Below are 114495 nucleotides of genomic sequence, written 5' to 3'. Positions count from 1 at the left end.
CGTTGTTAAAGGTAGTGGTTCCGGCGATTATGAAGTTGATGGTCTCTCTGGTGCTACCCTGACAGCTAATGGCGTTAACAACATGCTGCAGTTCTGGCTGAGTCCAGAAGGCTTTGGTGAATATTTAGCCAGGTTCCGCAGCGGCGTTGACCAGGAAGATGCTCAGGACGCTGACGTCGAACTCGAAGCGGAAGGAGCCTGATCATGGCAGATTTAAATGCTAAAGGCGCTTTGACGGCGCCGATCTTCAAGAACAACCCCATTGCGCTGCAAATCTTGGGTATTTGTTCTGCCCTGGCGGTTACTACCAGCATGAGCGTTTCGCTGGTCATGTCGCTGGCTGTTATCTTTGTGTGTGCGTTTTCTAACTTGTTCGTATCGGTCATTCGGAACCATATTCCGTCTTCGATTCGTATCATTGTTCAGATGACGATCATTGCATCGCTGGTTATCGTGGTTGACCAGATCCTCAAGGCCTATGCTTATGAGATGTCTAAGCAGCTGTCGGTCTTCGTAGGTCTGATTATCACTAACTGTATCGTAATGGGCCGCGCTGAAGGCTTTGCCATGTCCAACTCGCCGGGCATATCGTTCCTTGACGGTATTGGCAACGGCTTGGGCTACGGCTTTGTACTGATGGTCGTGGGCTTCTTCCGTGAGCTGTTTGGTGCGGGTAGTGTCTTCGGCTTCACCGTATTTGAGACCGTGCAAAACGGTGGCTGGTACGTGCCTAACGGCCTGCTACTGCTGCCGCCCTCTGCCTTCTTTATTATTGGGTTATTAATTTGGGCGATTCGCGCTTACAACCCCGAGCAGGTAGAAGATAACGAGTTCAAGATGAAGCACAATACCAAGCCGAAGGAGGCTGTGTAACATGGAACAGTATATTAGCCTTTTTGTTGCTTCGGTTTTTGTTGAGAACTTGGCCCTAGCCTTCTTCCTGGGCATGTGTACCTTCCTGGCGGTATCGAAGAAGGTATCAGCTGCCTTTGGTCTGGGTATTGCGGTTATCGTGGTACTGACGATTGCCGTGCCCGTTAATAACCTAGTATTCAACCTCCTTCTCGCTGAAGGCGCGCTGACTTGGACTGGGATTAGCGGAGCTGAGAATATTGATCTCTCATTCCTGGGTCTATTGAGCTATATCGGTGTTATTGCAGCCCTGGTACAGATCCTTGAGATGTTCTTGGATAAGTACGTACCAGCGCTGTACAACGCGCTGGKCGTRTTCTTGCCGCTGATTACTGTTAACTGCGCCATCCTCGGTGGCGTACTGTTCATGGTTGAGCGTAACTATAACTTCGGTGAATCCGTGATCTACGGTTTCGGCTCTGGGGTTGGTTGGGCGCTGGCAATTACTGCCCTGGCGGGTATCCGTGAGAAGCTCAAGTACAGTGACGTACCTGGTGGTTTGCAGGGCCTTGGCATCACGTTTATCACCGTTGGCTTAATGTCTCTGGGCTTTATGTCTTTCTCAGGCATTCAGCTTTAATCGGAGCTGGTTTTCTCGGCAGCCGGCTGCCGAGGTACAGAAAACCCTCAGCAATAGGAAACCGACATGGTTGATACATCAGTCATCTTGCTCGGTGTTGTCATGTTCACGGTCATCGTTATTAGTTTAACGGGGATCATCCTGGCAGCGCGTAGTAAGCTAGTGAGTAGCGGGGACGTGACTATCGAAGTCAACGGCGACCCCGAGCACACCTTGACGACGCAGGCAGGCGGCAAGCTTTTGAATACGCTGGCTGCTAACGGTATTTTTCTTTCCTCCGCCTGTGGTGGCGGCGGCTCGTGCGCCCAGTGTAAGTGCCGGGTAGAAGAGGGTGGCGGTTCTATCCTGCCCACCGAAGAGTCGCATTTCACCATGCGTGAAAAGAAAGACGGCTGGCGCCTCTCTTGCCAAGTACCTGTTAAGCAGGACATGAAAGTAGAAGTGCCTGAAGAAGTCTTCGGTGTTAAGAAGTGGGAAACCGAAGTGACGGCCAACCCTAACGTCGCTACTTTCATCAAAGAACTGAACTTGAAGCTGCCCGAAGGTGAAGAAGTTGCCTTCCGTGCCGGTGGCTACGTTCAGCTGGTAGCGCCGCCGTACGATATTAAGTTCTCTGACTTTGATATCGAAGAAGAGTATCGCGGCGACTGGGAAAAGTTTGATCTTTATAAAATTTCCCACAAAAATGACGAAGAAGTCATCCGCGCCTACTCCATGGCGAACTATCCGGAAGAGAAAGGCCTGCTAAAGTTCAATATTCGTATTGCAACGCCGCCTCCAGGCACCAATCACCCGCCTGGCCTTATGTCTACCTATGTATTTAACCTGAAACCGGGTGACAAGGTAACCGTAATGGGGCCGTTTGGTGAGTTCTTTGCCCGAGACACTGACGCTGAAATGGTCTTTATCGGTGGTGGTGCGGGTATGGCGCCGATGCGTAGCCACATCTTCGATCAGCTCAAGCGTCTGAAGTCTGACCGCAAAATTTCGTTCTGGTACGGTGCGCGCTCTTGGCGTGAAACGTTCTATAACGAAGAGTACGATCAGCTGGCAGAAGAGTTCCCGAACTTTAAGTGGCACTTAGCGCTTTCGGATCCTCAGCCCGAAGATAACTGGGAAGGGCCAACAGGGTTTATCCATAACGTGCTGTATGAAAACTATCTGAAGGATCATCCTGCGCCTGAAGATTGTGAGTACTACATGTGTGGGCCGCCCATGATGAACGCGTCTGTTATTAAGCTACTGCTTGATATGGGCGTTGAACCGGAAAATATCCTGCTTGATGATTTCGGCGGTTAATAGTTCGGTATTAGATCTGCATGCGGGGCTGGCCTTAGGGTCAGCCCCGTTTGTTTGTCCGGTTGAAAAAATGCCACACGCCTGATCATTTCGGAGTGGCTGAGGTACAATAGTCGCTAAATGATATTGGCACTTATCGACATGAGTGTTGTCGGCAGGTGAGCAGTTAACGCAATGTCGGGAGATTAATATGACAATTTGGCTACTGGTATTCGGTTTTATGGCGTTGATGATGACCGCCATGGCGGTGGGCGTGTTGATGGGGCGTAAGCCTATCGCGGGTTCATGCGGTGGTTTGAACCAGCTAGGCCTTAAGGACGGCTGCGACATCTGTGGCGGTAAAGATGAAGTGTGCGAGGAAGAGAATCGTAAACGTATGAGCGAGCGTCGGCGTAGCGATGCAAGCCGCGGTGCCGACCTAGGCTACGACGCCACGCGGCGTTAATGCTTCATCATGATGTGCAGCTTGATAAACGCTCGCTTATATAGCGGGCGTTTATGTATGCGTTCTTGAATGCTTAGTTGTTAAGTACGTGCAGTTACAAGGAGATTGAAAGCGTATGGCGGTTCACAATTATGATGTTGTCGTTATCGGGACTGGCCCCGCCGGTGAAAGCGCTGCTATAAACGCCGCAAAACACGGCATGCGCGTAGCGATTGTTGAGAAACAGGCCCAGGTTGGGGGTAACTGCACCCACTGGGGTACGATTCCTTCAAAAGCGCTCCGCCACCAAGTAAAGCAGATCATGGCGTTCAACACTAACCGTATGTTTCGCGATATTGGTGAACCCCGCTGGTTTTCGTTTCCTAAGGTCATGGAGCGTTCGCGTAGCACGATCGATAAGCAGGTCGAGATGCGCACAACGTTTTATGCGCGTAACCGTATCGACCTGTATCATGGTGTCGCCCGTTTTAAAGATGAACATACGGTATTGGTTCGGGATCGTCAGGAAGGAATGGAGGAGCTTGTCGCCAAAAAAATTATCATTGCTACCGGCTCAAGGCCTTATCGCCCGGCAGACATTAACTTTCGGCATCCGCGAATTTACTGCTCTGATACGATTTTAAGTCTTTCCCATACGCCCCGCACGCTAGTGATTTTTGGCGCCGGTGTAATCGGCTGTGAATACGCCTCCATCTTCTCAGGGCTAGGCGTTAAAGTGGATTTGATTAACAATCGCGATAGCCTGCTCTCATTCCTTGATGACGAAATTAGCGATGCGCTTTCATATCATTTGCGTAAACACGGCGTCCTGATCCGCCATAACGAAGAGTACGCAAGTGTTGAGGGTGATGAGTCCGGCGTGGTGGTTCATTTGCAGTCAGGTAAAAAGATCCGTGCGGATGCCTTTTTATGGGCCAACGGGCGTACCGGGAATACCGACAGCCTAGGGCTTGAAAACATCGGCTTAGAAGCAAATAGCCGCGGACAATTGGGCGTGGATGAGCACTACCGCACCGCCATTCCAAACATATACGCCGCAGGGGATGTGATTGGCTGGCCTAGCCTTGCCAGTGCCGCTTATGACCAGGGGTTAAACTCCTGTAACGAGCTGTTGGAAAAGGAGTACCGCTTTGTTAGCGATGTGCCCACCGGTATCTATACCATTCCAGAAATCAGTTCGTTTGGCCCCAACGAGCGCGAACTCACAGAAGCTAAAGTGCCTTACGAAGTGGGTAAAGCCTTCTTCAAAGATACCGCTCGTGCACAGATTACCGGTGACACGGTAGGGATGCTGAAAATTCTTTTCCACCAGGATACGCTGGAGATTCTTGGTATTCACTGCTTTGGCGACCAGGCCTCAGAAATTTTGCATATCGGACAAGCTATTATGCAGCAGGAAGGGGAGGCAAACTCCTTGAAGTACTTTGTTAACACAACCTTCAACTACCCCACTATGGCCGAAGCCTACCGTGTGGCGGCGCAAAATGGTTTAAACCGCGTATTTTAATTAGCGAGTGCTTTGTTCAGTGCCACGCTATGTGGCACTGACTCCTCAGGCACCATGCTTTCCACTCTATCGCGGCCCAATGCTTTTGCTTGGTAGAGCGCTTGATCAGCTAGCGAATAAATTTGCTCAAACGAGAGCTTGCCATCATGGGCGCAGCTAATGCCAATGCTGACGGTTTGTTGCGGGAGTTCAGCAATGTGCTGAAGATTTAAGTCAGCTATCTCTTTGCGGATCCTCTCAGCGACCTGTTCGGCGTCTTCAAGGTGAGTGTTGGGCATGAGTAAGCAAAACTCTTCACCGCCAATACGTGCCAGCGTGTCTGCAGGACGCTTAAGTTGCTTCATGCGTGCGCTGAACACACGAAGTACTTCATCGCCGATAGGATGACCAAACGTATCATTTACACGCTTAAAGTAGTCTAGATCAATCAGTAAAAAGCTTAGCGGTTGTTGCTGGCGTTGTGCGTTTGTTAGTTGATCTTGCGCAGTGCCAATGAGGTGGCGACGGTTATAAAGGCCAGTAAGTTCGTCGGTGAGCATCAGCGCTTTAAGCGTATCACGCTGGCGTTGTAGGCGAAAAACCGCGATCAGTAAGACCGCTGCAATCAGCATAACCATTGCTACAAGAAAACTAACGGCAGTTGAAAGGCGCTGCATTATTAGGCGTTGTTGCCCGGCAGCAGTATGGACGACATCGTTTAGTTCAAAATATACCCATGCCATATTGGCTTCTAAGTCTGTGGCTAAGCGCTGTAACGTTGGCAATTGGCTGGGCGTGTTAACAGCACGTTGAGCGCTTTGCTCTAATGCGTTGAGCTGTTCAGGTAACGCCTGCATATCATTTTGTAAGTAGTCAGCGCGTCGCAATAGCTGAGGGTGTTGGGCTAAACCGTGTTCAACATGGGCAAGATATTGTCGGGATAGCCAGGTTATATGGTTAATCTGGCGTAAGTGGATGGCTTCAGGCTGATCTATAAATCCCTCGAGGGCGATCTGAAATTGTGGTGTTGTTTGCTGGGCACGAACGATATCGCCGACGAGGGCAGTATAGTCAGCGCCCAACTGTTGTCTGGCATTATAAACGTAGCTTGCAATTAATAAGGCACAAATGCTGACGCCCACTGCCAACAACCCGGCTAACTGCCAAGGAATGGAAGGGCGGCATAGGGCTTTCATTGCTTTCTAAGCTCCTTAATAGACCAAATCCAGCGTGTTAGGGGCATGGTGCCAGCGCGCACTGCTGCGAGATTATCCGGCGCGATCAACGTTAATGGGCCAAGCTGGTCTAATGCTATGGGTTCACCATCGAGCCGTGTTGTAAGGAAATACCGGGTTCGCGCTCGCTCCTTTCCTTCTAAAAAAACCGTATAGTTATCTAAGGCGATGAGGCGGATACGTTGATCGGCCGAAATACCCTGTTGTTCAATGAGATCATTTAGCCACACGCCAGTAAAACGGCCGCTGATGCCTTCAGGGTGCGTCATTTCTATATCGTAAATAGGCAATGTTTCGATATCTGCCAGGGATAGCCAGTGTTGGTCGTAGCCAATGGTGACGCTTAAAACAAGTTTTTGGTTTTGAGAGTTTGGGTACTGGCTAGGCACCACAGCCCCGTCCGCGTGGAGTGTTGGTATAAATATCCAATACGTTAGCACGCTGATCAAAATGGCGGCGGGGGAAAAGCGAAACCACTGAATCTGCGCTACGCGCGGGTGGACAGACATATTGAAGCTCCCTGAGATGCCAATTTTGGTCATGCGGTTGTCAATGTCTGTGTGAACTTAAACAAAGTTTCGTTGCAATAGCCATCCTTTGTAATAATGAATTTAGTATTGTTTTTAACATTAACATCTACTTAATTTGTTTAGTTTTATGGAATGAGAGGTTTAAAGTTTTCAGTATTTCAATTGCGCGCGTTTGCCATTCGCCCTCTAACGCGGCTGCTTGTCTTAGCGCTTCGTGAGCGCGGGTTGTGTCTTCCTGTCGAAGCCGCACTAGGGCTACGTTGAGCCACGCGGCGCCCATGGCAGGGTCAAGCTGTGTGGCAGACTCAAAGGCCCGCAGTGCGGCATCTGGCTGTTCTGCCGCATATAGGGCATTGCCGAGGGCGAATTGGCCAAGAGGATTGGTAGGGTAGCGTTCGGCAAAGGCTTGCCAGCTACTTAGTGAGGCCAAAGAACCGTGCTGTTCTTCAAAGGCACTGATGGCTTCCAAGGCATTTCGTGCAGTCACCCCTTCTGGCAGCTTGCCTGGTTCGCTCACCACAAACCCCCAGCGTTCGGTGCGTGCCCAGGTGGCATCAAAGCGGCTAAACGACATTGTATGTCGCTCGATTTCACCACTGCGCAAAATCAGTGTCTTATTAGGCAAATCGTATCCAATCGCTACCGCATAGTGCCACATGGGAAACGCTGGTAGCGCGAGATTTTGCATTACGACCACCGGGTCACCTGCTTCCAGATGGCTAAGTAGCGCATCCATGGTGCCGCGTATGGGGAAAGCCAGCTGTTCATAGCGGCGCACCGTGGCCAGCATTTCAGGCTGAACGCTGCCTTCTCTACCGGGCAAAAAAACTTGGGGGATCAACTGCTCAAGGCTGGCATCCACACCCTGATGATTAAGCACCATAGCAAGGGTTGCCGGGCCACACTGGTACTCAGTTTGCGCATAAAACGGCACCTGGATGAGCTCAGTTTGGGGAGTAAGGTTCGCCTTGGTGCTTTCTAGCAGCACTGGGCTGCGTGCGCAGGCGGTGAGTAATAGGGCAAATAGTAAAACGCCCGCAAAGCGGGCGTTTTTAAACAGTGTCGGCATGTTGAGGATCTTAGCGAGTGAACGGATAAACGTCGGTTAAACCAAGAATATCGGTAACCAACAAAATGATGAACACCGCAAACAGCACGCCAATAACACCCGCACCTGCAGGCATTTGCTCTAGCTGTTCGGCCATTTGCTGTGCTTCGGCATCGCTTAGCGCGGCAACACGGGCTTCAACTTCGTTAAGATCCACACCCTGCTTTAGCAGCTGGTCTTGCACATCGGCCCGAGCTAGAACGTTGTAAATACGTTCGCGGTCAGCACCAGCACGGTCAGCTGATAAAGCAGATTGCGTTGTCACTAAGTCCATAGATTGCGGGGCAATCGGTGATGCTGCAACAGGTAGGCTGGTAATCACAAGAGCGGCAATTAGCAGGGTCGAGAGGTAAGCACGCAATGTTTTCATCGTCTTCATCCTTAGACTGGTCGGGGAGCAGGTGTTTTTATTGATTGAAACAACAGTATAGAAATAAATGGCTTGGGGTTTAAGGCTTAACTGCAAAGTGCTAATTATTTGCACTAATGCGATAGGTCCAGGGCGTTTCAGCTAAAAGGCCTTTTGCACCGGCCATGGTAATGGCGAGGTCGTGAAGCCCTGGCCATAGCGGCACCTGTGATGCGCCTTTTACGGAAAGGTCCAAACGTTGGGCCATCAATAGAAGCTTGTGCAGGCGCTTCATGGATAGGCGGCTAATGGCTTTTTGGTAGGCGGGGCGTCGTTTATCAAAAATCATCGGCTTTTGAGTTTTGCAGGCGTGCTCAAAGCTTTGGCCTTGGTCTAGGTGCTGGTGTAGAGAGAGCAGGGTGCGCAGCTCGCGGCTTAGCGCCCAAAGCACAATGGGGGCTTCTACCCCTTCGCTTTTTAAACCGGTCACGATTTTAGACGCGCGACTAGGCTCGCCTTTCAAGCAGGCGTCTGCCAAGTTAAAAACATCAAAACGGGAGCTATCCTCAACGCCCTGGGCTATATGTTCTGCGTTAAGACGGGTGTTTTGCGGATAGATAAGGGCAAGCTTTTGCAGCTCCTGATCTGCAGCCAGCAAGTTGCCTTCGGTACGTTCGCCAAGCAGGCGCGCCGCATCTAGCTCAATCTGCAGCCCGTGGAGCGAGGCGCGATCCCGTAGCCAGTAGCCTAAGCGAGATACATCAACGGGCCACACCGGCACGAACAGGCCCTGTTTATCCAGTGCTTTAAACCATACGCTTTTTTGCTGTTTGGCATCCAGCTTGCCCATACTGACGAGCAGTAGGTCATCGTTGCCATCCATCATCTCAGCGTATTGCGCCAGGGCTTTGCTACCCTCCTGGCCGAGCTTATGGTGGCCTAAACGCAGTTCTAGAAGTTTGTTAGAAGCAAACAGAGAAAGATTGCTGGCGGTTTCCAATAGGCGCCCCCAAGCAAAATTAGCTTCAACGTCGAGAACTTCCCGCTCTTCGATGCCTGCTTGCCTGGCGGCTAAGCGCACGGCATCGCAGGCATCGCGGTGTTGCAGGGGTTCATCACCGGCCACAATAACCGCTTTAGGCAGCTTCTTGGCTAGCGCAGCAGGTAGCTGGTCGGAAAATACCTTCACTGCATGGCCTCAAGGTTAGCCAGCCGCTCAATGATACGCTGAGCCAACTGCCGCGTGAGGGCTTGTTCTGCTTCTTGAAAAAGCGATTCACGGTTAAGCAGGTCGTCATCGCTAACGCGAAGCCGCGTGCTGGTAGAGAGCGTTGCGTTATTGAGCGCGTAGGCATTGGTTTCCCGCTGCTGCACGGAAAGCGTTGCGCTGAGCATAAGCTCATGCTCGCGGCTGGAACGGCTTTCACCGCCAATCCGCCTATCTTGCAGGGCGGGTGTCCCCAGCGTTACCCGCCAGGGAGCGCCAGCGCTCACTTCAGTACCCTGCTGCTGCAGGCGGCTACGTAGCTGCTGTGCTAAAGCGCTACTGTTGTTTCCCTCTAGGGCAAGGGGGGGCAATTGCGGCATTGATTCGGTGCCGCGTAGCCGAAACCCACAGCCGCTGAGCAGCACCGCCGCAGAAGCGGCGATGCTAGCAGTGAGGAAACGACGGCGCGTTAGCGGGTTGGTTTGCTTCATCCACTCACCACGATGTTAACCAGCTTGCCGGGTACCACGATCACTTTGCGTACCGTTTTACCTTCAAGGTGGCGCTGGACGTTTTCGTTCTCCATCGCAAGCGTCTCAATGGCTGCTTTATCGGCGCTTGCCGGTGCTTCCAGGCGGGCGCGTAGTTTACCGTTAACCTGCACGACCAGCTCAATGCTATCCCGGGTAAGCGCGGCTTCATCCACTTTTGGCCACTGGGCTTCAATGGCGGGCTGCTCATAGCCCAGCTGCTGCCACAGGCTGTGGCACAGGTGCGGGGTGATGGGGGCCAGCAGCAGCACACATGCTTCAAGTGCTTCACGGCTAACCGCTAAGCCAAGTTCAGACGTATCGTCGAACTTACCCACCGCGTTAGACAACTCCATCACCGCAGCAATAGCGGTATTGAAGGTGGTACGGCGGCCAATGTCATCACTGGCTTTCTTGATCGTCTCGTGGGTTTTACGGCGCAGCGCTTTTTGCTCGTCGTTCAGCGCTTCAATGGTCAGTTCGCCCGGTGTGCCCGCAGCAAGATGCTCGGTAACCTGGCGCCAAATCCGCTTCAAGAAGCGATGCGCGCCTTCCACGCCGGAATCCGACCACTCCAGCGACTGTTCTGGCGGTGCGGCAAACATCATAAACAGGCGCACGGTGTCAGCACCGAATTTGTCGATCATCGACTGCGGGTCAACGCCGTTGTTTTTCGACTTGGACATCTTCTCGATGCCGCCCATCTCAACGGGCTGGCCGTCGCTCATTAATAGGGCGCTTAGTGGGCGGCCTTTCTCGTCGCGCTTCACTTCTACATCAGCGGGGTTAAACCACTCTTTACCGCCATTATCTTTAACGCGGTAGAAGGTCTCTGCGATCACCATGCCCTGAGTTAACAGCTGCTGGAACGGCTCGTCGGAGTCCAACATGCCGAAATCGCGCAGCAGTTTATGGAAGAATCGAGCGTAAAGGAGATGCAGAATCGCGTGCTCAATACCGCCAATGTAGAGATCCACCGGCAGCCAGTAGTTGGCGCGCTCATCCAGCATCGCTTCGTGGTTATCCGCACAGCAGAAGCGGGCGAAGTACCAGGAGGACTCCATAAAGGTGTCGAAGGTATCGGTTTCCCGCACCCAGCCATCGCCCAGCTCAGAAAACTCCGGCATTCTCTTAAGCGGCGAACCAGAAGCGTCGACTGTCACTTCCATGGGGAGTGCTACCGGCAGCTCCTCATCAGAGAGCGGCACAGTTTGGCCTTCCGGGCCGTACTTCACGGGAATGGGAGCGCCCCAGTAACGTTGGCGGGCAATACCCCAATCGCGCAGGCGGTAGTTGGTTTTTACTTCGCCACGGCCAAGCTCAGCAAGCTTCGCGGCAATGGCGTCAAACGCCGCTTGGAACTCCAGGCCATCAAACTCGCCGGAATGAATCAGCGTGCCGTGTTCCGTGTACGCGCCTTCCGAGATATCCGGCGTGTTGCCGTGTTCATCGGCCACCACCGGCTTCAGTTCAACGCCGTATTTGGTAGCAAACTCCCAGTCGCGCTGGTCGTGGGCGGGTACGGCCATGACCGCGCCGGTGCCGAACTCCATGAGTACAAAGTTAGCCACAAATACCGGCACTTCATCGCCGGTCAGCGGGTGAATAGCTTTGTGCCCTGTGAGCATGCCCAGCTTCTCTTTGGTGGCCATCTCCGCTTCTGAGGTGCCACCTTTAGCGCACTCGTCACAAAACGCCGCCAATTCACTGTTGTGTGCGGCTGCCTGCTTCGCCAGCGGGTGGCCAGCGGCCACGGCTACATAGGTGACACCCATCAGCGTATCTGGGCGGGTGGTGTACACCGCCAGCGGCTCGCAGGTGCTGCCGTCTTCCGCCTGTATTTCAAAGGTCATCTCAACGCCGCGGGATTTACCAATCCAGTTGCGCTGCATGGTTTTGACCTGCTCGGGCCACTCGACGTTATCCAAATCCGCCAGTAGCTCATCGGCGTAGTCGGTAATCTTCAAGAACCACAGCGGGATCTCTTTACGCTCTACCGGCGCGCCGGAACGCCAGCCGCAGCCGTCAATGACTTGCTCATTGGCCAGTACGGTTTGGTCCACCGGATCCCAGTTCACCGTCGACATCTTCTTATAGACCAAGCCTTTTTCCACCAGCTTGGTGAAGAACCACTGCTCCCAGCGGTAGTAGCTGGTATCGCAGGTGGCGAACTCACGGCTCCAGTCGTAGGCAAAGCCCAGTGCCTTCAACTGGTTACGCATGTAATCAATGTTTTGGTAGGTCCACTTAGCGGGGGGCACTTGGTTTTGAATAGCGGCATTTTCCGCCGGCATGCCGAAGGCGTCCCAGCCCATGGGCTGCATGACATTTTTACCCTTCATGCGCTGGAAACGAGATACAACGTCGCCGATAGTGTAGTTACGCACGTGGCCCATGTGCAGCTTACCGCTGGGGTAGGGGAACATGGAAAGGCAGTAGAACTTCTCGCGGTTGGCGTCTTCTACGGCTTTAAAGCACTGGTGTTTGTCCCAGTACTGCTGAGCGTCACGTTCAATTTCGCGGGGGCTGTATTGTGCGTCCATCGGTGTTTTCAATGCCTTGGGGTAATTCGCCCCTAATTAGGGCGCAAAGTGAATAGTAGATGACGGGTGTCAGATAAGTAGCGTCGATTGTATCCTATGCGGGTGTATCCTTGAACGGCTAGCCGATGATAGGAACACTCTGGGTCGACAAAAGGAGAGGTACCATGGAACAACATAACGATCATCGTTTGCGCGAAGGCTACGAGCGCCTATTAGAGCGCATGCAAGATGGCGCCAACGAACTCACTTGGGACAACCTACAAAAGGACTTGGACGACGCCGTTGCTTTTGAAGCTGAACTTGAGGAGTACACCAAAGACGAGCTAGCGCTGCTACGCGCCTGGGTAGAGCGCGACTTGAAAGATATGCGTTACTACATGGCGGATACCGGCAAGCAAGTAGCCAGCTGGTTGGGCATTGATATTGACGGCCTTTCCCGCCGGGTTGCCGAATCACTGCTGTCCATTGCCGACCGCAGTGTGGTTGATCGCGAGCGCTTTGAAGATGACCTGGAAGCGGCCCGTGCCGACTACTGTGAAGGCGAAATGGCCGCCCCGGGCTTAATGGCCTGCGTACACTGTGATGCCCAGGTAATGCTTAATGAGGTGTCCCGGCTAGAACCCTGCCACCAGTGTGGCCACCGCTACTTCTATCGCTTCCCCAACAAAATTATCGAAACCTGATCCGGCGCTACGCTCTAAATCACTAGCCAGCTGAGGCCTGCAATCGCCCCTAGCGAGAGCAGGCTCATCATCCCAGCGTAGGGTAAGTTATCCCGCATCATTTGGTAGCCGCTGACCCCATAGCGGCCCTGCAGTGAAAGGTTGATGCCGGAAAGCGGCCCTACGCTGGTGCCCACCGCCCAGGCGCTAAGCGCCACAAAGGCAAACAGCGTTTGCTCACCGCCGTTCAAGTTCAAAATTGATGCCAACACCGAAACGCCAATAATTGGGTGCAGCCCTACCAGCGCGCTTAGCGTGATGGCGACGAAGCTCACCATGGCCTGCCACGTGCCAAAGCGGGCAAACAGCGTCCACTCATCGCCTGCCGCCGCCGCCACCAGCGTAGAAAGCCCCAGCGTTAATAAGCCCGCCGCCAAAAACAGCGAGATTTCCCCGCGCATTGCGGGTAGCCGAGTTGTGGTGTGTTGGCGAATACGCCGCAGAGTAAAGCGCGGGCCTTCCCGCAGGTTGCTAAGCAGCGCCACCCCGGGCAGCAAAAAGGTAATAATGCTGACAATAGTGAGTGAAGGTGTAAGCCAGAAGTGAAACACCATCACCAGCGCCGCCATGCCCGCAGGCATGAAGAGGCTGCGCGGTGATAGCGAAAAACCATCCACCTCAGCCAAATCAAACCGCCGCCTCATCTCCAGCGTGGTGAGTAGCCCCGAGAGCATCGCCAGTGGAAAACCAATCAGCGCAATGTGGCCATACTGCACCGACGGGGCTAGCGCGATTACCACCGCCATAGACGCAAAGAAGGGCGACCACAGCGCCGCGCTACTTAGCCCACGGTTTAACGCCAATAGTTGTGGCGTGGTTAACGGAGCGCGCCGTGCTAAACGATCGCCCACCATAAACACCGTGGAAAGATTCAAAATGGTGCCAAGAAAATGCACCCCCAGCCACGTGCGCAGCACGCCATCCGCGCCGGTGACCCGCTTACCCGGTGGGCGTTTGTTACCCTGGGTGCCAATCAAAGAAATAAAGCTAACGCCCACCAGCATCGTGGCCACAAAAACGTTGCCCTGTAGCATGGCAGGCCAGTTAACCGCGGCGCCATACACCACCCGTGCCACCACCAACATCAGCGCGCCAATGGCAATCAACACCCCCGCTTGAACGCGCGAGCGCTTAGGAATATCCCGCCACAAAAGCGCCACCGCCGCCCACAATAAATAGCTCACCGGCTGCGCTGTTGGCACCGCCCCGGTAAAGCCAATAATTTGTGCCAACAGCCCAAGCAGAATCAAAACACCCGCCAAGCGCTGCCGCGTTGTTGTCTCTTGCATCTCAATCCCTTACTGGTTGAGTTAGCAGGCTAATCGGGTTTGCGAGAGAAGGCTAGTAGCAAGAAGTGACGGGGTAAGTGAGACGACAGGTATGCGAGGTGACAGATGTGAGAGATGGAAGGTGTGAGAGGGCGCTTCAGCGCGCGATGATAAAGCCACCATCCCAACGATAACGCCACGCAGGCCAATCAGGCGCAACAGAAAAATTAACTGAACGCGTGACCTAAGCTGAATTTGTTAATAGAGTATGATTAGAACGGCAAAACGAGCGGGCATGATAATAGGGGATATGTAGCCCGGCTTAGGACGGCAACAAATAAAATCAATCAATTATGTGTTTTTTTTGGGGCTGTATAACATCAATGATTGTGACCGCACAGTTATTGGTGTTATGCGGTGGGCTATATAATCACTGTTAACTCCCCGAGTCACCCAAGATAGAGTAGGGACTAATCTCCATGGAAAATCACAGTAAAGAGCACTTCGCCAACCTGAACAGGAAAATTGGCAGAGTGATCGACGAATCGTTCGCTTCAGAACATGGCGCTACTCTAACTGAGCTATTTCAGTTTTCAGAAGATTTAAATGTATGGCTTGAACTGCTCAGCGATAGAACGGATCGAACCATCCTCATTAGCGCCGTTCAAGAATTCGAATTGGGTTTTCAGGCTGTCGTAGGCGGACAGTATAGATACGCATTCATAGCGCAGCGTTACTTTTTGGAGCAAATATGTCGCTTTATATACCTGTCAACTAACGAGCTACATCTTCGACATTGGAAACTTGGTCTGCGAGATATCTCATGGGGTGCGCTATCGGACAAAGAGAATGGTGTATTATCTAAATTGTTTATAAGGGCTTTTTACCCAGAGGTTGAAGTTGAAGGGGAACATTTAATCACGATTGCATCGAAACTTTATAGAGAATCATCCGAGTTCATACATGGCAACTTCAGCAAACTCGAAGAGCTGCCGAGCAATATAGAATTTAATTCATTTCTGGTGGCTAGGTGGATTGATTTTATGGGGACATGTAAGCTCGTAGCGTTATTTCTTTTGTTTATGAGGTTCTCTAAAGATATCGATAAGCAAAAGATCGCGAGAATTGAAGATATGGCAAAAGAAGAATTAGGAGGAATAGAAGAATTCAACCTTCTATTCGCTGATTGAGGGAAACGCGGTTATGTCAGATTTTAAGATACGCACCGAAACCATAAAGCCTACGAAGATTCTAGAATATTTTGTAGAAACAAAGGAAGATCGAGCGATAATTGAGCGATTGAAAAGTGATTCTCCCGTGATATTAGTGGGTAGCCGCGGGGTGGGTAAATCTTTTCTGCTAAGGGTCGCTGAAGCTGAGCTCAAGCGAGACATGGCCCAAAAATGCGTACTTCCTGTATACGTGTCTTTTACTCAAGGCGCCGTGTTGCAACTTACAGATGAAATCCAGTTCTACCAATGGATGCTTGCAAAACTATGTTCGTCATTTATCAGAAGCCTTAAAAAATCGGGATTTGTTCTTCCACATACTATTTTGTCAAATGGAGAAGATGCTCAAGAAGAATACCTGACCCGGTTAGTAAATGAATTTGAGAATTCTTGGAAACCTGGCCTAGCACAAGATGTTGACACTCAGTTTTTGCCATCAATAGATGACTTCAAAGAGGCCGTTGAAGATATCTGTGAAGAAGCAGAAATAGAATCCGTCAATTTTTTCATTGATGAAGCGGCTCATATACTTAGGCCCGCTCAACAGCGTCAATTTTTTGGCTTGTATCGTGATATCAACAGCCCATATATAAATTGTAACGCAGCAGTTTATCCAGGAGTCACATCGTTTGGCGACTATTTTCAGCCGATCCATGACGCAATCTTTATCAACCTTGAAAGAGATGTTACTAGCGTCGGATATATTGAGAATATGAGAAACATGGTAGAGAAGCAGGCTGATAGCCGACTCCTTGGGAAAATCGCACAGAACAGTAGCAATTTCTCCCTGCTAGCATATGCGGCTAATGGAAATCCTAGGGTTTTATTGAAAACATTGGTGAAGACTCCGTCAGTTTCCTCGCGAGAGGTTAATGCTGTAATAAAGGAGTTCTACAAGAGCGACATATGGGAAGAGCATTCTCTGTTGGCGGATAAATACTCTGGTTTCGTTGCGTTCATTAATTGGGGCAGAGATTTCGTCGAGGAGACTGTTCTGCTCGAAATGAAATTGAAAAATGACTCCTACTTAGAGGGTGATAAAAAAACGTCACGCTTTTTTTGGATTCATAAAGATGCTCCCGCTCGGATAAAAAAGGCGCTTGGGTTGCTTTGCTATACAGGGATAATTTCGCTGCATTCTGATGCCATAAAAGCTACAAGAAGCGATATTGGTGCTAGATACAGCGTTAACTTGGGATGCCTGTTGTCACTTGAAAATACGCCAGCCTCGACTGGAACTGCCATTGTAAAGAGTCTTACCGTAAAGAGAATGACGGAGTACGGGTCTAACCACCCAGCATACTCATCGCTAGTGACTGAACTAGAAGACTTTGATGACCAAACAATCAGTTCAGCATTGAGTGAGCAATTAGAAAAGCCTGTAGATTTTCTCGATCTTCCAGAGTGGCTTATAAATTCATTGAAGGGCTTGTCGTTAAATACGATCAAAGATGTTCTTGACGCAACAGAAGAAACTATTCAGCGGGCTTACTATGTTGGCGAAGTCCGGTCTAGATATATCAAAAATGAAGCCACTTCTGCTGTATTTGAATATCTGTCAGGGTAAAGAGTTAACAAGCCAAAGCACTCGGACGCAGAAATCTGCGCCGGTGTTTGGAGCGTTACAACGTCACTTCTTACGCTTAATATCGCGGTAGAAATTTTCGTGTGAGCCCAGGGCCATCAATTCAAGGACAAGAGCGCCATCGTCAAAGCTGTAACCCAGCAGAGTGAGCTGCTTGTTCATTTTGAATTTATGGACTCGCAGAAAGGTCAGGTCGCCTTGCTTCTGCTCGCCAATGCTGGGGTTGGTCATTAGCTCTTTAATGGCCAAATCAAGGTCTTTTTTCTGGTTGGGCTTGAGTTTCTTTACCGCCTTTTTGAATGTAGGAGTTTGTAATACACTCGTGGCCTTAACCAAAATCGTAGGCCTCCAGTTTTCCGGCGTCCCGTTCGGCCTGCGCGATGATGGCCTGCCTCACAAACTCATAGGGTAAATCGGGGTTATCTTCCATCATCTCGCCGATTTTTGCCCAGTGCTCTATTTGCTTGGGCGGGGTTCGATTAAGTGCTTTGGCTATAATGGTGGCTTTTTCAATAAGGTTTTGATCTAAACGAATGCTGTTAGTAGCCATCTGTACCTCCAACGTATATTTGGCTCAATTGTAGCAGTATGCCACAATTGAGGCAAGTTGTAACAAGACGCTGTTGGCGGACTGCTTTTCCGCTGGCGCTACTAAGCAGCCGCAAAGCGCGGCGTTAGGCGTCGTACTAATGTGTGGAGGTAGCTTTGGAGTTGAAGTTTCGGGAAACGCGTGAGGCAGATATTGAACAGCTGTTCGCTGTGCGGGGCCGAACCAGAGAGAATCCGATTCCGAAGGAGCGGCTCGCCGTTATGGGCATCACCCCCAAATCTACTGCCGCCGCTATGAAAGCGGGGGCGATCTGCAGCTGGGTGTCTGTTCATGAACATCAGGTTGTTGGATTTTGCAGTGGCGACCTGTCTTCGGGAGAGGTTCTTGTGCTTGCCGTATTGCCTGAATACGAAGGCAGGGGCGTAGGCAGGCAACTCCTGTCGCACGTTGTTCAGGACTTGCGAACACGGGGGCAGCACACTCGGCTCTGGCTGGCAGCCTCGCCAGATCCCAGAATCCGAGCGCACGGCTTCTATCGAACTCATGGATGGAACCCCACTGGCGAATGGGATGCTAACGGAGACGAAATCCTCGTGCTAGGATTGCCTCAACCAACAGCAGCCTAACCAACGCTTGCAGGGGACGAGGGCCTGGCATGATTTCGCGTGAGTCGCTTAGTTCAGCGCATCGGCCCCTCGCCCCTGAAGCTTCGGCGTTGAGGCTGTAGAAAAAACTCTTTGTCCGCTAAATTTGGCAGGATCGAGAAAAAATAGATGAGGAGTGGTCAGCATGCCGCGCTTCAAGCCTTATAACCACGATCAAAACGTATTGTGTTGATTAACCACCAATATCAGCTTCAGCCAGGAAGTTTTGAGCAGGCAATGCACTACCAAATCCACAAAATCTATACTAGCCGTGTTTTCTTCCTGACGATGGGCTTACAGCGGCACAATGTCATGCATGTTTCGCATACTCATGCGCCACTACAAGAGCGGCTCAGATGAACGTCCAGGCCAATATTCTCGTCACCTTATTACCCTGTTTCATCTCTATTTCTCGGCAATCAACGGCACCTAGCTTACGAATCAGCTTCTTGGCAGGCTTAACATTGTCGATTTTTGAAACCAGGCTGCTAAACCAGCGGCATTGAGTTGAATATAGTTGGCTTTCTCTTATTAACTTTTTAAGAAACAGCTGTTCGCCCCCTTTGCACCAAAGCTCGGCACCCTGCCCACCAAAATTCAGCGTGGGGGATGCCTTTTTTGTTTTTTGCTCGCCGCGACTCCGCGCAAGGTTATTGAGTTTAAGCTGGCTACCTTTAAGTGCTTCATCGAGCGAGGCATGGAAGGGTGGGTTGCATACGCTGACGTCAAAGAATTCTCCCGCTTGGATGATCCCTTCAAAAATATGGTTTTTATCGTGCTGGGTGCGCAACGTGAAGCTGTCTTTGAGGGTGGGGTTATGGGTGATAATCGTGGCTACGTTTTCAAGCGACTCAGGGTTGATGTCGCTACCTACACACTGCCAGCCGTAAATTTGGCAGGCTAGTAGCGGGTAGATGCCATTTGCTCCAGTCCCTATATCGAGCAGCTTGACGCTATGCTGCTCACGCCCAAGCCCAATTAAATCCGCCATGTAATGGATATAGTCGGCTCTACCTGGGATGGGAGGGCAAAGCGCGCCCTCTGGAATATCCCAATCGACAATATTGTAGTATCGGTTTAACAACGCAGCGTTGAGCGTTTTTACGGCCAAAGGGTCTGCGAAATCGATGGAAAGCCGGCCATGGGCGTTCGGTTTTACATGGGGAGCTAGTGCTGGATGGCTGTTTATGAGGGCAGGAAAGTCATAGCCCTGGTTGTGTAGGTTCTTCGGGTGTAGATCTTTACGAACAGGTCTAGCTCGGCTTTCTTCACGTCGATGGGGGGTATTCACAGTAATAGGCCTGAGGCTTGGCGTTCAATAGTCGAGTAGGTTTAGCTTAGCCTGTGATTATAACCTTAATAGTGGTGTTGAGCTTACCGGTGCAGGTGTTATCTCCAAGCCCACAGGCTTGAACGCTTAGCGCACTTGCCGAATGGGCGGGTACCTTGCTAACGAAATTAGCGGCGACGATGCGTTGCCGCCCTCGGGCCGGCAATGGAGCGTTTACAAATGGGTGTCGTGCCCGTACCCAACGTTGTCACCCATAACTCTGAACCTAGATAAACTTGCCCGGAACAGGGCTATTTTCTAGCACCTCGCGTATTTTCCAGCTCTTCAATCATTTTTCTCGCGGCATTAGAAAGCGTGCGATTGGTATGCACTAGATACCCCAGCGGACGGTGGATGGGGGCAGTATCTACCGGTAGCTCTACTAGCTCACTGTCGATCATGTTTTCGGGCAGCAGGCTCCAACCTAGCCCCACGCTGCACATCATTTTCAGTGTTTCTAGGTAGTTGGTCGACATGCTCACGGGCAGGGTTAGGCCTGCCTCAATAAAGCGATGGCCAATCAGTGTACGGGTAAAGGTTTTGGCCCCCGGCATCACGCAGTTGAATTCACACAGTTCCGTTAGGCTAAGTGGGCCGGGGCTTTGGCGAACGCGCGCTGCCAGCGGATGGTCGGTGGCGCAAACAAAGCAGAGCCGATCACGCCACAGCTCTACCACATGCAGCTGCTCAACCGGGTGAGGGGCGAGGGTGACAATCGCAATTTCCAGGGTGCCATCAACAATGCCTTGGTAAGCCAGTTCGGAATCCAGAAAGCGTAAGTCTAGGGCTACCTCTGGGTGGCGCTGGGTGTATTGCTTTAGCAGGGGCGGCAGGCGGTGCAGGCCAATATGGTGGCTAGTGGCCAAGGTTAACCGTCCGCCCACTTGGCCAGAAAGGTTAGCCAGCGCACGGCGGCTATCGTCTACCGTAAACAGGATGTGCTGGGCTTTAGGCAGCAGCACGCTACCCGCTTCCGTCAGCGCAATGCGCCGCCCAATTCGGTCGAATAGCCGCGTGCCTAGCAACTCCTCTAGGGTGGCAATGCGCTTGCTCACCGCAGGCTGGGTCAGGTGCAGCTGCTCCGCTGCACGGGAGAAACTTTGGGCTTCGGCAACTGCCAGAAACGCTTGCAGGCTTTGAGTGTCCACGAGTGACTCCCTGAATATGTATTCCAGTTTGGAATCTAAAGTATGAATAACATGAATTGCTTTTATGTGCGAGTCGCGTAACACTCTCTTTATTGCATACTAAGCAGCACGTAGAGGCTGCCATACCGAACTAGCAGGGCACTGCCCAGGAGAGCCACATGTCAGGTCAAACCCTTTACGACAAACTCTGGAACCAGCATTTGGTGAAGCAGCGTGACGACGGCACCGCGCTGATTTACATCGATCGCCAACTGCTCCACGAAGTGACCTCGCCCCAGGCGTTTGAAGGCCTGCGGTTGGCTAACCGTAAGCCCTGGCGTTTGGATGCCAACTTGGCAACGCCAGACCACAACGTGCCTACCACGGTGAAAGAGCGCGCTGAGGGCAACAGCGGGATTAAAGACCCGGTGTCGTTAATCCAGGTGCAAACCCTGGACGACAACTGCCTTGAGTACGGTATTGAAGAGTTCAAAATTAACGATCCACGCCAAGGTATTGTGCACGTGGTCGGCCCCGAGCAGGGCGCCACCTTGCCGGGCATGACCGTGGTATGTGGTGACTCCCACACCGCCACCCACGGCGCGTTTGGGGCTTTGGCCCACGGTATCGGCACCTCCGAAGTTGAGCACGTTATGGCGACCCAGTGCTTGCTGGCGCAGAAAATGAAGAACATGCAGGTGCGTGTTGAAGGTGAGCTTGGCCTGGGCGTAACGGCAAAAGATGTGGTGCTGGCGATTATCGGCAAGATCGGTACCGCTGGTGGTACGGGCTACGCCATTGAGTTTGCGGGCAGCGCCATTGCGTCGCTCTCCATGGAAGGCCGCATGACCGTGTGCAACATGGCGATTGAAGCCGGTGCCCGCGTGGGGTTGATCGCCGTTGACGATACGACGATTAACTACCTTGCCGAGCGCCCCTTTGCGCCCACAGCCGCGCAGTGGGAAGCCGCCGTGGCGGACTGGCGTTCGCTGGTGTCGGATGGCGATGCCCAGTTCGATAAAGTGGTCACCCTGAGCGCGGAAGAGATTGAGCCACAGGTAAGCTGGGGCACCAGCCCTGAAATGGTCACCGGTATTTCTGGCCACGTACCCGACCCGCAGGCTGCGCAAGATGAAACTGTGCAGCGCAGCCACACCCGTGCGCTTGAGTACATGGGCCTGCAGGCGAATCAAAAAATTACTGATATTAAGTTGGATAAAGTGTTTATCGGTTCCTGCACCAACTCGCGCATTGAAGACCTGCGTGAAGCGGCTAAAGTAGCCAAAGGTAATAAAGTAGCGGATTCGATTAAGCTTGCTATGGTGGTGCCGGGTTCTGGCTTGGTGAAGCGCCAGGCGGAAGCGGAAGGCTTGGACAAGATTTTCATCGAAGCGGGCTTTGAGTGGCGCGAGCCGGGTTGCTCCATGTGTTTGGCCATGAACGCCGATAAGTTGGGCGCGGGCGAGCACTGTGCCTCTACCTCTAACCGTAACTTCGAAGGGCGCCAGGGCTACGGTGGTCGGACCCACTTAGTTAGCCCTGCGATGGCAGCGGCAGCGGCAATTGCTGGTCATTTTGTTGATGTGCGCACTTTACCTGCTAACGACGCTACCCACGCCCAGGAGGCCTAAGCCATGAAAAAGTTTGAACGTTTTGAAGGGGTGGTAGCGCCGCTTGATCGGGCTAACGTCGACACCGACTTGATCATCCCGAAGCAGTTTTTGAAATCCATTAAGCGTACCGGTTTTGGCGTTAACCTGTTTGATGAGCTGCGCTATTTAGATGAAGGCCAGCCGGGGCAAGATTGTTCCCAGCGCCCGCTGAACCCTGATTTTGTATTGAACCAGTCGCGTTATCAAGGCGCGGAAGTGTTGCTGGCGCGGCGTAACTTTGGCTGCGGAAGCTCCCGTGAACATGCTCCGTGGGCGCTGGAAGATTTTGGCTTTAAAGTTGTCATTGCGCCAAGCTTTGCGGACATTTTCTACAACAACGCCTTTAAGAATGGCATCTTGCTAATCACCCTGGCGGAAGAGGAAGTAGACCGTCTGTTTGCTGAAGCAGAGGCTCGAGAAGGGTATCAACTAGACGTCGATTTAGAGAATCAGCGGGTGATTACCCCCAGCGGTGAAATTCTTGAGTTTGAGGTGGATGAGTTCCGCAAACACTGCCTGCTGAACGGCCTGGACGATATCGGCATCACGCTGCAGGACGAAGACGCAATTCGCAGCTTTGAAGAGAAGCACCGCCAGCAGCGCCCGTGGCTGTTCCGCCAGCCTGCATAAGTATTCAACTATAAGTGCTAAGGATTGAGCATGACTCATAAAGTGTTACTGCTGCCCGGTGATGGTATCGGTCCGGAGATCGCGGCCCAGGCGGCGCGTTTGTTAAACGCCTGCCAAGAAGCGGGCTTGGATATAGAGGTAGAAGAGGGCCTGGTGGGCGGCTCGGCCTACGACGTACACGGCGAGCCGCTCCCGGCGGAAACCCTTGAGAAAGCCAAAGCTGCCAGCGCCATTCTGCTAGGTGCGGTGGGTGGCCCCAAGTGGGACAAGCTCGAAGACCTAACCAAGCGCCCCGAAAAAGGCCTGCTGGGGCTGCGTAAGAACCTGGGCCTGTTCGGCAACCTGCGCCCGGCGATGCTTTACCCGCAGTTGGCCAGCGCCTCCAGCCTGAAGCCTGAGCTAGTGGCTGGGCTGGATATTATGATCGTCCGTGAGCTAACCGGCGGCATCTACTTCGGTCAGCCCCGTGGTATTGAAGTGCGCAATGGCGAACGGGTGGGTTTTAACACTTACATCTATTCCGAAAGCGAGATTGAACGCATCGGCCGCGTGGCGTTTGAAATGGCCCAGAAGCGTGGCAAAAAGCTATGTTCGGTAGATAAAGCCAACGTGTTGGAAGTGACGATTTTATGGCGTGAAGTGATGGAGCGCCTGGCGCCGGAGTACCCGGATGTGGAGCTTTCCCACATGTACGTGGATAACGCCGCCATGCAATTGGTGCGCGCGCCGAAGCAGTTTGATGTGATGGTGACCGGCAACATGTTTGGCGATATTCTCTCTGACGCCGCTGCTATGCTCACCGGCTCTATCGGTATGCTGCCGTCTGCATCGCTCAACGAGAGCGGGCAGGGCATGTACGAGCCTTGCCATGGCAGCGCCCCGGATATCGCTGGGCAAAACATCGCTAACCCGCTGGCTATGATGCTTTCGGTGGCGATGATGCTGCGCTACTCGCTGAATGAAACAGCGATGGCCGAGCGCATTGAAGCCGCCGTGGGCAGTGTGTTGGATGATGGCCTGCGCACTGCCGATATCGCATCAGAAGGCACTCGTCGCGTTTCCACCGTGGAAATGGGCGATGCAGTGCTCGCGGCCTTTGCCAAGCAGTAACGTATCAAGCACACCTGCTCACTAGTCAATTCCAAATAGCGCGTGTTGTAGAGCAGTGCCGGTCGGCCACCCCTGGGGTGGCCGACGTCGTGTCTAATATTTGTGTATAATACTTACCTCATTCTTAGCTGGAGGACTTCACATGTTGAAAGTCGGTTTCGTGGGATGGCGCGGTATGGTTGGCTCTGTGCTGATGCAGCGCATGCAGGAAGATGGTGATTTTAAAGGCATTGAGCCGATTTTCTTCACCACTTCCCAAGTCGGCCAGCCGGGACCCGACATCGGCGTCGACGTGCCTCCCCTCAAAGATGCGTTCGATATTGACGCGCTAAAAGCCCTTGATGTAGTGGTTACCTGTCAAGGTGGCGATTACACCAAGCCGGTTTACAAAGACCTGCGTGAAGCGGGCTGGAAAGGCTACTGGATTGATGCCGCCAGCACCCTGCGCATGGAAGATGAAGCGACCATCATTCTTGATCCGGTTAACCGCCATGTGATTGATGCCCAGCTAGCCAAAGGCGCGAAAACCTTCGTGGGCGGCAACTGTACCGTAAGCTTAATGCTGATGGGCTTGGGCGGGCTGTTTGAAGCCGATATGGTCGAGTGGATGACCTCCATGACCTACCAAGCGGCGTCCGGCTCCGGTGCCAAACACATGCGCGAGCTGCTGAACCAAATGGGCCAGCTGCGTGATAGCGTCGGTGAAGAGTTAAAAGACACCTCTAGCGCGATCCTCGACATCGACCGCAAAGTGACGGCCGCCATGCGTGGCAATGATTTCCCCACTGATAACTTCGCAGCGCCCTTGGCAGGCAGCCTGCTGCCGTGGATCGATACCAAGCTCGATAACGGCCAGAGCCGTGAAGAGTGGAAGGGCAGCGTTGAGACCAACAAGATTCTGGGCCTAGAGAATAATCCGATTCCCATTGATGGTCTCTGTGTGCGCATCGGTGCCATGCGCTCTCACAGCCAGGCGTTCACCATTAAGCTGAAGCAAGATGTGCCGCTTGATGAGATTGAAGACCGCATTGCCAAGCACAATGAGTGGGTTAAGCTGATCCCCAACGATAAAGATGCCACCATTGCTGGCCTAACGCCTGCTGCCGCAACGGGCACGCTGCAGATTCCGGTAGGGCGCCTGCGTAAGCTTAATATGGGCGGCGAATACCTTTCTGCATTCAGCGTGGGCGACCAGCTGCTGTGGGGTGCTGCTGAGCCGCTTAAGCGTATGCTGAAGATTCTGCGCGAGCAGTAACAGCCGTTACGCGCGTGCTGTCGCTATAGCATCAATATCATAGCGTCAACGTAGTTCCCGATGGGAAGCTGTTCGCAGCTTCCCATCTTTTTTGCCGCTGCTAAGTAGAAAGCTCAAACGCGTTTGGCATTCTAAAGTATGCGCAAAAACGGTAAGTTATGATAAAAAGAACCCAAACATAATGATGAGCGCGCTCAGCTAAATGTCGTTACATCGTTGAGATTCGCAGGCAGCAGGGGCTTAAATGAAACAGACGCACGCATGGTTATTGTGGCTACCGCTCAGTGCCGTTAGTTCCTTGGCACTGGCCGTCGGCTTAGGCCCGGCGTCGGTGAACTCACCGATGAATGCCCCCTTGAATGCGACCGTACCAGTACTAGACGCTAGCCAATATGCGTTGGACGAACTGCGAGTGTCTGTTGCTGATGAAGCGGATTTTACAGCAGCAGGGTTAGAGTGGACGCCGCTGGTTTCATCGCTGCGCGTCCAACTGCGTGAGCAGGCTGATGGACGCCAGTTGGTGCTTAGCTCCTCGCAAGCAGTCGATGAACCCTGGCTGGATGTGCTTTTAACGGTCTCTTCCCCAGAGGGTGAAACCAGCCAGGCCTTTACGCTGCTGTTTGACCCGCCCGACATGCTCAACGCAAGTAGCCGTAGCGCATCTCCCAGTGAGCAGCAGGCAGCGAATGCGGCGGAGCCTCGCAGTCAGCCCCAACCAGCGGCTGTTCCAGCGTCGCAAAACGCGTCAAGTGATAGCGCTCCCAGGGCTAATAACATCGCTTACGTGGCGAGCGGCGATTCACTTTGGGGCATCGCCGAACGGGTTAAGCCTGCCAGCGCCAGTGTGCAGCAGATGATGGTGGCGCTGGTTGATGCCAACCCAGACGTTTTCTCCTCCGGCAATATTGACAACATGCGGGTTGGGCAAACGCTCGCGGTGCCCAGTCGTGAACAGATAATGGCCCGTACTCCAGGGGAAGCCGCCCAAACGCTACAAACCATGCGACGCGCAACCGAGCGTGCTGATGCTTCAAGTACTGCTAGCCAGCCGTCTGCAGAAGCAGCAGGTGAAGAGCCTGCCAATAGCCCAGGTACGAGCGAGACAGCTTCTACTTCTGAGGCGGCAGCGCAGTCAAATGCTGAGCAAGGCGCTGCGGAAGCGTCAGAGCAAGAGGGAAGCCAGGAGAACGAGCTGGCGGGACTCGCCTTAAATGACGTGGTGGAACAGTTGCGCGAAAGCCAGGCCATGCTTCAGCTAGTGCTTGAAGAGCGTGAACAGCTGCGCGCTGAGCTGACTGAGCTGCGCCAGGAAGTGGCTGCGCTGACGGAAGCGCTTAACGCCTCCCAGCAGGAAGCTCAATCAGTCGCGGCGCTTGCGGTCACTGCTCCAGAGGTGAGTGGTGAGCCAGCTCTCGGCGCTTCTAATGCCCGTAGCGTTGCTGACAACCGCGGCTTTGTAGAGCGTATCTCTGACTACCAGTGGCCTATTGCCAGCGTTGCATTGGCGCTGCTGTTAGCGGGGCTTGTATGGTCACGCAAGCGCCGCGAGCGTCAGTGGGAAGTGGCGCCACTAAGTACGGCACCTAGTACCGTTACACCGCCTACAGCATCTACAGCATCCATGGGGCGCGCAGAGCCTCGTATGGCGGAGGCTCAATATCCAGGTTCGCACAGCACAGAATCTCGCAATCCAGAGCCCCATGCCGCCGAGCCTTTTAGTGCCGAACCCGTTGGTGCTTCTCAAGCGAGTGAATCAGTGCCCGGCGGTGCTGAACCGAGTGTCGCAGCATCAAGCCAACGTATGTCAACATTTGGTGAGGCGCCAGTGGTTAAGCCCAGCACTGCTAAGCCAGCAGAACCCGCCAGCGTAGATAATGATGCTCCAGAAGAAATACCTTTTGAGGAGAGCTCGCCAGCTAGCAGCGCTGATGACGAAGAGGTGCTCAATGCGGCGTTTCTGGATGTTCCCCAGTCAGTCGATGAGTCAGATGCTGAACCTGTCGAAAAGTATGTGGATGAACCCATCGATATGCTGAGCGAGGAGCTCGAGAAAGAGCTAGAAGAGCCGCTAGTCGTGGACAGCCCAGCGCCTGTAGCGCAACCCGAAGCGCAAGAAGAGGATCAGCGCTCTCAGCCTATTGATTACTACATTGACTACAGTCCCCCATCATTGAAGCAAGATGAAGACGGGGAGCAGAGTGCTGTTGAGGGTGGGGCGGCTGATGGTGCGACAGCTACATCTAAGCAGGCAAACCACACTGCGCGACACACGCCTAGGGTGCCCGAAGAGGAGTGGGAAATTGAAGAGGTGGCATTCGAGCCTCGACGCCGGGATAATGGCTAACTTTTAACCTCCTCTAGATGATGTGGCTTAATGACGCTGTTCTACCACTTTGATGAGACACAACCGCTGGCAGGCCGCCTTGCGATGGGCATTGAGTACGATGGCTCGCGCTTTTGTGGCTTTCAGCGTTTAAAACACGCGGCTTCGGTGCAGGCATCGATAGAAGATGCCTTGGCAAAAGTGGCGAGTGCGCCTATTCAAATACACGCCAGTGGCCGGACTGATTCAGGCGTTCACGCTACGCGCCAGGTCATCCATTTTGACCCGCCTGTTCAGCGCTCTGAAAAAGCTTGGATTTTTGGAACCAATACGAACCTTCCTAGGGATGTGGCGGTGCGTTGGGTAAAGCCGGTGGGCGATGATTTTCACTCCCGCTTAGGCGCACTTGGGCGCCGCTACCGCTATATTTTGCTCAACCAAATCAGTCGCCCGGTGTTAGAGCGCAGCAACGTGACCTGGTGCCGAGATCCGCTGGATGCCGACGCTATGCATCGGGCCGCCCAAGCGTTGGTGGGTGAGCACGATTTTTCAAGCTTTCGGGCAGCGGGCTGCCAATCCAAAACCCCTTGGCGGCAAATGCATTTTGTCGAAGTGAAGCGTTACGGCCCCATTGTGGTGATTGATATTCAGGGCAACGCGTTTTTGCACCACATGATTCGAAATATTGCCGGTGCTCTGGTGAGTGTAGGGCGCGGTGCCCAGGATGAAGGCCATATTGAGCGCTTGCTGGCGCTGAAGAATCGCCGCAAAGGAGATGTCACCGCGCCTGCTTGCGGGCTGCACTTTGTAGACTCCATTTACGATGAGCGTTTTGCGCTGCCTCAAGAGCCACTTGGCCCCAATCTGCTGGCGTTTACCGGGGAGTGGACGGGTGAGCGCCCATTGCCCGATAACCCGCGAATAGCCGCTCGGCGGAATCTCACCTTTAAGAAAAAAGCCATACCCGAGCACCAGGAGACCTCCCCGTGAGCACGCGCTATGCACGTACGCGAATCAAATTTTGCGGTTTCACACGCCCGGAAGATGTTGAGCAGGCGGTCTCGCTAGGGGTGGATGCGCTGGGCTTTGTGATGTGGCCTAAGAGTTCTCGCGGCATCTCACCGGAAACGCTTGCCACGCTGTCGGCCCACGTGCCTGCCTTTGCAACGCGGGTGGGTCTGTTTGTTAATCAGCCCGCTGAGCTGATTGAGCAGTGTTTGCCCTATTTAGATGTGATTCAGTTCCATGGGGATGAGCCGGCGTCGTTTTGCCAGCAGTTCGACCGGCCTTGGATCAAAGCACTACGCATGCGTGACGGTATCGACCTGCACCGTGCAGCTGACGAGTATGTTCAGGCCCAGGCGCTACTGTTAGATGCCTATCGGCCCGGTACGCCGGGAGGAACCGGAGAGACCTTTGATTGGTCTAGAATCCCCGCAGCTCTTGAAAAACCTGTTATCCTCGCCGGTGGGTTAACGGCTGCGAATATTGCCGCAGCGGTTAATCAAGTCGCGCCTTATGCGGTTGATGTTTCAGGCGGTATTGAGGCGTCGCATGGCGTAAAGGATGTCGAGCTAATGGCCTCCTTTGTTAAGCAGGTAGCGTTAGCCGACGCTCAATAAGTACATTATGTGGTCGCCTAACGGGCGGCTACTTTCTAAGTTAGTTCATTCATTATTTGCCTGTTCTGGCGATCTTGTGAGGTATGCCTGTGACTGTCTCAGCAACTGAAACCAAGTTCAGCGACCTGACCCGAATGCCGGATGCCCGTGGTCATTTTGGGCCTTACGGCGGCCGGTTTGTGTCAGAAACCTTGAGCTTTGCGCTAGAAGAGCTGGAGCAGACCTATCTTAGTCTGCGTGATGACCCAGCCTTCCAAGCAGAGTTTGACCGTGACCTAGCCCACTATGTGGGGCGTCCATCGCCGCTTTATCATGCCGAGCGTTGGTCGCAGTCGTTAGGTGGTGCGCAGATTTGGCTAAAGCGTGAAGATTTAAACCACACTGGCGCTCACAAGGTAAACAACACCATTGGCCAAGCGTTGCTTGCAAAAAAAACCGGTAAGCCTCGGGTTATTGCGGAAACCGGTGCTGGCCAACATGGTGTTGCCACAGCCACCGTGGCTGCGCGCTTAGGCCTTGAGTGCGATGTGTATATGGGCGCGGCGGATGTGCAGCGCCAGAAGCTAAACGTGTACCGTATGCGCTTGCTGGGCGCGCGGGTTATTCCGGTGGAGTCGGGTACTCGCACGCTTAAAGATGCGATGAACGAAGCGTTGCGCGACTGGGTGACCAACGTTGACAACACGTTTTATATCATCGGTACCGTCGCTGGCCCGCACCCTTACCCACAGTTGGTGCGTGACTTCAACGCGGTGGTGGGTCGTGAGGCGCGTCAACAGTCATTGGCGCAAATTGGTCGCCTGCCCGATGCGCTAGTGGCCTGCGTGGGCGGCGGCTCTAATGCCCTGGGGCTTTTTTACCCCTTTGTGGAAGACGATGCGGTCGCGATGTACGGCGTTGAAGCTGGCGGCGACGGTGTTGAGACGGGCCGCCATGCGGCGCCGCTTTCGTCTAACGCTCCCCGGGGGGTGCTACACGGTAACCGTACCTATTTGATGTCTGATGAAGCAGGCCAGGTGTCGGATACCCATTCGATTTCAGCAGGGCTTGACTACCCAGGCGTTGGCCCTGAGCACGCGCTTTGGAAAGACGTTGGTCGAGTCAACTACGTGGCGGCAAACGATAAAGAAGTGCTGGAAGCGTTTCGTGAGCTAACCCACATGGAAGGCATTATGCCAGCGCTTGAGTCTGCCCATGCGCTAGCGCACGCCAAGGTGTTAGCACCGACAATGCGCCCTGACCAGCACATTGTGGTCAACCTTTCGGGTCGTGGTGATAAAGATATCATGACCGTGGCTAACATCGACGGCATTGAGTTTTAAGGGCGAGCATGAATCGTATTGACCAGCGTTTTTCAGAATTAAAGCAGCAGGGCCGTAAGGCACTCATCCCCTATATCACGGCAGGTGATCCTGCCCCGCAATACACCGTTGGCTTTATGCATGCCTTGGTGGAGGCGGGTGCTGATATTATCGAGCTTGGCGTGCCGTTTTCGGACCCCATGGCCGATGGCCCTGTTATCCAAAAAGCCTGCGAGCGGGCGCTAAAGCAAGGCACTCGCTTAGTCGACCTGTTAGAGATGGTGGCGGAGTTTCGCCAATCAGACGCTACGACGCCTGTCGTTTTGATGGGGTATTTAAATCCAATCGAGCGAATTGGTTACGAGGTGTTTGCAGACAAAGCCGCAAGCGTTGGCGTTGACGGTGTACTAGTAGTCGATATGCCCCCAGAAGAGGCTGAAGAGTTTGGCCCGCTGTTAAAAGCGCGTGATTTAGCGGCGATTTTCCTGGTTGCGCCTACCACTTCCCATGCCCGTGCCGCTACAATATGCGCCCACGGTGAGGGCTATTTATATTATGTTTCGCTTAAGGGCGTGACCGGTGCGGCGACGCTTAACGCTGCAGATGTGGCTGACCACTTAGCACCGCTGCGTGAAATGACCGATTTGCCGCTATGTGTTGGCTTCGGTATTCGCGATGGGGTGACCGCAGCGGAAGTAGCGAAAGTGGCCGACGGCGTTATCGTAGGTAGTGCGCTGGTTAACCGCATTGCTGACAGCGTTGATGCACCCGAAACCATAGCCGGTCAGCTTAAAAGCGTGCTGGCAGAAATGCGCACCGCGATGGATGCCTAAGCGTGTGCTCTCATCGTCTACACTGATTTGAATGACGACACTCATCAAGCTTGGCGGTGCCAGGCATTGACGTATATGGAAGCCTTTTTGATATGAGCTGGTTAGATAAAATCGTGCCCTCCATGGGGCGTATCCAGCGTAAAGACCGTCGTGCCAGCGTGCCCGATGGCCTCTGGCGTAAATGTCCCAAGTGCGAAGCAGTGCTTTACCTGCCGGAACTAGAGAAGCACAACAGCGTGTGCCCCAAGTGTGACCATCACTTACGCTTAACGGCCCGTAAGCGCTTGGACTGGTTTCTGGATAAACAGGGGCGGGAAGAGGTGGCTGCTGAGATTGAACCCAGCGATCGCCTTAAATTCCGTGACTCAAAAAAGTATAAAGACCGCCTAGCGGCGGCGCAGAAAGATACCGGCGAAAAAGACGCTCTGGTAGCGATGCGCGGTGAGCTGGATGGCTTGCCCGTGGTAGCCGTTGCGTTTGAATTTACGTTCATGGGTGGTTCCATGGGGGCAGTGGTGGGCGAAAAGTTCGTGCGTGCTGCAACCATTGCCCTTGAAGAGCGTATACCGCTGATCTGTTTTGCAGCTTCAGGCGGCGCTCGGATGCAAGAAGCACTGTTCTCGCTAATGCAAATGGCTAAGACCTCTGCGGCGCTTGAAAAGCTTAAGCAGGAAGGTGTGCCTTATATCTCTGTGCTTACTGACCCGGTGTTCGGTGGTGTTTCGGCGTCGCTTGCGATGCTTGGCGACCTTAACATTGCCGAACCTAACGCACTGATTGGTTTTGCTGGGCCGCGGGTTATCGAGCAAACCGTGCGTGAAACCCTGCCGGAAGGGTTCCAGCGCAGCGAGTTCCTGCTTGAACACGGCACGGTGGATATGATTGTGCATCGCCACGAGATGCGTAATCGCGTGGGAAGTGTGTTGCGTAAGCTGACCCACCATAGTGCGCCAGTCGTTGAAGAGAGCGTGCTTGGAGACATTGAAATTGCTGAACCGCTAGTGGATGAAGAGCGAGTTGCCGATGTTGCTGAAGCCGCGCCGACAGAAGCTCACAGCGAGCACAGCCCGGCCAAGAGCGACGACTCGACACGCAATGCCTAAGTCTTTAGCAATGCCTAAGTCTTTAGCCGAGTGGCTACACTATCTTGAAACCCTGCATCCCGTAGGGATCGATATGGGGCTTGAGCGGGTGTCTCAGGTGGCCAAGCGGATGGGGCTGCTGGAAAGCCCCATTGCGCCACGTGTCATTACGGTTGCAGGCACTAATGGCAAGGGGTCTACCCTTGCCATGATGGATGCCATTGCTCGCGCCCATGGCCTGCGGGCGGGTACCTACACCTCTCCCCATCTTTTGCGCTACAACGAGCGTGTCACCATTGATGGTCAAGAAGCTGAAGATTCGCTGTTAGTAGCAGGTTTCAATGAAGTAGAGGCCGCTAGGCTTCAGTCGCCTTCCATTAGCCTAACCTATTTCGAAGCAGGAACACTCTGCGCACTGTGGTGCCTAGCCCAGGCAAAGCTTGATGTGGCGCTCCTCGAAGTTGGTTTAGGCGGGCGTTTGGATGCAATTAATATCATTGATGCTGATGTAGGCGTGGTGACAACGATTGCTCAGGATCATGCCAACTTTTTAGGCACTGATATTGCCCAAATTGGCCGAGAGAAAGCGGGTATTTTCCGCCCGCGGAAGCCAGCCGTGCTGGGTAGCCAATCTTTGCCGTCTAGCGTTGCTGAAACGGCTATCGAGATGGCGGCGCCCGTTTATCATCTAGGGTCAACGTTTAACCATGCAGCGTTTATCGACAATGCTGATGAAAGTTCCGGTGAGCATTTGGATGCCGCCGCAGCTTGGTGTTGGTATGGGTTAACCGCGGAGGGTGAAACTATTTCACTGGATGGGCTTCCTGATCCAGGGCTTCCGATTGATAATGCCGCCACAGCGTTACAATCCCTGGCGGTTTGCGGTGTGCGGCTATCCACTCGCGCTTGTAGTGAAGCGCTAAAGGCAGTCAGGCTTCCAGGGCGTATGCAGTGGTTGGGGCAGTGGTGCCTGGATGTGGGCCATAACCCTCATGCTGTTGAGTACGTGGCTCGTCGCTTACCCATGCCACCTGCCGGTGGGCGGCAATGGGCGTTAATCGGTATGCTTAACGACAAAGATGCCGACGGGGTGATTGATGCGCTACTCCCACGAATTACCGATTGGGTGTGCGTTACCCTGGAGGGAGAGCGTGGGCGTCCAGCGGTTGAGCTAGCGGAGCGTATTACCTCGCGGGGCGGGCATGTGCATTATTGCGCGGCGTCCCCCGAAGAAGGCGTGGCCGCTATGGCTGAAAGGCTTGTCCCCGAGGACCGAGTGCTGGCCACCGGGTCGTTTTTTACCGTGGCGGCGCTCTTGGCAAACCCACTGCCGCAAGCTTAAAGGTCCTAACCGTGGTGCTCGCTTAGCCTGATGGAGATGGATATGAAATACGGTAAAACGGAACGCATCAGCGGTATTGTAATTTTGCTCGCGCTACTGGCGATCATTGTGCCGTGGTTGATGAGTGACCCTGCTCCTCGGGAAGAGCGCCCCCAGCCTACGTTTGTGATTGAACAGCCTGTTCAAGTAGCACGCCAGGATGTGCCTGCACCTGAAATGCCGTCCACAATTAATGCCTTGCCCTCCTCTTCGTCCCAGGAGGGCGACGCTGTGATCAGTACGCCTATTGACGCTGAACCCCAGCAGCCGGAAACAAGCCAAGTATCACCCCCAAGTGAAGCCGCTTCATCGACTCAAGAGCCGGTTGAGGAGAGCGAAGCCACTAGCGAACCCGACCCCGTCAGAGACCCGATTGCTGAATTAATGGCTAGTAATACGAGTGGTAGCACTTCCTCAAGCTCTTCAGCGCCAACGCCTACTCAGCAGGGCGAGTGGGCAATCCAGGTAGGCAGCTTCGGTGACGTGTCTAATGCCCAGCGTTTGAGTGAACAGCTATCTGGGGAAGGGTTTAGCACCTATCGGCGTGAGCGGGATAATAATTTAACCACGGTTTATGTGGGTCCTTATGCCACATCTGAAGAGGGTGAAGCGGCAATGGCGCAGATTAAGCAGCGTGCCAATGTTCAGGGCTTGCTGGTTAGGGTAAGAGATTAATTTATGGCGCTTACTTGGATAGATGCGCTGTTCTTGGCGGTTTTGGGGCTTTCCATGCTGGCAGGTTTTGTGCGTGGCTTTATAAGGGAAGCGTTAGGCCTTGCGGCATGGGTAGTGGCGCTTATGGTGGCGCGCGTGCTAGCTGAGCCTGTCGCCGATTTAATGAGTGGCTTTATTGAAAGCTTTGATGCCCGGTTAGTGCTGGCATTTGTCTTAGTGATTTTTGCCGTCATTTTGTTATGCGGCATCGTTATCCGCTTGGTTCATGCGGCGGTTGAGTGGGTGGGAATGGGGTTGTTGAATCGCTTTGCGGGCGCGGCCTTTGGTATTGCCCGTGGTGCGGTCATACTCCTGATAGCCACTGTACTGATAACCCTAACGCCATTGGGTGGGCTTCAGGCATGGCAGGAAGCGACACTGCGACCAACGTTTATCGAGCTTAGAGACTGGGCAGTTAGCCAGCTTGATCAATGGGAGCGAGAGCTTCCCCAGGCGCCAGAGTCGCTACGCGATATCTCGCTCCCCGACATACGTGCCAGGCAAACACCTGCGGAGCAGCAATTGAGCCTTCCTCCGGATAACGAGTAGCCATCACGATTAGCGACGCCCCCTTTAAAGAAGCACCTGTGCTGTTGCATTCGGCGTAGGTGCATGTGAGTTGATGAACGTACGGGCTTACCCTGGTAAGCCATGGCATTAAAGCGAGGTAACTGGAATGTGCGGTATTGTAGGCCTTCTGGCCAAGCAGGCGGTAAATCAGGGAATCTACGATGCCCTGACCGTACTTCAGCATCGGGGCCAGGACGCTGCCGGCATGATGACTTGGAGCGAGGGACGCTTCTTACTGCGCAAGAGCAATGGGCTGGTTCGTGATGTATTTCACACCCGCCACATGGCTCGTCTTAAAGGTAACCTGGGCATTGGGCACGTACGTTATCCCACCGCAGGCTCTTCCAGCGAAGCAGAATCTCAGCCGTTCTACGTCAACTCCCCTTACGGCATCGCGCTAGCGCATAATGGTAACTTGACTAATTCCGAGCAGTTGAAACAGGAGCTTTTCTCAACTGATCTTCGCCATATCAACACCAGCTCAGATTCTGAAGTGTTGCTTAACGTTTTCGCCCATGAGCTGGGCAAGCAGGGGCTTCATTTAGAAGCAGAAGATATTTTTGATGCGGTTCGTAGAGTGCATCGGCGCTGCAAAGGCGGCTACGCGGCGGTCGCGATCATCAATGGCTTTGGTATGGTGGCATTCCGCGACCCCTTTGGCATTCGCCCAGTGGTGTTCGGTACGCGTCAGGGTGATAACGGCCAAGAGGTGATGATTGCCTCTGAGTCTGTGGCGCTAGACGTCGGTGGCTTTGAGCTTGAGCGTGACTTGGCGCCTGGTGAAGCTATTTTCGTCGATATGCAAGGGCAAGTGCATACCCAGGTCTGTGCAGATCGTCCGCAGCTGCATTCGTGTATTTTTGAGCACGTTTACTTGGCGCGTCCGGATTCTCTGCTGGATGGCGCCTATGTTTACGGCACGCGCATGCAAATGGGCCGCAAGCTTGGCGATCGCATTCTCAATGAGTGGCCCGATCATGACATCGACGTGGTGATTCCTATCCCCGATACCTCGCGTACCTCGGCACTGGAAATGGCCCAACACCTTGGGGTGACCTATCGTGAAGGGTTTATGAAGAACCGCTATATTGGCCGTACCTTTATTATGCCGGGCCAAACCCAGCGTAAAAAGTCGGTACGCCAGAAGCTCAATGCCATTGATGTTGAGTTCAGAGGTAAGAATGTTCTGTTGGTGGACGACTCCATTGTGCGAGGCACCACCTGTAAGCAGATTATTCAGATGGCGCGGGATGCGGGCGCTCAAAACGTTTACTTTGCCTCAGCGGCTCCGCCGGTTCGCTACCCCAATGTGTACGGTATTGATATGCCGGTTGCCTCGGAGCTGATTGCCCATGGCCGTACAGAAGAAGAGGTTGGTCAGCTGATTGGTGCTGACCGTATCTTCTATCAAGACCTGGAAGATCTGAAAGACGCCTGCCGGGAAGTCAATCCTGAAATGAAAGCATTTGACTGCTCAGTGTTTGACGGTAATTACATAACCGGCGACATCGATGACGCTTACTTAGCCGTATTAGAAGCCGGCCGTAACGATGCGGCAAAAGATCAGAGTGCGGGCGACCATGCCTTGGTAGGTATGCATAACCAAGACGATGATTTTGACGACTAGTCATGTTCACGATGTCTTCAGCAGGGGGCTAAGCCATGCACGATGATAGCCAGCAGGATGAGTGGTCGTTAGAGACGTTAGCGATTCGCGCAGGCCACCAGCGTACTTTTGAGCAAGAGCATTCGGAGCCGATTTTTCCGACCTCTAGTTTTGTATATGAAAGCGCGGCGGAAGCAGCGCGTAAATTTGGTGGACAGGAGGCGGGTAACGTCTATTCCCGCTTTACCAACCCCACTGTGCATACCTTTGAGCGTCGCTTGGCAGCGCTTGAGGGCGGTGAGCGTTGTGTTGCGACGAGTTCAGGCATGGCGGCCATCCTCTCAACGGCGCTTGCGCTGTTATCGGCAGGGGATGAAATTGTCGCCTCTCGCTCGCTCTTTGGTTCGACCGTTAGCTTGTTTGATAAATACCTGGGTAAGTTTGGTATTACCACCCGCTACGTCGAACTGTCGAATATCGCTGCTTGGGAAGAGGCTGTTAGCCCAGCGACCAAGCTGCTATTTGCAGAGACGCCTTCTAATCCGTTGTCGGAAGTGGCTGATATACAGGCACTGGCTGCGCTTGCCCAGCGCTGTGGGGCCTTGCTGGCCATTGATAACTGCTTTTTAACCCCTGCGTTGCAGCAGCCCATAGCACTTGGCGCTGATTTGGTGATCCACTCAGCCACTAAGTACCTGGATGGCCAAGGGCGCGCAGTTGGCGGTGCCGTGGTGGGCAAGCACAGTGTGTTGGAAGAGGTATTTGGCGTGGTGCGCACCTGTGGCCCATGCTTGAGCCCCTTTAACGCCTGGATTTTTACCAAAGGGCTGGAAACCCTCTCGCTACGTATGAACGCCCACTGTGAGAATGCGATGACGCTGGCGCGCTGGCTAGATCAGCATCCTGCGGTAAATAAGGTCTACTACAGCGGTTTGGAAGTACACCCACAGCATTCCCTTGCTAAGCATCAGCAGCGGGGTTTTGGGGCCGTATTGGGCTTTGAAGTAACGGGTGGGCAAGCAGGTGCCTGGCAAGTGATAGATGCTACGCGAATGTTGTCGATCACGGGAAACTTGGGTGATGTTAAAACCACGATTACCCATCCGGCTACCACGACACACGGTCGTCTCTCTGAGGATCAAAAAGCGGCTGCGGGAATAACCCCAGGGCTAGTCCGCGTGGCGGTTGGCTTGGAGAGTCAGGCAGATATCCAGCGGGATCTTGCCCGTGGTTTGGATGCGCTTGTAGCCCCTTAGCCTGTTTAAGCGATGAATTGAACCGGTCGCCGTTGGCCGGTTTTTTATTGACTTTGCGACCTAGCTTCAGGTTATCAACGGTTTTTACGAATGAAGTGTTCTGCTTTTTTCAGCAGTCTTTTTGTGTAACACCCGTTATGCTTTAGACATTCATAGAATAAATAAAATTAATCACAGAGCGTTTAGGCTTCACATATCAAATTAGATGGTAGAGATGGGGATTAATCGAATGTGGCGGAACACACAGTATGGTTGGGGTGTCATAAGTATTCTGTTTCATTGGTTGAGTGCCCTTACTATTATCGGGCTATTTATTCTAGGGTGGTGGATGACGGGCCTAGGCTACTACGACCCTTGGTACAATCAAGGGCCGTGGATACATCGCTCAATCGGCGTTTTGTTACTGTTGGCGACGGCACTACGTATTGGTTGGCGCTTGATGCAACCGACCCCTAAGGGAGAAGGGAGTCGTCTAGAAAAAGTCGCGGCCCATTTAGGACACATTGCCCTTTACACTTTATTGCTGGTGGTGATGGTAAGCGGCTACATGATTTCCACCGCCAATGGTAGGGGTATCAGCGTATTTGGTTGGTTTGACATGCCAGCGGTGCTTTATGGTTTGCCTAATCAAGCGAGTCTGGCGGGTGACATTCATTGGTACAGCGCGATTGCATTAATGTTGTTAGCAGCGGGACATGCGCTTGCCGCTATTAAGCATCACTGGCTTGACCGTCACTCCACCTTGGTTCGTATGGTCAATCCGGCTCATCGTCCCAAGTAACGCTCGTTGTTCGAACAAAGACTCAATCTGCACGCTGCTAGGGTGGGTAATACTCACCGTAGTAATTCTTAAGGAAAGAGAGGATACATTGAATATGTTGAAGAAAACTGCTTTTGCTACCGCTATTGCTGCCGCTGCTATGGTGCCCCTTAGCCAGGCACAGGCCGCTGACTACCAGATTGATATCGAAGGTCAGCACGCCTTTGTACAGTTCAAAATCAACCATTTAGGCTTCTCTTACATTCTTGGTACGTTTGAAGAGTTTGATGGCCAGTTCTACTACGATGAGGATGACTTAGACGCCTCTTCTGTAGAAATGGAAGTGCAGGTTAATAGCCTTAACACCAATCATGCTGAGCGTGATCGCCACTTCTTAAGCAGCGACTTCCTCAATGCTAGCGAGTACCCAACAGCAACCTTTACGTCGACAGGTTTTGAATCAACCGGCGACAACGAGGGCGTGGTAACGGGTGATCTAACGCTGCACGGCGAAACTCAAGAAATTGAAATGCCGGTTACCTTAATGGGCGAAGGTGACGACCCCTGGGGCAACTACCGTGCAGGTTTTGAAGGCAGCACTATGCTGACGCTTAGCGATTTCGGAATTGACATGAGCGACTTCCCTGAATCAATGCACGAGCTAGAGCTTTACGTGACGTTTGAAGGTATTCGCCAGTAAGTCTTGCTTAACTAAAAGCGCCACCACCCCAGTTGGGGTGGTGGCGCTTTTGTATGTGATGCTCTAGCGGTTTTTTAGTTTCTAATCGATCAGGGAGCATGCGTTTGGCAGCTTTTATGCAACAGCGTGAGTTGGCTATAACCCTATGGCGGCAAACCTGGCCAATGGCAATTGGTGTCTTGGCGCTATTGGGTTTTCAACTTGTGGACAGTGCTTTCATTGCCCGTTTAGGTACATCGCCGCTCGCCGCGCAGTCGTTTACCTTCCCGTTATCCTTTTTAATTATTGGTATCCAGGTGGGGATGGGGATTGCCATTGCCGCCCTTATCTCGCGTGCGCTCGGCGCGGGGGAGAAGGCGCGTGCTAAACGGCTAAGCAGCCTAGTACTTATTGCTGGCGGAGCGGTCATTGGCAGTTTGGTAGTGGTGCTATGGCTGCTTCAGGTGCCCGTATTTAAGCTGCTAGGCGCTGATGAAATAGCCCTGGGATATATTCGAAGTTACTGGGGGCCTCAGCTATTTTCTGCGTGGTTGGGGGCGCTGCTCTATTTTATCTATAGCGTATTTCGCGCCCATGGCGATACACGAACTCCTGGTAAAATGATGGTATTAAGTAGCCTGATTAACCTTGCGCTCGACCCGCTGCTTATATTTGGGGTAGGCCCGTGGGCAGGCTTAGGGTTGCCAGGAGCCGCTTGGGCAACGGCTATCGCTTTTTCTGTGGGGCTTTTACTGACGAGCGGTACTTTGGCGCGCTGCCAGTGGGTAACACGGCAGGATATTTGGCAGGAGTGCCGACGTTCATGGCGACCCTTTACCGGCATTGCGGCGCCCGCCATGGTGAGCCAGTTGATGCCACCGCTAGCGGCGATGCTAGCCATTACAGCCGTTGCGGGTTTAGGGGATACCTACGTTGCCGCCTGGGGACTTGCTAGCCGCTTAGAAACACTCTCTTTGATGGTGATATTAGCCATGACGATGTCTTTGCCGCCGTGGCTGGGGCGTTGCTATGGTGCTGGAGACTGGGGGCAGATTCAGCAACTGATGCGTTTAGCGATAAAAGTGGCCGTCATATGGCAACTTAGCTTAGGCGTGCTATTGGCATTAGCGGCACCTTGGGTCGCTATGGCTTTGGCGGGCAACCCAGAAGTGCAAGGAGAGTTGGCACTGGTGATCCGCTTTTTACTGCCCAGCTACGCCGCTCTGGGCGTCTGTATGCTCGTGGTGTCGGCAGGCAATGCACTTGGGTGGCCGCTACGTGCCATGCTACTTTCAAGTGCGCGTCTGTTTATCTGTTACTTGCCTTGCTTGTGGTTAGGCGCTTACTTATACGGGTGGGTTGGCTTAGCCGCCGGTGCGGCGGTCGGTAACCTGGCTGCGGGTTTAATGGCCTGGGTGTTGCTGCGGCGCATCTTATCCCGCCCGCATCGGCAGGCGGGATATGTCTCCTGATACTCGCGTTATTTACAGATTGCGTTTGTGGGGAGCTTCCTGAAAAGAGAAGTAGACGAATAAAACCGCCATTGCTAAATAGCCCATGACAAATTCAGGGGCAGCGTTAAAGGCTATTTCTGGAGCGTGCATAAGACCCACGAAAGAGAACCCAGCCGCAATAAGGGCAAAGACAGCTGCGCGCCGGAACTGATGGTCGATGACGGAAACGGTCATCGCACCTAAGAAAATAGCCATAAACATCGCGCCCTGGCCCATTACCACAATGGCGCTTGAAATATCGCTGACCACCTCACCGGCGCCGCGATTAAAGCGGGTCATCACGTAGTTGGCGAAGTAGGGCAACATAGCCAATGCGATAGCAGGGTAGTAGCGAGTGTCGTTGGCTTGGAATGCGGTGGCAATCATCGACATGCCGACAAACACCAAAATAGGTGCGACGACGGATACGGGAATAATGGCGGCTAGCGCTGCAATCAAACCAAACATGGTGGCCAGTGCGTAAACGGCTCCATTTAAAATACTGTACCCTCGGCCAGCGCCCATCCACTTAGCCCCGACGGTTGCAATATAGACCGTGGTAGGGAATACCCCACCAAACAGCGCGCCAATCATGGTGCCAGCGCCATCCACTGCTTGGCACTCACGAACGTCGTATTTGTCGCCCGCGGCTTCCATGGCCTCAACGTTGTTCATGGTTTCAATGGCGTTATAGAGCGTAATGGGCAGCACGACGGTGAGCACAGCCAGCATGCCGGTAAATAGCAAGCCAAGCCCCTCAAACCAAGCGAGGTTGGGCAGGAGTGGGTAGAAGCCTAAGTGGGTAAACGCATCGCTGAAACGTTCGCTGCCAGCGTCACCAATCAGGTACGCCATGGCAGTGCCTATTACAATGGCGAATAAGGACGTTGGCAGTTTGAAGGGCATGCTGACACGGGCCACCAAGCCTACGATGATAATACCCAGTACCAGTAAGCCGATGATTGGCATTTCCAAGGTTTTAAATAGCATCTCGCCAGCAATAAAGGTGAGTGCAACCCCTGCAACGGCACCAAGCATGGCGGCGCGGGGTAAATGGTACTGCACCCAGCGGCCAATAACGCTAACGAAGGCTTCAATCGCCCCGCTGATAAAACAGGCGGCAACCGCTACTTTCCAGGCGAGTTCAGCATCACCGGTTAACTGCTTGGCTGGAAGCAGTACGCCAAACAAAAATACAAACATGACCGGTGTTGAAATGCCGTAGGAGAGAGCCGTGACATCGCTACGGTTCTCTTTGCGGGCAAGACGCGAAGCACTCCACGCGTAATAAAAATTGCCTGCCATGACTGCAACAGCGGCGCCAGGGAGCACTTGGCCATAAACGATGGAGCTGGGGAACCCCATGCCTAGCATCGTAATCGAGATGATGACAAAGTTGGCAATATTGTTCTGAAACAGCGCGAAGAATGCGTCGGTATCTTCTTTTTTGTACCACGGGTAGTGGGTGCTGGCAGCCGCCATGTTAGGCCTCTTGATTATAGTGTGTTGTTTACAAGGCAACGCTGAGTGTGCCGAAACTCTGACTAATCGGTCAAGCATTGCTTTGTGCTGGACGCCGCGCGGGCGCCCCAGGCTCTGGCGGCAAGCGCGCAATTGTACACAATATGAGGCTTAGGATTGAGAGGCAGGTATATAAAAAATAAAAGAAAACGCCCAGGCGGAAAGCCTGGGCGCAGTCGTTCCGGTGTTAACGGTTTATTCGTTAACCGCTGCAATAGCCTTGGCTAAGTAGGGCAGGTTTTCGTGGGAGAAGCCTGCTACGTTGGCACGGCCAGAACGCACCATGTAAATACCAAACTCATCGCGTAGGCGGTCAACCTGTTCAGGAGTTAATCCGGTATAGGAGAACATACCCTGTTGTTCAGCTACACAGGCGTACTTCTGGTCGAGGCCATAGGGTTTGAGCGCTTCGACAAAATCGCGACGCAGCGTATTAATGCGGTCGCGCATTTCTGTCAGCTCTTCACGCCACATTTTTGTCAGCTCAGCATCATGGAGAATTTCGCTAACAATTGCGCCGCCGTGAGCGGGGGGATTGGAGTAGTTTTCGCGAGCTACAATAGCGATTTGCGAGCGGACGTTTTCCATTTGCTCGGTATCTTTAGCCACTGCAATTAAACAACCGGTACGCTCACAATAGATGCCGAAGTTTTTAGAGCACGAGCTGGTGATAATAACTTCATCTAAATTTTCTGCCAGCAGGCGCACGCCGTAAGCGTCTTCATCTAACCCTTGGCCAAAGCCCTGGTAGGCAAAATCAACCAGAGGTAACAGCTTACGTTCGCTCAGCACGGCCAGCACTTCTCGCCATTGCTCTGTAGAGAGATCAAAGCCGGTTGGGTTGTGGCAACAGGCGTGGAGCACCACGACATCGCCTTCCGGTATTTTTTTCAATGCGGCCAACATGCCATCATAATCAAGGCGGTTGTCGGCGTCGACATAAGGATATTTGTGCAGCTCAATGCCAGCAGCGGTAAAAATACCGTGGTGGTTTGGCCAGGTCGGATCGCTTACCCAAATGCCTTTGCCAGGCAGCTGAGTAGCCACAAAATCAGCGGCTAAGCGAAGCGCTCCGGTACCGCCGGGTGACTGGGTAGCGCTGGCACGTTTAGCTTTTAATACCGGTGATTCTGCGCCCAGCACCATGGGTAGAACGACTTCGCCATAGGCAGGAGCACCGTGAGAACCAATGTAGGTCTTGGTGGTTTCATTCTTGAGCAGGCGAGCTTCAGCTTCTTTGACGGCGCGCATCACTGGGGTGTTGCCTGCGTCATCGCGGTATACACCAACCCCTAGGTCGACTTTTTGTGGGTTGGTATCTTTTTTAAAAGCTTCGATCAGCCCGAGAATGGCATCTCCAGGGACTCGCTCAATATGCTCAAACATTTATTCGACTACCTCGTCGGTTCTGGCGGCAAGAATGAAGTCATTAATATGCAGGCCTTTGATTTCATGGAACCACCACGTCACTTCGGTACTACCCCATTGGGTTACAATCACCGGGTGGTGCCCAGCCTGCTCTGCTAAGTCGCCAACGCGCTGGGTAAACGCAAGCGCATCAGCAAAGTTACGAAACGAAAAGAGTTTCGTGAGCTTCATGATGCCATCGTGCTCCACAATCTGCCACTCTGGAAGTGCCTGAAGATGCTGTTGGCACGCTTGGGGAGAGAGCGGTTCGGCATTGCCATCACAGGGTTCGCAAGACATTTGGGAGAGCTTCGACATGGTGTACTCCTGTTGTTTACCTCTCCTCAGGGTAGAAGGCAGACACAGTCGCGGCCAACATCTTTAGCGCTGTATAAGGCTTGATCGGCTCTGGTAATTAAGCTGTCAAGCGGTTCTCCGCAGCGATATTCTGCCACGCCAATGCTGAGAGTTACTTGGCCTGTGCCTACGCCAAAATCGTGATTGGCGATAGCGTCACGCAGCCGGTCAGCGAGTTTATGGCACTGCTGTAGCGGTGTTAGCGGCAACACGACCATAAACTCCTCCCCGCCCAGCCTGGCAGCCATATCTTCACTGCGCAACAATGCCTGGGTTTTTATGGCTAGCTTTTTAAGTACGTTGTCACCCTCTAAGTGACCCCAGCGGTCGTTGAGCCGCTTAAAATGGTCAATGTCTATCATCATGATCGAAAGGGGCGTGCCATGGCGTGCACTGAGAGAGGATAAGTGGTTCAAGTGCAGCATTAGCTTGCGGCGGTTTGGTAAGCCGGTTAGGGGGTCCGTATCGCATAGCTTACGCAGCCGCTGTTCTTCTGCTACTTGGTCGGTAATATCCATCATAATCCCGTTCCAAAAAACGCCATTTGCCGCTGGCTCGGGCTTAGCACTAACCGCTATCCAGCGAGGTTTAGCATTTGGAAAAGGCAGCCTAAAGCGTGTTGAAAGCGGCAGCATCCATCGTGCAGAGCGCTCGATGGCAGACATGATTTTTGGGTGATCGCTATCGGTTAGCTGTTTGATCAGTTGATTAGCATCTTTTGCAAGCTGGTGCCGGTCGATGTGCTTTAGCGATTCGCCACCGCCTTCCAAATATGAAAAGCGCATCTGCCCGCAGTGGGACCGGTAAAATTGGAACACAACCCCGGGTATAAGGGGAACCAGGAGATCGGCACTCTGGGGTGCAGAAATGACGCTATCCACGGGCATGCGTGAATCTCCAAAAAAATGTCAATTAAAATTGATCGAACAGGTTAGCCCTAAATGCTGAGCAAATATGTAAGCCATTGCTGACAATGCTATTATTTTTAATAGTTAATTATCATTAAAAAGTTGTTTTTTATAACAAATTGTATTTTTTCTGTCCTGGGTATAAGTACTGAACAGAGAAGTATTGGCACTTTAAAACGAATTTTATTACTTTTTTGCATATGGATTTGATTTTTTATAGCTGGAGTTCTCCTTGGACGTTGTGAATGCACAAGCCGATCATCCTGACGGCAATAGAAATGCTTTGGGGGCAAGCAGTAGGAGTGCCGGTGTAGGCAGGCACGACGGCATGGTAAGTTTAGTGGGCGCTGGCCCCGGCGACCCAGAGCTATTAACCCTTAAAGCCTACAAGCGGCTTCAGGCAGCAGAAGTGGTGCTTTATGATCGGCTAGTGAGTGATGAAATATTAGCGATGCTGCCAGCACAGGCGGCCCGTTTTTATGTGGGCAAAGCGCGCTCTTCCCACAGTGTGCCCCAAAAAGATATCAACCAAGCGTTAGTTACTTGGGCCCAGCAAGGGAAGCGGGTAGTCCGCTTGAAAGGGGGGGACCCGTTTATTTTTGGCCGTGGCGGTGAGGAGCTAGAGACGCTGGTGGCTGCCCAGGTTAAGGTCGAAGTGATTCCCGGTATTACCGCAGCCTCGGGATGTGCCGCGTACGCAGGCATTCCATTAACCCATCGGGATCATGCACAGTCGGTTCGTTTCGTTACAGGCCATTTGCAGCAGGGAGAAAATACGCTGGATTGGCCTACATTGGCACAGCCAGGCCAAACCCTGGTGTTTTATATGGGGCTGAGCAATTTAGCCACCATTTGCCAAGCGTTAATAAAACATGGGTTAGATTCCTCAACGCCATTAGCGCTGATTGAACAAGGCACGACCCAGCAGCAAAAGACCCACATCGGCTCTTTACAGCAGCTGCCCCCAGCCTTTTACGCGGGAAGCATAAAACCCCCCACGCTGCTGGTCATCGGCGGTGTTGTGCGGCTACACGAAACGCTTTCATGGTTTGAGACTCAGCAGGGCTGTGCGGTAGGCTTTGATGAAGGTAAACATCCTGAAACTCCTTACAAAGCCTCTGAATAGCCAACTTTATTTGAGCCTTATAATCTTAATAGGCTATTGAGTTTACGCATCGACTGGCTAGATGCTGTTAGCTGTGTATGCTAGTAAGGAACACTTTTGGATAGTGAGCTCGCTTTAAATGCCACTTAACGCTGCTGGAATCGGTAGCTTATAAAAGAGAGGGACGCAGCATGTCAGAAGCAAACCACTCGGATCATCAACCACCGGCCAATAAGCCGGATATGAAAACGCTGTTTAAAGATAACCGCGTCAAAGGAATCGCAGGCATTGCCGCGATCGCTGTTATCTGGGCGATTATGGCGCAATCAAATGCTGGCACCCACAAAGAGCGCGTTGAAACGCTTGAAGGTCGTCTTGCTAATGTTCAACAAGAAAATAACCAATTAACCCAGCGTTTAGTAGAAGTCGAGCAGGCTGAAATGGACCTGACGGCTATGCGCGAAGAGCTGCAGGCGTTAGAGCAGCAGCAGGACGAGGCGCAGTCCAACCTTGAGGCAGCGCAGCGAGATGTTAGCAGCGTTGATGCGCGTCTTGAGGAGTTAGAGGCCGAGCGCGATACGTTACAGGAAGAAGTGAATAGCCTAAGTGAGCAGCTAGAAAATGCTGAAAGCGAGATGCAGACGTTGCGCGAAGAGCGTGATCAAATCGTCAGCGATCGTGATGAAGCACAAGCAACACTTCAACAAATAGAAGATGCACACCAAAGTGCTGAAGAGGCGCGTCAGCAGGCTGAGGGAGCCCGTCAACAGGCTGAGGAGGAGCGGCAAGAAGCGGTTCGAGAAATGAGTGCCGCTGAAGAGGCCCTAGCAGAGCTAGAAACTAAGGTAAGCGATGCCAATGAGCAGCTCTCAAGTCTAGAAGAAAACATTGAAACGGCACAGAGCGAATTAGAAGAGCTCCGTAGCGAGCGCGAATCTGCCACCAGCGAGCGTGATGCGATTCAGGAAGAAGTTGATTCGCTGACTGAGCTGCGCGAGGAAGAAGAGCAAAGCTTAACCCAGGTGCGCTCTGAGATGGACGACCTTATGGTTGCGCTGGATATAGGGCGTGAAGAGGTCGCGAATGTTGAAAGAGATATTGAGACTCGTGAAGAGCAACTTGCACGCTTAGAGGCTCAGCTTGACGAGTGGCGCACCGAACTCTCAGCCCTTGACGCGCGCTTAGGCGAAGTTGATAGTGCCGCAAGCGGTGAAGTGCCAACCCTAGCAGGCTTCGAAGAGAGCGACAGCGATGATGAAGACGATAGTGATGATGAAGACGTTAGTGATGAAGGCGACGAGAGCGATGACACTGAAGAGCAAGCACAGCAACAGTAATTGCTAAGCTAAGGTCAGCGCGTTGAAGAAGCGGATGTAGCTAACCCCTACATCCGCTTTTTTGGTTGTTGGTTTATGATTAGGCTCCCGAGGAGTATCATTCATCCAAAGCTAACAACGGTTGCAACGATAGGAGTGCCAATTATGGATGGGGTTAAACATATCGTAGCGGTGGCGTCGGGCAAGGGAGGCGTTGGTAAGTCGACAGTCACCGTTAACTTGGCACTGGCTCTTTCAGCGCAAGGCTACCGTGTTGGGGTGTTGGATGCTGACGTTTATGGCCCAAGCCAGGCACAAATGTTGGGTGTTAAGGAAGGCGTGCGGCCTCAGGCTGCTGCGGATAATAAGTTCTTACCGCTGGAGGCTCATGGGCTCCAAGCGATGTCGATGGCCTTTATGGTCAATACCCGGGAAGCTATGGTGTGGCGTGGGCCAATGGTGGTGGGTGCGTTCCAGCAGATGCTGACCCAAACCCAGTGGGATAATCTTGACTTCCTGCTCATTGATATGCCGCCAGGTACTGGGGATATCCAGTTGACTCTGGCTCAAAAAGTGCCGGTTGCTGGCGCCGTTATTGTTACCACGCCCCAGGACATAGCACTGCTAGATGCCCGCAAAGGCATTGAGATGTTCCGCAAAGTTAACGTGCCCGTACTTGGTGTTGTTGAAAATATGAGTCTTTACCACTGTGAAAACTGTGGGCATGAGGCAGCGATTTTCGGTACCGGTGGTGGTGAGCGTATTGCAGAAGAGTACGAAACTAACGTATTAGGACGTTTGCCGCTCACACTCTCTATTCGTGAGTTTGCGGATTCCGGTCGCCCCAGCGTGATTGCCGAACCAGAAAGCGCTGTCAGCCAAACGTTTGCTGAGATTGCCAAGCAGGTGGCGCAGGCCGTGAGCGGCAACGAAAGCGGCAGCCCCACAATTTCTTTTAGCGAGTGATGAAGTAACCGATGAGTATCAAATCTGATAAATGGATTCGCCGCATGGCACACAGTGATGCCATGATTGAGCCGTTTGAAGCGGAGCAGGTGCGCTACGTCAACGAGCAGCGGGTGATCTCCTACGGCACTTCAAGCTATGGCTATGATGTGCGCTGTGCAGATGAATTTAAGGTGTTTACCAATATCCACTCAGCTATTGTCGACCCCAAAGCGTTTGATGATAAAAGCTTTGTGGATGTGAAGGGTGATGTATGTGTTATCCCGCCTAACTCGTTCGCGCTAGCGCGTACCGTGGAGTATTTTCGGATTCCCCGCAACGTGCTAACGATTTGCCTTGGGAAATCCACTTATGCGCGCTGCGGCATTATAGTCAATGTGACGCCTCTAGAGCCCGAGTGGGAAGGGCATGTAACACTAGAGTTCTCTAACACGACGAATTTGCCAGCCAAGATTTACGCCCACGAGGGCGTGGCGCAAATGCTCTTCTTGGAATCTGACGAGGTGTGTGAAACCTCATACAAAGACAGGGGTGGCAAGTATATGGGGCAAAGAGGGGTTACCCTGCCGCGCACCTAATTTATTGCCTGTAACAAAAAACGCCTTAAATACTCCGTCATAAGTGGAGCAGTAAGGCGTTTTTTTATGGCGTTATAGCGGACTAGCTGTGTTCGATGTCCTCATCGAGCTCTTCTGCAGCATCGGCATGGGATAAGCGCATACCGTAGGGCGGCAGCGGATGGCCATCCATAGACGCGCCGTCAGCACTGAACTGCAGTCGGCCCTGAAGGAACCAATCGACGGCAATAGGCAAAATAAGATGCTCGCGAGCGTGGACCTTCTCTTTCAGGGTTTCCTCCGTGTCATACTGTGTCACGTTTAACTCTGCTTGCAGCACTACAGGGCCACCATCTAGCTCTTCGGTGACGAAGTGGACGCTACAGCCGTGATGAGAAACGCCATCTGCGAGTGCCCGCGCATGGGTATTGAGCCCTTGGTAAGCGGGCAGTAGCGAGGGATGTATATTGAGCATCTTGCCTAAAAAACGCTGCACAAACCGCGGCGATAAGATGCGCATAAAGCCAGCGAGTACAATGACATCAGGCTCGTGGCGCTCAATGACCTTGATTAACGCACCGTCATACGCTTCACGGCTATCGTATTCCCGGTGCGGCAGTGCAACGGCTTCAATGCCGGCTTCATGGGCACGCTTGAGACCGTAGGCACCGGGCTCGTTCGAGATAACCGCTACAATCTCACCGCTCAGGCGGTCATGGCTTTGGGCGTCGATAAGTGCCTGTAGATTGCTGCCGCTACCAGAAATCAAAACCACTATGCGACGTGCTTCGGCAGGCTCTGGTGTCATGCCATTCAGGGTGTCGCTTTGATACTCGGTGCTGCTCATGCCGGAGAGTTCTCCAATCCGTTCTGGAGCACAACGGCTTCCCCTTGGCGTGCAATAATTTGCCCGATCTGGTAGACCGTTTCGCCTTGGGCTTGAAGGTGAGCCATGGCATTTTTCGCCTGCTCAGCGGGCACTACAACAACCATGCCGATACCGCAGTTGAGCACACGATGCATTTCGGCTTCGTTAACGTTGCCCTTAGCCTGTAACCAGTTAAAAACCTCTGGGCGCTGCCAAGTAGAAAGGTCAACTTCGGCAGCCAGGCTGTCTGGAAGAACACGGGGAATATTTTCCAGTAAACCGCCACCCGTAATATGCGAAAGCGCGTGCACCGGAATATCGGTGCCGCGCATCATCGATAGCAGCGATTTTACGTAGATACGGGTTGGAGCCATCAACGCATCGCCCAGGGGCTTGCCATCAACCGTTTCGTCCAGCGATGCATTGCTGACGTCTAAAATTTTGCGGATAAGCGAATAGCCGTTGGAGTGAGGGCCGGAAGAAGCCAACCCAAGCAAAACGTCGCCTTCACCGACCTTGCTACCATCTAAAATGTCAGCTTTTTCAACCACGCCAACGCAGAAGCCTGCCAAGTCGTAGTCATTGCCTTCATACATGCCAGGCATTTCAGCCGTTTCGCCACCTACAAGGGCGCAGCCAGCCTGTTCGCAGCCTGCACCAATGCCTGTGACAACATCAGCGGCGATATCCACATCCAGCTTGCCCGTGGCATAGTAGTCTAGAAACAGCAGGGGTTCGGCGCCGGCTACAATCAAATCGTTGACGCACATTGCCACTAAATCGATGCCAATGGTGTCATGCTTGCCAAGATCCATAGCAAGCCGCAGCTTGGTACCTACGCCATCGGTTCCGGATACTAGAACGGGTTGCTTATAGCCTGCAGGCAGCTCACAAAGCGCGCCAAAGCCTCCTAGCCCGCCCATCACTTCAGGGCGTGAAGTGCGTTTAGCAACGTGTTTGATGCGTTCAACCAGCGCGTTGCCGGCATCAATATCGACACCTGCGTCTTTATAGCTGAGTGAAGGAGTAGCCTGAGAAGTGGAGGTCTCGGTCATGACAGGTCCTGTGAAGCCTATAGCAGTGCGGTAGTGCTGGCGAATTGGCCAGTGCTGGGGCAATAACGGGCGGATTGTACCATCCAGAGGCGTAAGCCGCATCGATGAGTGGCGTTATCCGATGCGTGAGGCGCTACTTTTGTTACTATTCAAACGCTAAGCCGCTCATCATTCAGCGTGCTAGGTGGCTAACCATCTATCCAGGAGGGAGACAAACAGAATGCGAAATTCGTGGTGGGGCGTCGTTATATTGTTGCTGCTAGTGGGGCTAGTGTATTTGCTGGATGCAATGCTGATGCCGTTTATTGCTGGAATGATAATTGCCTATCTATTTGATCCAATTGCCAATCGCTTTCAGCGGTGGGGAATGAATCGGCCGCTGGCAGTCTCTAGCGTGTTTTTAATCATTTTGCTGGTGCTAGCGATCAGTATGCTTATTTTCATACCTCTTATTGTGCAGCAGATAAAGCAGTTGGGTGATGCGGTTCCCGGTGTTTTCGAATGGTTTGAAAATGTGCTGGCGCCCCAGGTGCAGGAGTGGACAGGTTACGACGTCCGTGCTGAGTTGGATAATGTGCAGGAGACGCTCTCGGAGCACTGGCAAGATGCAGGCGGGTATTTAGCCCAAGCATTGGGACAAATTGGCCGCTCGGGAATGGCTTTTGCTACGTGGATTACCTACGTTGCGCTCATTCCAGTCGTAACCTTTTACTTATTACTTGACTGGAGCCGTCTGCTGGCAAGCATTGCGGACTTAATCCCGCGGCAGTGGGTCGATGAAACGTATCGTTTAGCTAAACGTTGCGATGATGTCCTATCGGCGTTTTTACGCGGGCAGCTGCTGGTCATGCTGTGTTTGGGTATTATCTACGCCCTAGGTTTGACGGTAATGGGGCTCAACTTTGGCTTACTGATCGGCGTTGTTTCAGGGCTGGTGAGTATCGTGCCGTTCCTAGGATTTATTGTAGGGCTGGGGATTGCGCTAATTGTTGCTCTGTTTCAATTTGATTCATGGTGGCCGCTGCTGGGTGTATTGGCGGTATTCACCGCGGGGCAAATTGTAGAGAGCGCCGTGCTGCAGCCAAAGTTGTTGGGCGATAAAATTGGCTTGCACCCTGTCGCGGTTATTTTTGCTGTATTGGCTGGCGGTAACCTTTTCGGGCTAACTGGCGTACTATTAGCCCTTCCTGCAGCAGCTGTTATTATGGTTCTTCTGCGAGAAGTTAAGGATTGCTACAAAGACAGTGCCCTTTATGATGCTGAACAAAGCTCATTAGAACATCCAGCACGCCATGATGGGCTTGGTCTTTACGACGATAGGGAGTCATGATGAGCCGAGTGCCGGCGCAGCTACCGCTAGGGGTGGGGGTGCGAGATGATGCGACGTTTAATAATTACTATGTCTCAAGCGCTAACGCTGCATTAGTCGAGTACTTTACCCGTCAGCTTCAACCTGAGGCCGAGCCGTTTTTATACCTGTGGGGTGCGCCAGGCAGTGGGCGTAGCCACCTCTTGCAAGCGGCTTGTCACGCAGCCTCTGATGCGGATAAGCGTGCGCTCTATTTACCCCTTGCTGATCTTGGTCATTTTCCGCCATTAATGCTTGAAGAAATTGAGCGCCTAGACCTAGTAGCCATTGATGATTTGGAGTACGTGGTAGGACGTAAGCGTTGGGAGGAGGCACTATTCCATGCGTTTAATCGTCTGCGGGATGCGGGTAAAGCGTTGATTATCGCTTCCAGCTCACCCCCAAGGCAGTTAGAGGTAGTGCTGCCAGATTTAGCCTCTCGACTAACCTGGGGGGTTACCTTTCATCTAAATCCCTTAGACGACGCTGAGCGGTTAGGGGCGTTAAAACTACGGGCCAATGTACGTGGTATGCAGCTACCCGAGGATGTGGGGCGCTATATATTGCATCGTGGCCCAAGAGAATTGGGCGAGCTGTGCCGGGCGCTGGAAACGTTAGATCAAGCGTCGTTGTCTGCTAAGCGTAAGCTTACTATTCCCTTCGTAAAGTCAGCCCTAAATTGGTAAAAACCCCCGCCAACAAACTGGCGAGGGTTTTAATTCTTAAGCATTAACCGGCTGCGTTATGGCAAACGCTAAGCAGTGTTGACTGCTTAAGCGGTTTTGCTCATTGAGCTGGCAGCTGTTTGAGCCTGCTTAACACTCTGTTCAGTCAGCTTTTGGCTTTTTTGCAAAAAGTCCTGCTGCAAAGAAACAACTTTATCGGTATCGCCCTTAACGCGCTCGGCTAGCTCTTTAGCAACTTTCTGCTGGCTTTCCATGTAGCCGCGAAGGCCTTCAGCGTCTTTAACGCTTAACAGCTGACGCATTTGTGCGATGCCAGTATCAACGTAAGCCTTGTTGGCATCCATCTGGGCATTCAACATCTTTTCAGAGTAGTCAATGCTCAGTGCAGTGTAAGCGCGAAGGGGAGCCATAAAAAAGTTATCAAACTGCTGGTTCATTTCATTCGTATTGAAAGTCGTCATAGTAAACACTCCTGTGCCGTTACTCACTAATCGAAACTGCTAGTGCTTATTGGCTTCAAGCAGAGCCGGTTAGTGTGGGTTATTCAGCGACGGTTACATGTAAAGCGTTCACCGCAGCTGATTCGTTGATCTTGCGTTGCAGCATAACAGCTAGTTTTGTGCAGTGCAACATGTGGTTCGTCTTACGTTTGACAGGGAGTCCATCAACATTCTCTTAGCTCAGTGTTTACCTATGCGAATGGGACAACTAGGTTAGAAATAATGATAGCGTCAGCAGACGCTCAGCTTTTTATCCCCTGTTTACCACCTAGGAGTGAGATTATGAATATGCGCATTGAGCGAGACAGTATGGGCGAGTTAGAGGTGCCAGCTAACGCTCTTTATGGTGCTCAAACCCAGCGGGCTATTAATAATTTTCCGGTTTCTGGCATGCCTATGCCTGCGGCCTTTGTGCATGCGGTTGCGCGCATAAAGTTGGCCGCAGCGCGCACTAACCACCAGTTGGGGCTGCTGGATGAAACACGTGCAAATGCGATTGAAAAAGCTGCAAATTCAGTGATCAATGGTGAGCATGATGATCAGTTTCCTATTGATGTTTATCAAACAGGTTCTGGTACCTCCACCAATATGAATGTCAATGAGGTGTTGGCGACGCTCGCGTCCCGCGAAGGCTTGGAAGTTACGCCGAATGACCACGTTAATATGGGGCAGTCGAGTAATGATGTTATACCCACGGCTATTCACCTTTCAGCCGCCATTGCCGTGCAGGCGTCGTTGCGTCCGGCACTACTAACATTACGCGATACCATTGATCAACGTGGTGAAGCTCTCGCACATGTGGTTAAAACAGGCCGGACCCACTTAATGGATGCCATGCCACTGCGTATGGACCAAGAGTTGGGTGCTTGGTCGAGCCAAGTTAGCCAGGCCATTGAGCGGTTTGACAGCGCGATGCAACGGCTGTGCTGGCTGGCTCAGGGTGGCACCGCGGTAGGTACAGGCATTAACGCCCCCGCAGGGTTTGCCGAAAAAATGGCAAGTGAGCTTAGCCAGCAAACCGGACTCACATTCACGCCAAACGATAGTTTCTTTGCCAGCCTTTCGTCTCAGGATGCCGCTGTAGAGTTGTCGGGACAGCTTAAGGGGTTGGCATGCGTCGTTATGAAAATTGCCAACGACTTACGCTGGATGAATTCGGGGCCACTGGCGGGGTTAGGCGAGATTGAGTTAGAGGCGTTGCAGCCAGGCAGTTCCATCATGCCTGGAAAAGTAAACCCGGTGATACCGGAGTCAGCGGCCCAAGCAGCCGCTCAGGTAATCGGGTTGGATGCAGCGATTACCGTGGCAGGGCAAAGTGGTAATTTCCAGCTTAATGTTATGTTGCCGCTAGTAGTCTCTAACCTACTAACGTCGATTACACTGATGAGTAATGCGTCACGCCTACTTGCCGAGCGTGCTATCGCAACGTTTAAAGTAAGGGAAGATAATCTGCAAGAGCCGCTGGCGCGTAACCCTATTTTGGTCACCGCGCTAAATAGTACTATTGGCTATAACGCGGCAGCTGCGATTGCCAAAAAAGCCTATCACGCTGGGCGGCCAATTATTGATGTGGCGGAAGAAGAGACGGATCTCGACCGAAAAACGCTTGAGCGGTTGCTAGATCCCGCCGAACTCACGAAAGGGGGAGTGCCTGAGTAGAACCGATGCATTGCGATTCGGCGTGAGCACGTGTGTTTAGAGTAGCTACCTGGGTAGATGAGCACTGATATTAGCGCGTTTTTTTCCTTTTAACGCCTTAGTTTTGCCCTTGAGAAACTTAAAAACAGCTTGCAATTCAGCTATGAAGCCGTAGAATACGCATCCGTTGCACAGCAGGACCATAGCTCAGTTGGTTAGAGCGCCACGTTGACATCGTGGAGGTCGGCGGTTCAAATCCGCCTGGTCCTACCAATGCATGCAGCCTTTTTTACAGGACCATAGCTCAGTTGGTTAGAGCGCCACGTTGACATCGTGGAGGTCGGCGGTTCAAATCCGCCTGGTCCTACCAAGATTCGATAAAAACGCCTCGTTCTTTGAACGGGGCGTTTTTTTGTGTCGGTAGGCGGGCGCTAGTCGTTGTTGGTCGCGCAAGGAAGGTCGGTTTGGCTTATAAAAGTAGCCACTAGCGCTTCCATTCCAGCTTGGTCTTCTTGGCTAAAGCGAGTGTGCTGCGGGCTATCCAGATCAAGTACTCCCCATAATGTGTTATCTACGATAACGGGAATAACCAACTCTGAGCGTGACGCTGAATCGCAGGCAATGTGGTCGGCAATAGCGTGAACATCGTCAATACGTTGGGTTGTTTGCTGTCGTGCGGCGGCACCACATACCCCTTTATTGAAGGGAATAGGGTTGCAGGCTGGCTTTCCTTGAAAAGGGCCTAGACTAAGCACATTGGGCTGGCGCTGCAGGTAAAAACCTACCCAATTGAGCTCGCCAATGGCTTGGTAAATAAACGCGCAGGTTTGGGCACTGTTGGTTAACCAGTCCCGGGTATCTAACAGTGACTCAAGCTGGCGGTTGAGCAGCGCATAATCCACAGCGGCCATACTGACTCCTGGGTTAAAGCGGTTAAAATAGAAAGAGGTAAAACACATCAGGCCAGCCCTTAGGCTGGCCTGATGCTAGTGACATGCAGCGTGCTTTGAGGCTGAAATTACTCGATCCAGCCCGGTACAGCGCCGCCTTTGAACAGCTCTTCAGCTTTAGCGATAACTTCATCACGCTGGTAAGCATCTACTAGCTGGCGGATATCTTCGCGCTCTTCATCCCCTCCGCGCACGGCAATCAAGTTTACGTAGGGAGACTCTGGGCCTTCTTTAATCAGCGCGTCATCAAGATGCAGGCCTGCTGGCTGAGCAAAGGTGTTATTAATGAAGGCAAGGTCAACATCGGGCAGTACGCGGGGCAACTGCGCTGCTTCAATTTCCCGGAAGCGGAAGTTGCGCGGATTTTCCGCGATATCAATGGGGGTAGCTTCAAGGTTGCTAGGGTCATTCAGCGTGATTAGCCCCTTGTTGTGCATCAGTATCAGCGCACGGCCTTCGTTAGAGGGGTCGTTGGGCAGGGCAATCTGCGCGCCATTGGGTAGATCATCGATACTGTCATGCTTTTCAGAGTATGCGCCAATAGGGTAGACGAACGTGTAACCTGCAATCGCAAGGTCATATCCGCGGTCGTTTACCATCGCCTGTAGGTAGGGTTCGTGCTGATAGGCGTTAGCGTCAAGGCTGCCGTCGGCTAAGGCGGCGTTAGGGGTAACGTAATCAGTGAACTCAATGATTTCGACGTTTAGGTCGAACTCTTCTTTTGCAATTCGAGCCGCTACTTCCATCACTTCAGTTTCTGGGCCTGCCACGGTGCCCATCTTGATGGTGCGTGTTTCAGCGTTGGCGACATTAATGGCTAAGGCAAGGGCGGTGAGACTGCCGATAATGACTTTTTGCATAGCGTTTCTCCTGGAGCGTTATTGGAAGCTGATCCAATAATGAGGTAATAAAAAACAAATGTCTAATGCGTTTTAGTTATATTTGTGGCATGTCTTCGTATGGCTATTTCCGGTCGCTTTTACGCACCAAATAATCGCCCAGGCTTTGGAAGCCCTGCACCATCACCACCAAAATAACGACGGTGATGAGCATGATGGTTGGGTTGAAGCGATTGTAGCCATAGCGAATGCCAAGATCGCCAAGCCCGCCGCCGCCCACAGCGCCGGCCATAGCAGAGTAGCTAACCAGGGTAACCAGAGTAATTGTTAAGCCTGTAATAATGCCGCCCCTTGCTTCAGGGATAAGCACCTTGCAAATGATTTGCCAAGGCGTTGCGCCCATGGACTGCGCCGATTCAATCAGGCCGGGGGAGATTTCATTAAGTGCCCCTTCTATTAACCGCGCAACGAAAGGTATGGCGGCAATGGTTAGCGGAACCGAAGCGGCGTTGATGCCAATAGATGTGCCCACTAGCATGCGGGTGAAAGGAATAATCGCAACCATAAGGATAATGAAGGGAATTGAGCGGCCAATATTAGTAACAATGCCTAGCACCTGATTAAGCACCGGCATGGCTAAAATTTGCCGTGGGCGTGTTGCGTAGAGCATGACCCCAAGCGGCAGGCCAATCAGTGTTGAGATTAACCCTGATATCGCCACCATATAAAGCGTATCCAGCGTGGCTTGTAAAATAAGATTAAACATTGCGCTGGACATGACCCAGTACCTCTACCTGTAATTGATGTGCTTCTAAATACGCCATAGCTTCTTGGGTTTGAGCGGTGGTGCCTAGCAGTTCGGCAATCATTAGCCCAAGCGTGCGCTCCTGGATAGATTCGACCTTGGCTTGCAAGATGCTTACATCAACACCGCATTCACGGGCAAGACGAGATATAAGCGGTGTCGAAACCGCATCCCCCGAGAAGGTTAGCCTTACCACAGGGTGTGTGTGCTCGCCCGGTGAGTCGTTGAGACGTTCAATAAGCTCTTTGGGTGGGCTTAACTGTAAAAAATCATTGAGAAATTCCCGTCCTAGCTGAGTGCTAGGCGCTGTGAAAAAGTCGCCTACTTCGGCATCCTCAACCAGTTTGCCGTCTGAAATTAAGCTAACCCGGTGGCAGATAGACTTCACCACTTCCATCTCGTGGGTAATCAATAAAATAGTAATACCTAGCTGCTTATTAATGCTTCTTAAAAGCTCAAGAATAGAACCCGTTGTCTGTGGGTCGAGGGCAGAAGTGGCTTCGTCGCACAGCAGTACGTTGGGTTTGCTAGCTAACGCGCGGGCAATCGCAACGCGCTGTTTTTGGCCACCGGAGAGCTGGGCAGGGTACTGCTGGGCTTTATCGGCTAAGCCGACCATCTCTAACAGCGGCAGCACGCGTTCTTTAATAGCGCTGCGTTTCTGACCCATTAGCTCCAGGGGAAGCGCGACATTATCAAACACCGTACGCGTTGTTAGCAGGTTAAAGTGCTGAAAAATCATGCCAATACGATGGCGAGCTTGGTTCAGGGCGGAGCGCTTTAATAGCGTCATTTCCTGACCATCAACCGTGACGCTGCCGCTAGTGGGGCGCTCTAAAAGGTTGACGCAGCGAATGAGCGTTGACTTGCCTGCGCCGGAAAGGCCAATGACGCCGTGGATGGTGCCTTTGGGTATTGTTAAATTAACTTCTTTTAAGGCATGGACGGCATTTTTGCCGCTGCCATAGGTTTTACTAACGTTACTAAGCTTAATCATAGCGTCTGCCTTAGATCGTAGGCCGAAGACGGGGGAGTGCGAGGGGGCGATCGTAGGGCGGGAAACAAAAAAAGGCCACCCTGACGGGTGGCCATCAACGCTGGACACACCCTTTTAGCTGCACTTCACCACGCCGTAGGCTTGGTGGACGCCCGCAATCTGGGTACAAATCGGCGTCATTACATTTGCGGCGAAAGTCTAAAGAGGCCAGGGTGGTTTGTCAAACCAAACCATTCGTTTTTATGTGTTTTAGCCATATAAATGGAGTTTTAAACTGTTTAGGCGTTGTTTTTTAGGTCTAAATCTTTTTTTAGGGGTGAGAGGCAGTCGCTAGCAGTAAAAACGATTGTTTAAGCCACCATGGGGCTGGGCGCTGCGTTAAAGGGCATACCTGCACAAGGTCGGCGCATTAGTAGTAAGCTTGCGCAAATTTTCATACGCATTTTAAACAGACGAGCGTTTCGATAAGGAGTGGCAATATGTTTACCGGCATTGTGCAGGGTATTGCAGAGGTGGTGGAGGTGCGCGAGCTTGAGGAGTTTCGTACCCATGTTGTCGCATTGCCAGCAGAGATGCGTGAAGGTTTGGCAATCGGTGCCTCGGTCGCCCATAACGGTGTCTGCTTGACCGTAACGGCGATAGACGGGGACAACGTTAGTTTCGACCTGATGCGTGAAACGCTGAGATTGACTAATCTTGGTGCAATATCGCCAGGGCAGTGCGTCAATATAGAGCGTGCCGCACGTTTTGGGGATGAGATAGGCGGACATTCAATGTCAGGCCATATTATTTGTATGGCGAGGGTGGTGGCAATTGAAGAAGCGCCAAACAACCGCAGGCTTTGGTTTTCACTGCCTGAAGAGATTAGTCGGTTTGTGTTTGAGAAAGGCTACATTGGTGTCGATGGTATCAGTTTAACGGTTGGCGATGTGCGGCCTAGCCCTAATGGGGGGGGGGTTGAATTCAGTGTGAATTTAATTCCTGAAACGTTGCTACGCACCATGTTAAAAGAGCGTGTCATTGGCGATCAGGTCAACATAGAGATTGATCCGCAAACACAGGTAATCGTAGAGACCGTTGAGCGGGTACTGGCAGGCCTCCGGTAAGCTTCTATTTTCGCATTCCCTGACCGATCGGTTAATTCATGGCCCGAAGTTTGCTAGCCAATAAGTAGTGGGTAATATTCCCGCTTTAGCTAGCCGCACGTTAGGTACTCGCATCGCGTAGTACCTTTCGGTAGTATGTGCGGCTTTTCTCGCACCAAGGGACGCATTCAGCGTTAGCGCGAAGGACAAAAACTACATGAAACTACTGGATAACTACTTCAAGCTCACCGAGCAGAAGACAAACGTGAAGACCGAGGTGATTGCGGGTATCACCACGTTCCTCACCATGGCGTATATCATCTTCGTTAACCCAAGCATTCTTTCAGAAGCTGGGATGGATTATGGCGCCGTCTTTGTTGCCACCTGTGTTGCCGCCGCGATTGGCTGTTTCATCATGGGGCTGTGGGCTAACTACCCTATTGCTCAAGCGCCTGGTATGGGCCTAAACGCCTTCTTTACCTATGGCGTTGTATTGGGAATGGGGTATACCTGGGAGGCTGCCTTGGGGGCGGTGTTCTTCTCAGGTTTTGCGTTTTTCCTACTGAGTATTTTCAAAGTGCGTGAGTGGATTATTAATTCAATTCCACTCTCGTTGCGCCTAGGTATTGCGGCAGGTATCGGCCTTTTTCTAGCGATGATTGCGCTTAAAAATGCCGGTATTGTGGTGTCTAATCCTGCAACCTATGTCGCGTTGGGAGACCTCTCCCAGCCGCCTGCGCTTTATGCGCTGCTAGGCTTTTTTGTTATTACTGCGCTGGCGTATCTGAAAGTCACTGGTGCAGTGATGATCGGTATTTTAGGTGTCACTGTGCTGGCGATGCTTTTTGGCCATAACCAGTATGGTGGCATTATGTCGATGCCGCCGTCTGTCGCGCCAACCTTTATGGCAATGGATTTGATGGGCGCGCTTGATGTGGCGATGCTGAGCGTTATTTTTGCATTTTTGTTTGTTGATCTATTTGATACCTCTGGCACCTTGGTGGGCGTTGCTCATCGTGGAAAGCTGTTGGATAAAGACGGCAAACTGCCGCGCATTGGTCGCGCTATGATGGCAGATAGCACAGCGTCCATGGCCGGTGCTGCACTGGGTACATCCACCACTACCAGCTACATTGAATCTACAGCGGGTATTGCCTCCGGTGGCCGCACGGGATTAACCGCAGTAGTCGTCGGTGTGCTTTTCCTCATCAGTCTATTTTTTGCGCCGCTGGCTGGGTCTATACCCGCCTACGCAACCGCTGGAGCACTGCTTTATGTGGCGGTGTTAATGGCGGGCAGCTTGGCTCACGCAAACTGGGAAGACCCCACAGATGCTGCGCCAGTGCTTATTGCTGCGCTGGCTATGCCGCTTACGTTCTCGATTGCGGAAGGTATAGCGCTAGGGTTTATCAGCTTTGTGGCAATTAAAACGCTGTCGGGTCGTTTCAAAGACTTGAATCCAGCGGTGATTATATTGGCCCTGCTGTTTGCGGCAAAATTCCTATTCTTGGGTTAATACCCTGTTTTTTTACTAATCAATGAGAGACGCGATGAGCATCTACGGCGATTACATTAAGTCCGTTATTCGCACGGTTCCCGACTGGCCCGAGCAGGGGGTGAATTTTCGAGATATTACGCCCCTGCTACAAAACAGCGCTGCTTTTCGCAAGCTGATTGATAGCTTTGTGCACCGCTACCAGGAGATGAACTTAGATGCCATCGCGGCAATTGATGCACGGGGGTTTATTATTGGTGCCCCATTAGCCTACGAGCTGGGCTGCAGCTTTGTACCCGTGCGCAAGAAGGGCAAACTGCCTTTCAAAACAATCAGTGAAACCTACACGCTTGAGTATGGTCATTCGGAAGTTGAGCTTCACTCGGATGCCTTTCAAAAAGATGACCGGATTCTGCTGATGGATGACCTTATTGCGACCGGCGGTACCATGCTGGCGGCTGCTAATCTGATTCAGCGCAGCGGCGGCCACGTTGTTGAGACCGCAACGATTATTGATTTGCCTGAACTGGGTGGATCTCAGAAAATTCGCGATGCTGGTTATAGCGTATTCGCGGTATGTTCATTTAACGAAGACGAGTAATGCCTCCTATGAGCAGCGAACGCTATCACCAACACTTCACCGTTTCCTGGGATCAATTGCACCGCGATGTGCGCCAGCTGTGCCATCAGATGATCGAGCGTGACTTTAAAGGCATTGTGGCGATTACGCGTGGCGGGTTAATTCCAGCGGCGCTGATTGCTAGGGAGCTGAATATTCGCCTGATCGATACGGTCTGTATCAAGAGCTATGATCATATGGATCAGGGTGGTCTGGATATAATGAAAGGCGTTGACCATGATGGCGACGGTTGGCTGCTGGTAGATGATCTAGTCGATACCGGTAAAACTGCACGTGCTGTGCGTAAAATGCTGCCCAAGGCTCATTTCGTCACTATTTACGCTAAGCCGGATGGCCGCCCCTTGGTAGATCAATACCTTACCGAAGTGGGCCAACAATGTTGGATCCAGTTCCCTTGGGATATGGGGATTGCCTACGTTGAACCCCTCGTCGATCAAATGAAAAAGTAATATGTCTAGCCCCTTACCTAACGACTGGCATCAATGGCTTGGGCAAGAGTTCCAGGCTGACTACATGAAGACTTTGAAGCACTTTTTGGCTCAGGAAAAAGCGGCCAAGAAAGTTATCTACCCACACTCAACCAATTGGTTTAGAGCATTTGAACTGACGCCGTTGAGTGAGGTTAAGGTCGTTATATTGGGGCAGGACCCCTACCATGGGCCTAATCAGGCCCATGGGCTCTGTTTTTCTGTACAGCCTGGTATTCAGGTGCCGCCGTCACTGGTAAATATCTATAAAGAGTTGGCCAGTGATGTTGGTTTTACGCCGGTTCGCCATGGGTTTCTAGAGCATTGGGCCAGGCAGGGTGTGCTGCTTTTGAACACAGCGCTAACCGTTGAGCAGGGCAATGCGGCATCTCATCGGGGGAAGGGGTGGGAACCTTTTACCGACCGCGCCATTGAAACCGTCAATCAACATGCTGACCCCTGTGTTTTCTTGCTTTGGGGTAGCCATGCACGCCAAAAAAAATCCCTGATTGATCAAGGGCGGCATTTAGTGCTGGAGTCCCCGCACCCATCGCCGTTATCAGCACATCGGGGGTTCTTTGGTAATCAGCACTTTTCCCGTTCTAACCAATTCTTGATAGATAACGGGCGCTCGCCGATTGCGTGGCAATTGCCGGAAACCCCTTAACCTAATGGTCAGTTGCGGGTAGAATGGCGCGCAATTTTGTAAGCCTGTCGATGCGACGCTAGTCGCCATCCTGAATCTCCTGCAGTGAGGTAGTCCCATGAGTGTCTATGCCATTAACCATCCGCTTGTTCAACATAAACTGGGACTGATGCGGGAAGCTGATTTGAGCACCAAGAGCTTCCGTGAACTAGCAGGTGAGGTGGCTAAGCTATTGACCTATGAAGCAACCAAGGGTCTTGAGCTTGAGGATCACGAGATTCATGGCTGGAATGGAGAGCCTATTGCGACGCGTCGCCTTAAAGGTAAAAAAGTCACTGTAGTGCCTATCTTGCGTGCAGGACTAGGTATGTTGGAAGGGGTAACAGACCTCATTCCAAGTGCCCGGGTAAGCGTAGTGGGACTTTACAGAGATGAAGAGACACTTGAGCCAGTACCGTACTTTGCCAAATTTGCTAACGACATCGAAGAGCGTATGGCCATTGTCATTGACCCCATGTTAGCTACTGGAGGGTCAATGGTAGCCACACTGGATATGCTGCGTGAGCGTGGCTGCGCGCATATGAAAGTGATTGTGCTGGTGGCGGCACCGGAAGGCATTAAGCGCGTACAGGATGCATACCCGGAGGTTGAGATTTATACCGCGTCAGTGGATGAGCGGCTCGATGAGAATGGCTACATCGTGCCGGGCTTGGGAGATGCTGGCGATAAGATATTCGGGACGCGCTAAGCCGCTACCCCACATTGCCCCTTGCGCTTAGCGTTAGGGGCATTTTTTTGGCCCGTTACTACACATAATTTACCAATGGGAACCTGAAGATGAGTAACACTGCTAATCCTGAGTCGTGGCCTAAGACACTACTTACCGGGGCGCAAATGCTGTTTGTGGCTTTTGGTGCCCTGGTGCTGGTGCCCCTGCTAACTGGCTTGGACCCAAGCGTGGCGCTGTTTACTGCAGGGGTGGGGACGCTTGTTTTTCATGGGGTGACCAAACAAACCGTTCCCGTCTTTCTCGCCTCCTCATTTGCATTTATCGCACCGATTCAAGGTTCGATTGCGAGTTTCGGTGTTTCCGCCACCATGGGCGGTTTAATGGCAGCGGGTCTTGTATATGTGGCTATTTCACAAGCCGTTCGTTTGAAAGGGACAGCATGGCTGCACCGTTTGCTGCCGCCTGTGGTGGTTGGGCCGGTGATTATGGTCATCGGCTTAGCCTTAGCACCTGTTGCAGTGAGCATGGCCACGGGTGAGACCAGCGATAATATCGGTTACGGGCAGGCGATTTTTCTATCGATGGCAAGCTTGGTGGTTACTCTGATACTTGCCGTGTTTGGGCGTGGGATATTGCGCCTCGTGCCTATAATGGGGGGTATTGCCACAGGCTATATTTTGGCATTGATAATGGGTGTGGTGGATTTTTCTCCGGTACATAACGCGGCTTGGTTGGCACTGCCTAGTTTTACCGCACCCAGCTTTCACTGGGCGGCGATTCTATTCATGATTCCAGTGGCGATTGCACCTGCGGTAGAGCACATTGGTGACATGGTGGCGATTGGCTCGGTAACCCGTAAGAATTACCTGGAAAAACCTGGCTTGCACCGCACGCTACTAGGGGATGGCCTGGCTACCACCACAGCAGCTCTATTTGGTGGGCCACCTAACACGACCTACTCTGAAGTGACTGGTGCGGTCACTTTAACGCGGGCATTTAATCCTCGTTATATGGTGGTTGCGGCCGTTATTGCCATCATCTTGGCCTTTGTGGGCAAGTTGGGCGCGATTCTGCAAACTATCCCTGGCCCCGTCATGGGGGGGATCATGACGCTGCTGTTTGGTTCTATCGCTGTTGTGGGGATGAACACGTTAGTACGGGCTGGGCAGTCGCTCACGGCTGCGCGTAATTTGGTGGTGGTGTCGCTAATCTTAGTGTTTGGTATTGGTGGGATGCAGTTCGGCGGTGGCCAATTTACCTTGCAGGGCGTTAGTTTGGCGGCACTGGTGGGCATTGCGTTAAACTGGCTGCTACCTGCTGAAAAAGAGGGCGAATAGTCTCATTGAAACGCTGAATAAAATAACGGTGCCGGTCATGAAAACCTCAATCGATAGCCCGTTCCCAGTGCTAGGGGTTGCGGCTTGGAGCGGTACGGGCAAAACCACCCTGTTAGCCCAAGTATTACCGCGTTTGCGAGCGCATGGGCTAGAGGTGGGGGTGATTAAGCACGCTCACCACAGCTTCGATATAGATAAGCCTGGCAAGGATAGCTATCAGCTTCGTCAAGCCGGTGCGGCGCCAATGTTGATCGCTTCTCGGCAACGTTTCGCGTTAATGCAAGAAACCCCCGGTCAAGCAGAGCCCGATTTGAGCAAATTGCTGGCAATGATGGTTCCTCACCAGCCTGATCTTGTCATTGTTGAGGGCTTTAAAGCCTGGCCAATCCCCAAGCTCGTACTCTACCGTGAAGGCATAGGCGAACCTTCTATTGTAAGCAATGAGTGGGTGCAGGCGGTGGCCACTATTGGGCCAGCGCCTCTAGCATTAAGCGCAACGGTAGCGCATCTTAATCTGGATGATATCGAGGCGGTTACTCAGTGGGTGATTAGCTGGGTGAATGATCAATCCCGTACCGTGGTTTTTTAAAAAAGGTAATGTTATGCAGCTAACCCACCTCAATACCCATGGTGAAGCCAATATGGTGGATGTCGGTGATAAGCATGAAACGCGCCGCGAAGCGGTGGCTTCTGGCCGTATTGTGATGCATCCAGAAACTCTTCAGCTGTTAAGTGATGGCGCGCTGCCAAAAGGGGATGTGCTGGCTACAGCTCGTATTGCTGGCATTCAGGCGGCAAAGCGTACCCATGAGCTGATTCCGCTCTGCCATGCGCTGGCGCTTTCCAAAGTGTCGGTTGATTTTGACGTTGACCATGCCAATGGCTGGGTAAATGTTTCGGCACTTTGTCGGCTCAATGGCCGTACGGGTGTAGAAATGGAAGCGCTTACTGCCGTCTCTGTGGCGTGTTTGACGCTTTACGATATGTGCAAGGCCGTAGACAAAGAGATGCGTATCGAGGCCGTTCAGCTAGATAGTAAGCGCGGAGGTGTGCGCGGTGACTACCAGCGTGCGCCTACCGCTGCGCCTATTGTGACCGGTGAAGGGGCGGCGGGTGAGGTGCGCTTGGGCGAGCGCTGTGTTTCCCCCTGTGTGCGGGTCAAGTTCTTAGCTGAGCTGCGCGAACGCGTGGGGCAGAGCGATGTAACTATCCATCTTGACAAGTTGCCAAGCCGTGACGTTGCAGGTTTAAAAGCTGCCTTAGCCGAGCGGGATACGCGGTTTAGCGTGCTTTCCGATCAACGGGCGCTGTGTGCGATCAATCAAGTGATGGCAAATGATACGTCGCGCATTACCGATGAAGATGAAGTTGCTTTCTTTCCGCCGGTAACGGGAGGCTAGTCCCATGGCTGACGCGGTCTTGGATATTGCAGTGGAGGTGCAGGCAGCGCCGTTCTCAATGGATTACGGCTATGAGTCAACGCTTCAGCAACGCACAGATATTGGTGCAATCGTTAGCTTTACTGGCCTGGTGAGAGATTTTAACGAAACACCCGACGTAACGGGGCTAACGCTTGAGCATTACCCAGGGATGACGGAGCGCACCCTGGCTGAGATTGGTGAGCAGGCGTGGGAGCGTTGGTCGTTGCAAGCCGTGCGGATTATTCATCGAGTAGGGCATTTATCACCAGGCGACCCGATTGTCAGAGTGCTGGTTGCCAGTGCCCACCGTCGGGATGCGTTTAACGCTTGTGATTTCATTATGGATTATTTGAAAACTCAAGCGCCATTTTGGAAAAAAGAGCACTCCCGTGAGGGGGCTTACTGGGTTAAAGAGCGCGATAGTGATCAGCAGGATGCCGATCGCTGGTCATCATCCGAGCCTAAGGCTGGCTATTAAGCTCCTCGGCGGAAGGCATTTCAGTCGCCATGATTTGTAAATGCACATCAGGCATGTGTTGGCAGTGGTTGGCTAGCCACTGAATAAGGCGTGGCTGAAGGGCTAAGCGTAAATCTGCCAGGGTGTCTGCTTCGATTTCCTCCAGTTGAGCATCAAGCCAATCGCTAAAGCTCTCCTCATCAAGAGGACTCGCGCTGCTAGCATCAAGCATTAAACGCCCTATACGCCACCAGCCTGTTTCGCTGGCGGTGACCGGCAATGCAAGAAACAAGCTACCACGCCGCGCCTTGGACGAAGATGCATCAAGCCCTGGGTGGGGAATGACGCTGTTTTGATTAACGATGCAGGGTAGTTGCGGGTAACGCTGTTCACAGCGCAAGCCTTGTTTATCAAAGGCGATCATATCGCCGTTAGTCGGCGCCAATGGGGCGCTGATGCCAAGAGAGGTGGCAATCGCTTGATGCGCCTCCTGATGGCGCGCCTCTCCGTGTACGGGCAGTAGTGATTTTGGCCTTACCCACTGGTAGAGCTTTTTCAGCTCTTCCTGGGCGGGGTGCCCGGTGGCATGCAGCTCTGGATGATTCATCTCATCGAAAAGAGTGACGCCAAGCTGGGAGAGGCGTTTTTTAAGCTGCTCAATAGGCCGCTCGTTTCCCGGTATCGCCTTGGCGGAAAAAATGACGCTATCGCCTGGCGCTAAATCCATAAAGGGATGCCGCCCTTGGGCTAAGCGTTGCAAGGCGGCGCGTGGCTCTCCTTGGCTGCCGGTGGCAATCACCACAACTTCATTAGGCGGCAAGTAGCCTAGGTCGTGAGGTGGTACGAGCGGTGGAAAATCGTCTAAGTACCCCAAGCCCTTAGCAACGCTTACCATGCGCTCCATGGAGCGCCCCATTAGGCTGACACGGCGTCCGCATCGCTGGGCTGCCAGGCCGATAGCCAATACCCGCGCTAAGTTACTGGCAAAGCATGAGACCACAACGCGTCCGGTGCACTTCTCTAAGGTTTTAACGAGTGCTCTGGCCACATCGCCTTCGCTACCTGAGTGACCTGGCATTGGGGCATTGGTCGAGTCGCCCACCAGCAAATCAATTGGCGCTAAGGCCCGGAAATTTGCTGCATTCACCGGCGTGCCAATTAACGGTTCGGGGTCAAGTTTCCAATCACCGCTATGCAGAATGCGATATTCTCCCGCCATCATCATAATGGCGCAGCTTTCCGGGATAGAGTGAGTAAGCAGCAAGTAGCGCAGCGTAAAGGGTCCCTGCTGCATGGCATCGCCCGGCTCAATGACCTGTATAGCCGCGCTGCTTAGCTGATGCTCGGCAAATTTCAGCCGCAGCAGCCCAGCGGCAAGCGGGGTTGCATAAATCGGGCAGTTCCACTTTGGCCATAGCCACGCAACGGCGCCGATGTGGTCTTCATGCCCATGGGTAATAAAGAGCGCCTGGGGCTTAATGCCTAAGGTATCCAGGGTGTCGGTATTGGGTACTTGTAAGGGGGCATTGGGTAAATCTTGGCGAATCATCATGCCGCAGTCGACGGCGATCCATTGATCGCCGTATCCATACAGCGTCAGATTCATTCCAATTTCACCGCACCCGCCCAGCGGAAGCAGGCGCAATGGTGGGCGACGACGGGGACGAAGTAGAGCGCGTGTTGGATGCATTAGTCACGAAAAGCCTAAAAAGTAAGACCTTAACTATACGGGAAGGCAGGGGCGGCTAACAATCACCGTGGCTTCTCCCCGGTGCTTAGCCAGAGGGCTTCCGGTACACTAGAGAGACTGATGTGTTGCTTTTAACATCAGAAAACTAACCCTAAGCGTGCCATTGAAATAAGTTAAGTGTGCCGATTAAAACTGCCTATTAAAAAAAGCACCTATCAAAGCACCTGTTAAAAGTACCTATTAAGAGTAGCTATCTATGTCGCACTATTATCGTCTCGTTGTTTCTTGCCCTGACCAAGTGGGCATTGTGGCGCGTGTTTCCAGTTTTATTGCCGAGCAGGGGGGCTCAATTACTGAAGCAAGTCAGCATTCCGATCTTGAAACAGGCCGGTTTTTTATGCGCTATGAAATTTTAGCCGATTCACTAGGAATGTCGGCAGAGGCGCTGCGTAACGCTTTTGAACCCGTGGCAGAAGCGTTCAATATGCAGTGGTCGTTAATGGATACCCAAAAGCGGCGCCGCGTTGTATTAATGGTGTCGCGGGAGTCTCACTGCTTGGTGGACTTGCTATATCGCTGGCAGGCAGGTGAGCTAGACTGCGACATCGTGGGTGTGATTTCCAACCACGAAGATATGCGTTCGCTGACCGAGTGGTACGGCATTCCTTACCACCATGTGCCGGTTGACGCAGCTAATAAGCAGGCATCGTTTGAGAAGGTGCAGGCACAAATTGATAGCGCCCGCGCTGATTGCGTCGTGTTAGCACGCTATATGCAAATCTTGCCCCCCGCGCTATGCGAGCGGTATGCCGGGCGCGTGATTAATATACATCACAGCTTTTTGCCCTCTTTTGCTGGCGCAAAACCGTATCACCAAGCTTACGAGCGAGGCGTGAAACTCATAGGGGCTACCTGTCATTATGTCACCGAAGAGTTGGATGCCGGACCTATTATCGAGCAGGATATCCATCGCGTTAGCCACTGTCATACACCCACCGATCTTGTGCGATTTGGCCGGGACGTTGAGAAAGCCGTATTGGCGCGAGGGTTACGTTGGCACCTTGAAGATCGCGTGCTAATCCACGGAAATAAAACGGTTGTGTTCAGTTAACTGTTGTTAGGGGCTGCCATGTCATTTGCACAAAGTGTTCTTGCACCCTGGGCGCTGGTGCTTACCTGGTTAATAGCGTTTGGTGTATTGGCTTGGGTGGCATGGCAGCGCCCCTGGCACGTTCTGAACAGTGATGTAGCGCTTCAGCATCGCTGGTTGGCAGCTACGCTAGCGGTCATGCTGATGTGGCAGCTGCGTGCTCAAGCGGTGGACTGGCTTACGCTACATCTTGTTTTTACCGTGCTAATGACCTTGGTATTTAGGATCCCCCTGGCGCTTCTAAGTAACGCAATGATTAATATAGCGATGGTGGTGATAGGGCGTAATGACTGGGTGCTTTGGGGAGCTAACGTCTTGGTAACGGGAATCATGCCCGCGTTTATCATTGGCGTGGTTTGGCGTCTAGTTGACCGACGGTTGCCCGATAACTTGATGGTATTTATGTTTGCCTGTGGTTTTTTCGGGGCAGCCTTAGCTACGTTGGGCGCTGGATTGACCGCCGTACTGCTGATTGTAGCGGCAGGGACCGACCCTGAGGCGGTTTATCTTGCTCAGGAGTATGCTCGGTTTCTGCCGCTTTTAATGCCCTCCGAAGCGTTTCTAACGGGCATGCTGTTAAGCATCTTATTGGTCTATCACCCTAGCTGGGTGGCCACGTTCAATGACCACCGCTATATCGATTCTCAATAAGCGCGCCAGTAGTGGTAGGGGGCTATTAGCCTAATGCCTGGCCGTTGCCACCCCGTATAACCCCAACGCCGACACCTTCAATGTCCAGCTGCTGAGTGCGTAGGTCAATTTCAATGGGTGCGAAGTCGGCGTTCTCAGCCACTAGAGTCACCTGGTGACCTTGGCGCCTAAAGCGTTTAACGGTGACTTCATCTTCCAAGCGAGCAACGACAATTTGCCCATCGCGAACTCGGTCAGTGCGATGCACTGCCAGTAGATCGCCTTCAAGGATACCCACGTCTTTCATCGATAACCCACGCACTCGCAGCAGGTAGTCCGCTTTTGGCGTGAAATACTCTGCGGGGAGTGGGCAGTAGCGGTCAATGTGCTCGGCGGCCAGAATGGGGCTGCCAGCTGCAACCTCTCCAATGACCGGTAGCCCAATGAACTGGGTGTCCACCTGGGGGGTAGAGGGGGGTGCTGAAGCAGCCTCAGTCAGTTCTGAAGCATCCTGGTTAGGCAGGCGGATGCCCCGTGATGTATTGCGGATAATCCGGATGGCCCCTTTGCGCTCTAGCGCGCGAAGATGCTCTTCTGCCGCGTTGGGAGAGCGGAATCCTAGTGCTTTGGCAATTTCAGCGCGTGTCGGGGGGTAGCCGAATTCACCCATTGTTTTAACGATAAAATCAAATACGTGCTGCTGACGTGCTGTGAGTGGACGCGACATACCAAACTCCAAAAAATGAAAAGACAGTAGCTACATGTCGGCTAATCAGTATGTGTTTAAGTATACAGTATGTTCCTCTGTCCAGTACATGGCTGGCCTGTATCTTGATGTAGGGCTTGATGATGTAGGTACTAAGCGGCACGAGCGTTTGAATTGTTTAGAAAAATAGTGACAGGTAGCTGGCAGTTGTCTTCATATAAAGAATTGAGACTAGCGAATTAATGGCATAGTATTTTGCGATGTTTTAAACACCTGTTTTCTGGAGGGCGCGATGGCGCAGTCTGATACGGTAACGCGTATTTTAGATACCGCAGAGGTGCTATTTGCAGAGCGCGGTTTTGCCGAAACCTCGCTGCGCAATATCACAAGCAAGGCGCGGGTTAACCTAGCGGCGGTCAACTACCACTTTGGCTCTAAAAAAGCGCTTATCCAAGCCGTTTTTGCACGTTATTTGGAGCCTTTTTCACAGCGTTTTCATACCGCGCTGGATGAGCTGGAGGCACGCTATGAAAGCGAGCCTATACCCTTGGAAGTATTGCTTGAAACCATGGCATCAACGGTGCTGGCAGTGCCTGCAGAGCGCAATAGCCTGAAGGTATTCATGCGTTTGCTAGGCTTAGCTTATAGCCAAGCTCAGGGGCATCTGCGGCGCTATATACAGCAGGAGTATGGTGATGTATTTACCCGCTTCACTGAACTGGTACGTCAAGCAACCCCTGACTTGCCGGACGCTGAACGCTTTTGGCGGCTACACTTCATGTTAGGTACAGTGATTTTTACCTTATCGGGTCTTGATGCGCTGCGCGATATCGCCGCTAAAGATTACAACGAGCAGGTCACCGTTAGAGACCTAGTAAGACGTTTACGCCCAGTGGTAGTGGCTGCGATGCATGCACCGTTACCCCCTGTGCTAGAAGAAGGACACTATGAGAACGCCCACATTAGCTGAGCTACCGCCTTTAGACGATAACTGGCTTGAGATAGACACGCAGAGGCAGCAACTGCGTTGTTGGCAGGGGCGAGTGCTGAGCCATGAGTGCTCGGTTTCTACAGGGGAGGCGGGCGTTGGTCAGCAGGAGGGTAGTGGCCGAACGCCCCAAGGCTGGCACTACGTGCGCGCAGCGATTGGGGAAGGCTTGCCAGAAAACGCAGTGTTTCGCGGTCGCCGATGGACCCGTGAAGTGTACTCTGCCGAGTTAGCAGCAACCTACCCCTCACGTGATTGGATATTGACACGCATTCTTTGGCTGTGTGGTTTGGAGACGGGGAAAAATCGCGGCGGGCATGTAGATTCACAGCGGCGCTATATCTATTTGCACGGTACGCCGCCGGACCAACCTATGGGTGTGCCGGCCTCCCATGGCTGTATTCGGTTGCGCAATCACGATTTATTGACGGTGTTTCGGTTTACACGTCCCGGTACGTCGGTTTGGCTTCATGGGGGCGATGCTTACGTTCCTGCCTCTGAAAATTTTGACACGCCACATTGATCGTCTAGAATTGGCGCCCCTCCTTGTTGGATCCATCATAATGACTCAACCCCTAGGCCCGGTCATACTCGACCTTGAAGGGCCGCGATTGACCAAAGCGGAAAAGCAGCTATTGCTGGAGCCTGCGGTTGGCGGGGTCATCCTGTTTGCGCGTAACGTAGAGGATGCCTATCAAACGCGCCAGCTGTGTAGCGATATCCGGCGGGTACGCGGTGATCTGCTGTTAGCCATCGACCAAGAAGGTGGGCGTGTCCAGCGTATTAAGCAGGGCGTCACCAGGTTGCCCCCTATGGCGCGCATTGGCGACCTATTTGCTAATGACCAAGAAGCGGGCATGACGTTGGCCAAAGATGCTGGCTGGCTACTGGGAATGGAGATGGCCGCTTGCGGTCTCGACATCAGTTTCGCCCCCGTACTGGATGTGGAAAGCGGGATTTCTAGCGTAATTGGTGACCGCAGTTTCAGCACTGATCCAGACCATGTCGCTCTACTAGGCCATGGATTTATTCAAGGCCTACATGACGCTGGTATGGCGGCGGTGGGAAAGCACTTCCCCGGCCATGGCGGTGTAGCTGCGGACTCCCATGTGGCACTCCCTGTTGATGATCGCTCCCTTGAGCAAATAAAGCAGCGCGACCTCGTGCCCTTTGCCCAGCTTGCGAGCCAATTGGATGGGGTAATGCCTGCCCACGTCATCTATAGCGCATTTGATGCCCGGCCTGCGGGTTTCTCACCCAATTGGCTTGGCATGCTGAGGGAGTCGCTGGGCTTTAAAGGATGTATTTTTTCTGATGATTTGAGTATGGCGGGCGCCCATGCGGCTGGGGATCCTAAGGCGCGGGCAAACGCAGCCTTAACGGCAGGGTGCGACATGCTTCTGGTGTGTAATGACCGAGCCGCTGCGCTGGAAGTGGTCGACGCTTGCCAAGGTTTGCAAGGTAAACCTCCCGCCAAATTACGCTATGGCCGTGCCAGACCTGATCTCGATGCTCTCTCAGCATTGGGTCGTTGGCGTCGCACGCATGCCAAATTAGAAGCGCTAGCCAACTAAGTACGCCTGTTTGAACTCGTTAACCGGTCACTATTTACGCTGTATTGGAGTAGCTCAATGTCCAAACTGGATAAAGAAACGCTTGAGTCGCTGGACTCGATGCGCGAACTGATGGGTAACGCAGATTGCCTGATTTCTCAGGAAAAAGTAGAGCGTGCCTTAGACCGCATGGCAGAAGCGATCACCAAAGATTTGGGTGATAAATTGCCGGTTTTTTACTGCGTGATGAATGGTGGGTTAATTACTACCGGGCACCTGCTAACACGGCTTGGTTTTCCGCTAGAAGTGGACTACCTGCACGCCACTCGTTACCGTAACGAACTGCGTGGGGGCGAGCTATTCTGGCGCGTCTCTCCAGAAATACCTATGGCGGGCCGCCATGTGGTTATCGTTGACGACATTCTTGACGAAGGGTCAACACTTGCGGCAATTCTTGCTTACTGCGAAGAAGCCCAAGCGGCCAGCGTGACCACCGCTGTACTGGTCGATAAGCAGCACAATAGAAAAGCGGTACCGGGTTTGAAAGCCGACTACTGCAGCCTCGAAGTGGCCGACCGATACGTATTCGGTTTTGGTATGGACTACAAAGGCTACTGGCGCAACGCCCCTGGGATTTTTGCCCCCAAGGGCATGTAGGCCACCCAGTACAGCGCTTTGAGGAGGCTTAGCGGGGCGAAAAGCGCCTCGCTAGGCCTGTTTCTGCAATCATCCGCGTGGAAATTTCTTCAACGGAAAAACGCGTTGTATCAATAAATGGAATGCTCAGGGAGCGATACAGCGACTCCGCTTGCTCCACTTCTTGCAAACACTGGTCCATCGAACTGTAGCGGCTGTTTGGCCGGCGTTCATTTCGAATAGCCGCAAGCCTACGTGCATCAATGGTTAACCCAAATAGCTTTTGACGATGGGGTGAGAGCACTTTGGGCAGCTTTAGGCTGCCATCTTCGTCAAGATCATCCTCCGTTAGCGGGTAGTTAGCAGCGCGAATGCCAAACTGAAGGGCCAAATAGAGCGACGTGGGGGTTTTTCCACAGCGTGATACGCCGACCAAAATAATGTCTGCCTTATCGTACTGGTGGGTGCGCGCGCCGTCGTCATTATCTAGTGCAAAGTGCACCGAATGGATACGATCCATATACACAGCATCGCTACCAATGGAGTGTGTTCTCCCCACGCTGTAGGAAGAGTGGGTCTCTAACTCTTGCTCCAGTGGCTTCAAAAATGTCGAAAAAATATCTACCTTAAAGCCAGTGGCGTGGCGAATTACATCGCGTACTTGTTGGTCAACGATAGTGTCGATGATGATGGGGCGGTGCCCATCACGCACTGCAGTGGAGTCAATTATTTCTGCCAAGGCTTGGGCTTTTTCAACCGTATCGATGTAAGGCTTGGTCAACATCTCGATTTCAATGTCGCTAAACTGTGCTAACAAGCTGCGCCCAAGGCTTTCAGCGGTGATGCCGGTACCGTCAGAAATAAAAAAAGCTGTCCGCTTCATATTGAAATCCGCCAAAGAATAAATGTCGTTATTGAACGTCATTATTGTGGGCGGAGCGGTTAAGTAGCACAACGGCTGGTGAGTAATTGCTGCTATTTATGCGCGCTAATAAGACCGTTCAACTACAGGAAACGCCTTTAAAGTACCTTTGTTGTAAAAATCCTCCACCTCCTTCGCTGTTAGACCAATGGCGAATACCCGGCCACGGTGCTAGGGTGGCACGGTCATTCAGTGTCGGCCGCAAGGTCGCAAAGAAGTCTAAAAGCTAGGGGGTAGCGTGGAAGAGTACATTCTGTGGTTCGATAAGCTTGGCATGGCAGACGTCGAACGCGTGGGTGGTAAAAACGCCTCGCTCGGCGAAATGATTTCTAATTTATCGGGTGTTGGTGTGACCGTGCCGGGTGGTTTCGCTACCACTGCGCATGCTTACCGCGAATTTCTTTCCCATGAAGGGCTGAATGACCGTATCAACGCTACCCTGGCGCGCTTAGATGTCGATGACGTTAAAGCGCTAGCCCAGGCAGGTAGCATGATCCGCCAATGGATTATCGATACGCCCTTGCCTCCTGCGTTTGAAAAAGCACTGCGTAGTGCCTATGAAGAGCTACAAAACCAGCACCCCGATCTAAAAGTTGCGGTACGAAGCTCTGCGACTGCCGAAGATTTGCCCGATGCTTCCTTTGCCGGCCAGCAGGAAACCTTTCTTAATATTGAAGGTTTTAACAACATCAAACATGCGGTGCATGAAGTCTTTGCCTCGCTGTTTAACGACCGTGCTATCTCATACCGGGTACACCGGGGCTATGCCCATGAGAATGTCGCCTTGTCGGCGGGTGTACAGAAAATGGTTCGCTCCGAAACGGGTGCTTCTGGCGTTCTATTCACCCTAGACACTGAGTCTGGCTACCGCGACGCGGTATTTGTCACGGCTTCTTGGGGTCTGGGTGAAACGGTGGTGCAAGGGGCGGTTAACCCTGACGAATTCTATGTACATAAGCCCACGCTGGCGGCAGGTCGCCCAGCGGTACTGCGCCGCACGCTTGGCTCAAAGCTGATCAAAATGGTTTACGGTCAAGATGCGAGTGCAGGCAAGTCAGTTGAAACAGTGGATGTGCCGTTGAAAGATCGCGGACGCTTCTGTATCAGCGATGCGCAGGTAATGGAGCTTGCCCATCAGGCGATGACCATTGAGCAGCACTACCAGCGCCCTATGGATATCGAGTGGGCGCTTGACGGCGACGATGGCAAGCTCTACATCGTCCAAGCACGCCCTGAAACCGTGGTTTCCCAGCAAGAGGGTGGCAAACTTGAACGCTTCCATCTGCGTGAGAAAGGCCGCACGTTAATTACCGGCCGTGCCATTGGCCAGCGCATCGGCCGCGGTGCGGTGAAAATTGTGCTTACCCCCGACGAGATGGATAAAATCCAAGAGGGTGATGTGTTGGTGACCGACATGACCGATCCTGATTGGGAGCCGATCATGAAGCGCGCCTCTGCCATCGTCACCAATCGCGGTGGACGTACCTGCCACGCGGCGATTATCGCTCGTGAGCTGGGCATCCCCGCTGTGGTTGGGTGCGGCGATGCAACGACGCAGCTTAGGGAAGGCATTGACGTAACGGTGTCATGTGCTGAAGGCGATACCGGCCACGTTTATGAAGGACTCCTGGCATTTGACTGTAAGGTGTCGAGTGTCGACGCCATGCCAGAAATCCCCTTCAAGATTATGATGAACGTCGGTAATCCAGACCGCGCTTTTGGCTTTGCTAGTCTGCCCCATGCGGGCGTTGGCTTGGCTAGGCTTGAGTTTATTATCAACCGTATGATCGGCGTGCACCCTAAAGCGCTGCTTGAGTACGACACGTTGCCTGCTGATCTTCAGCAAGTCATTGACTTGCGCACGGCTGGCTACGCAGACCCTGTCAGCTTTTACGTTGATAAGCTGGCGGAAGGTATTTCGACGCTAGCGGCGGCGTTCCATCCTCAGCGGGTAATTGTGCGGCTGTCAGACTTTAAATCGAACGAGTACGAAAATCTTATCGGCGGCAAGCTGTATGAGCCTGGCGAAGAGAATCCCATGCTCGGTTTCCGGGGGGCGTCTCGCTACATTTCTGAGGCTTTCCGTCCCTGCTTTGAACTGGAGTGTCGGGCGCTAAAGCGTGTGCGTGAAGAGATGGGCTTCGATAACGTCGAAATCATGGTGCCTTTTGTGCGTACACCCGATGAGGCGCGTGAAGTGGTTGAGCTGCTCGCCGCTAATGGGCTGAAGCGGGGTGGGGCGGAGAATCCCGATGGCCTCAAAGTCATCATGATGTGCGAGCTGCCTGCCAACGCGCTGTTGGCTGATGAATTCCTTGAGTACTTCGACGGGTTCTCTATTGGTTCAAACGACCTGACGCAGCTCACCCTAGGTTTGGATCGCGACTCAGGCATAGTGGCGCATCTGTTTGATGAACGAAACCCTGCCGTCAAAAAGCTGCTCGCTATGGCTATCCAGGCGTGTAAAGCCCAAGGGAAATACGTGGGGATTTGTGGGCAGGGGCCGTCTGACCATCCTGACCTAGCTAAATGGTTGATGGAGCAGGGGATCGACTCGGTGTCGTTAAACCCCGATGCCGTATTGGAAACATGGTTTATGCTGGCAGGCGAAACCATCGCCTAAACACGATTTGCTTGTTTGTTGTTATTGCGCCCGGCCATTGTGCCGGGCGCAGGCGTTTAATAGGCTACTATTCGTTAGGTGGTTTTGAGAGCTGGCCTGTAGCAGTGCTCTGGCTGGGGCAACGTTAGTCGTTGGGTGCCAAGCCTGAGGCGCTGGGTGTTAGGGCTACTAGAAAATCTTATTAGGGAGTAGGGTTATGTTGCCCATTAAGGCAAAATTAACGTTAGCAGGCTTGCTGCTAATGCCGCTATATAGCTACGGGTTTAGCTATGAAGCACCTTCCGTGGCGCCGGAGGTGGGTTCAGGGTACGAAGATAAGCCAGGTTGGGAGGCATCTTCCTTTGCGGTAGCCGCAGCCAACCCCTTGGCAACCGACGCGGGATTTCAAGTATTGAAAGCAGGTGGCAATGCCATTGACGCAGCGGTGGCGGTGCAGATGGTGCTTACCTTGGTAGAGCCTCAGTCAAGCGGGATTGGCGGCGGTGCTTTTCTCATGCACTACGACGGTGTAAAGGTCCAGGCCTATGATGGCCGAGAAACAGCCCCCGCAGCAGTTACCGGTGAGCTATTTATAGAGGAAGGCGAACCGCTTGCCTTTATGGATGCCGTGGCAAGTGGTCTTTCAGTGGGCGTGCCAGGTACGCTTAAGATGCTTGAAAAAGTTCACGCAGAGCATGGTCAGCTCCCGTGGGAGGTGCTTTTTGAGCCTGCCATTACCTTGGCTGAAGAGGGTTTCGCCGTTAGCCAGCGCCTGCACACCAGCTTGGCTAACGATGAAGCGCTGCGTCAAGATGCCCTGGCAAATGCTTTCTATTATGACGTTAGTGGCGAGCCCATCGCGGTGGGAGAAACCCTGACAAACCCGGCCCTCGCGGCTATTTTGCGGCGTATTGCCAGCGAGGGTAGCTTAGCGCTACATGAAGGCGATATCGCTGAAGATCTCGTAAGCCGTGTTCAAACCCACCCCGTTCGTCCTGGCACAATGACGCTCGATGATTTAAGTGAGTATCAGGCGCTTGAGCGTGAGCCTTTATGTACACCTTGGCAGCAGTGGGAGGTCTGCGGTTTTCCCCCGCCTTCCTCTGGGCATATCACCGTCATGCAGATTCTAGGCATGCTGGATCAACAGCCTCTCTTAGAAGCTCCGTTAGATAATGCTGCCGCCAGCAGTGGCTGGTTACACCAGTTTCTGGAGTCGTCTCGATTAGCCTTTGCCGACCGTGGTCGTTATATCGCTGATCCAGCGTTTGTCGAGGCTCCCGGGGGCGACTGGTCATCAATGTTAGCGCCGGAGTATCTTGCCAGCCGTAGTGCTTTAATTGGTTCAGAAAGTATGGGTGATAGCGCTGAACCGGGCAATCCTGGGGAGCAAACGGTTAGCTTTGCCCGCCAACCTGAACAGCCCGAATATGGCACTAGCCACATTAGTATCGTAGATGCAGAGGGCAATGCCATTGCCATGACGACGACGATTGAACAAGCCTTTGGCGCGCGGATACTGGCTGATGGTGGGACAGGGCTTCCCGGCGGTTATTTGCTCAATAACGAGCTGACTGACTTTTCATTTGTACCTGAGATTGATGGAGAGCCAGTAGCAAACCGTGTCGAGCCGGGTAAGCGACCCCGCTCTAGCATGGCCCCTACGCTGGTATTCGACCAGGAGAGTGGCGAGTTAGTCGCCAGTTTAGGGTCACCCGGTGGGGCCGCCATTATCCACTATACCGCTCGCACGCTTGTGGCAATGCGCGACTGGGGGCAAAGCGCTCAAGCCGCGCTGAATTTACCTCATGCGATTACCTTAGGTGGCGATGTGTCCATTGAGAAGGGGCGCTTTCCTGAAGAGACGATAGAGGCCCTTCGCGAACGTGGCCATACCGTTACTGAGCGAGAGCTTACCAGTGGCCTACAGGCGATTATGCGTTTAGAGGATGGTTCGCTGTTTGGCGGCGCGGACCCACGTCGCGAGGGCGTGGTAATGGGCGAGTAATCTAAGGTTTATTAGCAAACGGCGGCCATGTGGTCGCCGTTTTGCTTAGTGGGAGATGAGCGGCTATTTATCAGCAGCGGCTACTCTCGCAGCCAATTGCGAAGCTTCACCAGCATAAGGCTGCCGTCGCTTAAGGTGCGGCGCTCTTCCACTAACGCCCGCAGCCGATCCGGATAGTCGGTAATGATGGCATCAACGCCCAGGTCAATGAGGGTCGACATACGCGTCGTGTCATTTACTGTCCACGCGTGTATCTCGTAACCATATAGTGCTGCTAGACGTATTTCCTGGCGATTTATTCGGTTATGCCTAAGCCCGAGTGCATCAAAGCTTCGGCGATCCAGGTTGCCTGGCAGTATCAGTTGGGCGAGCAGCGTGACACGTAGTTCGGGTGCCTGCTGCTTAATATAGCTAACGGTGTCTGGCGACATAGTGGCTATACGCATATCCATCAGGGCGTTGGGAAAGCCGCAGTTTGCGACTGCCGTTAGCGCGCTCTCTTGGGTGGCCCAGCAGCGGTAGCGAATGTCGCTTTCGGCGTCCAGCGTTTCCAATACGGCACGGGCAAGCACCCGCTCTTGACCGGGTAGAGGTTTCATATCAATCATCAATCCTGCCCGACCGCGTACCAGTGCCAGAGCTTCATCCAGGCCTGCAATTTTTTCATTTTGATAGGCATCGCCAAACCAACTGCCCACGTCAAAATGACTTAGCTCTTCTCGTGTTAAGTCGCCAAATTCGCGGGGGTCTCCGGTTAAGCGCGCCAGGGTGCGGTCATGGTAGAGCAGCACATGATTATCAGCGCTCAGGCGTACATCCAGCTCTACATAGTCGGCGCGGTCTTTTAAGGCTTGCTCTACAGCAGCCAGGGTGTTTTCCGGTGCCACCATCGAGCTGCCGCGATGGGCAATCACCGTTACTTTGTCGCGTATCTCGAAGCTATTGAGAATCCACCAGGCTTGAAGTGCCGCTATCATCAGTACACTGAGCTCGATTGCCCAGGCCCAGCGTCCCGGATGTGCTTGTTCAGAGCGAGGTGAGGGGCGCACTTCGCGATACGCTAGTTGTAAATAGAGGCAGGCAGAAAGCAGTGCGTTGGTTGCGACACCTAAAAAAGTAAGGGTAAGTGTTACTAATATATAGCCTGTTAAATACGCAAACATCGCGGGAATGAGCACCGCGCTACGTTCAGGTAACCACCAAAGAAGAGGTGTGAATACAAGATCAAACAGCCACGTTGCGATGAAAGGAAGGCCGATAATAATGACCAGTAGCGCCAGGACCGCGACGCCTATAGAGCGGTGCCATCCACGGGTTAGCACCACGCTGCGCTTGAGTGCTAGATAGGGGTTATAGCTCTCCAAAGCCACCAGCGGGAGAGCAAGCAGCCACCGCAAGTAGAGCCATGCCGCAAGGCTGGCCCAAACGACTAAAAGGGGAAGGGCGCAGGCAATGAAATACCAAAATACTGGGGGGCGTACGCGCTGCACGTAGTAAGGGTCAAGTCCGCTCAGCCAGACGTCATATAGCCAGGCAAGGCCTAGCATAAAGGGAGTCAGCAGCAGCAAGTGGGCGCCTACTTGCAAGACGACTAAGCCCGACAGGGCGGGCAAGCGCCGTGTGCTGCGCCATAGTGCTTCAAACGCTAACGCGTAGTGATTGTCCTTCGGCTTTACGGCCACCATTAGCATTCCTGCTTGCTGCCAATAGATCAGCAAGAAGGTAAAGCCAAGCCCTACTAACATAGCTACAAGGCCAAGAGGGCTAAACAGTAAGCTAATCAGCGCATCATTGGTAACTACCACGCGATTAAGTTGCGCCAGTACGGCCCGCGCCGCCCAGGCAATCAGGGGCACTAGCAGAGCAGTGGCGAGTATTGTGAAGAGCAGGTGGTACGCAATCAGAGGACGTAGATGATCACGAAGAGTTTTTAATAACGCGTAACCTAATTGATTTAACGGCTGCATAGTCACAAAAATGTCTGAGTGAGGCACCAGGGTGGCACTATCTGCCACGCCTGGCAAGATTGCACTATTGGGATATGTGGAGCGCCTTATCCGCGATGATAATGCCGTTATTATCAGCATATAGCCACTGGCCCGGGTGTAGGGTGGCGCCAGCAAAGGTAACTGGAATATCCCGTTGCCCTTCGCCATGCTTTTCGCTACGCCGGGGATGGCTGCCTAGGGCCTGTACGCCTAGTGGTAGGGTTACTAGTATGTCTACATCCCGCACACAGCCAAACATGACGACACCTGCCCAGCCGTTTTTAGCGGCTTGCTCGGCCAGCATGTCACCCAGCATGGCGCAACGGTTAGAGCCACCAGCATCAACAACCAGCACGGCGCCCTCACCTGGTTCGGCAACCGCTTGCTTCACCATAGAGTTGTCTTCAAAGCATTTTACTGTGCGAATAGGGCCGTAAAAGCTGTCAACGCCGCCGAAATTGGCAAACATCGGTTCTAGCACGGTTACCTCTGGGTAGGCATCGCACAAGTCGGGGGTCACAATCGCGTTACTGGTGGTCATAACATGCTCCTTTCTCTTAACAGTTGGCTTGATTAACAGTTGGTTTGCCAATGGTTCGTTTAGCTAGATTAATGGGCATGGCTAGCTATAAAAAACGCCCCGACCTGTGAACAGGGCGGGGCGTTCGGTCATCGACTCAGAAAAAGGTAGTATTACCCGTTCTGCGATGGTGCGAGCATCGGCGATAGATCGATTGCAACAAGGGTCTTAAACTTCTTGTGCAACCGGAATCACGTTCGAGGCGATTTTTTGATACTCCTCGATTTCGTGGAAGTTCATGTAACGATATATCTCTCCTGCCATAGCGTCAAATTCGCTCATGTAGCGCTGGTACTCTTCAACGCTTGGCAGGCGGCCTTCTACAGCGGCGACCGCTGCCAATTCCGCTGAGGCGAGGTAGACATTGGCACCATCGCCTAAACGGTTCGGGAAGTTACGTGTAGACGTAGACACGACGGTGCTTTTCGCAGCAACGCGTGCCTGGTTACCCATACACAGTGAACATCCCGGCATTTCCATACGGGCACCTGCACGGCCGTAAATGCCGTAGTAACCCTCTTCGGTCAGCTGGTGCTGATCCATCTTGGTGGGCGGTGCCAGCCATAGACGAGTCTTCAGGCTGCCTGCAGGTTGTTTCTCAAGCAGCTTGCCGGCAGCGCGGAAGTGGCCGATGTTGGTCATGCACGAGCCGATGAATACTTCATCGATCTTTTGGCCCGCAACGTCAGACAGTAAGCGCGCATCGTCTGGGTCGTTCGGAGCGCAAAGCACCGGCTCTTTAATCTCGCTGAGGTCAATTTCAATAACCTCGGCGTATTCTGCATCTTTATCAGCGCGCATCAAATGCGGGTTAGCAAGCCATGCTTCCATGCCTTCGATGCGGCGGCTAATGGTACGCTCATCGCCGTAACCATTCGCAATCATCCACTTCAGCAGTGTGATGTTCGATTTTAGGTATTCAGTAACGCTCTCTTCAGACAGCGTAATGGTACAGCCAGCAGCGCTACGCTCAGCAGAGGCATCAGAAAGCTCGAAGGCTTGCTCTACCGTCAGCTCTTCAAGGCCTTCAATCTCTAGTACGCGGCCGGAGAAGGCGTTTTTCTTACCGGATTTCTCGACGGTGAGAAGCCCTTTCTTGATGGCGTAAAGCGGGATAGCGTGAACCAGGTCGCGCAGGGTAACGCCAGGTTGACGAGTACCTTTAAAGCGCACCAGTACAGACTCCGGCATATCAAGCGGCATAACGCCGGTGGCTGCAGCAAACGCCACCAAACCTGAACCGGCTGGGAACGAGATGCCCAGCGGGAAGCGGGTGTGGGAGTCGCCGCCGGTGCCGACGGTGTCAGGCAGCAGCATGCGGTTAAGCCAGCTGTGAATGATGCCATCACCGGGGCGCAGTGATACGCCGCCGCGGTTCATAATGAAGTCGGGAAGTGTGTGGTGCGTATCAACGTCTACCGGCTTCGGGTATGCAGCGGTATGGCAGAAAGATTGCATAACCAGATCGGCTTGGAAGCCCAGGCACGCTAGGTCTTTCAGCTCATCACGGGTCATCGGGCCAGTGGTGTCCTGGGAACCGACCGTGGTCATTTTGGGTTCGCAGTACATGCCAGGACGAACGCCGTCCAGGCCGCACGCCTTACCGACCATTTTCTGAGCAAGTGTAAAGCCCTTACCCGTGTCTTTTGGCTGGTCAGGCAGGCGGAATACGTCAGACTGTTCAAGGCCCAGAGATTCACGCGCTTTGCCGGTTAAGCCACGGCCGATGATCAGCGGAATGCGGCCACCCGCGCGTACTTCATCCAGAATTAGCTGAGTTTTTAGCTCGAAAGTGGAAACCACTTCGTCGGTGCCGTGCTTGCACACTTTGCCTTCGTAGGGGTAAACGTCGATGACGTCGCCCATTGCTAAGTTGGCGACGTCCATTTCAATCGGTAACGCGCCAGAGTCTTCCATAGTATTAAAGAAGATCGGAGCAATTTTGTTACCAAAGCAGAAGCCGCCTGCACGTTTGTTTGGCACGTAGGGAAGATCATCGCCGAAGAACCACAGAACCGAGTTAGTGGCGGACTTGCGCGAAGAGCCGGTACCTACCACGTCACCCACGTAAGCAACGGGGAAGCCCTTGGCTTTTACTTCTTCGATCTGTTTTAGCGGGCCAGTGGTGCCTGGTACTTCCGGCTCGATACCTTCGCGCTCATTTTTAAGCATAGCGTTGGCATGTAACGGAATATCAGGGCGAGACCAAGCATCAGGGGCAGGTGAGAGGTCATCGGTGTTGGTTTCGCCAGGCACCTTGAAGACCGTCAACGTGATTTTCTCTTCCAGCGCAGGCTTGGAAAGGAACCACTCTGCGTCAGCCCAGGATTGAATGACATCTTTGGCGACGTTGTTGCCATTTTTAGCGCGCTCTTCAACATCGTGGAAAGCGTCAAACATCAACAGCGTGTGCTTCAGCTGTTCGCCGGCTTCACGAGCCAGCTCTTCATTATCCAGCAGTTCAACCATAGAGACGATGTTGTAACCGCCTTGCATGGTGCCAAGCAGTTTAACAGCATGGATTTTGTCGATTAGCGGAGAGGTAGCTTCCCCTTTGGCAATCGCGGTTAAGAAACCTGCTTTAACATAAGCAGCTTCATCAACGCCTGGCGGTACACGGTTGGTGATTAAGTCAAGAATAACTTCTTCTTCACCCGCCGGCGGATTTTTCAGCAGCTCGATTACGGAAGCGACTTGCTCAGCATTTAGGGGCTTGGGCGGGACGCCCTCAGCAGCGCGTTCCTCGACATGTTGGCGGTAAGCTTCAAGCACGTTGGGGCCCTCTCATCTTCTAATGGTGGCGAACGCATGCCCACACGGTATTGAGTATGCGTCCGTACACGTGACATACGCTTGACAAACAGCGTCTGGTGGATGGTTGGGATTCTACGGCAAACTGTCGACAATGTTAAGGCGACAAGCGGTTGAGCGCGTTGTACTTTATGTTGATGAGTTGATATTTAGTTTCCTGAACTGGCTTTTTTAAAATTTTTGGACGAAACGCTGTAAGTTTTTTACCCAATAAGGGTGATTAATGGTAAGTCCGAGTGTGATTATGGTGATGTCGCGTTACCATGTATTACGCTGATGGCATGAAAAGCGTGCTCAAAAAGTCGTATTACTCGGGCGTGGCGTGTTTCAAGTAGTTGTGGTTTCAGGTCAGTTGAATGAGGTGTTAAGAACCTCTTTGTTTAAGGTTACATGACGGTAGATAGCGCAGTGTTTTAAAGGGAGCAAACGCCATAAGGCGTTTATATGTTGTACAATAATGAGATAAGCAATTGGTAATGGTGTTATGTCAATACAATTAAAAGCACTACAGCCGGTGGGTCATGGGCTGCAAGCTGATGATTTGTTACCGGAAAGTCTTGAGGCATTTTTGGCGTGCCCAACGCCAGATGCTTGGTTGGAGTGGGCGCTAGAGAACCCTAATACGCTGCTAATCGACCATGCGCAATGCGAAAAAAAAGCGGCTTCAACGGCGATGAGCTTGCTCTATCGTTATGTCGATCAGCCTGTTTTGTTGAGCAAAATGTCGCAGCTTGCCCGTGAAGAGCTGCTGCACTTCGAGCAGGTAGTCGTTTTAATGGAGAAACGGGGCGTGGCGTATCGGCATCTTACGGCCTCGCGCTATGCCGAGGGTTTGCGCAAGCATTTGCGTAGCAACGACCCGGAGCGGCTGATCGATGTGCTGATCATTGGTGCATTAATAGAAGCACGCAGCTGTGAGCGTTTTGCGCGCTTAATCCCTTATTTAGATGAAGAGCTGGCGCGCTTTTATCGCACGCTGGTGAAGTCTGAGGGGCGTCATTTTGAAGATTATTTATTGCTTGCACGGCAGCAAACAGATGATTCGTTGGATGACCGAATCGCCTTTTTCGTGGCGCGTGAAGCGGAGCTGATCACTTCGCAAGATACGGCTTTTCGTTTTCATAGTGGCGTGCCAGCTTAAGCCACTGCTAGCCAAGGCAGGATGTGTATCATGCGCGATGCTCAACCGACAGACCAGCTGACCCTTTTTGGCCATTTTTCGCTAACGCAAGGCGAGGATGTGCTGACACATTTCAGTTACGACAAAGTTAAAGCCCTTTTGGTTTATTTGTTGTTGCACCGCCAGCCGGTAAATCGTGCCGCGCTTGCTGAGCTGCTCTGGCCAGACCAAGGCCTCTCATCTGGCAGGACTAACCTGCGCCACGCGCTGCACTGTTTGCGTCAATCCATGGGCGACAACGCTGAGCATGTGCTGAACGTATCTCGCCAAACCATTGCTTTTCAGCTGCCTAACCACTGGCAGGTAGATTTACATGAACTGCAGAAATTGCTTGAAGGGCCGCGGGATTTAGCCACTCTTGAAGCGGTAATGGCCTGTTATCAAGGCGATTTGATTGAAGAGTTGCAGCTTGCTAACTGTAGTGAATTCCAGCGTTGGCTGGTGCAGGTAAGAAATGAATGGCGCCAACGCGTTATTCGTTTTGCTGAGCAGGTACTAGATGCCCATGCCGATGTACCTGATCCCATGTTAGAAGGGTTGGTTAGCCGTTTCTCAGGCTATGGCCCTTTCCATGAGCGTTTAGTTCGCCAGCTCGCTGAAAAGAATCAAATGGCGGCAGCCCATGAGCAGTTCAATAGTTACTTGCAGCTATTGGCACTCTCTGGTCAACAGCCCGAGCCGAGCTTCTTACAGCTAGCAACTTACTGGTCTGACGGCCATCACGACCCGCGGGCAATGAGTCCTCAAGGGGCGTTCTCCCGTGCGTTAGCCGCTGACAGTAAGCCGTTGCGTGAAGATGAAATCGAGCTTCGTCAGCTCTCTGTTATGGCGATTCGCCTGAGGCTTCAGGGTGATTGGCAGGAGCGTGCTGCAACACGCAACTGCTTGGCTCTTCAATTAGAGCTACTGCGCTGGTTAGAGCAACAGTGCCACCATCTAGGGGGCTTTTGGCTACCTGGGGCTACCGGCGGCTTGGGGCTTGCCTGCTTTGGTACTCATGGGCCTGCGCACCAATTAGCGGAACTCGTGGCTCTATACGAGCACTGCCGCCAAGCGCTGCCTCAAGAGTCTGCACGGCACTGGACCGGAGAGGGCGAACCGCCCAAGTTTGAACTTGCTGCTGGGCTGCACAGTGGGCGCGTCGTGTATCTGCCGGAGCGCCAATTAGCAGACCCTCTTGGCCAGGTCACTCAGGTCTCCTTGGAACTTATGAGCGCGGCAGAAGGCAGCGAGTTGGTTATCTCGCAGGAGTCGAGCCAACACATGCCGCCCGCGCTTGATCTTCAGCCGCGGCTAGTTTCGCGCTTGGTGGCCAGCGACGGTCGTGTGCGCCTACGCGCACTGGTATTAGGCCAAAACGAGGGTGGGCGTGATGCGTTACCGCCCAGTTTAGTGGGCCGTGAAACATCGCTGCGTACGTTGCGGGACGCTCTTGCCCGGGCGGGTATTGGGCTGCGTCAGAGCGTTTTGGTACGCGGTGCTTCTGGTATGGGCAAATCCGCTCTGATGGTGGGGTTCCGCCAGCTAGAACTTAGCCGCGATGCGGCTATTTGCTGGCAGCCTACCACACGCCTTTCGGTATTAGAGCCTTATGGCGTCGCCCGTACTCTAGTCGCGTGGTTCTTGGAAGCAGCGCCCACCAGTGATTCTATATATCAGTTACAGAAGCGCTTAGAAATAGAACCCCTGGACGAGCAGCGCCAGCAACTGCTTGAAGAAGCCTTGGGCGTTCGCGATGTTCAAGAGATTACCCAGCTAACCCAAAACGGCGAGGCCGTTGAGCTGGTAGTGCGCCTGCTGCACCGGTTAATAGATCAGCAGTCTGGTGCTAAAACGCTAGTGCTGATGATTGATGACCTGCAGTGGTTGGACGAGCCCTCTTTCAAGGTGTTAGCGGGCCTTCAGGCTCGCTTGCCCATTAACACTGCCTTTATGCTAGTGGCTAGCCACCACGGCCGTGAACCGCTGCCTGTTAAGCTGCATTGGGATCAGCAAATTAGCCTAAGTAAGCTGGATGCTTTGCAGTCCTCTCGTCTACTGTCTCAGCTTTCAAGACGCTATAGAATTCATTTAAGCCCACGGTTGCGAAATCAAATCATTGAGCGCTGCGACGGTGTGCCGCTTTACCTGCAGGAGATCTGCCGCCGCTTGGATATGGATCGCCGTGAAGGGCGGACCGTGCAATTCGACGAGCTGCCCAAAGGCTTGTTAGGGCTACTGGCTAGCCGCATTGACCAACTTGAAGGCGACCGCGAAATAGCCCACGTGGCGGCAGTGCTTGGTAAGCGCTTCAGGCTCGACTTTTTGCTCGAGTGCAGTGGGTGTGAAAAAGCTCGCCTTATCCAGGCGGTTGAGCATATGCGGCGGTTGGAGATTATCGAGCCAGTTGAAAAAGAGAGCGGCGAGCACGAGTTCCAGTTTAGTCATCAGCTTCTTCAGGAAGCCGCTTACCTTTCCTGCCCAAGAGATGTTCGGGTGAAGCTTCACCAGCAGGTGGTAACGCTGATCGAAGAGCGCTTTCCGGTGTGGATTAGTCGCCATCCAGGCGACTTTGCTACCCATTTACGTCGCAGTGGTCACTATGCTCGAGGTGCCCGCTACTTTGAACTAGCTGCCCGCGAGGCCCTAAAGGTGAGTGCCAACCGCACGGCGTTGCGCATGGCAGATTTTGGGTTGGCTAGCCTGCGCCATGTAGAACACCAAGTAGAGCGTGAGGTAAGCCTGCTTACGGTGCGTGGACAAGCTGCCTTTGCTCTTGAAGGGCATGGTTCGCCAACGGCCCATGAAAGTTTCGTGCGTGCCAGAGAGCTATTGCGTCACCCCTGTGGTGAGGTTTCAGATGAGCCAGAAGATCTCGAGCAAATTTTCTTGGTGAAGTGGGGGCTGTGGGTGGGTCGCAGTCAGCGTTATGCCCATGCGGACGCATTTGCATTGGCGTCTACCCTTTCCGATATTGCTGAGCGCTTGGAAGATCCGCGTTATCAGCGGCTGGCAGACTATGCCAGGGCGCAGTGTGAGTATTGGGCGGGGCGTATTCAGCAGGCCCACGACCATCTAGACGAGATCGACCCACTTAACGCGCAGATGATGATTGAGTGGTTACCGTTCTCGGATCACCCGCAGGTAACGGCGACGTGTTTTCAAGGTTGGGCGCTCTGTTTGCGTGGGGATTACCAGCGTGCCGAGCGGCACGTCTCGTCCGCTATTCGATTGGCTGAAAAAATAGGTCACCCCGGCACCTTAGCCATGGCGTTAATGTTTGCTGCAGCGCTTTATCGTCAGCTTGGTCATGTTCACCTTGCTGCGCGCCATGCTGAGCGCGCGGCAGCGATGACAGAAACCCCGGACTTGCAGCTTTGGCAAATTTCCGCTCAGGGTGTATTAGGTTGGCAACGTGCCCTGGCAGGCGATCATGGCGGGCTAGTCCAGATGCGCGATAGCTTAGATCAAATGGCCGAGCTAAAAGGCCGCGACCATTTTCAGCGGCCGGTACTCTGGTACTCTGATGCCTGTATCGAACTTGGTGAGTTAGCGGCAGCAGAAGATTACCTAGACCAGTGCTTAGTAATCGCTCGTGAACGAACAACGCTGTTTTTACCCGAGCTTGCTACCCAACTTGCTAAAGTGCGCGATCTGCTTGGGCATCCAGCCAATGAGGTAAAAGCGCTAGCGGAAATGGCGATTCACCAGGCTCGGGAACATGGTAATCGCCACCAGGAGTTGGCAGCACTGGAATTTTGGTTGACGCGCATTGCGCCTAGCGACCAGCAGGCAAGAGAAGCATTTAGAGGCTTGCTAGGCGAAATCAGCCACAGTGATGCGCCTGTTTTAGTGCGCTGGACGAGCCTGCTAGACCGTCGTTCACAGGCGACAAGTGTGGAGAGCTAATGCAGGCTCAAGCAGAGGAAAATGCATTCTCTAGGCGGTCGTTTTTTCAAGCCATGTGAGTGTGACGATTGCCTGTTCGCGGTCGTCGCCACACACATGGCGATCAAACTCGAACTGCTTGCACACGGCAGGGCGAGTAGGGTGGCCAAACAACTTGCATAGGTTGTCATCGCTTAATTGAGCGCACCTAACCCCAGCCGGTTTGCCATGGGGCATGCCTGGTATGGGGGAGGTGATGGATGGCGCTATACAGCATGCGCCACAGCCGACACGGCAAGCCGTTGGCTGTGGCGCAGTTGTTCCACTGCTCATGTTAAGACGTCAGCCATTGCGCCTTTATTAATCCCTTCAAATGCCTGAACCGAGGACGATTTTCCGCTTTGCTCGGTTATTCTCTCAGCTAACCACGCAGCAATATTTTCTACGGTGGTCGGTTTAGGTAATACGCAGCAGCGAGCTTGAGGGATAGTGATTAAAAACTCTCCTTGTGCGGCTTCATAGCGACAGGTCAAAGTAGCATCATCTTGGTAAGCGATATCCGCGTCTTCAAGTAAATAACGATTGTCTAACCAGTCAGCCCATTGTTGCTCAAGGGTAGTTTGCCGCTCACCTTCTTGCCATATATAGAGTCTTGAGCGGTGCCCATGGGCAATACGTTGGCAGTTGCCTGTGTGGCGTTTCAGTCCATGACTGTAGCCGTAAGCTGCGCCTTCAATAGCCTCATCACTTAAGCTTAGCTTTACATAATGAACGTTGTCAGGCCGCTGCATAGTGAGAGTGTCGCTCAGTAGATCTGTAACATCTCCAATAGTAATTGTTTCCCATGGCAGCAGTGTAAATGCTTCGGCGGGGCCGCGTACTTCCATGGCGTAGGGAGTAGTAGTTCGAATACAAATGCCTTCAGGGCACTCGCTGACTTCAATGCCTGGCGCCTTGAGGGGTACTAGCAGTGTATGGTCAAGACCGCTGTCGAGCGTTCGTTTAATCCAGGGCTTCACCTCACCGAAGTCAAACAGCATGCCGTCTTCACCCAGCTCTCCGTCTAATAGGGCATCTACTTGCCAACTGCACCCCTTTAGGCCTTTTTCTGGGCACCAGAGGGAAACATCAATATGGGTCAGGTGGTTAACAAATAGCGACATTAATCAAATCCTGCGATTTTGTGCGTTTGAAGCGAGAGGCGCCACTGGGGGTTAGCCATACAGTAAGCGGTCGTTGATTTAACCGTTTGAGCATTTAGTGACTCACTACCGCGATCCATGGGCTGTAAAAAAAAGTGGCTGAAATCGAGCGAGGCAAAATTTTCTGGTAGCGCGTCAGGTTGCGGATAAACCAGCTTTAGTTCGTCCCCGTGGGTCACTGCAAGAGGGTTAGTGCCCTTTGGACTCACGCACAGCCAGTCGATACCGGGCGGTGGCAAAAGGGTGCCGTTGGTTTCCACGGCTACTTCAAACCCATAACGGTGCAGCGCAGCTACCAGCTCGGCATTGAGCTGCAACAGCGGCTCGCCTCCTGTAAAAACCACATAGGGCGTCGCTCGGCTAGAGCTCTGGGGCCACAGCGCATGAATATGATTGGCCAGCGCGCTTGCTGTAGCAAACTGGCCGCCATTAATACCGTTAGTGCCGATAAAATCGGTATCGCAAAATGTACACTTGGCGCTAGCGCGGTCAATCTCTCGACCTGACCAAAGATTACAGCCGCTGAAGCGGCAGAATACGCTGGCGCGGCCCGCTTGTGCGCCTTCGCCTTGGAGCGTGTAAAATGCCTCTTTAACTTGGTACATCAGCGCATTCCCTGCAAAACGCCACTTTCATATGCGAGTGGATCGGTGGCATGGTTAGCGCTAAAGGCGGCCAGACGTTCTCGGCAGCTGCCGCACTTACCGCAGGCGAGTTCGCGCCCTTCGTAGCAGGTCCAGGTATCGCGGTAATCTAGGCCCATGGCAAGCCCATCACGCAAAATCTCCGCTTTGGTAGATTGCAGGTAGGGGGCGTGGATCGTGACGGGTTCGAAATTAGCGATGCCAGACACGTGGTTCATGGCTTGAACAAACTCAGGACGGCAGTCAGGGTAGAGAATATGGTCTCCCCCATGGGCACCATAATCGACGCGTTGGGCGCCAATATTGACCGCTTTAGCAATCGCAAGTGAAAGCAGGATCATATTGCGGTTAGGTACCACCGTGGCGCGCAGGTTATCCGCCGCGTAGTCGCCTTCGGGCATGGCAATGGCATCGCTGGTTAATGCCGAGTTATCAATCAGGCCGTGAATGGCGCGTATATCAACCACCTGATGAGGCACTTCGAGCTGCTGGCAAACGTTTCGTGCAGTGGTCAATTCTCGTGCGTGGCGCTGTCCATAATCAAACGAGAGCGCGTGAACGGTGAGGCCTTCGTTCAGCGCGCGATGAAGTACTGTGTAGGAGTCCATGCCACCGGAATAAATCACAACGGTGGCAGACGCGTTTGCGTCTAGAGTGGTGTTTAACGACATGATTAATACTCACTGTTCGGAGAATTTTTTAGGCGCGTTAGCGTCACGCTAAGCGATGATCCGGGGTCCGGTCCGGAAGGGCGGCAGTGTACGCAATGTGGGGTTATCTGACCAGAGGTAGTCACGCCGCTTCGTTGTGTATGTCGGCATGGTTTGGCATGTTAAGCTGTTAATCCCAGCCGTAAGAGACAAGCTCATGGCCACCATAGAACATAGTGAAATTATTAAAGCGTCCCCAGAGCGCGTATTTGAGCTGTTACGCCGCGTTGAAGATTTTGCGGACTATTCTGATTTAATTCGTTCGATCGATACGTTAGGCAATGACCGTTACCGTTGGCATGTACGGGCGGTGGGTATGGACTGGTCCTTCGATGTAGTAGTGACAGAAATTCAGCCCCCTCACGTGTTGGCGTGGGAGTCGTTGGAAGGGGTGAAAAACCAGGGGCGCTATAAGCTGCGTGCAGTGCCTGAAGGAACGGAGGTTGAGTTAACCTTACACTATGATATTCGTAATCGCTTAATGGAAAAAGCGGTAAACAAAGCTGCCAAACCTTTAGTAGGTAAAGTCAGCCGCCAAATACTTGAACGGGTTGAAGCTCGGTTACATGAATAATTTCACACGTTACTCATGGCGTTGGGCCGCGGGCTTCGCGGTCGTGGCCATGCTTGCTTATGTTTGGTTATGGTACTCCCCTGATTTAATGGCGGTAAAGCGCTGGGCGGCCACGATGTCTCATCATCCGGTGGTGATCATTGGCGTAATGGTAACAATGGCGGTAACCCTTGCCATTGGCTTACCTGGCAGTATTGGCTTGTGGTTGATTGCCCCTTTTTATTCACCACTGATTGCGACGTTTATGTTGACCATAAGCAGTGTTGCAGGTGCGTGGGGCGCTTACCAGCTAGCGGCAAATGCGGGCGACCGCTGGAACCCTAAAGGGTTGACGCTTAAGGTCATGGAAACATTAGAGGCGCGTAGTGACCTTCTTACCCAGTGCGCGTTACGTATCCTACCGGGCTTTCCGCATTCGGTGATTAATTTTGCTGCTGGCCTGCGACGCATTTCGCTGGGCCGCTATTTAATCGCGGCGGCGCTGGGCTTGTCGGTAAAGTGGGCGGTCTATAGCAGTGCCATTTATGGCGCTCTTGAGGCAATAGAAGAGGAAAATGCCCTTCAGTTTGAGGTTATATTCCCACTTTTGGCGCTGGCATTACTGCTATTAGTAGGTGGCTGGTATCGGCGCCGCGTTGAAGCGGCGCGTGATTTTTAGCCGTTATTGAAGAGTATTAACCTCTCTGGCTACTTAGCGCAGGGCATGGCTGCGTGTGGTTAGCCGGTTTTGTGCATTGATGCGTCAAGGTGGTCAACCACTTCTGCCCAGTCAGCATCTGCTTCAACGGCTTCGCGTAGAAACTCTGCTTGGCCTTCATTCCAGCAGGGAGCGTCTGCTAGGGCCATCTCTTCGGGGAGCGGCGAGTTGCGTTGTATAAAGCGCTCGATAGATTCTGAATCAGAGGGTAATCCAAGCTGCTCAAAAAGTTCGCTAAAATGGTGTACGGGTTGTTCCATATTTTGCTTTCCTTTCCGTTGGTTAACGTACACTTAAACATAGCGTGAATGAGCGACTATGCCAGTCTCTTTTCTCAAAAAGCGCGTTAGCGTTCTCCGACGAGTGGTGTCAAAAAGCGGCGACGCTGGTCTTCAAAAGAGAGCGGTTGGGCGAGTAAGTGAACCAGCTTGGTATAGGCAGCTTCGGGCGTCATGTCATCGCCTGAGAGCACGCCAGCGTCGGCAAGGCCGTCGCCTGCCGCATAGGCACCTAAATGAATGCTCCCTTGGGGGCATTGGCTAATTGCTGCAATGAGTTTGCCTTCACCACTTGCCTTAGCAATGAGCGCGAGTAAGTCAGGGTTGCTAGGAATGTTTCCCGCCCCCCATAGCTGTAATAGCGCGCCTTTGATGCGTGAGTCGCCAAGTATGCTCTCCAATTGCCACGCGCTAATACCAGGCCAAAGGACGACTCTTGCGACTTCACCCTGGGCTACTGCAAGATAGTCGGCTAGCTCAAAGCGTGGGGCACCTCGCTGTTGGCAGGCCAGTCCCCGGCTAGGATAGTGTATAAAGTCATCGCCTACTCGCTCCCCAATAAGTGGGTAATTGGGGGAGGAGAATGCATCTACAGCGTTGCTGTGCTGCTTGATGGAGCGAACGCCTCGTAACAACCGGTTTGCAAAATAGATAGCCACTTCTTGCAGTGCAGGTTGGACGGCAAAGCGGAATGCGCCGTACAGGTTATCCAAGGCGTCGCTATTCGGGGCCTCTAGCGGCTGCATGGCGCCAGTTAACACTACGGGACGATCTATTCCTTGTAACTGATAAGCAAGGCTGGCGGCCGTCCAGCTTAATGTGTCGGTGCCATGAATAATCACGAAGCCGCGATAGGCGTTGACGTTATCGGCGATGTCTCTTGCTAACTGCTGCCAGTTAAGCGGTGTGGCAGCACTTGAATCGATTAGCGACGCGTAGCTAATAACATCGTACGCGGGTAGGCTTTGCCGTTGTGCCAGGGGAAGGTGGCTTAATGCTTGATGTAGGCGGTCACGAAAATTACCGCCTGGGGTAAGGCCATTCGCCTGTTGCAACATGCCTATGGTGCCGCCGGTATAAATGACCAGCAGGCGCTCTTTAGTGGGAGCTGAAGATGTTAAAGGAGACGTCGTGCTCAAAGCATTATCCTGAAATGGTCGATGACTGCGTTAACGGGCCGCTTTGCATCGGTAGCTTTAGTGTCACTAGTAAGTTAGTTGTTATGTACTATCAGTTTGCCTGACTGGTCATCTAGTCGACGTTTACGACCAGCGAGAAGCGCAAACCCGCAGCAGATTAGAATCAATAAAATAAGTAGCCAAGCGATGTCTTCAGTGCCGGCACCTGCTTGGAGCATCAGGCCCACGCCAAATGGCCCAAGGGATGCAAGCGTGTAACCTCCACCCTGGACGAGGCCAGAGAGCTGCCCGGCTAAACGTGAGTTAGCGGTTCTCAATACCAGAAGGCTAAGTGCTAAGCTGAAGCTGCCGCCTTGACCAATGCCAAGTAGCGCTGCCCCTGGCCACTTCCAGGCCAATGGCGCGATTAGCAGCATCCAAAGGCCTAATCCAGTGCTGAACAGAACCAGCAGCAGGGCGGGGCGCTGGTCTTTGCCTAAGCGAGCCAGCCAAGGGGCGGATAGTGCAGCGCCTAGCTGGCACATGATTGAAATAGCCATTGTCCAGCCCGCGGCGGCCTCATCGTATCCGCGATATACCAGTAGTGTGGGCAGCCAGCCGAACACGATATACGCCATTGAGGACTGGATGCCCATAAACAGCATGACATGCCAAGTCAGCGGTTTGCGTAGCAAATGCAGAAGCGGTGCTTTTGGTGAAGTGGGTAACTGAGATTGCTGGGTTTTGGGGGCCTTCGCGATCCATAGAAGTAATGCCACAAGCGCTAACAGGGACCAGCTCATTAAACTCAGCTGCCAACTTCCCAGCCATTGCATTAGTGGTACGCTAAGCCCAGCGCCCAGCGCACCCCCAAGGCAGAGCGCCATGGTGTAAAGCCCGGTAAGTAAGTCGGCACTTTCAGGCAGTTCTCGTTTGACCAAGGCGGGCAGCAACGTACCACTAATCCCGATAGCTGTGCCTGCCATAGCAGAACCCATAAATAGGCTGCCGGGCAGCGGTAGCCCCCTAACTATTAGCCCACTGGCTAATAGTAATAGCGCTCCGCTTAGCGCACGTTCACTACCAAGCCGATGGGCCAACATTGGTGCGAGTGGGGCCGACAAGCCCAGGAAAAGTACCGGTAAGGTGGTGAGAATACCTGCGGCCGCAGGTGTTAATCCGGCGGTCTCTTGTAGGCGGTTTAGCAGTGGGGCAACCGATGACATAGCAGGGCGCAAATTAAGCCCTACTACGAACATCAGTAAGATGAAGGTGAATGCACGACGAGAGACCATGGCGGGCGCTTACGCTTATTTAAGGTGTGGACGTAAATCTCCACGCACCGCATCGAGCAGGGTAATAAAGTGGTAGTCCTGAGGAGTGTCCAAGCAGTCTACCCGTACCTGGGTGCGCATTCCTTTATTGATATCTAATTTATCATAGATTTCCAGGGTTAGCTTGCGCGCAGGTTTATCGCCAGGAGCGATAATGCCTTCTTCAAGGGTAAACGTTTCAAGCAGGGTCACGCGCACCCGCGTACTGTTGCCTTCGCTCAGTACACGCCGCACGAAGAGCCAGCCTTCGCAGGGGAGCGCGTCATTGCTGTCGCGCTCGCGCAAAAAAAGCGTACGGTAGCAGGCACCTTCCACCGACGCCTTTTCGGCCATGCTGCGATATGCTTGAAGCACTTGTCCTGAAGAAGCACGCGCATCTTCTAGGCGCTGTGAAATACCTTGATGTTCGCGACTCAGCTGCTCTTGATGCTGAAAGGCAAGCCACTGACGGTACTCATTAATTAGTTGCTTCGACGCCATGATCACTCCATGAATCAATTCAGTGGTAATGCTGGAATATGCAGGGCGCTAACCTTCGCATATTCCTTGCCGGCAGGCTAGCGGCGGGCGCGGCGGCGTTCGCCGCTTGAAGACGCGGATTGCCCGTCAGGCTTACGTTTGGCGCGGGGTTGCCGCTGGCCCCGGCGCCCATTTTCAATCGGCTCGGGCTTGGCGTTGGGGTCAGGTTCGAAACCGGGCTCAATACGCTTGGGAAGTGTCTGCTTGATTAACCGTTCGATGCCGCTGAGTAAACCATGCTCATCGACACATACCAGTGAGACGGCTTCACCATTGCTACCTGCACGACCTGTGCGGCCAATACGGTGCACATAGTCTTCCGCTACATTAGGCAGGTCGAAGTTCACTACGTGGGGTAGTTCATTGATATCCAGCCCGCGCGCGGCGATATCGGTGGCCACCAGTACCTGTAGGTCACCGCTTTTGAAAGCGCCTAGAGCCCGAGTTCTGGCGCCTTGGCTTTTATTGCCATGGATTGCCATCGCAGGAATATCTTGCTTGGAGAGCTGCTCTGCTAGGCGGTTAGCGCCATGTTTGGTGCGTGTAAACACCAACACCTGAAACCAGCCATGCTGTTGGATCAAATGAGCGAGTAGTTCACGCTTTTTATCGCGATCTACGCGATAAATGGCCTGCTCAATTCGTTCGGCTGTGGTGTTGCGCGGTGCAACTTCAATCAACGCAGGGTTGACGAGTAGTTGCTGGGCGAGCGCTTGAATTTCATTTGAAAACGTCGCGGAAAATAGCAGGTTTTGACGCTTTTTTGGCACCAAGCGCAGCAGCCGCTTAATGTCATGAATAAAGCCCATGTCGAGCATGCGATCCGCTTCATCGAGAACAAGGATTTCCACTGCGGATAAATCGACATGGCCTTGCTGTTGAAGGTCAAGCAGCCGGCCTGGGGTGGCAACCAAGACATCAAGGCCTGCTTTTAAGGCATCAACCTGGGGTTGCTGACCAACGCCACCAAAAATAATGTGGGAGCGAAGCGCAAGGTGTTGGCCATAAGCGGAAACACTTTCACCCACTTGGGCGGCCAGCTCACGGGTAGGAGTGAGGACGAGAGCTCTTACTTGGCGTTTCGCGGGGCGCTTGCCGTTAGCGAGCCGCTGAAGCATCGGTAGCGTAAAACCAGCTGTTTTACCTGTGCCGGTTTGGGCACTGGCGAGTAGGTCACGCCCCTCCAGTACTACGGGGATAGCCTTTAATTGAATAGGGGTTGGCTGGGTATAGCCTTGCGCGGTAACGGCGCGCAGTAAATCGTCGTGCAGACCAAGTTCAGAAAAGCTCATGCGTTCTCCGCAATCACCTAGCAAGTCATACCGACAGGCGGCAGTTTGCTAAGCGTAATGTTCAAAAAGCGAGGATGATACACCGTCGCGGCAGCGAAGTTTGCCAGATAAAGTGCGCTGCCGCGATGGACATTTATTAGCCGCAAAAGGCAAGTACGTATGACAAAGCCTTGTTCGGAAGTGACGGGGTAGTGCTGAAAAATAACCGTGATACACCATTACAGTGTATCACGATTGCTAGCTGGCGGTGCCTTTCAACGTGCTTATTGGTGGTCAATGTGCTGCGCATAAAGGCTGGTAACCCGCGCATGACTGGCAGCAGGCAGTGGCAGCGAGGCGACTTCATCGGCGCTAAGCTCAAAGAGTTGGTTGGGGTGCGCTATGCCAGCATCAAATAGCTGCGCCGCCGTGGCAGGGCCAATGCCATCTAGGGTCATTAACGGGCGGGTAAAGTTTTCAAGAATATGTGCTTGCTGTTGGGCAGAGCTGGGGGCGCTGTATAGCTCAAGGGCTTGTTCAGCAACAAACTGTTCAATGCGTCCCAGTGTCTCAATAGCCTGTGCAGGGGCTCCCTGGGCAACCAGTATGACGGTGATAGCCTCATGGCTATTTAGGGCCGTCTCTAATAGGGAGAGTGATGTATCGCCCTCAAGCCATGCTTTTAGAGAGTGCGTTAGGCTAGCAAGCTGCTTGTGTAGCGCCTCAACGTCTAACGTGTTGTCACTATTCATATCGCGTCCTTGTCCGAGTCTCTGACGTAGCTTAGCCGTTAATAGGCAGGTCGACATGAGGTGCCCAAGCTGACCTACTCAAAAAAGTTGCCTTGGCGTAGCTGATGTGCGATCTGGCCGGCAATGCTGGCCCAACTCTCGCCTAGTGAGCGTACCAATGCTGGGTAGCCATCTTCATTGAGTTCTGTTTCAGCAGTAACACTTTTCATCGCCAAAAGTTCATTGCTGTTGCTTCGAAGCTGCCACTGGCCGCTGGCCACAGCAACCCCATCATACCTTCCCTGGAACTGATCAATTTCAAGTTGCAGTGTTGGACCGCTAGGTGCATTGATCTCTTCCCGAACTACTTGGATAGTGGGTAGCTCATGGGCAAGGTGCACCCGCAGTGATCGCTCCAGCTGACGGCCTATGCTTTCCGCCCACTGATGCTCCCGCGCTTCGTTGAGGGCAATATCATCTAACTGCATAACAATACCATCAACATCTAGATAATGTGCTAACCGTGGAGCGCTTACTTTAAGCGTGGCTTGGGGTTGAACCGGGGCGTTAACCGCTGGGCTGCTCGGTAGCATGTAGCGTGCCGGGGGGGTAACGCTGCTTGCACAGGCCGACAGCAGAAGGCTCAGGCCGAGCAACAGTAAAGCCTTAAGGGTCAGAAAGCGCATAGTCATTCCTTGTTAGCGTGGAGCACGGGGAATTGGATCTTGAGTGTCCAGGTTATCAAATAGCAATGCCCTGGGGTTTTCGTTCAACGTGCGGGTAAGGGGCTGTAGGTCACGCATCAAACGGTCTAGGCGTTGAATCGCGGTGGTTAACTCCTGGTAAGCAGGCGAAGAGGGCGAAACACCTTGTAGTGTGCTGCGTAGCTCATCGAGTGTAGCGTTCAGGTTGCCGCCAAGTGCTTGGGTATCTGGGTCATTTAGAAGCTGGTTCATTGCCGCGCTGACTTCACGAACTTCGTTGAGTACGCTCTCTGACGCCTGCAGATTGCGATCTAGGCCGGCCAACAGCGGCTCTACCTCTAATCCGTTAAGTTTATCCAATAAATTGGTCACTTGCGCTTGGATTTGTGCAAACCCGCCTGCCACCGTGGGGAAAACGGTGCGTTCTGAAAAAGACTCAGCCAAATATTGATCGGCTAAATCCCGCTGGAAGTTCAGATCGACAAAGAGGGCGCCAGTGAGCAGGTTGCCATTTTTCAGGGATGCGCGCAGGCCCATGCCAAACATGCGCTGAAAACGCTCTTCCCACATCTCTAAATCAATATCCTCATTTTCAATACCTAAACGTTGCGGCTCAATGCGGATCAATACTGGTATAGAAAACTGAGCTCGTGAATCAGGTTGTGGAGCGGTAAAGTTCCAGGGGACGGCGGCAACGGTGCCCAGGCGGACACCTCGAAACTCCACGGGCGCCCCTTTTGAGAGCCCACGTACCGTATCCTCAACCAGTAGCACGTATTCGAGATAGCGGTTAAATGTCCCCTCGCGGGCACTATCTTCATCTGCATAGAGGCTAAAGCTGGCATTGGCTTCTACCGGGCGGCCCATGGGTAAATCCTCGGGTACGCCAAAGGTAACCCCGCCGCCCAGCAGCGCTTCCAGGGACTCTACGTTGACACGGACGCCATCGGCGTCTAAACGAAAATCAACGCCGCTAGACGTCCAGAACCGAGTGCTGTCCGTGACAAGCTGTGCATAAGGGTCTTCTATAAAGACATGGTGATGCATGGTACGAGTTTCAGGCTCAAAACGTGTGTCTTCAACGCGGCCAACGGTATAGCCTTGGAAGGACACGGGATCCCCTACACGCAGTGAATTGCCCAGCTGGCTCACTAGACTGATGTGCAGCCCAGCTTGGCCTGCAGGCGCGACCGGGGGAACGTCGCTGACCTGAAACTCACGGCGTGGCTCTTCAGACCTACCCGGCTCAAGCTGAATATAAGCACCTGAAAGCACGGTGCCAAGGCCGCTGATGCCTTCCCTTCCAATACGTGGTTTGACGACCCAAAAGCGGCTGTCTTCGCGCAGCATAGTTTCAGCTTCAGGTTGAATGCGGGCAGTCAGGACCGCGTGGGAAAGATCGTCAGATAGCTGCACGCTTTGTACCCGACCTATTTCAACGTTGCGGCTACGAATTAATGTGCTGCCTGCCTCTATGCCTTCAGCATTTTCCATATTGAGTGTTACCAGCGTGCCGCGGCTTGTATAGTTGTCGTATACCAGCCACATGCCAATAATGACAGCGACAATTGGCACAATCCAGATAGGCGAAAGCCTAGTCTGAGGCGATGACTTCGCCCTGTGCAAGTCGTTCTCTTCTGAAGGCGTTGTTCTTTGCTGCGGGGTTGAATCATTAGCCATCAACAGGTTCCTTGGTGGCCGTTTCACGGCGAGTAGAGCATGTGGGTGGGGCGTCCCAAATCAAGCGTGGGTCAAAGGTTATGGCAGCAAGCATGGTGAACACTACCACGGCTCCAAATGCCAATGCAGCTGGGCCAGGGGTAATTGACATTAACGAGCCGGCCCGTATGAGGGCAACTAAGATAGCAACAACAAACACATCGACCATTGACCAGCGGCCGATAAACTCGGTGAGCCTGTAAAGTTTAGTGCGGCTTTGGGCGTTCAGTTCGTTGCTGCGCTTTATTACAAGGCAGAGCCACGCCAAGGCGACGAGCTTACCTACGGGTACGATGACACTCGCAATAAAGATAACTGCAGCTATCGGCCATGAGCCCATTTGAAGCAGTTGCACTACCCCGCCAATGATGGTGGAAGGTGTTGTGTGCCCTAGGCTAGTCGTGGTCATAATCGGGTAGACGTTAGCCGGGATATACATAATGGTGGCGGCAAAGAGCAGTGCCCAAGTGCGCTGTAAACTGTGAGGTAAGCGCTGGTGGAGCTTTTCATGGCAGCGTGTGCAGCGGTTTTGGCCTTGAGGAGAAAGGCGATTCACTAAGCCGCAGGTTGGACACCCTGTCACCCCTTGGCTGGCGCCGGTGGTGCCAGTTTTTGTTCCTTCTGGCGCGAGGGGTTCGCCCTCCAGCGAGAACCACATCCAGTCGGCGTCAAGAGACTGTGACGTCTTTAGCAATAACACGGCAAACATACAAAACGACCAAAAAGAGATACCCAGCTCAATATGCGCCATGCCGGCAATTTTAATTAAACTGACCAGGGCGCCAATGATAAAGACATCGGCCATCATCCAAGGGGTTAGGTGGGCTAAAGAGCGCGCGATGTCACGGCTAAATGACATATGTTTGCCGCGTAAAAGGCCGTACTGCAGCCAAATGACGCCCACCAGATAAACCGCTGGCAGCACGATAATCGTCATGATGACCGCAATTGCGACAATAGGCTGGTGAAAGGCGATTAGTGTAGTGGCTGTCTGCGAGAGCTCAATGCGGTTACCCACGCCACCTACGTTAAAACTGATAAACGGAAATGATACTGCAATCAGCAGGGCAATAAGCGAAGCGAGAGCAAGCGCCATGCTGCGTTGGGCTGGAAAGCGGTTACGCTTAACCAGGACGTGAGAACAGCGTGGGCAGGAAGCTTTCTCCCCAGATTTAAGCGGGGGCAGTGCTGAAACCCAGTCGCACTCATGGCAGGCACGCAGCCGCCTACGCTGAACGCGAAGCTCAGGCGGTAGGCGATCAACCAGCGGTGTATTAACCGGTAAGTGGCGTTTTTTTAGAGGGTAGTGGGGCAACAGCGAGCTCTCAATACATTAAGTAGTTAACACTAATACGGCGGGCGTGCTTGGCTGTCAAACCCGCGAATAAACTCTTCTTGACTGATGTGAAGGGTTGGACAAGGATGCACCCGCGATAGTGCCTAACATTACGACATTAAGGAACTGAAATGTTGCTCGCTTATATAGCGGTGCTGGTGGGATTAGCGTTACTTATTTGGAGCGCCGAAAAATTTATTGATGGTGCTGCGGCTACATCACGCTGGCTGGGGCTTTCACCCTTGCTTATTGGCATGCTGGTGATTGGATTTGGAACATCTGCACCTGAGATGACCGTATCGGTGTTAGCCGCCATGCAGGGAAATCCTGGCTTAGCAGTAGGTAATGCGTACGGGTCAAACATTGCTAATATCGGGCTCGTGTTAGGTTTTGTAGCGCTTATTGCACCTTTGGCGGTGCATTCAGATGTTATTCGCAAAGAGATGCCGTTATTAGTCGCCGTTATGCTTTTAACCGGCTTTATGCTGTTTGATGGATGGATTTCACGCTGGGAGGCGGTTGTACTGCTTGTTGCCTTGGTACTCTTTATCGGTGTAAGTATCGTGCGCTCACGCGGGCAAGCGAATGATCCGCTGGTTGATGAAGTTGCTCAGTCGCTGGACAGTAAACCCATGACCCGGGGCAAAGCGCTCATGTGGACGCTCGTGGGGTTAGTGTTGCTGATTGTGAGTTCGCGTCTGTTGGTCTGGGGAGCGGTCGAGATAGCGGTTGGTTTTGGTGTTAGCGACCTGATTATTGGTTTGACCGTGGTTGCTATAGGTACTTCTTTGCCTGAGCTGGCGTCTTCTATTAGTGCGCTACGCCGTAAAGAGCACGATATGGTGCTGGGCAACGTGGTGGGCTCCAATTTATTCAATAGCCTGGCTGTGGTTGGCTTGGCTGGGGTTATTCACCCCATTGAGATGGGGCGCGAAGTTCTGGTGCGTGATTGGAGTGTGATGACCTGCATGACGCTGCTAATGGTTCTATTCGCATTTTCCTGGCGAGGTCGACCGCGCCGGATAAATCGTGTTGAAGGCGGTATTTTGCTGGCGCTTTTTTTGGCTTATACCGGCTATATGGTGAGCATCGTAGTCACCACCTAAAGTGCTTTTAACTCTGCGTCAATGCGACACAGCTTAACGGCAAACTTTCTCTGTATAGCCATTGTCGAAGCTGTAAGATAGGCGTTAGATAAAGAATAAGCTTAGTGCTTATAACTAAAATGCAGTGCCACTAAGGCTCAACTAAGCTTGTGTGACCCAGTGATGGGATATTTGTTCAGGTCTTAGGAGAGTGTGATGGAACTCGACCCCCTGGTGCTATCGCGAATACAGTTCGCATTCGTTGTATCGTTTCACGCTATTTTTCCTGTTTTTACCATAGGCTTGGCATCTTATATTGCCCTGCTTCATGGCCTCTATTTTAAAACCAAAAACCCTGCGTGGGATCGTTTGTCGCTGTTTTGGACAAAGGTGTTCGCTGTGGTGTTTGGCATGGGGGTGGTGTCGGGCATCGTTATGTCTTTCCAGTTTGGTACGAATTGGAGCAACTTTTCCCAGGCAGCGTCTAATTTTTTAGGGCCTGTACTAAGCTACGAAGTGGTTACCGCTTTCTTCTTAGAAGCGGCGTTTCTTGGGGTGCTGTTATTTGGCCGAGGAAAAGTACCGCAGGGCGTGCACCTGTTTGCCGCTATCATGGTGGCCGTTGGTACGTTCATTTCCTCCTTCTGGATTCTCTCAGCTAACAGCTGGATGCATACGCCGGCAGGGGTCGAGCTGATTGACAATCGCTTCCATGTTGTTTCATGGATGGAAGCCATCTTTAACCCTTCATTCCCATACCGTTTTGCTCACATGGCGATGGCATCGTTTCTTACCGGTGGCTTTGTTGTAGCAGGGGTTAGCGCTTGGTTCTTACTGAGAGGTCGCGATCCGGAAGCTAATCGCCGGGCGCTCTCAATGTGCTTATGGTTATTGCTGTTCCTGGCGCCTGCTCAAGCGGTTGTCGGTGATTTTCATGGCTTGAATACCTTGGAATATCAGCCTACAAAAGTGGCGGCGATGGAAGGCAATTGGGAAACCTCAACTAACGTACCGCTACTGCTGTTTGCAATTCCTGATCAAGAGGCACAGACCAATCGTTTCGCTATTGGCATTCCTAGTTTAGCGAGCATTATTTTGACCCACTCAGCAGACGGGGAAGTGCCAGGAATTTCAGAGGCGGCGCCGGATGAGCAGCCACCGGTTGCGATTGTTTTCTGGGCTTTCCGTGTAATGGTTGGCATTGGGTTGTTGATGATCGCTGTTGCTTTGGCAGGGTTAATACTGCGCCGCAAAGGGCGTATCTACCATAACCCTGTTTTCCTGAAAGCGCTGACTGGCATGATTGCTATGCCTTTTGTGGCAGTACTGGCCGGATGGATAGTCACTGAGTCGGGCCGTGCTCCTTGGTTGGTATACGGGATGATGACCCATGCCGAAGGGGTCACGCCGTCGCTAACAGGGCCGATGGCGCTGTTTACTCTGGTTGGCTATGTGCTCGTCTATGGCGTGGTGTTCTATGCCGGTATTTATTACTTAACGCGTGTTGTGCGTAATGGCATGCTGCCAGAGGAAGAGCGGGAGACGGTGGGCGATAACTTCCATCGTCCTATGCGTCCAATGTCTGCTGCCCATACCCCCTTTGATGATGACGTTGATCCGGCTAGGAGCTAAACATGGAAATGTTTGATTTAACGCTAATATGGGCGTTCATCATCGGCTTTGGCATCATGATGTACGTCCTGATGGATGGGTTCGATTTGGGGCTTGGGATACTTTATCCCTTCGCCCCGGATGAAGATGCCCGTGACGTCATGATGAACTCTGTAGCGCCGGTATGGGATGGTAACGAGACGTGGCTAGTGCTTGGCGGAGCAGGGTTGCTTGGCGCTTTCCCGCTGGTCTATTCCGTGTTTTTACCAGCACTGTATATTGGCGTCTTTCTTATGTTGGCAGGGCTGATATTCCGGGGTGTGGCGTTTGAACTTCGTTTTAAGTCACGTCGTAACCGGCACTGGTGGAACCGAGCATTTTGCTGGGGTTCTTCTATTGCTGCCTTTGCGCAAGGTGCCGTGGTGGGTGCCTATATCCAAGGCTTTCGAGTAGAAAATTTCGCCTTTGTTGGCGGCCCTTTTGATTGGCTTACCCCGTTTTCGGTTTTAACCGGCTTAGGTTTAATGGCGGGCTATGCACTGCTAGGCGCCACATGGCTTATTCTTAAATCGGAAGGCCACATTCAGGATTGGGCCTACAAAATTACGCCACTGCTGTTAGCAATAGTGCTGGGCGTGTTTGCTATTATTAGCCTCTGGACACCGTTCGTGAATCCTGTGGTGTGGGAGCGTTGGTTTGGTCATCTTCAGATCATCTGGATATTTCCGGCGCTTGCGCTGCTATGTGCGTTCACTGTGTATAGGTCGGTGAAGCGGCGTAGGGAAGGTATCCCTTTCGTTGCGACGATAGGCATCTATGTATTTACCTATTTGGGCCTTATCGTTAGCAAATGGCCAGTGATTGTGCCTCCTAATTATACGCTTTGGGACGCTGCGTCTGCCCCTGAATCCCAGCTTTTCCTGCTGATTGGTGTGCTGTTCGTTATCCCGATTATTCTTACTTATACCGCTTGGACTTACTGGGTGTTCCGCGGCAAGGTACGAGTGGGTGACGGGTATCACTAATCCTATGTCCGGTCGGGATCAAAGCGAAGAGCCCCTCATTACGCCGCGCCGCTGGCTTCACATGCTCGCGCGCAGAGAGCGAAATCGGTTGGTAGGTGCGGCAGCCTGCGGTGTTTTAGCTGGCGTTCAAACCGTAGTGCTGGTGGTGGGCCTTGCCTGGCTGATAGACCAGCTAGTGATTCATGGCCGTTCGCCTGCGGAGCTTTTGCCCTTCTTTGGCGGGCTGGCCCTAGCCGTGGGGCTCCGCTCTCTTTTTCAGTGGGGGCAAGAAGTCTTAAGCGCTGAGGCGAGTCTGCGTATTCGCCAATTTGCCAGGGCCGAGTTGCTAGCGAAGATCGCGAAACTCGGCCCTGTTTGGTTGACCCAGCGGCAGAGTGGTGCTCTGGCTACTCAGGCTGTGGAACTTATTGATGCCCTGGATGGCTACTTTGCGCGTTTTTACCCCCAGCTACGTATCGTGGTGGCGTTGCCGCTGTTAATTGCCTGCGTGGTGGGGTGGCTCGATTACTTAGTAGCTATTTTTTTGCTCCTTTCTGCACCGCTTATTCCACTGTTTATGGCCTTGGTAGGGATGGGCGCGGAGCGTTTGAATCGAGATCAATTTGCAGCGGTTTCACGCTTATCTGCGCATTTTATTGATCGCGTGCGCGGTATGACGACGTTGCAGCTCTTTGGTCACACCCGTTCCGCTCAGCAGGACGTTTGGTATGCCACGGATGAGTATCGCCGCTTAAGTATGCGTACTTTGCGACTGGCGTTTTTATCCTCCGCTGTGCTTGAGTTCTTTGCGTCTGTCGCTATTGCGGTTGTTGCCATGTATGTGGGTTTTGGTCTGCTAGGCTACATCGATTACGGTCCATCGCCATCACTTACGCTATTCACTGGCTTGGCAGTGTTGCTGTTGGCGCCTGAGTTTTTCCAGCCTTTACGCACGCTTTCTCAGCACTACCACGATCGTGCGGCGGCGTTAGGTGCTGCGGAAAGTATTGCTACAATTTTTAATGAACCAGCATTAGTTCCTCATCATATAGCGTCGCCGCAAGCGCCAGGCGTTGAGTGTGAGTTAGCCAGTATCAGTGTGGGCTATGTTGGACGGACACCGACGTTGCAGGCAGTAAGCATGACGGTTTGTGTCGGTGATGTTGTGGCTATTACTGGCGAGTCAGGTAGCGGAAAATCGTCGCTGTTAGCGATTTTGGCAGGCTTTATGGCGCCATTAAGTGGCGAGTATCGCCGACGGTCAGCAAAAGTGGCGTGGCTTGATCAAAGCCCGTGTCTTATTCAGGGCAGCATGGCGGATAATCTTCGATTAGCTAATCCAGAGGCGAATGAGGCAGCCATGACGGATGCGTTGCGCCGTGCTGGATTGGGGGCCTTATTAGAAGCATTGCCGGCTGGGCTAGAGAGCATTGTTGGCGAGCGCGCCGTTGGTCTTTCGGGAGGGCAGGCCCAGCGGCTTGCCCTTGCGCGTGTTTATTTAAGTACGGCGCCGCTAGTCGTATTGGATGAGCCAACGGCGAATTTGGACGCCTCAGCAGAACTAGCCGTTATTCAGGCGCTGCTTGAGTGGGCTAAAGAGGGGCGAACGCTAGTGATTGCTACTCACCATCCCGCTATTGTTCATGCGGCTACTCGCCACTTTGTGTGCGAGGCGGGCAAGCTCAACGAGGTAAGCCTATGAGGCGTGTCTACCGTGAGTTCAAACCCTGGCTTGCTCTCTTACTGCGACGTCGTCAACGCTTCTTAGTTGGCGTCTTCCTCGTTTGGATTACGCTGCTAGCAGGGCTCTCTTTATTAGGTTTGTCCGGCTGGTTCATAGCTGCCTGCGCCCTTGCGGGTATTGCGTTAGCGGCAGGTCTGCCTTCTTCTTTGGATATTTATGTGCCTGGTGGAGGCATTCGTTTTTTTGCCTTGCTGCGAACGGTTGCACGTTACGTAGAGCGTCTTTATAACCACAATACGGTGTTAACGCTGCTGGCGGATCTACGCTTTCGTGTGTTCGGGTACTTAACGCGACTTGATGATGCTAGCTTACGTCGTCGTAGAGCCAGTGACTGGCTAAGCCGCCTGACAGCAGATATTGATACGCTAGATAATTTTTACCTTCGTCTACTGATACCGCCCTTTGTTGCGTTGTTATGCCTGCTTGTTGTATCGGCATTTATCGCTATCTGGCTACCTGGCGTTGCTCTCATGGTGGCTGTTTCGTTAGGGCTGCTGTGGCTAGTTATTACCCTGGGGTATGCCTGGCTTGGGTTTGCCAATAGCCACCAGCAGACAGTCGATCAAAGAGAACTGCGCCACTTAGTGCTTGATCAAGTACAAGCCTCTGCGGAGCTGATGAGCTACGGTACCAGTGCCTGGCATCAGCGAAAAATTGCCAGTCATGAAATGGATGCTGCGGCTAATCAGAGACGCTTGACGCTTAGGGCCGCGCTAGGTAACGCACTAGTTTCCATTGTGACCGGTATGCTGGTATTAGCCGTATTGTGGCTTGCCAGCATCGCCTTGGGAGAGGGGCGTGTCAACGGGCCAATTATGGTGATGGCCGTATTAATTATTTTGGGGATCAATGAAGCATTTAACCTATTGCCTTCAGCCTTTATTAAATTAGGGGCAAGCTATGCGGCGGTTCAGCGGTTGAATATTTTGTCGGTTAATACGCTTATCCCTGCTTCCGTGGCCTTTCCCCTCGAGAACCAGACCTACTCCCTTCGTTTGAATAGCGTCTCATTTTTCTATCCAAATATGCTTGAGCCCGCGTTAAGTAATGTTTCGTTTGTGCTGCCAGCCGCTAAGCGAGCGGTGATAACAGGGGTCTCCGGCGCGGGTAAGTCGACACTTGCTCAGCTGCTTATGGGGCGAGCTTCACCCTCTAGTGGTGATGTCAGCGTGGCAGGGTTTGCGCCGTTTACATTGACAGAAGATAGCCGGGCAGCACATTTCGCTATGCTTTCCCAGCAGGTTGATCTTTTCGATGGATCATTGGCGGAAAACTTACGTATCGCAAAGCCTAGCGCTAGCAACAAGGAGCTATGGCGTGCCTTGGATCAAGTGGCGTTAAGCGATTGGGCGCAGCAGCAGCCACAAAAGCTGGGCACGTCAGTAGGGGAGAAGGGGCAGCAGCTATCCGGTGGGCAAGCCAGGCGGGTTGCCTTAGCGCGCTTATTTTTACGTAGTCCAAACGTGGTGCTGCTGGATGAGCCTTTTGCTGGTGTTGATGCGCAAACGGCACAGCATCTAGCGCGTGCTTTAGATGACTGGTTGCAGGATAAAACAGTGATTTACTTTGTTCATCAAGTAGATGATGCGAGTTTATTGCCCGGAGTTGAGTACACTTGGCGGCTTGCTGAGGGACAGCTAATTGCTGATACTGGCATAAGTAGCTAGTTACCTAAGCAAAAAAAGGAATTCGATATGCATGAGTTTTTACGTCGGCTGCCAAAAGTAGAGCTTCACTTGCATATTGAAGGCTCTCTTGAGCCAGCATTAATGTTTGAGCTTGCGAAACGCAATAACATTGAGCTTCCTTATGCAACGGTTGAAGATGCGAAAGCAGCTTATCAATTTGATGATCTGCAAGGATTTTTAAATCTTTACTACCAAGGCATGGATGTACTGCGCACCCAGCAAGATTTTTATGATTTGGCGATGGATTATTTTAAACGAGCGCGCGAAGAGGGAGTAGTGCATATAGACATGCATTTTGACCCGCAAGCGCACTTGCTGCGTGGCGTGCCCCTTGAGGTTGTGATGGCGGGCTTGTTGCAAGCAAAAGAAGAGGCTGAAACATCGTTAGATTTGTCTGTTGGCATGATCATGGCATTCCTGCGTGATCGGCCAGCGGATGAAGCGCTGCATGTTTTTGAACAAGCGGCGCCTTATTGGAAGCATCTGGATGCGATTGGTCTTGATAGTGCTGAGCGCGATAACCCACCCGTTAAATTTCAGGCACTGTTTGCACGTGCTAAAGATGTTGGCTTAGTGCGTGTGGCCCATGCTGGTGAAGAGGGGCCTGCGGACTATATCGTTGAAGCGCTCGATGTGCTTGATGTGCAGCGTATTGATCACGGTGTGCGCTGCTTAGAGAGTAACGCTGTGATCCAGCGCCTTCGTGAGCAGCAAACCGTCTTAACCGTTTGCCCGCTTTCAAACGTTAGCTTAAAGGTGGTTGAGCAATTGAGCGACCATCCGCTCCCGATCCTGCTAGCGGAAGGGCTAAAAGTCACGATCAGTTCAGATGATCCGGCGTACTTTGGGGGTGGCTTGCTTACAAATCACTTGGCGTGTGCTGAAGCATTTGGTTGGAGTGAGGATGTTTTTCGCACGTTAAATCGCAATGCGATAGAAGAAGCATTTACTAGTGAGGGGCGCCGCGAAGAACTTAAGCGGCGTTTAGAGCGTGCTTAAGTTGAGTATATAAAAGAGAACTGCCGGCGCAAGGCCGGCAGTTTTGTGATAGCTAACTCAGGTGTAATGCCTGCGTCAGGGGAGAGCTGGAATTTCGAAATCAGGCATCTCGCCGGTGAGCGTATGCAGAAATGCGGTGATGTCGTTAATCGTTGCATCATCAAATTCCCGGCCAAGCATCTCCTCGCCCATGATAGCGACCGCTTCCTCTAGCGTTTCAGTAGCGCCATTGTTCATATAGGGATAGGTGACGGCTACGTTTCTAAGCGTAGGTGTCTTGAAGCGATATTTATCGCTCTCTTCACCAGTTACTAGGTAGCGGCCTAGGTCGGTTGAGCCTGGAACTTGGATCGCATGGAAGCGGCTATCTGTTAGCGCTGGCCCGCTGTGGCAAGCAATACAACCATTGTTAACAAAAGCAGCCATACCATCTTTAGCTTGGTCGCTGATGGCGCTTAGGTCACCGCGGAGGTAGCGGTCAAACGGTGAGTTTGGCGTATTAAGTGTGCGCTGAAAAGAAGCAAGTGCTTTGGCCAGGTTGTCGGCATTGATTGGATCTGCGTCATCAGGATAGGCTTCAGCAAATTTCTCCTGATAGAGATCAAACTCCGTTAAGCGTTCCAACGCCATTTCAAGATCCATTGCCATTTCGACATCGGCTTCGATAGGCCCAAGTGCTTGCCCTTCTAGATCTGGTTCGCGGCCATCCCAGAACTGGGCTTCAAAAAAACCACTATTTAGGACTGTTGGTGTATTGCGCTCACCGACTTGGCCGTCATGGCCCACTGCGCGAGGGATACGGTCAGCCCAACCCAATGCAGGGTTATGGCAGGTCGCGCAGCTGATGACACCGCTGGAAGAAATTCGCGGCTCGAAAAACAGCATATTACCCAACTCAACTTTCTCTTTGGTAAGTGAGTTGTGCGCAGGTATAGGGGGTAAGTATGGCAACGCCTCAAATCGGTCGCGGTAATCCTCAAAACCGTCTTCCGCTGCCATGGCCCCAGTAGATATTAATGCTGCACTGGCAATAATGCCGGGCAGAATTTTTTTCGTCATTTTCATCGATGATCCCCTCGCATGAGTAGCACTCATAAATAGCACTTACAACGGCTAGTCCTGCAGTTTGCTAATCTAGCCTTAGTCAAGGTAGGTGCTTTTAATATTAGTTTTCAACCAAGTGTAATAGTCGGGTAAGGGGGTGGCTTGCGCTGGGTCAAGTTTTCTCGCAATTTCTGTCTAAGCTTAGTGTTTATTCTACGCTGGGTGGTTATGGAGGAAGGAGGGTGAGGTACCCTGGTGATAAAACGTGTCTTAAGTCTTTTATAGTAAGGAGGTGATATGCCGCGTTACCGATACCCTGTTATTCCTGAATCGGAAGTGACGCCTAAGGCAGTATTCGACAATCGTCGTCACTTCTTGCGTCAGGGTTTTGCTGTTGGGGCTGCCGTCATGCTGGCTCCCAGCATGTTTTTGACAAAAAAAGCGCATGCTTGGGCAGGTGTACTTAAGCCCGCGCTTGAGAATGATTTGCCGAGCCAAGAATTGGCCGGCGGTGAAGCGCTTACCGACTTTCGAGATGCCACTACCTACAATAACTTTTATGAATTTGGGACAGGAAAACGAGATCCTGAAGTTTTTGCTCACAATTTGCCAGTTGACCCCTGGAGTATCTCCCTAGAAGGGGAGCTGGACAAAACAGGGGCTATACCACTTGAAGATATGCTTAAGCGCCACTCTTTAGAGGAGCGTATTTACCGATTACGTTGCGTGGAAGCGTGGTCGATGGTCATTCCTTGGATTGGGATACCTCTGGCGGATCTGCTCAATCACCATGGGCTAACATCCCGGTCTAAGTATGTTGAATTTGAGTCGCTATATGACCCAGATAATTTAAGAGGCCAGCGCCGTTCCATTATCGATTGGCCATATCGAGAGGCACTGCGTATTGATGAGGCAATGCACCCGTTAACGTTGCTAGCTGTGGGCATGTATGGGGAAAAAATGCCTAATCAAAATGGTGCGCCCATTCGGTTAGTTGTGCCATGGAAGTACGGTTTTAAGAGCATTAAATCGATTACCAAAATACGTATTCTTGAAGAGCCGCCCACTACCTCTTGGCAAGCGCGTAATCCTGAAGAGTATGGTTTTTATGCCAATGTAAACCCGGATGTTAATCATCCCCGTTGGTCGCAGGCAAGAGAGCGTAGGATTGGCGAGTCAGGCCGCCGGGAAACGCTGATGTTCAATGGTTATGGCGAGGAAGTCGCTCATCTTTATAAAGGTATGGATCTTCAAAAACATTATTGATTAGCAGTGAGTGATTTATGGCAGTTAAAGCAACGCCAGTATCTTTTTTTCGTTTATGCGTGTTCGCGGCAGGTCTACTGCCAGGCTTATGGTTAACATGGCAGTGGCATTACGGTGATCTAGGGGCTAATCCGGCGGAAGCCGTTGTTCATTTCTCTGGCAGGGTTGGATTGTCACTATTGTTAGCCACGATAGCGTTTAGCCCTGCGTTTCGGCTTACACGCTGGTTAGGGTTTATGAAGGCTCGTCGTCAAATAGGGTTGTGGTCTTTTTTTTGGCTAATTTTACATATGCTTTCATGGATGGGGTTGGAGCAGTACTGGGAGTGGCAGTGGATTTGGCATGAAATGGTTGCCCTTGAATACATACGCTATGGAGCTGCTGCACTGCTACTGCTTATACCGTTAGCTTTGACTTCTTTTCAATGGGTGCCCGCTAAAATGGGTTGGAAAGCTTGGCACTGGTTGCACAGGCTGATCTATATCTCCGCAGGTCTCGGCATATACCACCTGTGGGTTCTCACTCGGGCTGACTATCTGCTACCTACTATATTTGCTTTATTATTTGCTGGTTTGGTTGTTTTTCGGTTGATTGATGCATTCATTCACCGCCAGTAAAAGTTAAGAGTAAAAAACTCATGCCATGTGCTTGACCAGAAAAAAAATACCAGTATGATGTGCACACATCGAACGGCAGCAGTCTTCGATAGCTCTTTAACAATTTGATCAGGTAATTCATGTGGGCGCTTGCCGATGAGGGTGATAAATCACCAAATATCAAGGCAAGCGGTCATGAAAACGTAAGTTTGAATGAATTCGTTTGAACCTTGAGCCAAGTTTGATGCGCTTTTGTTGCTTTC

Annotated in this window: 108 protein-coding genes and 2 tRNA genes (1 of these 110 only partly in view); 67 read left to right on the top strand and 43 right to left on the bottom strand. The window is 52.7% G+C overall.

Annotated features, from left to right (window positions below):
• From MOY_RS02895 to sthA, 6 genes are all read left to right on the top strand, one after another.
• Positions 1–202, top strand: the 3' end of a protein-coding gene (locus tag MOY_RS02895; RefSeq protein WP_009096306.1) for a Na(+)-translocating NADH-quinone reductase subunit C. Its footprint begins 617 nt before the window's first position; 202 of the gene's 819 nt are visible here — the last part of the coding sequence; its start codon lies beyond the left edge, outside the window; the stop codon is at positions 200–202.
• A 2-nt stretch (positions 203–204) separates the two neighbouring features.
• A complete protein-coding gene (locus MOY_RS02890; RefSeq protein WP_009096303.1) occupies positions 205–873 on the top strand; it encodes an NADH:ubiquinone reductase (Na(+)-transporting) subunit D in 669 nt (222 codons plus the stop codon).
• Between the two features lies 1 nt (position 874).
• Positions 875–1492: an NADH:ubiquinone reductase (Na(+)-transporting) subunit E gene (nqrE, locus tag MOY_RS02885; protein ID WP_009096301.1), complete on the top strand. Its 618-nt coding sequence runs from the start codon at positions 875–877 to the stop codon at positions 1490–1492.
• Between the two features lie 66 nt (positions 1493–1558).
• On the top strand, positions 1559–2791 hold the full coding sequence (gene nqrF / locus MOY_RS02880) for an NADH:ubiquinone reductase (Na(+)-transporting) subunit F (RefSeq protein WP_009096299.1): 1233 nt from the start codon (positions 1559–1561) through the stop codon (positions 2789–2791).
• 190 nt (positions 2792–2981) lie between these two features.
• Positions 2982–3236 carry a (Na+)-NQR maturation NqrM gene (gene nqrM, locus MOY_RS02875; protein WP_009096297.1) on the top strand — a complete coding sequence of 85 codons (255 nt, stop codon included), beginning with the start codon at positions 2982–2984 and terminating at the stop codon, positions 3234–3236.
• Between the two features lie 115 nt (positions 3237–3351).
• Positions 3352–4743 (top strand): Si-specific NAD(P)(+) transhydrogenase, encoded by a 1392-nt coding sequence (gene sthA, locus MOY_RS02870; protein WP_009096296.1) that lies wholly within the window; start codon positions 3352–3354, stop codon positions 4741–4743.
• Here the strand turns inward: sthA and MOY_RS02865 are convergent.
• The 7 genes from MOY_RS02865 to leuS all read right to left on the bottom strand — a co-directional run bounded on the left by MOY_RS02865 (position 4740) and on the right by leuS (position 12224).
• The gene (locus tag MOY_RS02865) at positions 4740–5918 is read right to left on the bottom strand and encodes a GGDEF domain-containing protein (RefSeq protein WP_009096295.1); all 1179 of its coding nucleotides are present in this window, start codon (positions 5916–5918) and stop codon (positions 4740–4742) included. The genes sthA and MOY_RS02865 overlap by 4 nt on opposite strands.
• Positions 5915–6466 carry a hypothetical protein gene (locus MOY_RS02860; protein ID WP_009096293.1) on the bottom strand — a complete coding sequence of 184 codons (552 nt, stop codon included), beginning with the start codon at positions 6464–6466 and terminating at the stop codon, positions 5915–5917. The genes MOY_RS02865 and MOY_RS02860 overlap by 4 nt, the downstream gene beginning before the upstream one ends.
• A 127-nt stretch (positions 6467–6593) precedes the next feature.
• Complete coding sequence (locus MOY_RS02855) at positions 6594–7556, bottom strand: PA2778 family cysteine peptidase (RefSeq protein WP_009096292.1); 963 nt, start codon at positions 7554–7556, stop codon at positions 6594–6596.
• Positions 7557–7566: 10 nt separating this feature from the next.
• On the bottom strand, positions 7567–7965 hold the full coding sequence (locus tag MOY_RS02850) for a PA2779 family protein (RefSeq protein WP_009096290.1): 399 nt from the start codon (positions 7963–7965) through the stop codon (positions 7567–7569).
• Between the two features lie 100 nt (positions 7966–8065).
• Positions 8066–9133 carry a DNA polymerase III subunit delta gene (gene holA / locus MOY_RS02845; RefSeq protein WP_009096287.1) on the bottom strand — a complete coding sequence of 356 codons (1068 nt, stop codon included), beginning with the start codon at positions 9131–9133 and terminating at the stop codon, positions 8066–8068.
• Positions 9130–9642, bottom strand: a complete 513-nt coding sequence (gene lptE, locus MOY_RS02840; RefSeq protein WP_009096285.1) for an LPS assembly lipoprotein LptE — start codon at positions 9640–9642, stop codon at positions 9130–9132. The genes holA and lptE overlap by 4 nt, the downstream gene beginning before the upstream one ends.
• Complete coding sequence (gene leuS / locus MOY_RS02835; RefSeq protein WP_009096284.1) at positions 9639–12224, bottom strand: leucine--tRNA ligase; 2586 nt, start codon at positions 12222–12224, stop codon at positions 9639–9641. The genes lptE and leuS overlap by 4 nt, the downstream gene beginning before the upstream one ends.
• A 164-nt stretch (positions 12225–12388) precedes the next feature.
• Here leuS and MOY_RS02830 point away from each other — a divergent pair, with 164 nt between their 5' ends.
• Positions 12389–12907, top strand: a complete 519-nt coding sequence (locus tag MOY_RS02830) for a zinc ribbon-containing protein (protein ID WP_009096282.1) — start codon at positions 12389–12391, stop codon at positions 12905–12907.
• Positions 12908–12921: 14 nt separating this feature from the next.
• Here the strand turns inward: MOY_RS02830 and MOY_RS02825 are convergent, their stop codons facing one another.
• Positions 12922–14235 (bottom strand): hypothetical protein, encoded by a 1314-nt coding sequence (locus MOY_RS02825; protein WP_009096280.1) that lies wholly within the window; start codon positions 14233–14235, stop codon positions 12922–12924.
• A 458-nt stretch (positions 14236–14693) separates the two neighbouring features.
• On the opposite strand from MOY_RS02825, the gene MOY_RS16620 reads away from it, so the two are divergent.
• Together MOY_RS16620 and MOY_RS02815 are read left to right on the top strand one after the other, a co-directional pair.
• Complete coding sequence (locus MOY_RS16620) at positions 14694–15404, top strand: hypothetical protein (RefSeq protein WP_009096278.1); 711 nt, start codon at positions 14694–14696, stop codon at positions 15402–15404.
• A gap of 13 nt (positions 15405–15417) precedes the next feature.
• The gene (locus tag MOY_RS02815; RefSeq protein ID WP_009096276.1) at positions 15418–17010 is read left to right on the top strand and encodes an ORC-CDC6 family AAA ATPase; all 1593 of its coding nucleotides are present in this window, start codon (positions 15418–15420) and stop codon (positions 17008–17010) included.
• A gap of 63 nt (positions 17011–17073) precedes the next feature.
• Here MOY_RS02815 and MOY_RS02810 read toward each other — a convergent pair whose 3' ends face one another.
• Positions 17074–17364 carry a type II toxin-antitoxin system RelE/ParE family toxin gene (locus MOY_RS02810; protein ID WP_009096273.1) on the bottom strand — a complete coding sequence of 97 codons (291 nt, stop codon included), beginning with the start codon at positions 17362–17364 and terminating at the stop codon, positions 17074–17076.
• A complete protein-coding gene (locus tag MOY_RS02805; protein ID WP_007113097.1) occupies positions 17357–17578 on the bottom strand; it encodes a TA system antitoxin ParD family protein in 222 nt (73 codons plus the stop codon). The genes MOY_RS02810 and MOY_RS02805 overlap by 8 nt, the downstream gene beginning before the upstream one ends.
• 143 nt (positions 17579–17721) lie before the next feature.
• On the opposite strand from MOY_RS02805, the gene MOY_RS02800 reads away from it, so the two are divergent.
• Positions 17722–18204, top strand: coding sequence for a GNAT family N-acetyltransferase (locus tag MOY_RS02800; protein WP_261341323.1), 483 nt, complete (start codon positions 17722–17724; stop codon positions 18202–18204).
• Between the two features lie 370 nt (positions 18205–18574).
• Here the strand turns inward: MOY_RS02800 and rlmF are convergent, their stop codons facing one another.
• Positions 18575–19513 carry a 23S rRNA (adenine(1618)-N(6))-methyltransferase RlmF gene (gene rlmF, locus MOY_RS02795; RefSeq protein ID WP_035539856.1) on the bottom strand — a complete coding sequence of 313 codons (939 nt, stop codon included), beginning with the start codon at positions 19511–19513 and terminating at the stop codon, positions 18575–18577.
• Between the two features lie 290 nt (positions 19514–19803).
• Positions 19804–20700, bottom strand: a complete 897-nt coding sequence (locus MOY_RS02790) for a LysR family transcriptional regulator (RefSeq protein WP_009096264.1) — start codon at positions 20698–20700, stop codon at positions 19804–19806.
• 158 nt (positions 20701–20858) lie between these two features.
• On the opposite strand from MOY_RS02790, the gene leuC reads away from it, so the two are divergent.
• The 18 genes from leuC to MOY_RS02700 all read left to right on the top strand — a co-directional run bounded on the left by leuC (position 20859) and on the right by MOY_RS02700 (position 40925).
• Entirely contained in the window at positions 20859–22310 is a 1452-nt protein-coding gene (gene leuC / locus MOY_RS02785) for a 3-isopropylmalate dehydratase large subunit (protein WP_009096262.1), read from the top strand.
• Positions 22311–22313: 3 nt separating this feature from the next.
• Positions 22314–22961: a 3-isopropylmalate dehydratase small subunit gene (gene leuD, locus MOY_RS02780; protein WP_009096261.1), complete on the top strand. Its 648-nt coding sequence runs from the start codon at positions 22314–22316 to the stop codon at positions 22959–22961.
• Between the two features lie 30 nt (positions 22962–22991).
• Positions 22992–24071, top strand: a complete 1080-nt coding sequence (gene leuB, locus MOY_RS02775) for a 3-isopropylmalate dehydrogenase (RefSeq protein ID WP_009096258.1) — start codon at positions 22992–22994, stop codon at positions 24069–24071.
• 142 nt (positions 24072–24213) lie between these two features.
• Positions 24214–25326, top strand: coding sequence for an aspartate-semialdehyde dehydrogenase (gene asd / locus MOY_RS02770; RefSeq protein ID WP_009096256.1), 1113 nt, complete (start codon positions 24214–24216; stop codon positions 25324–25326).
• A 244-nt stretch (positions 25327–25570) separates the two neighbouring features.
• Positions 25571–27670 carry a FimV/HubP family polar landmark protein gene (locus tag MOY_RS16615; protein ID WP_009096254.1) on the top strand — a complete coding sequence of 700 codons (2100 nt, stop codon included), beginning with the start codon at positions 25571–25573 and terminating at the stop codon, positions 27668–27670.
• A 30-nt stretch (positions 27671–27700) separates the two neighbouring features.
• Complete coding sequence (gene truA / locus MOY_RS02760; protein WP_009096252.1) at positions 27701–28639, top strand: tRNA pseudouridine(38-40) synthase TruA; 939 nt, start codon at positions 27701–27703, stop codon at positions 28637–28639.
• Positions 28636–29271, top strand: a complete 636-nt coding sequence (locus tag MOY_RS02755; protein WP_009096250.1) for a phosphoribosylanthranilate isomerase — start codon at positions 28636–28638, stop codon at positions 29269–29271. The genes truA and MOY_RS02755 overlap by 4 nt, the downstream gene beginning before the upstream one ends.
• A gap of 83 nt (positions 29272–29354) precedes the next feature.
• On the top strand, positions 29355–30593 hold the full coding sequence (trpB, locus tag MOY_RS02750) for a tryptophan synthase subunit beta (RefSeq protein WP_009096248.1): 1239 nt from the start codon (positions 29355–29357) through the stop codon (positions 30591–30593).
• 8 nt (positions 30594–30601) lie between these two features.
• Entirely contained in the window at positions 30602–31405 is an 804-nt protein-coding gene (trpA, locus tag MOY_RS02745) for a tryptophan synthase subunit alpha (RefSeq protein ID WP_009096245.1), read from the top strand.
• A 92-nt stretch (positions 31406–31497) separates the two neighbouring features.
• A complete protein-coding gene (gene accD, locus MOY_RS02740) occupies positions 31498–32508 on the top strand; it encodes an acetyl-CoA carboxylase, carboxyltransferase subunit beta (protein ID WP_009096242.1) in 1011 nt (336 codons plus the stop codon).
• A gap of 10 nt (positions 32509–32518) precedes the next feature.
• Positions 32519–33829: a bifunctional tetrahydrofolate synthase/dihydrofolate synthase gene (gene folC, locus MOY_RS02735; RefSeq protein WP_105208935.1), complete on the top strand. Its 1311-nt coding sequence runs from the start codon at positions 32519–32521 to the stop codon at positions 33827–33829.
• Between the two features lie 42 nt (positions 33830–33871).
• Positions 33872–34543, top strand: coding sequence for an SPOR domain-containing protein (locus tag MOY_RS02730; RefSeq protein WP_009096239.1), 672 nt, complete (start codon positions 33872–33874; stop codon positions 34541–34543).
• 3 nt (positions 34544–34546) lie between these two features.
• The gene (locus MOY_RS02725; protein WP_009096238.1) at positions 34547–35131 is read left to right on the top strand and encodes a CvpA family protein; all 585 of its coding nucleotides are present in this window, start codon (positions 34547–34549) and stop codon (positions 35129–35131) included.
• Between the two features lie 127 nt (positions 35132–35258).
• Positions 35259–36779, top strand: coding sequence for an amidophosphoribosyltransferase (gene purF, locus MOY_RS02720; protein ID WP_009096237.1), 1521 nt, complete (start codon positions 35259–35261; stop codon positions 36777–36779).
• Positions 36780–36814: 35 nt separating this feature from the next.
• A complete protein-coding gene (locus MOY_RS02715; RefSeq protein ID WP_009096236.1) occupies positions 36815–38014 on the top strand; it encodes an O-succinylhomoserine sulfhydrylase in 1200 nt (399 codons plus the stop codon).
• Between the two features lie 229 nt (positions 38015–38243).
• Positions 38244–38795 carry a cytochrome b gene (locus tag MOY_RS02710; RefSeq protein WP_009096235.1) on the top strand — a complete coding sequence of 184 codons (552 nt, stop codon included), beginning with the start codon at positions 38244–38246 and terminating at the stop codon, positions 38793–38795.
• Positions 38796–38889: 94 nt separating this feature from the next.
• Positions 38890–39474: a YceI family protein gene (locus tag MOY_RS02705; RefSeq protein ID WP_009096234.1), complete on the top strand. Its 585-nt coding sequence runs from the start codon at positions 38890–38892 to the stop codon at positions 39472–39474.
• Positions 39475–39590: 116 nt separating this feature from the next.
• Positions 39591–40925, top strand: coding sequence for an MATE family efflux transporter (locus MOY_RS02700; RefSeq protein WP_035539890.1), 1335 nt, complete (start codon positions 39591–39593; stop codon positions 40923–40925).
• A 12-nt stretch (positions 40926–40937) separates the two neighbouring features.
• On the opposite strand, the gene MOY_RS02695 is transcribed toward MOY_RS02700, so the two are convergent.
• The 4 genes from MOY_RS02695 to MOY_RS02680 all read right to left on the bottom strand — a co-directional run bounded on the left by MOY_RS02695 (position 40938) and on the right by MOY_RS02680 (position 45118).
• Positions 40938–42428 (bottom strand): uracil permease, encoded by a 1491-nt coding sequence (locus MOY_RS02695; RefSeq protein ID WP_009096232.1) that lies wholly within the window; start codon positions 42426–42428, stop codon positions 40938–40940.
• A 234-nt stretch (positions 42429–42662) separates the two neighbouring features.
• Positions 42663–43853 (bottom strand): amino acid aminotransferase, encoded by a 1191-nt coding sequence (locus MOY_RS02690; RefSeq protein WP_009096231.1) that lies wholly within the window; start codon positions 43851–43853, stop codon positions 42663–42665.
• Positions 43854–44192, bottom strand: coding sequence for a 4a-hydroxytetrahydrobiopterin dehydratase (locus tag MOY_RS02685; RefSeq protein ID WP_009096230.1), 339 nt, complete (start codon positions 44190–44192; stop codon positions 43854–43856).
• Positions 44193–44218: 26 nt separating this feature from the next.
• The gene (locus MOY_RS02680) at positions 44219–45118 is read right to left on the bottom strand and encodes a GGDEF domain-containing protein (RefSeq protein WP_009096229.1); all 900 of its coding nucleotides are present in this window, start codon (positions 45116–45118) and stop codon (positions 44219–44221) included.
• A gap of 349 nt (positions 45119–45467) precedes the next feature.
• On the opposite strand from MOY_RS02680, the gene cobA reads away from it, so the two are divergent.
• From cobA to dcd, 4 genes are all read left to right on the top strand, one after another.
• Positions 45468–46265, top strand: a complete 798-nt coding sequence (gene cobA, locus MOY_RS02675; protein WP_009096227.1) for a uroporphyrinogen-III C-methyltransferase — start codon at positions 45468–45470, stop codon at positions 46263–46265.
• A 170-nt stretch (positions 46266–46435) separates the two neighbouring features.
• Positions 46436–47581: a kinesin K39 gene (locus tag MOY_RS02670; RefSeq protein ID WP_009096225.1), complete on the top strand. Its 1146-nt coding sequence runs from the start codon at positions 46436–46438 to the stop codon at positions 47579–47581.
• 144 nt (positions 47582–47725) lie between these two features.
• A complete protein-coding gene (apbC, locus tag MOY_RS02665; RefSeq protein ID WP_009096223.1) occupies positions 47726–48526 on the top strand; it encodes an iron-sulfur cluster carrier protein ApbC in 801 nt (266 codons plus the stop codon).
• 11 nt (positions 48527–48537) lie between these two features.
• On the top strand, positions 48538–49104 hold the full coding sequence (gene dcd, locus MOY_RS02660; RefSeq protein WP_009096221.1) for a dCTP deaminase: 567 nt from the start codon (positions 48538–48540) through the stop codon (positions 49102–49104).
• Between the two features lie 82 nt (positions 49105–49186).
• On the opposite strand, the gene purN is transcribed toward dcd, so the two are convergent.
• Together purN and purM are read right to left on the bottom strand one after the other, a co-directional pair.
• Positions 49187–49930, bottom strand: coding sequence for a phosphoribosylglycinamide formyltransferase (gene purN / locus MOY_RS02655; protein ID WP_009096219.1), 744 nt, complete (start codon positions 49928–49930; stop codon positions 49187–49189).
• On the bottom strand, positions 49927–51006 hold the full coding sequence (purM, locus tag MOY_RS02650; protein WP_009096217.1) for a phosphoribosylformylglycinamidine cyclo-ligase: 1080 nt from the start codon (positions 51004–51006) through the stop codon (positions 49927–49929). The genes purN and purM overlap by 4 nt, the downstream gene beginning before the upstream one ends.
• 220 nt (positions 51007–51226) lie before the next feature.
• On the opposite strand from purM, the gene MOY_RS02645 reads away from it, so the two are divergent.
• Together MOY_RS02645 and hda are read left to right on the top strand one after the other, a co-directional pair.
• Entirely contained in the window at positions 51227–52336 is a 1110-nt protein-coding gene (locus MOY_RS02645) for an AI-2E family transporter (RefSeq protein WP_009096216.1), read from the top strand.
• Positions 52336–53040 (top strand): DnaA regulatory inactivator Hda, encoded by a 705-nt coding sequence (hda, locus tag MOY_RS02640; RefSeq protein ID WP_009096214.1) that lies wholly within the window; start codon positions 52336–52338, stop codon positions 53038–53040. The genes MOY_RS02645 and hda overlap by 1 nt, the downstream gene beginning before the upstream one ends.
• Positions 53041–53126: 86 nt before the next feature.
• Here the strand turns inward: hda and MOY_RS02635 are convergent, their stop codons facing one another.
• Entirely contained in the window at positions 53127–53501 is a 375-nt protein-coding gene (locus tag MOY_RS02635; protein ID WP_009096212.1) for a phasin family protein, read from the bottom strand.
• A gap of 321 nt (positions 53502–53822) precedes the next feature.
• Here MOY_RS02635 and MOY_RS02630 point away from each other — a divergent pair, with 321 nt between their 5' ends.
• From MOY_RS02630 to MOY_RS02620, 3 genes are all read left to right on the top strand, one after another.
• Positions 53823–55199, top strand: coding sequence for a class II fumarate hydratase (locus MOY_RS02630; protein ID WP_009096210.1), 1377 nt, complete (start codon positions 53823–53825; stop codon positions 55197–55199).
• A 175-nt stretch (positions 55200–55374) separates the two neighbouring features.
• Positions 55375–55451: transfer RNA gene (locus tag MOY_RS02625), tRNA-Val, on the top strand.
• Positions 55452–55471: 20 nt separating this feature from the next.
• Positions 55472–55548: transfer RNA gene (locus MOY_RS02620), tRNA-Val, on the top strand.
• A gap of 61 nt (positions 55549–55609) precedes the next feature.
• On the opposite strand, the gene MOY_RS02615 is transcribed toward MOY_RS02620, so the two are convergent.
• From MOY_RS02615 to MOY_RS02600, 4 genes are all read right to left on the bottom strand, one after another.
• Positions 55610–56089, bottom strand: a complete 480-nt coding sequence (locus MOY_RS02615; RefSeq protein ID WP_009096208.1) for a GAF domain-containing protein — start codon at positions 56087–56089, stop codon at positions 55610–55612.
• Between the two features lie 107 nt (positions 56090–56196).
• Positions 56197–56988: a MetQ/NlpA family ABC transporter substrate-binding protein gene (locus MOY_RS02610; protein WP_009096207.1), complete on the bottom strand. Its 792-nt coding sequence runs from the start codon at positions 56986–56988 to the stop codon at positions 56197–56199.
• A gap of 103 nt (positions 56989–57091) precedes the next feature.
• Positions 57092–57745, bottom strand: coding sequence for a methionine ABC transporter permease (locus tag MOY_RS02605; RefSeq protein WP_009096206.1), 654 nt, complete (start codon positions 57743–57745; stop codon positions 57092–57094).
• Positions 57726–58769, bottom strand: coding sequence for a methionine ABC transporter ATP-binding protein (locus MOY_RS02600; protein WP_009096204.1), 1044 nt, complete (start codon positions 58767–58769; stop codon positions 57726–57728). The genes MOY_RS02605 and MOY_RS02600 overlap by 20 nt, the downstream gene beginning before the upstream one ends.
• 479 nt (positions 58770–59248) lie before the next feature.
• Here MOY_RS02600 and MOY_RS02595 point away from each other — a divergent pair, with 479 nt between their 5' ends.
• From MOY_RS02595 to moaE, 10 genes are all read left to right on the top strand, one after another.
• Positions 59249–59875 (top strand): riboflavin synthase, encoded by a 627-nt coding sequence (locus tag MOY_RS02595; RefSeq protein ID WP_009096203.1) that lies wholly within the window; start codon positions 59249–59251, stop codon positions 59873–59875.
• 196 nt (positions 59876–60071) lie between these two features.
• The gene (locus MOY_RS02590; RefSeq protein WP_009096201.1) at positions 60072–61370 is read left to right on the top strand and encodes an NCS2 family permease; all 1299 of its coding nucleotides are present in this window, start codon (positions 60072–60074) and stop codon (positions 61368–61370) included.
• Between the two features lie 34 nt (positions 61371–61404).
• Complete coding sequence (locus MOY_RS02585; protein ID WP_009096200.1) at positions 61405–61950, top strand: adenine phosphoribosyltransferase; 546 nt, start codon at positions 61405–61407, stop codon at positions 61948–61950.
• A gap of 8 nt (positions 61951–61958) precedes the next feature.
• Entirely contained in the window at positions 61959–62438 is a 480-nt protein-coding gene (gene gpt, locus MOY_RS02580) for a xanthine phosphoribosyltransferase (protein ID WP_035539888.1), read from the top strand.
• A 1-nt stretch (position 62439) separates the two neighbouring features.
• Positions 62440–63123 (top strand): uracil-DNA glycosylase, encoded by a 684-nt coding sequence (gene ung / locus MOY_RS02575; RefSeq protein WP_009096195.1) that lies wholly within the window; start codon positions 62440–62442, stop codon positions 63121–63123.
• A 97-nt stretch (positions 63124–63220) separates the two neighbouring features.
• Entirely contained in the window at positions 63221–63850 is a 630-nt protein-coding gene (gene upp / locus MOY_RS02570; protein WP_009096193.1) for a uracil phosphoribosyltransferase, read from the top strand.
• Between the two features lie 89 nt (positions 63851–63939).
• The gene (locus MOY_RS02565) at positions 63940–65169 is read left to right on the top strand and encodes a uracil-xanthine permease family protein (protein ID WP_009096192.1); all 1230 of its coding nucleotides are present in this window, start codon (positions 63940–63942) and stop codon (positions 65167–65169) included.
• Between the two features lie 37 nt (positions 65170–65206).
• Positions 65207–65758, top strand: coding sequence for a molybdopterin-guanine dinucleotide biosynthesis protein B (mobB, locus tag MOY_RS02560; protein ID WP_009096190.1), 552 nt, complete (start codon positions 65207–65209; stop codon positions 65756–65758).
• A 13-nt stretch (positions 65759–65771) separates the two neighbouring features.
• A complete protein-coding gene (gene moaC / locus MOY_RS02555; RefSeq protein WP_035539847.1) occupies positions 65772–66569 on the top strand; it encodes a cyclic pyranopterin monophosphate synthase MoaC in 798 nt (265 codons plus the stop codon).
• A gap of 4 nt (positions 66570–66573) precedes the next feature.
• Entirely contained in the window at positions 66574–67068 is a 495-nt protein-coding gene (gene moaE, locus MOY_RS02550) for a molybdopterin synthase catalytic subunit MoaE (protein ID WP_009096187.1), read from the top strand.
• Here moaE and MOY_RS02545 read toward each other — a convergent pair.
• Complete coding sequence (locus MOY_RS02545; RefSeq protein WP_009096185.1) at positions 67052–68653, bottom strand: ribonuclease J; 1602 nt, start codon at positions 68651–68653, stop codon at positions 67052–67054. The two genes, moaE and MOY_RS02545, sit on opposite strands and share 17 nt — an antisense overlap.
• A gap of 340 nt (positions 68654–68993) precedes the next feature.
• On the opposite strand from MOY_RS02545, the gene purU reads away from it, so the two are divergent.
• Positions 68994–69848: a formyltetrahydrofolate deformylase gene (purU, locus tag MOY_RS02540; protein WP_009096183.1), complete on the top strand. Its 855-nt coding sequence runs from the start codon at positions 68994–68996 to the stop codon at positions 69846–69848.
• 18 nt (positions 69849–69866) lie between these two features.
• Positions 69867–70538: an energy-coupling factor ABC transporter permease gene (locus MOY_RS02535; RefSeq protein ID WP_009096181.1), complete on the top strand. Its 672-nt coding sequence runs from the start codon at positions 69867–69869 to the stop codon at positions 70536–70538.
• Between the two features lie 25 nt (positions 70539–70563).
• Here MOY_RS02535 and lexA read toward each other — a convergent pair whose 3' ends face one another.
• Positions 70564–71244: a transcriptional repressor LexA gene (lexA, locus tag MOY_RS02530; RefSeq protein ID WP_009096179.1), complete on the bottom strand. Its 681-nt coding sequence runs from the start codon at positions 71242–71244 to the stop codon at positions 70564–70566.
• A 271-nt stretch (positions 71245–71515) separates the two neighbouring features.
• Between lexA and MOY_RS02525 the strand changes: the two genes are divergently transcribed.
• From MOY_RS02525 to MOY_RS02510, 4 genes are read left to right on the top strand one after another with little or no spacing between them, the layout of a single operon-like run.
• On the top strand, positions 71516–72193 hold the full coding sequence (locus tag MOY_RS02525; RefSeq protein WP_009096176.1) for a TetR/AcrR family transcriptional regulator: 678 nt from the start codon (positions 71516–71518) through the stop codon (positions 72191–72193).
• The gene (locus tag MOY_RS02520; RefSeq protein WP_009096174.1) at positions 72171–72734 is read left to right on the top strand and encodes a L,D-transpeptidase; all 564 of its coding nucleotides are present in this window, start codon (positions 72171–72173) and stop codon (positions 72732–72734) included. The genes MOY_RS02525 and MOY_RS02520 overlap by 23 nt, the downstream gene beginning before the upstream one ends.
• Before the next feature lie 40 nt (positions 72735–72774).
• Complete coding sequence (nagZ, locus tag MOY_RS02515; RefSeq protein WP_009096172.1) at positions 72775–73785, top strand: beta-N-acetylhexosaminidase; 1011 nt, start codon at positions 72775–72777, stop codon at positions 73783–73785.
• Positions 73786–73842: 57 nt separating this feature from the next.
• Complete coding sequence (locus MOY_RS02510; protein ID WP_009096170.1) at positions 73843–74421, top strand: hypoxanthine-guanine phosphoribosyltransferase; 579 nt, start codon at positions 73843–73845, stop codon at positions 74419–74421.
• Positions 74422–74449: 28 nt separating this feature from the next.
• On the opposite strand, the gene ppsR is transcribed toward MOY_RS02510, so the two are convergent.
• The gene (ppsR, locus tag MOY_RS02505; RefSeq protein WP_009096167.1) at positions 74450–75283 is read right to left on the bottom strand and encodes a posphoenolpyruvate synthetase regulatory kinase/phosphorylase PpsR; all 834 of its coding nucleotides are present in this window, start codon (positions 75281–75283) and stop codon (positions 74450–74452) included.
• A gap of 277 nt (positions 75284–75560) precedes the next feature.
• On the opposite strand from ppsR, the gene ppsA reads away from it, so the two are divergent.
• Both ppsA and ggt read left to right on the top strand, forming a co-directional pair.
• Positions 75561–77945 (top strand): phosphoenolpyruvate synthase, encoded by a 2385-nt coding sequence (ppsA, locus tag MOY_RS02500; RefSeq protein WP_009096165.1) that lies wholly within the window; start codon positions 75561–75563, stop codon positions 77943–77945.
• Between the two features lie 196 nt (positions 77946–78141).
• Positions 78142–79932, top strand: a complete 1791-nt coding sequence (gene ggt / locus MOY_RS02495) for a gamma-glutamyltransferase (protein WP_009096163.1) — start codon at positions 78142–78144, stop codon at positions 79930–79932.
• Positions 79933–80012: 80 nt separating this feature from the next.
• Here the strand turns inward: ggt and MOY_RS02490 are convergent, their stop codons facing one another.
• The 3 genes from MOY_RS02490 to acnB form a co-directional block, all read right to left on the bottom strand.
• Positions 80013–81956 carry a glycerophosphodiester phosphodiesterase family protein gene (locus tag MOY_RS02490; RefSeq protein ID WP_009096160.1) on the bottom strand — a complete coding sequence of 648 codons (1944 nt, stop codon included), beginning with the start codon at positions 81954–81956 and terminating at the stop codon, positions 80013–80015.
• A 7-nt stretch (positions 81957–81963) separates the two neighbouring features.
• Positions 81964–82461, bottom strand: a complete 498-nt coding sequence (rraA, locus tag MOY_RS02485; protein WP_009096158.1) for a ribonuclease E activity regulator RraA — start codon at positions 82459–82461, stop codon at positions 81964–81966.
• A 207-nt stretch (positions 82462–82668) separates the two neighbouring features.
• A complete protein-coding gene (gene acnB / locus MOY_RS02480) occupies positions 82669–85272 on the bottom strand; it encodes a bifunctional aconitate hydratase 2/2-methylisocitrate dehydratase (protein ID WP_009096157.1) in 2604 nt (867 codons plus the stop codon).
• A gap of 523 nt (positions 85273–85795) precedes the next feature.
• Between acnB and MOY_RS02475 the strand changes: the two genes are divergently transcribed.
• Together MOY_RS02475 and MOY_RS02470 are read left to right on the top strand one after the other, a co-directional pair.
• Positions 85796–86452 (top strand): tRNA-(ms[2]io[6]A)-hydroxylase, encoded by a 657-nt coding sequence (locus tag MOY_RS02475; protein ID WP_009096156.1) that lies wholly within the window; start codon positions 85796–85798, stop codon positions 86450–86452.
• A 30-nt stretch (positions 86453–86482) separates the two neighbouring features.
• Positions 86483–90379: an AAA family ATPase gene (locus MOY_RS02470; protein WP_009096154.1), complete on the top strand. Its 3897-nt coding sequence runs from the start codon at positions 86483–86485 to the stop codon at positions 90377–90379.
• 30 nt (positions 90380–90409) lie between these two features.
• On the opposite strand, the gene MOY_RS16820 is transcribed toward MOY_RS02470, so the two are convergent.
• Genes MOY_RS16820 through queC form a run of 4 tightly spaced genes read right to left on the bottom strand, consistent with a single transcriptional unit; the run spans position 90410 to position 92875 of the window.
• Positions 90410–90691 carry a YkgJ family cysteine cluster protein gene (locus MOY_RS16820; protein ID WP_082429662.1) on the bottom strand — a complete coding sequence of 94 codons (282 nt, stop codon included), beginning with the start codon at positions 90689–90691 and terminating at the stop codon, positions 90410–90412.
• Positions 90688–91521 (bottom strand): 6-carboxytetrahydropterin synthase, encoded by an 834-nt coding sequence (locus tag MOY_RS02465; RefSeq protein ID WP_009096151.1) that lies wholly within the window; start codon positions 91519–91521, stop codon positions 90688–90690. Before MOY_RS02465 ends, MOY_RS16820 begins: the two co-directional genes overlap by 4 nt.
• Positions 91521–92165, bottom strand: coding sequence for a 7-carboxy-7-deazaguanine synthase (gene queE / locus MOY_RS02460; RefSeq protein WP_009096149.1), 645 nt, complete (start codon positions 92163–92165; stop codon positions 91521–91523). The genes MOY_RS02465 and queE overlap by 1 nt, the downstream gene beginning before the upstream one ends.
• Positions 92165–92875 (bottom strand): 7-cyano-7-deazaguanine synthase QueC, encoded by a 711-nt coding sequence (gene queC / locus MOY_RS02455; RefSeq protein WP_009096147.1) that lies wholly within the window; start codon positions 92873–92875, stop codon positions 92165–92167. The genes queE and queC overlap by 1 nt, the downstream gene beginning before the upstream one ends.
• 196 nt (positions 92876–93071) lie before the next feature.
• Here queC and MOY_RS02450 point away from each other — a divergent pair, with 196 nt between their 5' ends.
• Both MOY_RS02450 and MOY_RS02445 read left to right on the top strand, forming a co-directional pair.
• Positions 93072–93488 (top strand): SRPBCC family protein, encoded by a 417-nt coding sequence (locus tag MOY_RS02450; protein WP_009096145.1) that lies wholly within the window; start codon positions 93072–93074, stop codon positions 93486–93488.
• Positions 93481–94146, top strand: coding sequence for a TVP38/TMEM64 family protein (locus tag MOY_RS02445; protein WP_009096143.1), 666 nt, complete (start codon positions 93481–93483; stop codon positions 94144–94146). The genes MOY_RS02450 and MOY_RS02445 overlap by 8 nt, the downstream gene beginning before the upstream one ends.
• A gap of 59 nt (positions 94147–94205) precedes the next feature.
• On the opposite strand, the gene MOY_RS02440 is transcribed toward MOY_RS02445, so the two are convergent.
• The 9 genes from MOY_RS02440 to MOY_RS02400 form a co-directional block, all read right to left on the bottom strand.
• Complete coding sequence (locus tag MOY_RS02440; protein WP_009096141.1) at positions 94206–94445, bottom strand: DUF2789 domain-containing protein; 240 nt, start codon at positions 94443–94445, stop codon at positions 94206–94208.
• An 86-nt stretch (positions 94446–94531) separates the two neighbouring features.
• The gene (locus tag MOY_RS02435; RefSeq protein WP_009096140.1) at positions 94532–95602 is read right to left on the bottom strand and encodes an asparaginase; all 1071 of its coding nucleotides are present in this window, start codon (positions 95600–95602) and stop codon (positions 94532–94534) included.
• A 74-nt stretch (positions 95603–95676) separates the two neighbouring features.
• The gene (locus MOY_RS02430) at positions 95677–96876 is read right to left on the bottom strand and encodes an MFS transporter (protein ID WP_009096138.1); all 1200 of its coding nucleotides are present in this window, start codon (positions 96874–96876) and stop codon (positions 95677–95679) included.
• 15 nt (positions 96877–96891) lie between these two features.
• Positions 96892–97395: a hypothetical protein gene (locus MOY_RS02425; RefSeq protein ID WP_009096137.1), complete on the bottom strand. Its 504-nt coding sequence runs from the start codon at positions 97393–97395 to the stop codon at positions 96892–96894.
• 77 nt (positions 97396–97472) lie between these two features.
• On the bottom strand, positions 97473–98726 hold the full coding sequence (locus MOY_RS02420; protein ID WP_009096136.1) for a DEAD/DEAH box helicase: 1254 nt from the start codon (positions 98724–98726) through the stop codon (positions 97473–97475).
• A 263-nt stretch (positions 98727–98989) separates the two neighbouring features.
• A complete protein-coding gene (locus MOY_RS02415; protein WP_009096134.1) occupies positions 98990–99457 on the bottom strand; it encodes a helix-hairpin-helix domain-containing protein in 468 nt (155 codons plus the stop codon).
• A gap of 74 nt (positions 99458–99531) precedes the next feature.
• Complete coding sequence (locus MOY_RS02410) at positions 99532–100122, bottom strand: PqiC family protein (RefSeq protein WP_009096131.1); 591 nt, start codon at positions 100120–100122, stop codon at positions 99532–99534.
• Between the two features lie 12 nt (positions 100123–100134).
• Positions 100135–101820, bottom strand: coding sequence for an intermembrane transport protein PqiB (gene pqiB, locus MOY_RS02405; RefSeq protein ID WP_009096129.1), 1686 nt, complete (start codon positions 101818–101820; stop codon positions 100135–100137).
• Positions 101813–103174, bottom strand: coding sequence for a paraquat-inducible protein A (locus tag MOY_RS02400; RefSeq protein WP_009096127.1), 1362 nt, complete (start codon positions 103172–103174; stop codon positions 101813–101815). The genes pqiB and MOY_RS02400 overlap by 8 nt, the downstream gene beginning before the upstream one ends.
• A gap of 152 nt (positions 103175–103326) precedes the next feature.
• Here MOY_RS02400 and MOY_RS02395 point away from each other — a divergent pair, with 152 nt between their 5' ends.
• The 6 genes from MOY_RS02395 (at position 103327) to MOY_RS02370 (ending at position 111326) form a co-directional block, all read left to right on the top strand.
• Positions 103327–104301 (top strand): calcium/sodium antiporter, encoded by a 975-nt coding sequence (locus MOY_RS02395; protein ID WP_009096126.1) that lies wholly within the window; start codon positions 103327–103329, stop codon positions 104299–104301.
• Between the two features lie 195 nt (positions 104302–104496).
• Entirely contained in the window at positions 104497–105912 is a 1416-nt protein-coding gene (locus tag MOY_RS02390) for a cytochrome ubiquinol oxidase subunit I (protein ID WP_009096124.1), read from the top strand.
• A 2-nt stretch (positions 105913–105914) separates the two neighbouring features.
• Complete coding sequence (gene cydB / locus MOY_RS02385; protein ID WP_009096121.1) at positions 105915–106916, top strand: cytochrome d ubiquinol oxidase subunit II; 1002 nt, start codon at positions 105915–105917, stop codon at positions 106914–106916.
• 4 nt (positions 106917–106920) lie between these two features.
• Positions 106921–108597 carry a thiol reductant ABC exporter subunit CydD gene (cydD, locus tag MOY_RS02380; RefSeq protein ID WP_009096119.1) on the top strand — a complete coding sequence of 559 codons (1677 nt, stop codon included), beginning with the start codon at positions 106921–106923 and terminating at the stop codon, positions 108595–108597.
• On the top strand, positions 108594–110306 hold the full coding sequence (gene cydC / locus MOY_RS02375; RefSeq protein ID WP_009096117.1) for a thiol reductant ABC exporter subunit CydC: 1713 nt from the start codon (positions 108594–108596) through the stop codon (positions 110304–110306). Before cydD ends, cydC begins: the two co-directional genes overlap by 4 nt.
• Positions 110307–110333: 27 nt before the next feature.
• Positions 110334–111326 (top strand): adenosine deaminase, encoded by a 993-nt coding sequence (locus MOY_RS02370; RefSeq protein WP_009096115.1) that lies wholly within the window; start codon positions 110334–110336, stop codon positions 111324–111326.
• Between the two features lie 75 nt (positions 111327–111401).
• Here the strand turns inward: MOY_RS02370 and MOY_RS02365 are convergent, their stop codons facing one another.
• Complete coding sequence (locus MOY_RS02365; protein ID WP_009096112.1) at positions 111402–112391, bottom strand: cytochrome-c peroxidase; 990 nt, start codon at positions 112389–112391, stop codon at positions 111402–111404.
• 276 nt (positions 112392–112667) lie between these two features.
• Between MOY_RS02365 and msrP the strand changes: the two genes are divergently transcribed.
• Both msrP and MOY_RS02355 read left to right on the top strand, forming a co-directional pair.
• Complete coding sequence (gene msrP / locus MOY_RS02360; protein WP_009096110.1) at positions 112668–113636, top strand: protein-methionine-sulfoxide reductase catalytic subunit MsrP; 969 nt, start codon at positions 112668–112670, stop codon at positions 113634–113636.
• A 17-nt stretch (positions 113637–113653) separates the two neighbouring features.
• A complete protein-coding gene (locus tag MOY_RS02355) occupies positions 113654–114253 on the top strand; it encodes a sulfite oxidase heme-binding subunit YedZ (protein ID WP_009096109.1) in 600 nt (199 codons plus the stop codon).
• The last annotated feature ends 242 nt before the right edge of the window (positions 114254–114495 follow it).

This window comes from Halomonas sp. GFAJ-1 (assembly GCF_000236625.2).
Taxonomy (GTDB): domain Bacteria; phylum Pseudomonadota; class Gammaproteobacteria; order Pseudomonadales; family Halomonadaceae; genus Vreelandella.
This window is presented reverse-complemented; position numbering and strand designations above follow the sequence as displayed.

What these genes read in the sequence shown, in the direction of transcription:
- MOY_RS02890 (WP_009096303.1), top strand. Translation starts at nt 205, where the DNA reads ATGGCAGATTTAAATGCTAAAGGCGCTTTGACGGCGCCGATCTTCAAG.
- nqrF (WP_009096299.1), top strand. Translation starts at nt 1,559, where the DNA reads ATGGTTGATACATCAGTCATCTTGCTCGGTGTTGTCATGTTCACGGTC.
- nqrM (WP_009096297.1), top strand. Translation starts at nt 2,982, where the DNA reads ATGACAATTTGGCTACTGGTATTCGGTTTTATGGCGTTGATGATGACC.
- sthA (WP_009096296.1), top strand. Translation starts at nt 3,352, where the DNA reads ATGGCGGTTCACAATTATGATGTTGTCGTTATCGGGACTGGCCCCGCC.
- MOY_RS02865 (WP_009096295.1), bottom strand. Translation starts at nt 5,918, where the DNA reads ATGAAAGCCCTATGCCGCCCTTCCATTCCTTGGCAGTTAGCCGGGTTG.
- MOY_RS02860 (WP_009096293.1), bottom strand. Translation starts at nt 6,466, where the DNA reads ATGTCTGTCCACCCGCGCGTAGCGCAGATTCAGTGGTTTCGCTTTTCC.
- MOY_RS02855 (WP_009096292.1), bottom strand. Translation starts at nt 7,556, where the DNA reads ATGCCGACACTGTTTAAAAACGCCCGCTTTGCGGGCGTTTTACTATTT.
- MOY_RS02850 (WP_009096290.1), bottom strand. Translation starts at nt 7,965, where the DNA reads ATGAAAACATTGCGTGCTTACCTCTCGACCCTGCTAATTGCCGCTCTT.
- lptE (WP_009096285.1), bottom strand. Translation starts at nt 9,642, where the DNA reads ATGAAGCAAACCAACCCGCTAACGCGCCGTCGTTTCCTCACTGCTAGC.
- leuS (WP_009096284.1), bottom strand. Translation starts at nt 12,224, where the DNA reads ATGGACGCACAATACAGCCCCCGCGAAATTGAACGTGACGCTCAGCAG.
- MOY_RS02830 (WP_009096282.1), top strand. Translation starts at nt 12,389, where the DNA reads ATGGAACAACATAACGATCATCGTTTGCGCGAAGGCTACGAGCGCCTA.
- MOY_RS02825 (WP_009096280.1), bottom strand. Translation starts at nt 14,235, where the DNA reads ATGCAAGAGACAACAACGCGGCAGCGCTTGGCGGGTGTTTTGATTCTG.
- MOY_RS16620 (WP_009096278.1), top strand. Translation starts at nt 14,694, where the DNA reads ATGGAAAATCACAGTAAAGAGCACTTCGCCAACCTGAACAGGAAAATT.
- MOY_RS02815 (WP_009096276.1), top strand. Translation starts at nt 15,418, where the DNA reads ATGTCAGATTTTAAGATACGCACCGAAACCATAAAGCCTACGAAGATT.
- MOY_RS02805 (WP_007113097.1), bottom strand. Translation starts at nt 17,578, where the DNA reads ATGGCTACTAACAGCATTCGTTTAGATCAAAACCTTATTGAAAAAGCC.
- leuC (WP_009096262.1), top strand. Translation starts at nt 20,859, where the DNA reads ATGTCAGGTCAAACCCTTTACGACAAACTCTGGAACCAGCATTTGGTG.
- leuD (WP_009096261.1), top strand. Translation starts at nt 22,314, where the DNA reads ATGAAAAAGTTTGAACGTTTTGAAGGGGTGGTAGCGCCGCTTGATCGG.
- leuB (WP_009096258.1), top strand. Translation starts at nt 22,992, where the DNA reads ATGACTCATAAAGTGTTACTGCTGCCCGGTGATGGTATCGGTCCGGAG.
- asd (WP_009096256.1), top strand. Translation starts at nt 24,214, where the DNA reads ATGTTGAAAGTCGGTTTCGTGGGATGGCGCGGTATGGTTGGCTCTGTG.
- MOY_RS16615 (WP_009096254.1), top strand. Translation starts at nt 25,571, where the DNA reads ATGAAACAGACGCACGCATGGTTATTGTGGCTACCGCTCAGTGCCGTT.
- truA (WP_009096252.1), top strand. Translation starts at nt 27,701, where the DNA reads ATGACGCTGTTCTACCACTTTGATGAGACACAACCGCTGGCAGGCCGC.
- trpB (WP_009096248.1), top strand. Translation starts at nt 29,355, where the DNA reads ATGCCTGTGACTGTCTCAGCAACTGAAACCAAGTTCAGCGACCTGACC.
- trpA (WP_009096245.1), top strand. Translation starts at nt 30,602, where the DNA reads ATGAATCGTATTGACCAGCGTTTTTCAGAATTAAAGCAGCAGGGCCGT.
- accD (WP_009096242.1), top strand. Translation starts at nt 31,498, where the DNA reads ATGAGCTGGTTAGATAAAATCGTGCCCTCCATGGGGCGTATCCAGCGT.
- folC (WP_105208935.1), top strand. Translation starts at nt 32,519, where the DNA reads ATGCCTAAGTCTTTAGCCGAGTGGCTACACTATCTTGAAACCCTGCAT.
- MOY_RS02730 (WP_009096239.1), top strand. Translation starts at nt 33,872, where the DNA reads ATGAAATACGGTAAAACGGAACGCATCAGCGGTATTGTAATTTTGCTC.
- MOY_RS02725 (WP_009096238.1), top strand. Translation starts at nt 34,547, where the DNA reads ATGGCGCTTACTTGGATAGATGCGCTGTTCTTGGCGGTTTTGGGGCTT.
- purF (WP_009096237.1), top strand. Translation starts at nt 35,259, where the DNA reads ATGTGCGGTATTGTAGGCCTTCTGGCCAAGCAGGCGGTAAATCAGGGA.
- MOY_RS02715 (WP_009096236.1), top strand. Translation starts at nt 36,815, where the DNA reads ATGCACGATGATAGCCAGCAGGATGAGTGGTCGTTAGAGACGTTAGCG.
- MOY_RS02710 (WP_009096235.1), top strand. Translation starts at nt 38,244, where the DNA reads ATGTGGCGGAACACACAGTATGGTTGGGGTGTCATAAGTATTCTGTTT.
- MOY_RS02705 (WP_009096234.1), top strand. Translation starts at nt 38,890, where the DNA reads ATGTTGAAGAAAACTGCTTTTGCTACCGCTATTGCTGCCGCTGCTATG.
- MOY_RS02700 (WP_035539890.1), top strand. Translation starts at nt 39,591, where the DNA reads ATGCAACAGCGTGAGTTGGCTATAACCCTATGGCGGCAAACCTGGCCA.
- MOY_RS02695 (WP_009096232.1), bottom strand. Translation starts at nt 42,428, where the DNA reads ATGGCGGCTGCCAGCACCCACTACCCGTGGTACAAAAAAGAAGATACC.
- MOY_RS02690 (WP_009096231.1), bottom strand. Translation starts at nt 43,853, where the DNA reads ATGTTTGAGCATATTGAGCGAGTCCCTGGAGATGCCATTCTCGGGCTG.
- MOY_RS02685 (WP_009096230.1), bottom strand. Translation starts at nt 44,192, where the DNA reads ATGTCGAAGCTCTCCCAAATGTCTTGCGAACCCTGTGATGGCAATGCC.
- MOY_RS02680 (WP_009096229.1), bottom strand. Translation starts at nt 45,118, where the DNA reads ATGCCCGTGGATAGCGTCATTTCTGCACCCCAGAGTGCCGATCTCCTG.
- cobA (WP_009096227.1), top strand. Translation starts at nt 45,468, where the DNA reads ATGGTAAGTTTAGTGGGCGCTGGCCCCGGCGACCCAGAGCTATTAACC.
- MOY_RS02670 (WP_009096225.1), top strand. Translation starts at nt 46,436, where the DNA reads ATGTCAGAAGCAAACCACTCGGATCATCAACCACCGGCCAATAAGCCG.
- apbC (WP_009096223.1), top strand. Translation starts at nt 47,726, where the DNA reads ATGGATGGGGTTAAACATATCGTAGCGGTGGCGTCGGGCAAGGGAGGC.
- dcd (WP_009096221.1), top strand. Translation starts at nt 48,538, where the DNA reads ATGAGTATCAAATCTGATAAATGGATTCGCCGCATGGCACACAGTGAT.
- purN (WP_009096219.1), bottom strand. Translation starts at nt 49,930, where the DNA reads ATGAGCAGCACCGAGTATCAAAGCGACACCCTGAATGGCATGACACCA.
- purM (WP_009096217.1), bottom strand. Translation starts at nt 51,006, where the DNA reads ATGACCGAGACCTCCACTTCTCAGGCTACTCCTTCACTCAGCTATAAA.
- MOY_RS02645 (WP_009096216.1), top strand. Translation starts at nt 51,227, where the DNA reads ATGCGAAATTCGTGGTGGGGCGTCGTTATATTGTTGCTGCTAGTGGGG.
- hda (WP_009096214.1), top strand. Translation starts at nt 52,336, where the DNA reads ATGAGCCGAGTGCCGGCGCAGCTACCGCTAGGGGTGGGGGTGCGAGAT.
- MOY_RS02635 (WP_009096212.1), bottom strand. Translation starts at nt 53,501, where the DNA reads ATGACGACTTTCAATACGAATGAAATGAACCAGCAGTTTGATAACTTT.
- MOY_RS02630 (WP_009096210.1), top strand. Translation starts at nt 53,823, where the DNA reads ATGAATATGCGCATTGAGCGAGACAGTATGGGCGAGTTAGAGGTGCCA.
- MOY_RS02615 (WP_009096208.1), bottom strand. Translation starts at nt 56,089, where the DNA reads ATGGCCGCTGTGGATTATGCGCTGCTCAACCGCCAGCTTGAGTCACTG.
- MOY_RS02610 (WP_009096207.1), bottom strand. Translation starts at nt 56,988, where the DNA reads ATGCAAAAAGTCATTATCGGCAGTCTCACCGCCCTTGCCTTAGCCATT.
- MOY_RS02605 (WP_009096206.1), bottom strand. Translation starts at nt 57,745, where the DNA reads ATGTCCAGCGCAATGTTTAATCTTATTTTACAAGCCACGCTGGATACG.
- MOY_RS02600 (WP_009096204.1), bottom strand. Translation starts at nt 58,769, where the DNA reads ATGATTAAGCTTAGTAACGTTAGTAAAACCTATGGCAGCGGCAAAAAT.
- MOY_RS02595 (WP_009096203.1), top strand. Translation starts at nt 59,249, where the DNA reads ATGTTTACCGGCATTGTGCAGGGTATTGCAGAGGTGGTGGAGGTGCGC.
- MOY_RS02590 (WP_009096201.1), top strand. Translation starts at nt 60,072, where the DNA reads ATGAAACTACTGGATAACTACTTCAAGCTCACCGAGCAGAAGACAAAC.
- MOY_RS02585 (WP_009096200.1), top strand. Translation starts at nt 61,405, where the DNA reads ATGAGCATCTACGGCGATTACATTAAGTCCGTTATTCGCACGGTTCCC.
- gpt (WP_035539888.1), top strand. Translation starts at nt 61,959, where the DNA reads ATGAGCAGCGAACGCTATCACCAACACTTCACCGTTTCCTGGGATCAA.
- ung (WP_009096195.1), top strand. Translation starts at nt 62,440, where the DNA reads ATGTCTAGCCCCTTACCTAACGACTGGCATCAATGGCTTGGGCAAGAG.
- upp (WP_009096193.1), top strand. Translation starts at nt 63,221, where the DNA reads ATGAGTGTCTATGCCATTAACCATCCGCTTGTTCAACATAAACTGGGA.
- MOY_RS02565 (WP_009096192.1), top strand. Translation starts at nt 63,940, where the DNA reads ATGAGTAACACTGCTAATCCTGAGTCGTGGCCTAAGACACTACTTACC.
- mobB (WP_009096190.1), top strand. Translation starts at nt 65,207, where the DNA reads ATGAAAACCTCAATCGATAGCCCGTTCCCAGTGCTAGGGGTTGCGGCT.
- moaC (WP_035539847.1), top strand. Translation starts at nt 65,772, where the DNA reads ATGCAGCTAACCCACCTCAATACCCATGGTGAAGCCAATATGGTGGAT.
- moaE (WP_009096187.1), top strand. Translation starts at nt 66,574, where the DNA reads ATGGCTGACGCGGTCTTGGATATTGCAGTGGAGGTGCAGGCAGCGCCG.
- MOY_RS02545 (WP_009096185.1), bottom strand. Translation starts at nt 68,653, where the DNA reads ATGAATCTGACGCTGTATGGATACGGCGATCAATGGATCGCCGTCGAC.
- purU (WP_009096183.1), top strand. Translation starts at nt 68,994, where the DNA reads ATGTCGCACTATTATCGTCTCGTTGTTTCTTGCCCTGACCAAGTGGGC.
- MOY_RS02535 (WP_009096181.1), top strand. Translation starts at nt 69,867, where the DNA reads ATGTCATTTGCACAAAGTGTTCTTGCACCCTGGGCGCTGGTGCTTACC.
- lexA (WP_009096179.1), bottom strand. Translation starts at nt 71,244, where the DNA reads ATGTCGCGTCCACTCACAGCACGTCAGCAGCACGTATTTGATTTTATC.
- MOY_RS02525 (WP_009096176.1), top strand. Translation starts at nt 71,516, where the DNA reads ATGGCGCAGTCTGATACGGTAACGCGTATTTTAGATACCGCAGAGGTG.
- MOY_RS02520 (WP_009096174.1), top strand. Translation starts at nt 72,171, where the DNA reads ATGAGAACGCCCACATTAGCTGAGCTACCGCCTTTAGACGATAACTGG.
- nagZ (WP_009096172.1), top strand. Translation starts at nt 72,775, where the DNA reads ATGACTCAACCCCTAGGCCCGGTCATACTCGACCTTGAAGGGCCGCGA.
- MOY_RS02510 (WP_009096170.1), top strand. Translation starts at nt 73,843, where the DNA reads ATGTCCAAACTGGATAAAGAAACGCTTGAGTCGCTGGACTCGATGCGC.
- ppsR (WP_009096167.1), bottom strand. Translation starts at nt 75,283, where the DNA reads ATGAAGCGGACAGCTTTTTTTATTTCTGACGGTACCGGCATCACCGCT.
- ggt (WP_009096163.1), top strand. Translation starts at nt 78,142, where the DNA reads ATGTTGCCCATTAAGGCAAAATTAACGTTAGCAGGCTTGCTGCTAATG.
- rraA (WP_009096158.1), bottom strand. Translation starts at nt 82,461, where the DNA reads ATGACCACCAGTAACGCGATTGTGACCCCCGACTTGTGCGATGCCTAC.
- MOY_RS02475 (WP_009096156.1), top strand. Translation starts at nt 85,796, where the DNA reads ATGTCAATACAATTAAAAGCACTACAGCCGGTGGGTCATGGGCTGCAA.
- MOY_RS02470 (WP_009096154.1), top strand. Translation starts at nt 86,483, where the DNA reads ATGCGCGATGCTCAACCGACAGACCAGCTGACCCTTTTTGGCCATTTT.
- MOY_RS16820 (WP_082429662.1), bottom strand. Translation starts at nt 90,691, where the DNA reads ATGAGCAGTGGAACAACTGCGCCACAGCCAACGGCTTGCCGTGTCGGC.
- MOY_RS02465 (WP_009096151.1), bottom strand. Translation starts at nt 91,521, where the DNA reads ATGTCGCTATTTGTTAACCACCTGACCCATATTGATGTTTCCCTCTGG.
- queE (WP_009096149.1), bottom strand. Translation starts at nt 92,165, where the DNA reads ATGTACCAAGTTAAAGAGGCATTTTACACGCTCCAAGGCGAAGGCGCA.
- queC (WP_009096147.1), bottom strand. Translation starts at nt 92,875, where the DNA reads ATGTCGTTAAACACCACTCTAGACGCAAACGCGTCTGCCACCGTTGTG.
- MOY_RS02450 (WP_009096145.1), top strand. Translation starts at nt 93,072, where the DNA reads ATGGCCACCATAGAACATAGTGAAATTATTAAAGCGTCCCCAGAGCGC.
- MOY_RS02445 (WP_009096143.1), top strand. Translation starts at nt 93,481, where the DNA reads ATGAATAATTTCACACGTTACTCATGGCGTTGGGCCGCGGGCTTCGCG.
- MOY_RS02440 (WP_009096141.1), bottom strand. Translation starts at nt 94,445, where the DNA reads ATGGAACAACCCGTACACCATTTTAGCGAACTTTTTGAGCAGCTTGGA.
- MOY_RS02430 (WP_009096138.1), bottom strand. Translation starts at nt 96,876, where the DNA reads ATGGTCTCTCGTCGTGCATTCACCTTCATCTTACTGATGTTCGTAGTA.
- MOY_RS02425 (WP_009096137.1), bottom strand. Translation starts at nt 97,395, where the DNA reads ATGGCGTCGAAGCAACTAATTAATGAGTACCGTCAGTGGCTTGCCTTT.
- MOY_RS02420 (WP_009096136.1), bottom strand. Translation starts at nt 98,726, where the DNA reads ATGAGCTTTTCTGAACTTGGTCTGCACGACGATTTACTGCGCGCCGTT.
- MOY_RS02415 (WP_009096134.1), bottom strand. Translation starts at nt 99,457, where the DNA reads ATGAATAGTGACAACACGTTAGACGTTGAGGCGCTACACAAGCAGCTT.
- MOY_RS02410 (WP_009096131.1), bottom strand. Translation starts at nt 100,122, where the DNA reads ATGCGCTTTCTGACCCTTAAGGCTTTACTGTTGCTCGGCCTGAGCCTT.
- pqiB (WP_009096129.1), bottom strand. Translation starts at nt 101,820, where the DNA reads ATGGCTAATGATTCAACCCCGCAGCAAAGAACAACGCCTTCAGAAGAG.
- MOY_RS02395 (WP_009096126.1), top strand. Translation starts at nt 103,327, where the DNA reads ATGTTGCTCGCTTATATAGCGGTGCTGGTGGGATTAGCGTTACTTATT.
- MOY_RS02390 (WP_009096124.1), top strand. Translation starts at nt 104,497, where the DNA reads ATGGAACTCGACCCCCTGGTGCTATCGCGAATACAGTTCGCATTCGTT.
- cydB (WP_009096121.1), top strand. Translation starts at nt 105,915, where the DNA reads ATGGAAATGTTTGATTTAACGCTAATATGGGCGTTCATCATCGGCTTT.
- cydD (WP_009096119.1), top strand. Translation starts at nt 106,921, where the DNA reads ATGTCCGGTCGGGATCAAAGCGAAGAGCCCCTCATTACGCCGCGCCGC.
- cydC (WP_009096117.1), top strand. Translation starts at nt 108,594, where the DNA reads ATGAGGCGTGTCTACCGTGAGTTCAAACCCTGGCTTGCTCTCTTACTG.
- MOY_RS02370 (WP_009096115.1), top strand. Translation starts at nt 110,334, where the DNA reads ATGCATGAGTTTTTACGTCGGCTGCCAAAAGTAGAGCTTCACTTGCAT.
- MOY_RS02365 (WP_009096112.1), bottom strand. Translation starts at nt 112,391, where the DNA reads ATGAAAATGACGAAAAAAATTCTGCCCGGCATTATTGCCAGTGCAGCA.
- msrP (WP_009096110.1), top strand. Translation starts at nt 112,668, where the DNA reads ATGCCGCGTTACCGATACCCTGTTATTCCTGAATCGGAAGTGACGCCT.
- MOY_RS02355 (WP_009096109.1), top strand. Translation starts at nt 113,654, where the DNA reads ATGGCAGTTAAAGCAACGCCAGTATCTTTTTTTCGTTTATGCGTGTTC.